The following is a 112430-nucleotide window of genomic DNA, read 5'->3' on the forward strand; positions in this document are numbered from 1 at the left end:
CCGCTCAGGCTCATCAGCGTGCCGAAGCCAAGCGCGGCGACCGCAGCCCGGCGGCCGAGGCGCGGCGCGCTCACGAGCGCGCGTCCTTGAGCCAGCTCTGCAGGAACTCTTTGGGCCGATAGCCCTCGAGCATCGCTCCATCGCTGCGCACGATCACCGGCGTTCCGCTCAAGCCGTGCTTGTGAGCGAAGGCCTCGTTCGCATCGAGGCCCGACGTATCGCACGACGGGCCGCTCTTGAGCGGCTCGCCGGCATACGCGGCATGTAGCGCCTCCTCGCGATTCCTGGCGCAATAGACGCGGTCGGCGATATCGCGACTGCCGAGAACGGAGATCGGCCGCTCGACGACCCGAACGTTCATGCTGCGCAGCACGTTCGTCAGCGCGCGGCAATACCCACACCGGAAGTCGGTGAAGACCGTGACTGTCTGCCCCGCCGGATTGCCCCAGACGATCGCGCCGTCCTTCGGAAGTCCGTCCAGCGCCAGCCTAGTCGGCCGCGCGGGGAGCGCGGTCTTCTCGACCCTCGCCTGCGCTGGAGCGGCCGCTTCCTTTCCCTGGCCCTCGCCTTCCGCGGCCGCGGCATTGGCCTTGGCCGCACCGCCGACGAGCATGTCGGGGTTGATCTCGAGCAGCCGGGCGGCCGTGAGATCCTGGCGTGTCTCCATGTCATAGACCCGGCCGATGATGAGGTAGCGGGCGCCGGCGTCGACGTAGAAGAGGTTCGACCCCGCCGTCACCTCGCAGAGGCCACGTACCTTCTCGCAATTGACCTGGGTTAGGGGCGTCTTCGGCAGGCGCGTCTTGAGCAGGTTCGTGACCTCGGCGCTGCTCGGACCCGCGACCTGGGCCGCGAGGGCGACGCTGGCAGCGCCAAGCGCCGCGACGCCGGTGAGCAGCTTCCAGGGGCGCGCGAACGCGCTCCGGCGCAAGCGATCAATTGCGGACATAAACACCCTCCAGGAAGACGATTTCGACATCGACGCCGGTCGGCATCTCGATGACCGGCTGGTACTGTTCGGCGCGCTCGATCAGATATTTCGAGACGTCCTTGCCCGACTCCGCGGCACCGCCGCCGAGCGCACGCAGGCCGACATTGCCCAAGCTCGGCGTGCGGTTAGTTCCACCGTCGCCATCGGTGCTGATCGTCGCCAGCGGCTGCTGGAAGGCCGTGTTGAGCGCGTTGCCGGCACCGCCGACGAGGCCCGCGAGGAACGCCTGCATGGCAAGCGAACCCTCGCGGCTGACCACCCGCCCGCGCACGCCGGTCTTGCCGCCGAACGCGATGAAGCCCTTGACCTCCGAGACGGCGTAGCGGCCGCCAGGCTGCGGGCACGTCATCTTCTGCAGCTTGACGTAGACCTTCTCGCTGGAAAGGTCTCCGCGCGCCGCGCCGTTGATGAGGCAGCCCTGGATCTTGGTCGTGAGGAGCTTGCCGTTCTGCAGCACCGAGCGCGCCGGCCCGGTAACGCGCAGAACGACGGGCAGCGGATCGGTCTGGCTGTTCACGCCGGCGCTCGCGTCCACCCCCACGATGACCTTGGCCGAGGCGAAGCTGTTGGGCGGCAGATAGTTCGGGCTGTCGGTATAGACCGTGCTGCCCTTCGCCACCTTGGACGCAGTCCCCGTGTCGGAAGACGAGAAGCTGACCATCTTGACCTCGGCGGCGCGGCTGAGCGGAGGCGCTGCGCCGGCCTCGCCCGGCGCGTCCGGCCGCTGATAGGCTTGCGGGCCACCTCGCCCGTACAGTGCCGCGGGGCCCGGCGCCGGGGGCGGCGCCGAAGGCCGCTCGTTCAGCTGCTTGCGGAGCTGCTCATTCTCCGCCTGGTAAGCGGACAGCACTCGCTGGCCGTCGGCCTGCATCGACGAGTTCTGCCCCTTCAGTGCTTCGATCTGAGCGGCGAGATTGTCCATTCTCGCCTGCTGGCCGTTCACCGACTTGAGCTGGTTCTCGGTGGACTCAAACCGGTTTTCCGAGAGCGCCATCCACTCCTGCTGCGAGAGGTTGCGGTTCACCAGATCCTTGGTCGAGACCTCGACCTTCTCGGCGCCATCGGCGTCGGCGGCCTTCTCGCCTTCGTCGCCGCTGAAGATCCACATGGAGGACAGAACCAGCCCGACGCCGGCGACCCCGGCGAGCAGCATTCGCTGCTTGCGGCGCACCGCTTCGTTGCCCGCCAGTTCGCCTCCGACAGGCGAGACCCCCTCTCCCTCCGCCTCGTCGAGGGGCCTCCGCTTACGAGTGAAAATGTCCGAGAAGGCCATGGGCTTACCTCACATTCTGGGAGACGAGGTAGGCCGTCGTGACCTTCCCCGGGGCGAGCTTGGGCTCGGCGATGGAGACGGCGAGCGCGCTTGCCGGAGCGACCGTGCGCTCGGTCAACTCGGTCGGCGCATCGCCCGTGTTCTCGATGCGCAGCACCTTGCCGGTCAGGTCCTGCCCGCGATATTCAGCGATCATCTGGACCTTGAGCTTGCCGACATAGACCGGCTTCAGCGCGCGCTGCCGCATCTCATAGCCGTCGGCGACGCTGTTGGCGTACATGGCCTGGACGAGCTCGACCGCGGCATCCTGCGGCCCGGCGGCGACCTGCTGGGGCGAGCCCTCGGCTGCCTTTTCCCGGGCGATCGCCGGATTGGACACAAACACCTGCGCCGCCTGGTCGCCGGCGATCCGGCAGACGAACTTGTAGACGTAGCCGCGCTTGCTCGTGCCGAAGAAGGAAAGCGCCGGGCGGCCGAAACCTTCGGGCACGCTCAGGTAGATGTCGCCCCGGACTGGCTCGTTGACGACCGAGAAGTCGTCCTGCGGGTTGCCGGTCGAGATCTTCGACACGCTCGCGAACTCGTCATCGACCAGGCTGATCCGGGTCAGGTCCTTGGCCGACGCCTGACAGTCGACCTGGGCGCTGTCGGCGGCCACGACCGTTTGGTCTGCCCATGCCGGCTGCGCGAACAGGAAGACCGCCAGCGTGATCAGGCAGGCGCCCGCCACCCTGCTCAGGATGCAGTAGATGCGGGACATGAGGATGGTGCCTGCAGCAGCGCTGCCGACGGCATAGAAAGCCATCATTTGTCTTGCTCCTTGCCGGTGCGGACCATCCCGAAGCCGACCAGGCGGAGCGACAAGCCCTCATACTCCCAGTCGTAGCGGAAGGTGCGGCGCTCCCTGGAGATCACCTTGTTGCCGACAATGGTGTGGAGCTCGCCGGTCACCTCGGACCGCAGGTTCTTGGGATCGATGTCCATCGACTCAATCGTGAAGAACTGGGAGATCGAGGAGCCGCGCTGTTCGTTGACGATCTTGAGGAGGTCGGACTTGATCTTGCCCTGAACGCGCGGCGATGTGATCTCGAGCACCGCGTTCATCCAATATTCGAGGTTTTGCGGACTGCGGTCGAGCGTGAGCACCACCACGTCGCGCGTGATCATCTCGAGATATTCGCGGGAGACGCCGGCACTGCTGACGGTCACCGGCGAGCGCAGTACGGGCTGGAGGACGATCTCGCGGTCTCGCGAGATGCCGAAGGCGAGCAGCAGCGCTGTTATCGCCGCAAGCGCGCCTGCGACCACGACCAGGAAGTTGCGCTGGCGAAGAACCCGCTGGTTGCTTGCGTGGCTGAATGCGAGGTCCATCTCAGCCCGCCATCAGTCGGAGATAAGAGGGTGGCGTGGCCCTCAGGCCGGTGAAGCCGGCCGGAAGATGCCAATAGGCCAGATGGAGCAGCCAAGACGCGGCACGACCCGCTTTTGCCTTTTTCAATCCCCACCAGCCGGCGAATGCCAACGCCGTTCCGATGACGATGTGCTGGGTCATGATCCCCCAGACGAATGGCGTAACCATCGCCAGGAACTCATCCAGCGTCCACAGCCCGATCAGTTCTGGATCGTCCAGATGAGATGGGATCGCGTACTTGTCTGCGGCCATTGCACCACCCTCCCCCTGTGCCGCGCCGAGGCTGCCACCCCGACGCGCCAGGCTCGTTGCGTCAGATCGTCGCCGTCACCGTCGAGGTGACGATCGGAATGCCCGTGCCGGCGCCGACACCGACGCCGACCGGAATGGCGATCTGACCCATGGAGAAGCGGCCCGAGGCGAGCGCCACGATGCCGCCGGCGAGCGACAGCACGGTAATTACCTTGCCGCCCGACCCCTCGAGGAAGTCGGTGAACTTCGTGAGGGCCGTGTCGAACGTGGTATCCGCCCCGGCAAAGGCCGGCCCGGCGAACCACAGGAGCGCGAACAGCATCACAGCGAGGGCGAGGATCGCCATCTCCATGCGCCCGCTCCGATTCAGCAGAGACTGCATAAGAGTTTTCCCTTCGATGGAGACGCGGCACCTCCGCGCCCAATTGAAGGGTGGGTCCCCGACGACTTTCGCTACAACCGGCTTTTGTTGGAACCGCCGGGCTCTCGGCGGATTTATCTAGCGGCCGTGCCTAAAGAACCTTCGGCAGAGCCAAACATCGTCCGCGAACAACGATTCTTCATCTTGATTCGCGGACACCTTGTCCCGGCTTTCAGGCGCGCTGTCCGCGGTTGCGGACCCAGGTCCGGCTTTGCGGGCAAGTCCCTGTGCGGGTACACTTGGCTCGCCCCGGACGAGTCGTATAGGGCGATGTCACTTCACCTTGGCGACTTCAGCCGAAGCCAGGCAAGCAAGGACATGCGGGAATGGGCGGGCAGGCAATGCGGGGGTACACCCTCGACGTATCCGAGTATCTGTTTCGGCTGACCACCGAGAGTCTGCGGATTCACTCCAATCAGACACGGCGCTACCAGTCGCTCGGGAACCTCGTGAACGCGCGCGCCACCGCCGGCGCCGCAGGCGCGATCGAGCAGCACGACGTGGAAACGCTGCGCAAGCACCTCGAGAAGGTGCCGACCAAGGGCCCGATCCGCATCCATCTAAGCATCACGAAGACGAGCGCGGAAAGCCTGACGGAGGCCAAGCGGCGACTCGAAAAGCATCTCGGATCGGCCCTGACGGTCGGCGACGCTATCTCCATGCTGCTGTTCGATTATGTGGTCGAGCAGGGCACCGCCAAGCTGTTGAGCAAGATCGGAATCGACGAGCAAAAGCCGCCAAAAAGCGCGCGCGGGCGTGGTCGTGACGAGGGCGAAAAGGTTGTGCGAATTAGATAAATTCGGTTGTGAGGGGTGCGCGGGCTTTTCTCGAAGGGCTTGCCAAGATCGATAAGGTTTGATTGTGTCGCTCTGTCCGCAAAAAGGACTGCGGGGGCGAAAAGTGTCATCGCTTACGAATCGAATGGAGCAGGAGCTGCCCCTCGAGGCAGAAGCTGAAGCAGCGGCCGACTATGTGCCGATGATCATGCGCGCGATGGAGGCCAACGACATCGGCATCCGGACGATGGCGCTGCGCTCAGGTATCAAGAAGAGCAGGCTCGGCACGATCCTTCACCGGGATCCGGAGAAGCGCGCCTCGATGACCTTGCCGGAATTCCAGGCGATCCTCAGGGCCCTTAACATCGACCTCATGCAGGCAGTCATCAGCGTCGAGATGACCCGCGAGATGGAGCTCGTGCAGGACGATCGCTTCACCGCACTCGTGGCGATGCTGAGCACCTTGTTCAAAGGTCTGCCCCACCGGCTCGTCGAGGCTCTTCAGGAGCTCGAGGGCATGGACGGCAGCGAAATCCGCAGCGAGTGGGGCACCTATTTCCAGTCGGCGGTCATCAAGCGGATGGTCACCGAGATCACGGCGGTCCTCCAGCGTCGCTCGCAATTCGGCTCGGGGCGCGACCCGCTTCTCTAGCGCGGCACCCGTGCGATCGGCACGACTTCTCAGAAGCTCGACACCGTGGCGGCGCGAACGAATGGTTCACGGCGCGGTGCCGGCGATGCACTCGTGTGGATGGTCGCAACTCTCGAAATGCCGCTGAGCCGAGACCAGTTGAGCAGGACGTTCGAGACATAATCCTGGGTCTCGACGATCCGCGGCACACTCCCGTTCCTGACGCGCCCGGGCCCGGCATTGTAGGCCGCCAAGGCCAGGTGATAGGCACCGAACCGGTCGAGCTGCTGACGCAGATACCGCGCTCCGCCACGAAGATTCTGCTCCACGTCGTAGCGGTTCACGCCTAGACCGGCGGCCGTCCCAGGCATCAGCTGCGTCAGGCCAAATGCGCTTTTCGGGGACACCGCGGAGGCGTTGTAGCGGCTCTCCCGTGTCAATCGGCGTCCAAAAAGGACCCCCTATCGGCGTGCAAAAGGGACCCCCTTCGTCGAGCTGCGTGACAGGTATGGCGGGCGTGCCGTTCGCGCTGGTTGCGGCGTAGGGCGGGCGTAGCTCGACCGGAGGCGCAACCAGCGCGAAGCGTCTTCTGCCGGTAGTCCCTTGCGTCAGCTGCGGTGTTTGAAGCGCCAGCTGTCGTTGCCGGTCTCGACGATGTCGCAATGGTGGGTAATGCGATCGAGCAGCGCGGTGGTCATCTTCGGGTCACCAAAGACGGTTGGCCACTCGCCAAAGGCGAGGTTCGTCGTGACGATGACCGAGGTGCGCTCGTAGAGCTTGCTCACCAGATGGAAGAGCAGCTGACCGCCTGAGCGGGCGAAGGGCAGATAGCCGAGCTCGTCCAGCACCACGACATCGAGGCGGGAGAGCTGTTTTGCGAGCGCGCCGGCTTTGCCGAGGCGGTTCTCCTCCTCGAGCCGGTTCACGAGGTCGACCGTGTTGAAGTAGTGCCCGCGGGCACCGGCCCGCACGACGTTGGCGGTGATGGCGCTGGCCAGGTGTGTCTTGCCGGTGCCCGTACCGCCGACCAGCACGACGTTGCGCTGGCTCGCCAGGAACGAGCCGCTGTGCAGCGAGCGTACGAGCCCCTCGTTGATGGGGGTGCCGTCGAAGACGAAGCCGTCGAGATCCTTCACCGCCGGCAACCTGACGGCCGACATCCGGTATCGGACCGACGCTGCATGGCGGTGGGTTGCCTCGGCACGCAGCAGGTCGGTCAGGATCTCCATCGTCGTGCGCTTGCGCTGTAGTCCGGTGGTCACCGCCTCGTCGAAGGCACTGGCCATGCCCTTCAGGCCGAGACCCGCCATGGCCGTCATCATCTCATGCCGCTGCATGGAGGCCTCGCAGGCTGTCGTAGCGCGTGCAGTCGGCAAGAGGCGGATGACGCAGCGCCAGGTCCTCGGCCGTGACGATGGCCAACGGTCGAGGCGGTTCTCGCCTGCGGGCCAGTATGTTGAGGATGACATCGTCGCTGGTGACGCCGGCCAGCAACGCCTCGCGTACAGCCGCCTCGACGAGGTTCAGCTCGTCGTCGAGCACCGCCGCCAGCACCCGCACGAACCGCCGGTCAGCATCATCGCCAGCGCCTAGCTTGCGCCGGAGCCGCGACAGCGCAGGTGGCAACTCCCAGTTTTGGAATGGTGCACCGTTGCGCAAGGCGCCGGGCTTGGTGACCAGCACCGGCAGATAGTGCCACGGGTCGTAGATGGTCCGGTCGCGTCCGAAAAACCGGGGATGGTCGGCAACGACCTCGCCGTCGCAGCGCACGACGATGCGGTCGGCATAGGCACGGACCTGGACCGCGCGCCGCACCGCCTTGGCCATGACCGAGTAGCGGTTGCGGTCAAAGTTTATCAGGCACGTGCCGCTCACCGCGTGTTCGCTCTCGTAGAACCCGTCGAAGGGCGCGACGACGGGCTGAAGCACGCTGCGCTCCGCAGCCCAGGCCTGAGCGACCGTCAGTTCCTTCTGCTCGGGATGCTGGTGCGTGTCCGCCCAACGGCGACACTCCGCCTCCAGCCAACCGTTCAGCTCCTCAATGCTGGCAAAGCGCAGGCGTGGTTGGAAGAACCGGCCACGTGCCGTCTGCACCTGGTTCTCGACCTGACCCTTCTCCCAACCGGCTGCCGGCGAACATGCCGTCGGTTCGACCATGTAGTGGTTGGCCATGACCAGGAACCGCCGGTTGAAGACCCGCTCCTTGCCGGTGAACACGCTCGTCACCGCGGTCTTCATGTTGTCGTAGATGCCGCGCGTTGGCACGCCCCCGAAAAAGGCGAACGCCCGCGCATGCGCGTCGAACAGCATCTCCTGCGTCTCGCGGGGATAGGCTCGCACGTATATCACTCGCGACGCGCACAGCCGCACATGCGCGACCTTCACGCGCATCGGCTTGCCCGCGATCTCGACGTCCTCATGGCTCCAGTCGAACTGATAGGCCTCGCCCGGCCGGAACAGCAGCGGGATGAACGCCGGCGCATCCATCACGTCGCGACGCCGCGCCTGCCGCCAGCGGGCCGCATAGCGACGCACCGCATCATACGAGCCGTCAAACCCCTCGCGCAGCAGCAGGTCGTGGATACGCGTGATGCGCAGCTTCTCGCGCCGCGGCCGTGCCTCGTCTTCCTTCAACAGCGCATCCAGTCGCACCTGGAATGGTCCGATCTTCGGCAGCGGCTGAACCTCGCGTCGGTAGCCCATGTCCGCCTCCGGCGACCGGATCGCCTTGCGCACCACCCCACGTGACAGATGCAGGTCGCGCATTATCGCCTTGATGGCTTTCCCCGCCGCGTGCTCGCGCCGGATCCTCAACACCGTCTCCAATACCAACATCCCGATCTCGCCGCCTGACACCTGCCAAGCGAACAGCCTAGACCACCGGGATGAGGGGTCCTTTTTCGACGCCGATCACCCCGCTACCGGGGTCCTTTTTCCACGCCGATCCACACTCTCCCGAATGATCATCGCATCGAACAGCCCGACTGGAATCCCGTATTCGCAGGCGACGTTGCTCATCATCGAGAAATATGTCTGGCGGCGGACTTCGGCATCGGCGGGCAGGAAACCGCTTCGCCGGTAACCGGTCGGCGAGCATCCGGGGACGAAGGTCGTCGCAGCCGCAGCGAATACCGGGCCGCCGCGCATCCATGCCGGCACGGCGATCGCGGAAAATGGAGCAAGTGCCGCCGTCTGACTGGTCGGGGCGCCGAGCTGGGCAACACCGACCGGGGCAAAGGGGTCCTCCTCCGCGACCGCCGTCGTTGCGCCGGCCTCTGCCGCGAGTCTTTCACCCATCTGATACTCGACCCAGCGACGGCTCAGATCGTGGACCCGGAAGCCCTCCACATCCGCTATGACGGCCTCGGCCGGACCCTCCATGCGGGGCTCGGCCGTCCCATCCTTAGCGTCGGCGGCGACGTCCGACCGCCCCGTCATGCTGATCAGCTGGACGCTGCGCACCGGCGAAGCGGCGCGTTGGTTCGCCGCGAGCGCGGCCCCGCTATCAACGATGACAAGTGTGCTCGCGAGCAACAACGCACGCATATCAAACCTCCCTGACCCCTAGTTCAGGAAGTTGAGATCAGGCGATTTGCAGTTGTCAATTCCCTGGAGCGGGCAAACTATGGCTGCATTGGATCGCCCGAAACTGGATCATGTGGCTGATTGACCGAGACACGGATGGCCGCGGCCCTCGGATCGCGCTGCCCGCTCCGCTCCGCGAGGCGCTGGTGCGTTGGTACATCGGCCAGGGATCGCCTGGCGATGAAGAAGCAGGAATCATGCTCGTCCAGAACGCCCGAATCGGCGCCAAGTGGATCGCCTGTGATTGCCTGGCCGCGGACGATCCGCCGCCGATACTTACGCCCGCCTTCCTGTCGGAGGCGGAGACCTATTATCTCCGCCGGCTGACCAGCGCAAAGCGACCCGACCACCGCGCCGACTGCCCCTTCTTCCGGGATCAGGTCACCCATCGCATCTCGGAGGTACGATCGCGCGAAACGCCGGCGGCGCCTCCCGAGGGCTTCTTCGAGGTCCTGCGGCCTGCCCCCAGCAAGCTCGCGCAACAGCCCGAGAGCGACGCCAGCGACGATCGCACGCGCCACGCCTCGGTGCCTAGGCTGGCCCGGCTGCTATGGCGCCTCCTCGACGTTGCAGGGACGACCCGGGCTTTTCCCTTGTCCGATGGCGCGGAGGAGCCTTCGATCAAGCGGGAGTTCGATGCTCTAGTGAAGGCGAGCAGCAGGATCGAGATCGCGCCCGGCATCGAGCTCAGCCGCGCCTTCTGGACCCACGCCGATGCCCTGCACAGCCGGCGCGCCTATGCGGTTCTGAGGCGTCTCTCCCGAGACTGGCCTCCCGGCCACGCGCCGCAGGCGTTCTTCGCGCTCTTCTCGCATCAGATCACCGGCCATGTCATCGAGACCGCCGACAACCGGCCAGTGCGCGTCGCCAATCGGGTGCAATCCCCGTCGGTGCGGGGCAACCTGGTCCGTGGCCCTTTCCTCGTGATCGTCGTCGCTGGTCAATATCCCGAGGCGCGTGGCTATGCTCCGCTTCGCGCCTACGCCCAGCCGATCTACTCGGGGCAGCGTTTCATCCCGGTCGACTCCGAGTTCGAGCGCAGCCTGCTGCGCGAATTGCTGTCGATCCAGCGCAACCTTCACCGGCATGGCATCGATGCCGCGATCGAAAAGCCCGTGTTCGATATTCTGACGCCGCTCGGCCCTGCGCGACCGGACTTCCTGATCGAGGCGCGCTCGCGGATCACCGGGGAGATCAAGCGTCTGGCGATCGACGCCATCGACCACGGTGACGACGAGCATGACGGATCGAGCACCAGCGGGCATTCCCGCATGCGCGAGATCGCTCCGCTGCTCTGCCTCAGTTCCGGCGACCTCGAGCTGGGCCGGGTAGCGCGAAAGGTTGCCGCCGCCCTGGACCTGTGAGTTGAGCCCCGTGCTTCTCAGCTCCAGCGAAGCGTCATCGCGAACCCGCCCACAATGGCGATGATAACCGGCGTCGAGCGAAAGTAGAGCCGTTGCCACAGCCACCAGAGCTTGGACACGAAGAGAATTGCTTGTCGAACGCTCCGAACTTCTTCCCAGGCGCGTTCGCGGCAGACGTGCACTCCAGCGCCGACAATCGACAACGCGAGGGCGATCGCACAGCACAGCGCCGTAGCAGCGTAGAGAGCTGCCCAGTTCGCCAATTCGAGTTGCGTCAGCTGCGCCATTTCCGACCGTACCTTCTCGCACCGCCATCCAGGTAAGTGTCTGCCCTCGTTCCGGTTCCTACAGCCGTTATTGGTCGCCAAAGCCTGGCCTTAGACCCTTGACGGGGCGCCGAGGAATACTAGCTCGACTGACGCCGAACGCCATAGCGGTTCGGCTGGGACTAGAGGGCGCCGGCTCTCTCTCCGGCGCATCTCATGCCCGAATTGCTCATGCAGAGGATTTGGATATGAGGACGATTGTTCGCGATCTGATCCGTGGGCGGCGGCGCGGTGCTGCCGATAGCTCCCACAACAACGCGCTCCGCCATCTGGAGAGCCAGACGCCACCCTCCCGATCGGAGGCGCGTCGCTGGCGCTCGCGCGTGATGAAAGTGCTGACGTCGGCAATCGTCGGTCTGCTGGCGCTCCTCGGCACGTCCCTTACCCCCGCAGCGGCTCAGGTCTGGGCGCCGCCGCCGGCGTGGGGGCCGGGCTGGCATCATTGGACCGGCCATCATCGCTGGGCGCCAGGATGGCGCGGCCCAGTGTGGATAGCCGAACCAGGCCCTCGTCATGGTTGGTATCGCTGGCACGGCCGGTGGTACCGGCATTGCGGGTGGCGCTGGGAAGCGCCGCATCTCCGCGGGTGGCGCTGCTACTGACGCGTTGGCCCGACCCTCGGCGGTCGGGCCAACATCGACCACGTGGCGATGGACCGCGACCATGCCCAGCAAACTGCGCAACGGGCTAGACGGATTTGCTCGCTGGTCATGCCTTCCGCCGACCGGAGGCCGAGGGAAGCTTTGATGTTCGAGTGTCTGATCCTTGGAGACAGCACGGGCGTCGGCACCGCGCAGGCGATAAACGCGCGCTACGAACGCCATTGTGACGTTCAGGCCGCAGAGCGGGCCACGGCCGCCCAGGTCCTTTCCTGGCGAAGACCGGGAAAACGCTACAATACCTGCATCTTCTCGATGGGCTCCAATGACATGGCCGGACCGGCTCTCGCCGCCCGCCTCGCTGAGATACGTGCGCAGTTCTGTTTCAACCGTGTGATCTGGCTGCTGCCATACGCCCGCCCACAAGCCTACACCGTCAGCTCCGTCGCTGCTCGCTTTGGTGACGAGACCCTGGATCTCGGCCGCTTCCGCTCCCGCGACGGCGTTCACCCGAGCCGGTATATGGACGTGGCCGAAGCGCTTCTGAGATAGCGGTAAAGCAGCCGCTCGGTCCTTCGCTACGGCTCAACTGCGCAACGTGGGCGCTTCGCCGAAAGCTGTCTCTGCCTGCGAGAGGCAGCGGTCCCAGAAGGCAATCGCGGCATGAAAGTTCGGCAGTACCGGCCGGCCAAGACGATCCCGCACCTCTCGCGCGTCGAACGCAGCGACGCGAGCCACGTTGCCCGGCATCGTCGGATCGACCACCACGGCAATCGTTCCGAAGCCCTCGCTGCGCAGTTCAAGGCCGCCTTGGAATTCCTTCAGGAGGGCGTTGCGCGTCGGCTCGATGAACTCGCTGAAAATCGGATCTCGCCGCCAGATCGGCCATTGTTCGCGGCTGTACTCGCGCCGAGCGGCATCGTGACAGTCAACATTGGCGAACACATGTCCAACCGATCGCAGGAGCGCAACGATCGCGACATATTGCGACTGGAAGTCGGCAACAGGCCGCATCATGCTGTCGTCCTGCTGAAAGCGGGCGACGAGGTCCCGAATTAAATCGAGCTGGGCGCGGGCGACAAGCATGGCCTAGAACCGCCCAGACACCAGTTGGCGGCCCGCCTCGGTATCAGAGAAGGCGCGAAGCGTCTCGGCGGTCTTGCAGATTCTCATCATGATCTCCGCGATGCGATACAGTGGCTCGGTAAATGGGCACGGCTATGCCACAGCCCAAAGGTCATCGGGTCCGAGATAGCTCAGCTCAAGCTGCGCAGGGTTCAGCGCGACTGTCGCGCGGAGAAGGCCACGCCGATTATGGTTGAGGGGATGCTGGAGGCGGCCGATGCCGCGCCCATCGGCAGAGAGCACCAATGGCTGGCCGTTCCAGTTGTGCAAGCTCACGGGAGAGCCGGGCGGAGCCGGCGCCGCGAACCACTCGACATTCCCCACATAGTCCCGTCGTGCCCAGGTCCGGTTCGCCGCAGGCGCGGCCTCCTGGGCGAACTCGAGCCACATTGCTCGCGTCTCGGGAGAAGGCCAGTCCGGCTGAGCCGACCAGGCCGCGAGGACAGGCGAGCGTAGCCATGTTCGCAATTCCGCACCGGACGTGAAAGTCGCGCCGGTGTCCACGACGGCCTTGATGGCTGCCAAACGCGAGTTGAAGCCCGCCTGGATGAGAATCGAAGCCGATCGGTTCATGGTGCCGGTCTCAACGGCAGGGACCGCTAGACCCAGCTCATGATCGGCGAGGGCCAGGCCGAAGACGCCAACGACATCACCGTTGGCGGCCGCACGCACACGAAGCGCCTCCATCGCCCACGGCAGGCGATAGACGAGGCCGCCCTCGATGAACTGCAGCGCATCGCCTTCCTGCCCCGCGACGGCGGAGGCGAGTGGCTGCCCGAGCAGCCAGCAGCGGAGGATGTCGCGCCAGTTCCCCGGAAATGGGTCCGGCTCGAACGGATAGAAGGAGAAGACCCGCTCGGCGATGCCGGTGATCGCCGTAATCGCAGCCTCGTGATCTCCAACCAGCAGCGCGGCGTTCGCCTGCACCAGAAGGTCGTTGGCCACCGGCGCCACCGCGTCGAGCGCGTGACCCGCCTCGAGACCCAGCCCCGCAAGAAAATAGCCGCGGCGCGAGACGGCAGTCGAATTGGCCCAAATGTAGCGGCTTCGGGTGAGGAGCGTCGCACGGTAAGCGGCGCGCGACCCGGCATCGAGGCGCTCTAGGCGCCGGTTCCAGAGAGAGGACTGAAGAACCGTGTCGAGCGCGGCTTCGATCTGGTCATCGGGAACATCGTCTTCGCCGATCAGGCTGAGGATCGCCGTATCGAGCGTCGCCATGGAGCGCTCCCATTGCTTGAGCGCTCGTTCGCGTTTTTCGGGGATCTCGCCCGCCACTTCGGGGAAGGTCCAGGCCGCGGCGTTGTTGACCACATAGTCGACGAGCTGCTCGAGATTGCCGCCGATCCGCCCATGCATCCTCTTCAGGAGCGCAAAAATGAGCTGAACGAGGCCGCTTTCCATCTCGCGGGCGCCGAGATCCCCGATCAGGCCAACCCACTCGTCATGCCTCTTGTTCTGGGTGTCGCTGAAGATCGGGAAGAGCACCAAGCCTTCGACGTCGACATAGGCCCGCCCGGCGCGTCCGATCACGTTCTTGAACTCGGAGACCTGGATCTTCTCGCCATGCCGATAGAGCGAATGCATGACGACCGCCGTCGCCGAGAGGTTGAGCCCCTGCGCGAGAGTGGGCGATGAGATCGTCACCTTCAGAACGCCGTCTCGCAGGAGCCTCTCAACCTCTTTTCGGTAGGCGGTCGGAAGCGCGCCGTGGTGGAGGGCCACGCCCAGGCGCAGGCATTTGAGGATATCGCTGTCCGCGCCCAGCCATTCTTCACCGAGCGCGATCGCGGTCTGCAGCCGCACCGGGTCGACCGTGAGCAGTGACGCAAGCGCGCCTCGCGTATGCAGGTCGACGATGACCTTGGCGAACGGCTCGACGCTGCGCCGTTCCGGGCAATAGATCAGGACGGTCTGTCCATCGTCGACCAGACGCCAGGCGGTGGCAAGGCTGAGCTCCTGCTGATTGTCGGGAAACAGCCGGGTCCGCAGCTTCTTCGGCGGTATGAAGAGCGGCGGTGCCACGCCGGTGAGGAACCCGGGCACGAAGGGCTGCTCTTCGCCGACCCTCAGGTTGAGGCGTGCCCGGGGGGATGACCAGACCACCTCGCCGAACCGCAGACGTGTCGGCCGCCAGTCGTCCTTGATGGGATCGCCTGGCTGATCGCGCCGCAGCCACGCCGAGAAATCCTCGAGCTGCGGGCCATCGGGCAGGATTGCCGACAGGCAGACGATCCGGCGCTGCTCCGCGTCTGGTCGGCGGAGCAGGCGCTGTATCTGGACCTCGTAGCGAACTTCGCGCTCACCCGGACCGATCATGTGGCCCTCGTCGAAGACGAGCAGACCGACATCGTCGAGCAACGACGGATCGTTCCTCAAGGCGAAGTCGAGTTTCTCCGGAGTTGCGACGACAATGTCCCGCTCGCGGATCGCGTCCTCGTCGAACGCAGAGACGCCGATGCTACCGTACAGGGCGGATATGGTCTTGCCGAGCGGGCCGAACGTACGCTGAAGCGTCGTTTCCGTCTGCGCGGACAGAGCACGAAGTGGCGTGACGAACATCACGCGGCGCCCGGCAGCCAGGCAGCGAAGGATCGAGAGCTCGGCGACCCTCGTCTTCCCGGCGCTCGTCGGTAGCGAGACCACGAGATTGTCGGCCTGATCGACCGCGCGCGCGGCGGCCTCTATCTGTGACGGCCACAAGTCAACTTCCGCCCTTGGACGGCGGGCGAGCAGTCCGATGAAGAGATCGCGCAAGCCCCGCCACGGCGGCGCCTCTCCACCGGCCGGAATGAGAGGCACCCTCTCGTGGAACGTGTTCGACCATAGGTCGGAGAGCAGATGGATCGCGACGCGGTGCGCCCACCATTGCGGCACCAGGTTCAGCTCGGCGCAAATGGCGAGGTTCTCGCGCAGTTGGGCGATCGCACGGTCGATCAGAGCGCGCTCGCCGCGGTCAAGCGCGAGCAGGAACATCGACACGGCACCGAAGAAGGCATCGGTTAGGGCAAGGTCGAGGCCCTCGAACAGGAAATCGTGGCCGTCCCGCTCGGCCGCGTCGCCGACAAGCGGATCGGCAAGACGCTGCTGGAAGAGCGCGGTGATGGCCTCATCCGATCCCCGACCATCGAGACGAAAGGCATAGACCCGGGCACGCAGCTCGTTGATGTCCCGCCGCATGAGAAGCGCCAGCGCCTGCTCGATGAGCGAGAAGTTCTCCTCCTCCGCCACGACCGCAAGGAGGGAGTAGGCACGGGCGGAGAGATGCGCGAGATGGTAGCTCGCAGCCGCCATCACGAAGTGAAAATCGCGGTCGGCTTCGGCGCGATTGCCCTTGGCCATGACCGCCTCAAGGGCGGTCGCGGCCTGCTCGAAGGCGACACGCGCCTGGGCCGGGTCGCCACCGAGTTCCAGAAGACGCAGCCCAAGCCCGAGCAGCCCATAACCATAGCTGTGCAGGTCGAAGCTCAGTTGCGCAGAAAAGGCCGGTGCGCCCGCCGGGAGCACGCCCTGCCGCCATATCATCGCCCGTGCCTGGCCGCGCGCGATCAGACGACCGCGAAAACCGGTGGCGGCTGCATCGGTGATGGCGGCGGAGATCGCCTCAGGGCTGGTTGGCATTGGCGATCACCTGAGCGTAGACCGCGCCGACAAAGGCGGCGTGTCCATCCACGTGCAGCCCTACGCCCCACTGCCCGATCGGGCCGGGATAGGCCAGCAGCGCCTGCGTCAGCAGTGCCTCCGGCGCGTTGCCGGAGAAGGTGAAGAGAAGATGCCGGACATGATCGGGCGGGATGCCGAGGCGATAGAGAGCCTCGTCGATGGCGTCGACGAGTGGAGCGTCCGTCCCAAGGTCCATCAGCCTCGCCGAGATGAACGACAGGGCGTGCGACGACGGAAGGCCGCCATCCTTGTCGAGCCCAGCGCGCGCTTCCTGAAGCGTCTGCGCCCGCAGATCGATGCGGCTCTTTGCCTCGGTCTTGAGGAACCGTAGGCGCTGCGTCGCAGGATCAAGGATCATGCCGATCACATCGTCGCCGCGCATCGCCATGTCGCGATGGTCCTTCCACCGCAGTCGCTTGATGGGAGCCCGGTAGCCGCTGTGGGCATCAATCCATTCGGTCGCGTAGATTTCCCCCAGATCACCGGAGCGTATCTGCGGTGTTTGCGGAAGAAGATCGGTAACCATCTTGGCTGCAGCCGGCTTGCCCAGCCGCGCGAGCGCAGCTGCCAGACGCTCCTCCGCCGCATAGTGGGCGGGAACCGCCGTCGCCGTCAGCTGGATGCCCATGGCGGCATCCGCTGTGCGTCCGGTCATCACGCGGACATGGTGATTGCCCAAAGGAGTATCGGCCGCATCGCACCAGTCGTTAAATTGAACCATCCACTCATTCCAAAACGGGCTGCTGAAGTGCCGGCCCATCCCCACGTGAATTGTCGCCCGACGCGCGGCCGCGCGTCTACCTTCTAATCCAGCCTGGGCTCATCGAGCCAGTTGCGACCGGCTCCTGCTCGACGACCCGCCTTGCTGCGGCACGATCCCGCGACTGATACCGGTCAGCTCGCGGCAGGGGCCAATCGCGAGCCCGCAATGCGCTCGACCACTCGTCGCGCGACATCCGACGGCACGGCAAGTCCGATACCAACATTGCCCCCGCTGGGACCGATGATCGCGCTGTTGATGCCGATGACCTCGCCCCGCATGTTGATCAGCGGCCCACCCGAATTCCCTGGATTGATCGGGGCATCGGTCTGAACATACGGCGGACCTGCGGACGGCGCCCGTACGGCGCTGATGATGCCGGCAGTGACGGTCTGGCCCACCTCGAAGGGGTTGCCGATCGCCACGACATAGTCGCCGACATGGGCCTTGGCTGACTCGCCGAGCGGCAGGGCCTTCAGCCCTCGCGCTGGGATCCTTAGAACGGCAATATCTGTCAGCGGATCGCTCCCGAGCAGTTCCGCCTCAGGCGCGGACGTCAGGGTCGAAAGCCTCGACCTCGCCGCCACCTGGACAGATCGCTCCTATCAGGCGACCGATTACCGCGTAGGCCGCGTGCTTCTCGCTGGCGACGCGGCCCACATCCACTCTCCGCTTGGCGGCCAGGGGCTCAACCTTGGATTAGGCGACGCAATGAACTTGGGTTGGAAGCTCGCTGGCGTAATCCGCGGCGACGCGCCGACCGATCTTCTCGAAAGCTACCAGCACGAGCGGCACCCCGTCGGGGCACAAATCCTGGACTGGTCGCGCGCGCAGGTTGCCCTGATTCGTCCGCAACCCAGCTCGCGGGCGCTTCGGGCGATCGTGCGGGACGTGATCGAGACGCGCGACGGCGCAACCTACTTCGCTGAGCGGACCTTGGGCATAGGTCTACGTTACGACCTGGGCGGATCCCACCCGCTCATCGGGCGCAGCGCGCCAGACTTCGACCTGAACGACGGGACGCGGCTGAATCAGCATCTGCGCGCAGGCCGCGGTCTGATCGTCGACTTCGACACGGTGACCAAGAGAAGAGCGCTCGCCCGCCAGTGGCACCATCGGCTCAACTATCTCAAATCCCGGGCGACGAACCCGTTGGGCCTCAGTGCCCTCCTCGTCCGCCCGGACGGATTCGTCGCCTGGGCGGTCGACGGCTCTGCCGATGAGAGCGAGCTCACTGCAACGATCAAGCGCTGGTTCGGCCTCCCGTCGCGTCAATAACCGGGCGCGCAATTTCTCGTCTGGATCCTCCCTGACCGCCCTCTCAGCAGTCGCGGCTCCCCTTTTCGCCGTCGGCTCTTTGAAGCGTTATGCACCGTTACGAGAACCGTCGCCAAGGCTTATTGGGCGCACGGAAAGCGAGGCCTTGATTAGGCCCGGGCGGCTCTGCCTTGCTGGGAAGCGCGCGCCCTGAGGATGAAGCCCGCTTCCTTACCAGGTCGATCAATCAGCCAAAAACGGTCGCCTGCCTCACCCGCCGGAGGAAGTCGGCAATCAGCTCGCTGTCATCGACATCCTGCACGACGCGGGGGCGGAGCGTTCGGACGATTGAAACATTCGGGAACCAGGCTCCAAACTGCTCGCTTTCACCCAGTCCCTGGAGCGCCAAGGTCATGGCGAAGGGGCCCTCGATTCCCTGTTCGCCAAGAAACGTCCCCAGCGATGTCAGATAGCGTTTGGACGCTTCGTTGAACTCGTGCAGGCCCAGCCTCCCCTCCCCGCTCAGCTGCTGGATGGCGAACGCGGCATGGGCATGGACGAACCAATCGTCGCGGATGAACAGGCGCTCAATGCCCTGCGACCTCAGGTCCTTCGAATAGAGTTCATGGCCATCCTCCGCGGCCTTGAACCAAGGATCGGAATGTTCGTGAAACACCGGACCGGGGTGGCGGACATGGTCGCCCTGCTCGAACGCGCGGCGCTGATGGTCAAAATGCTCCTGCGGCAGGATGGCAATCCGGAGCGCCTGGCGAGGCACCAAGCGTCCGCTCGCGGCGACTTTCGCATCCTCAGCCGCAGTCAGCTCCTCGAGACGGCTCATCCAGGTGGTCTCATCGACAAACCGGCTGCGCAGCATCCCCGGGTCGATCGGCAGATTGCGCGCGCCCGACCGGATCAAATACCCGCCTGAGAGTCGATTCATGAACGGCGCGCCGGCGTGGCGCGGGATCCGGATATCGAGGATGAACCCTGTCTCGAGGTGCAGCGGCACGACCTGCACATCGAGGGGAACGGGCGTGATGCCATCCTGAATGAGAGTCTGCAGCCGCAGCGCGGTCTTGTCCGGATCGCCCGCGAGCGGCCGGAAGCCGTCGAAGCGGCCGCCCTTTTCCTCGACGCCCACGATGATGCGGGCCGCGCCCCGGTTCAGAAAGGCTACGACATCGTCGAGCAGCCGGGACTTGGCCTCCGGCTTGTCGATGTTCACCTCACGCTTGAAATCGAGGTCTTGCCCTTCCTGCAGGCCGCCCTCGGCGAGTTGCGCGACCGTGAGCGAGTCAAGAACCCGCCGGCGGCGCTCCGGCTTGGCCGGTTCGGTCACACTGATCCTGACCATCGCTCAACGGCTCTCCTGAAAGCGCCGCGCGAGGCGCGCCGACGCCCCGCTCTTGGCCGCGAGCCGCGCACCGTAGCGCATGACCGTCTTGGGGTCCCGCCAGCGATAGGCCTGCATGATCGCCGGCAGGCTCTCGCCGGCGGCGAAATTGTCCTGCGCCACGCCAACCCTGATCGAGTGGCTCGACACCGCTTTCACCCAGCGCTCGAGCTCCGCTTCGCTCATTCCTCCGAGCAGCTTCTTCTCGAAAGCGGCGCGGATCAGCCTGCGGTAGATCAATGTGATCGTGTTCGGATGCAGGGGCCCCTCTCCCACCGACCGCACCGAGCCGTCGAAATAGGTCTCGACGCGCCGGAAGAGCGGTCCGCCCACGATCCCGCTGGCCCGCTTCCACTCCGCAATCGCCTGCATCGTCTCGGGCGAGAGATAGGCGATGGCGCCCGCGCGCTCGCGGTCAGTCTTGCTGGTCGCAATGAACAGGGTTCCCGAGCCGTCGGAATCGGGCCCTTCGACCGCGTCACAGACGATCGCCACCAGCTCGGAGCGCCGGCAGCCGCTGTCATAGGCGACGCGCAGCAGCGCGCGGTCGCGCGCGCCGAGCATGTCGCGGCGAGAGGCCTTGAGCAGATGCGCCAGGCAGATACCGGTCGCCGGATCGTCAAGGTCGCTCACCTCACCCTTGAACCGGATGCCGCGCGCCTGGCGCTGGCGCGTGCCCAATAGCTTGCGCAAGCCCTTGAGCTCGAGCCGCACCAGCGGCGCGGCGGTGGGATCGTCGAGGCCGGCCATGCGGTAGGCCCAGCCGATGTTCACCAGATAGCGCTCGATCGTCGCCGGCGCCCGTTGCTTCAGCGGATTGCGCGGATCCTGCTCGACCCCCGACAAGGCGCGCAGATAGGAAGCGACCGCCTCCGCATCGGCCCGCGCTGTCGCAAGTCCGCGCCGCCGACACCATTGGTCCCAGATCTTCAGGTCCGACAGGAAGGCGCGGATCGTGTTCGTCGACCAGGCCCGCGCGGCCGCGGCGACGAGCTGCGGATCGGCGAGCCGGCGGGCCGGCGCCAGCGCCTCGACCTGCGAGACGATCTCGCTGATCGGCGCCGCCTCGGCACGGTGGAGCGCAGGTTCAGCCATGATTGCGCGCGAAGCGCAACGTCTCGTCGGTGCGCACAAGCTGCACGGCCCGCCAGGGCGCCGAGGCCAGCGCATGCCGGGATTTGATCGCCCCGACCCGCTCGAGATAGCAGATGGCGCTGTTCATCCGGCGCGGTTCCCATCCGAGCACCTCGGCAAGCCGCTGGGTGTCGGCGGCCCGCTCCTCGCCCGTCACCATCCGGTTCGCCAGCGTCCGCGCATCCTCGCTGGGGCTGAACGGCATGAACGCCTCGTCAAAGTCCACGAACAGCGCCGGCTGCGGAGCATAGTGCCCGCTCACGTTCAACTCGCGCAGATAACCGCCGTCCGTCAGGTCGAGCATCGCGATCCTGAGATCATCCGCCGCGATGTCGAGCGCGGCCGTGAGGTCCTCGAGGGTCACCAGGGGGTCGACGGCCAGCGCATGCGCGCTGGTCTCGACGACATGCTTGCCGACCGCGACCGCCGCCGGCGACCAGCCCTCCAGCCCGCTCGGCGCCGTCTGGACATAGCGGGGCGCGGCGCCAAGCGCCGGCTTGCGGCTAACGCCGTGCAGGCGGTCCACCAGCCCCTTGAGATCCGCCTGGCTCGCTGGATCGATCTTGAGGAACAGCATCGCCTGCAGGAAGGGTGAGAGCTTCGCAGGATCGAGGTCGACGACGAGCGGCACGAACCGGCTCTTGCCACCGACCTGCTGGACGAGGCCGACGTCGATCTCCTTTGCGACCCACGGCTTGGCGATCGACGTTTCAGTCAGCACCACGACGAAATGGGTCATGCTGCCGAGGCCCTCCTCCATCTTCTGGCGAAGGCTGTCGCCGGGCTCGATCTCCCACTCGTCGAACCAGACGTCGACGCCGTTCGCCATCAGATATTCCGCGACCGGACGCACTCGATCCTTGTCCTCGCTCGCGTGCGCCAGATAGACTTTGGGGTGCGCGGCGCCGTCGGCGGCATTCATGACCTGAACCTTTCCCGGGTCGACACCCAGACGCTCTTCGAGAAGCCGCGCGAAAGCCGGCGAGCCGGTGGTGCGGATCGCCACCCGATTGCCCGACAGCCGATCGACGAAGACGTCGGCGTGGCGGCCGGTCTCGGGATCGACGATCGAGGCGGCCGCTCCCCTCGCCTTCTCCTCGAGCGCCTGCATGCCGAGCGCGATCGCCTTGGCTTCGATGTCAGCGGCGAACCTGCTGGCGTCAAACGGCCGGCCATTGTGGGTGAACCTGATCATTGGCTGTTGCGCTGAACGTATCGGCGCAGCTCCACCAGATCCTCGTCGGCGAGCAGGATCCCCATCGTCGGATAGTCGTCCTGCAGCGACTTGCGCACGCGGCCGTCGTGAACGCATGGGATCAGCAGCGCGAAGGCGGGGTTGAAGCGGCGGCGCTCCCAGCCCGCGGCCTCCTCGAGCTTCCTGGCGTTCCCGCCCAGTTCGGGCTGGTCGAGCAGCAACCGGGCGAGCACGACCGAATCCTCGACCGGGTCGTGCCCGGTGATCGCCGGATCGCTGGCGATGAAAAGCTCTACCGTTGTGCGCACGCGCGGCAGGTGCGGCCCCAGCACGTGCGAGAGCGTCACGAGCCCGTCGGCCTCGAGCTCGGCCAGCGCCAATCCCAACGTCTTGCGGCTCTCCTGCGGAAAGGCCTCGAGCAGCTCGTCGCCAAAATGCGTGGGCAGGCCCTTGGGGCTATGCTCGGCCATGTGGCGGCCGAGCCGCTGCGCTAGGTCACTCAGATGCTCGTACACGCCTCGTCTTCCCTGTTACGCCCCGGTGTCGAGGCCCGCCGGCGTACGGACAGCCGGCTCCTAATCCTTACCGGTATATAGAAGCTTCAACAATGGGGTGTTGATAAGGGTCCATTATCAACACTAGGCGTGACTCCACGCTATACTCAAAGGGCGATCTCGGGATATGCTTGGGGATGGCTCGCCGCTCTTCCGCGCTGACATCGCTGCCGTGGAGCGACGGTCTCGCCGCGGCGCTCGAGCAGGCGAGCGCCGCCGTCGGGCGGCTCGATGCGCGGACTTCCGCCACTTCGGGTGCTCGCGCGTGGCAATTGCGCGCCGCCTGGACCGGCTACGCCGCCGCGCTCCAGCTCCAGGGCCACGAGATAGACGAAATCGATGTTTTTTCGTGGGGCTGCGCCCTCCCCGTCCCCGGCCGGCCACGGATCGCGACGCTCGACGATCCCTTCGAAGGCTTCGCCAGATGGCAGGCCCAGTTCGCCGGAAACACCCGGCGCCACTGGCGCGAGGACCTGGGCGCGCGGGTCGAACCCGACCCGAGCTACGCCGGCCCCCGGCTGATCCGCGCGCTCGAGGCTCTGCGGCAGATCAGCATCGCCGAGAAATCGAAGTGCAGCATACGCACGGCGGCTGTGCAGCGCATCGGCATGGGTCCAGAAAGCGCGGCTTAGCTCTATACTGGGTGCGATCTCGGGTGCAGTCATTCTCTTTCGCCGGAAAACCGGTGAAGGGGCCGTTCCTGGTAATGATCGTCGCAGGCGAGTATCCGGAAGCGCACGGCTACGCACCATTGCGCGCATTTGCCCAACCGATTTATTCGAGCCGTCGCTTCATCCCGGTCAATTCCGAGTTCGAGCGAGACGTTCTGCGCGCGCTTCTGGAAGCGAGGCGCGAGCTAGCCGAGGAGGGCCTTGATATCTTTGTCGAGAAGCCCGTCTTTGATCACCTCACTCCCGCCGGCCCCTGCCGCCCCGACTTCCTGATCGAAGCGCGTTCAGGCACGACCGGCGAGATCAGGCAATGGATCTTGGAGGTGCTGGAGTTCGGCGAGCCCGAGGTCCACCAACGCGAAAGGCTTCGGCGAGTAGCGCCACTGTTGACTGTCAACCCGGCCGACCGCAACGCGGCGCACCTGGTAGCCCGACTCTCAGACGCCTTCGCCCTTTAAACGATCAGCTCCACCTCAACGTGAATCCGAACGAACTGACGATCGCGAGCGTCACGGGCGTCGAAAGCAGATAAAGCTTCTGCCACCGCCACCAGGATTTGGGGAGGAACAGCGCCACATCCTTGGCGCTGCGAAGCTGCGCCCAGGCCTTCTCGCGCCAGAGGCGACAGGCGAGAACAAGGATCGCCAAGGCCATTGCGATCGCGCAGCACAGAGCGGTCGCAGTATAAAGCGCCATCCAGTTGATCATTTCAGCATCGCTCAGATGCGCCATGGTCTACCCCATCGCTGCCAAACGAAGTCTCGCCTGTTCAACTGCGTTCCAACCCGCCGCGCGACTTATCACTTTTCTTTATCATCATGCTTCTCCGGTTTCTGCCGGTCCGCTAGCCTGACGCGCTTGACCGACGCCGCTTCGGCCAACGCATGCAAAGAAGCACGGCCCCGCCAAGCCAAAGTCCGAGGCCGCCGAGCGCAAACCCTAGAAGCCATGGCGTGTTGAAGTCCTCGTGATTCTTCCAATCCATGATGTGAAGGCTCCAGAAGAAGTCATAAAGCCGCCACGTGCCTGTCCTCACCGCCGCAATCCGGCCGGTATCGGCCGCCACGAAGATCCGAGTGGAGTCCGGATCGGCGAACGTCACACGCCAGGCGGGAAGCGTGCCGCGATATTCGGGACTGGCGCGATCGATCAGTTCCACGTTCACACTTGGGTGATCGTTGCTCCGCCAGGCGGCCCTCGCTACCGCTTGGGCTTGCGCCGCAGTTGGGGCGGGCAACAGTGCGCCCGTTCTCGCGTCGAACAGCCGCGTCCCTCGGGCCGTTGTCGCCTCAGCGACCGGGCGGCCAAGCCACATGCGATAGCTCACGGTCTCGATCCGCGTCCCGGTCGCCGCGACGATCACTGATGGTGGGACGAGCGCCACGCCGCGAGGCAAGGGCGCCACGGCTTTGCGGTCCACAAGGTGATCGCCATGCACTCGATCGATGGGCAAGAAGCTCATCAACGCGCCGCTCGCGAACCACAAAAGAAGCTGCGCGCCGACAATGATCGCGAGCCACTTGTGAGTGCGGCTCGCGAGAAGGTGCAGCCGAAGTTTGGTGCTTCTCAGGGTCGAATCTCCATCCTTGCGTGTCTCATTTCGTGCCTGCCAGATTCTTCATCATCCCGCGTGGCCGACAGGTGCGCCCGCGACCAGCGCTTGTACGGCTCAGCCGTCATCCCCGAGAGTTAGCGCACGAACGCCACCGTGTCCCAGACAGGGGATCCGGTGCGTCTTGCCCCCCGCCGGCTCGGCCGTCAGCTTACACCATGCTTGATAATCCAGGGCTGCTGAGCGGGCGTGAGGCGTTGCGCCACCCCTCGCCAGTTCGGGGCTTGCCATTAAGGGCCTTGGCTCACCTCCGATTCCTCCGCGCCGGGGCGATAGATGACAGCCGCTGCACATCTCTCCGTAGAGGCCGACACCGACTGACACCCGTTGCGCCGACGCAAAATCCGGCCGCGCCCTTGGCAATCAGCCCGCTGGCACGGCGGTCGAACAGGTCAGTTGCTTGTCCGGCTTACAGATAGCGCCCGATCGCACTGCCCGGGCTCGGTCACGTCCTGAACTTCGGTGACGTTCAGGACGTGGCTGCGATCTCGATCGGTGGGCGGCCCAGCTTTTCGAGGGCGATCGCGTGACGGGCTAACCAACGACGGGATCTTTGACCCACCCCAAGGCATCGTGCAGCTCTGATATGTCGGCGTCGATGATCGCGTACAGGTCTTTATCTTCCTCGCGAAAGAACATGCGCGCCTTCGCTTCGTCTTCGGCAGGGGGAAGCATCGCTCCCAGGCGCTCCGGCCATTTCGCGTCTATGAATCTCATGAGCCGCTTCCAGGCCGCGGATCGGGTCTGATGGAGGCTCAGGAAGGGAACGCCGTTTACTACAATCGCAAGGATCGTCACCTGCATGGTCACATACGCCCCCTCGATTTCGTCATGTTCGTGATGATCTTGCGGAGGAGGACAACGTCTAACCTCCTGGCAGCATGTTGTCGTGTTCTCGAGAACCCTCGCTAACCGGCCCGTCCGTCTGATGGCCTGCCATTCGAGCATTTCCTGTGAAGGCCAGTCCTGCAATCTCCCGCTTCCAACGCAAGCTGGGGAAGAAGGCGGGAACATGGGCCATGTACTGGCGGTAGCTATCGCCGTAGGTCGCGAGCGCGTATCTCTCCTCATGCTTAGCCAAACGAATGTACATCACCACCAGCACCGGAAACATGGCAAGCGTCAGAAGCGTCGGCCATTGTAGCAAGAAACCGAGCATGACGAGGATGAACCCTACGTATTGAGGGTGCCGCACCCGGGCGTAGACCCCCGTCATTGCCAATTCGTGTTTGCGCTGACTCGTGTGAAGCGCCATCCACGCGATCGAGATTAGCCAAAAGCCTACACCAATCAGCACAAAGCTGGCGATGTGGAACGGGCCGAAATGCGGATTGATGCGCCAGCCGAACATCATTTCCAGGATGTGGCCAGCATCGTGGCTCCACCAGTCGACGCCGGGGAAATGCGACTGGAGCCACCCCGACAGCAGGAAGATGGTGAGCGGGAAGCCATACATTTCGGCGAAGAGCGCGACGATGAACGCACTGAACGCGCCGAAGCTGCGCCAGTCGCGCCGCGTTGCCGGCTTGAAGAAGCTGAACGCAAAGAGGATGAAAACGGCGGCATTGACCAGCGCGAGCCCCCACAGACCATAGCCATAGTCGGCGTGCGTCATCGCGACTCTCCTTCGATGCGGCCGTTGGGATTGGCCGGCAAGCCGGCGGGTGCCTGGCCGGGCTCATGGCCATGCTGATGCCCACCTTGGCCGTGGTGCATGAACAGGTGCATGAGCGGGCAGGCGAGCAGGATGAGATAGGGCAGCACACCCAGGAAGTGCGCGGTATGCTCGGTAATGAGGAAGAAGCTGGCGACGAGCAGGAAGCCGATCAGAACGATCTTGCCGCGCTTGCGCATGCGATGGTCATGTTCGCCCATATGCCGTTCTCTTCTAGTCAACCTCCAGCCTGCATAGGCTCGAGTCCAAGGAGCAAGGTATAAGTAGAGAGCGAAGTCCGAAGGGCATCGCGCAAGCATGGGTAAGGTGATCGATCGGATCGGCCACCGGTGTTCGCGCGACGCAACTGTCGGGAGCAGCAGTCGTGCTGCGGCTTTTGCGTATAGGCGTGCGGCGTCCGCGAATCAAAGCTGCGCTCACGAACATAATCGTGAGAGGCAGGCCCGCGTCCATGCACAAGAGAAAGAAACGGCACCATTCCCGCAACCAGTCCGGCGTGACCGTCCTCGAGCGCGAAGCAAGGATCGATCTGGCTAAGCGCCCGGCCGATGGTCTCGGCGTCGCCTTTCTCGGCGCATCGGGAACGGTCACAGGGTCGCGTTATCTGGTGGACGATGGTGAAACTCAGATCGTTGTCGATTCCGGCCTGTTTCAAGGACCCAGGGATCTGCGCCGCCTTAATTGGGCGCCAATTCCACCCGAAGTCGCCGATGTCGGCCAAGTCCTGCTGACCCACGCTCATCTCGATCACTCGGGCGCGCTACCGCGCATGGCGCGCCTGGGCTGGGACGGTACCGTCCTTGCCACCCGGGCGACCGCGGCCCTGTGCGAGCTCCTTCTTCCCGACAGCGGTCATCTGCAGGAAAAGGATGCGGAGTTCGCCAACCGGCACGGCTTCTCCAGGCACCAGCCGGCGCTGCCGCTCTACACCCAGGCTGACGCGCGTCTGGCATTGCAGCTCTTCCGGCCGATCGAGTTCGGAGCGTGGCATGCAGTCACGGACGGCATCAGGGTGCGCTATCATCGCGCCGGCCACATCCTCGGCGCGGCGTCGATCGAGATCGACTGGAAGGGGCGGACAATCCTCTTCTCAGGCGACATCGGCCGTTACGGCGATTCGGTGATGAAAGATCCCGAGCCGCCCGCGCGCGCCGACTATGTCCTGGTGGAATCGACCTATGGCGATCGGCGCCACGAGCAGGTCGATCCGACAAAGACGCTTGGAGATCATGTCGAACGATGCGTCGAGAGAGGAGGGACGGTGGTGATCCCGGCCTTCGCCGTGGGACGGGTCCAGTCGCTTCTCTATCATTTCTCGCGTCTGCGCGCGCAGGGACGCCTCCGCGACATCCCGATCTTCCTCGACAGCCCGATGGCGATCAACGCGAGCGGGCTGATGTGCGATTTCATGGACGAGCATCGCCTGGCCCGCGCCGAGTGCGAAGCGGCGTGCAGCGTCGCGCACTATGTGCGCGAAGTGGAGGAATCCAAGGAACTCACCGCCAACCCCGCCCCAAAGGTCATCATCTCGGCCAGCGGAATGGCAACGGGCGGCCGCGTGCTCCACCATCTCAAGCGCTTCGCGCCGGATGGGAAGAACCTCATCCTCTTCTCGGGCTTCCGGGCGGCGGGCCCCCGCGGCGCCGCCATGATCGGCGGCGCCCGGACGATCAAGATCCACGGCGAGTATATCCCGGTCGAAGCCGAGGTCGCCAACCTGACGATGCTCTCGGCGCATGCCGACAGCGACGAGCTCATGCGCTGGCTCGGCTCGCTGCACGAGGCCCCGCGCCACGTCTATGTCACCCATGGCGAGCCGACCGGCGCCCACGTCCTGGCGAAGCGTGTCTCGGAGGAACTGGGCTGGGCATGCAGCGTACCGGCGCTGGGTAGCTGGGGCATGCTCGCGTGAAGCCCGGGATCATCGAGAACGCCGAAGCAGAGTCTGTCGCGACGACGCTGCGGGCACGCCGCATCGGCCTGTCGGGTGCCGGTAGCGATCTGATTGCGGTCATGCGCCACGACTGTCCCGTCTGCCGCTCGGAAGGTCTTGCGTCCCGCGCGCAGGTCGCGCTGCGCGCCGGCGGGCGGGAAATCGTCGTCTCGCTGCTGCACAGTTCCGCGGAGGCTCCAGCGCCCGGCGAGATCGGCCTCTCGGAATCCGCATGGCAGCGGCTCGGCGTCAGCGAGGGCGATCCGGTCCAGATCGCGCACGCCCAGCCTCTCGCCTCGCTCGCCGAAGTGCGTCGGCGTATCTATGGCAATCGTCTCAGTGACGGGGCTTTTTCAGCGATCATCACCGACATCGCCGAGCGACGCTATAGCGATGTCCATCTCTCGGCATTCGTCACGGCCTGCTCGGCGGTCCCGCTCGATACGGACGAAACGATCAGCCTGACCAGGGCGATGGTCGATGTCGGCGAGCGATTGCAGTGGCCCGGAACGGTCATCGTCGACAAGCATAGCGTCGGTGGATTGCCGGGCAATCGCACCACGCCGATCATCGTCTCGATCATGGCCGCGGAGGGCCTGATCATGCCCAAGACATCGTCGCGGGCGATCACCTCGCCGGCCGGCACGGCGGACACGATGGAGGTGCTGGCACCTGTCGACCTCGACGTTTCCGCAATCCGCAAGGTGGTCGAGCGCGAAGGCGGCTGCATCGCCTGGGGCGGCGCCGTCAATCTCAGCCCTGCCGACGACGTGATCATCGGCGTGGAGCGCGTGCTCGATATCGATGCCGTCGGGCAGATGGTCGCCTCGGTGCTGTCCAAGAAAGTCGCGGCCGGTGCGACCCATCTGGTCATCGACATCCCGGTCGGGCCGACCGCCAAGGTCCGCGGAGCCGCTGCCGCCGACACCCTCGAGCGCGCGCTGAGCTCGGTCGCCCAAGCCTTCGGGCTTCGCACGCGCGTGATGCGCGGCCCCGGCGCGGAGCCGATCGGACGGGGCATCGGTCCGGCGCTCGAGGCGCAGGATATCCTTGCCGTGCTCCAGGGGCAGCCTGGCGCCGAGGATCTCGCCCACCGGGCCTGCGAGCTGGCGGGAGGACTGCTTGAGCTCGCGGACGCGGCCCCGGCCGGCGAAGGCTATGCGCGTGCGCGGGCGTGCCTCGAAAGCGGCCGGGCCTGGGCCAAGTTCCAACGTATCTGCGAAGCGCAGGGCGGCATGCGGGCTCCACCGGTCGCCCGGTTCCAACAGGATATGATCGCTCCCTATAGCGGCCGCCTGGTGAGTATCGACAATCGCAAGCTCGCGACGGTCGCGAAGCTTGCCGGCGCGCCGATGGCCAAGGCCGCCGGCGTCGCGCTGCAGTGTCGGCTGAACCAGATGGTGGATGCCGGGGCTCCCTTGAGCACCATTCATGCCGAGAGCCCGGGCGAGCTCGATTATGCGGCGGCCTATGCGGTGAGCGACGGGCCGATCTTCGGGATTGAAGCGCTATGAACCGTCCCGTGCTGTTCGCGCTGTCTGGCAGCGAGGCCCTGGCACAGCCGCTATCCGCCGCACTCGATGCAGAGGTCGGCACGATCGAGCATCGTCAGTTTCCCGACGGGGAAACCTATCTCAGGGTCGTAAGCGACATCAGCGACCGCGACGTCATCCTGCTGTGCAGTCTCGATCATCCGGACGCCAAGCTGTTGCCGCTGCTGTTCGCAGCCGACACCGCGCGCGATCTGGGCGCTCGCAGGATCGGGCTCGTCGCCCCCTACCTCGCTTACATGCGCCAGGACATTCGCTTCCATGCCGGCGAGGCGGTGACGTCGCGAACCTTTGCCGCGATCCTGTCCCGCCATCTCGACTGGCTGGTGACGGTCGATCCGCATCTCCACCGCTATCATGCGTTGTCGGAAATCTACCGCATCCCGACCCAGGTTGTTCATGCTGCGCGGCTTCTGGCCTCGTGGATCAAGCGCAATGTCGCTCGTCCGCTGATCATCGGTCCGGACCTGGAAAGCGAACAGTGGGTCTCGCAGGTGGCGGCCGATGCCGATGCTCCGTTTCTCGTGTGCGAGAAAATCCGGTCCGGCGACCGTGACGTCACCATCTCGATTCCGAATGCCCCAGCGTTTCTCGATCGCCAGCCGGTGCTGGTCGACGATATCGTGTCATCCGGCCGGACCCTCGCCGAGGCGGCGCGCCAGCTGGTCGGCATGAGGTTCGCGCGACCGGATTGCGTGGTCGTGCATCCGCTTTTCGCCGGCGATGCAGCGCAAGTCCTGGGTGGGCTCGTCGAGAGGATCGTGAGCACGAACGCTGTTGCGCATACCTCTAATGATATCGACGTGATGCCGGCGATTGCGGAGGCCGTTCGTCACGGAATTTGAACGGTGCGCTGCGCGTCAGTTCTTCAGTACTCAATGCTCAATGCACGATGAAAACGAACGCCCGGCAAACGCCGGGCGCATTCCCATCCATTGACCCTACACGAGCCCGAACCAATCTTCCGGGAACTTCGCTTTCGGAGAAAGTCGCGGCAGGAAAGGAGGATATGTCATGTCGCACACACGCTCTTTCCTTGATCCCTTCATCGTTGCTCGGACCCGCAGCTTGAGCCCGAAGTGAAGCCCGCCATCCTTGCATCCTGGGCGCCCGATCGCTCCGCCGTCGAGGGCCAACCGGCCCTCCGTCGCCCGCCAGCATCCCGGTGCCGGTCGACGATGTGATGGCAGCGCTGCGCTGGCTCGATCGCGCTGAGCACGGCGCAGGCAACCGGCATATATCGCCCGGTTCAGAGACCCGGCAATGAGCCGCGGCGCGTTGCGGCGCTGGCGTCAACGGGGCAGCCGGACCGTCACGGTCTCGCTGGCCTTTGCCGACATCATGGAGATTGCGCTCGCGCTGCTGTCGCTCTCTCCGGATGAACTGGCGCGGCTCGATTGGAGCTTTGCCGATCGCAAGCGCCTGCTCGATCATCTCCTGCAGTCGGGCAAACAGGCGCAGTCAGTGGACCGGGACCAGCTCGACCAGACATTGCTGCGCCTCGCGCTTCCCGCGCGCGACGTGCGACGCCTGAAACGCTTTGCGCAGCGCGAACTGCCAAAAACGGCCACGAACGCGGCTGTGATCGAACGGCTGAGCGCCGTGCTCGAGGCAGCCGATCCGGACAGGATCTAGCGCGGCTGTTCAATGGCGCTACGCCCGCCGCATGTTCCCGGAGCGCGCGCGTGCGTGCGTCATAGGCGCGCGCGAGCTGCGCGTGAACGATGATCGCCTCTGGGATCGCCGCAGCCTCGGCCGCCGCCCATTCCTGAGCCGCGCGCCTCATGCAATAATCCAGATCGTCGTCGACACTGCTCAAACCCGTCCACCTCCCAGAAGGCCCGGATACGCGCCGAGCCGAAATATCAGTCCTGTCGATCGGCAATAGCGCTCGGCCGCACCACGATCTTGAAATCGCAGTTCGACATGGGCAAGCGGATCGCGGCCGCCCGTCCACCCCGTCAACGGATCGATGAAGGGGGGACAGCGCGGCTCGAAGCGGACCCGCCACTGGCCGCGCCGGGCCCGTCCGCCCTGATTGGTCGCGATCGGCATCGGCTCGATGATCGCCACCGCATCGGGCGGGAAGGCGCCGGTGCAAACGGCACAACGCCGGCCATTATCGTTCGGCGGCGTTGACGACCGCCTGCGTGGCCCGGAACGGGTGTTCCGGGCCAGCTCGTCATGCGGCGCCGCCATTGATCGGAATGCGGCGACGATGATCGTCCGGCACCTCCGATCGGGGCAGCGCGACGGTGAGCACGCCGTTCTTGAACGTCGCGGTCGCCTTGTCGCGGTCGATTCCGCGCGGAAGGCCAATGCGGCGCTCGAAGCGGCCGTAGCTCCGCTCGGAATAGCCGCGGTCCTTGTCGTCGACCTCCGCACGCTTTTCGCCGCGGATGGTCAGCGCGCCTTCCTCGATGCTGATGTCGACATCCTTTTCCTCGAGCCCAGGGAGCTCCGCAGTCACGCGAATCTCCCTATCGGTCTCGCCAAGCTCGACATGCGGCCACGCGGCGCCGCGGTCGAAGCCGCCGAAAGCCGGCACGCCAAAACCGCGAAACACGTCATCGAACAGCCGGTTCACGTCGCGATGAAGCGAAAAGAGCGGGTGGGTTGCAGCCTCGCGATCGCGCTCGGCGCCGATGGCTGCGGGAAGCCGGTTCTCCTGCCGGCTCCAGGGGATCAAATCACGGAACGCCATGACGGCTATCTCCTTGTCTGGCTAGAGTTGGGGCATGACCCGCCGGCCACCGCCCCCACGGGGACGGTGCCGGCGAGCCGATTGTGATCGCGATCAGGCCGCTTGGGCGTCCTTGGGTGCCTCGATGCGGTCATTGGCGGCACTGCCGCCGCCGCTGATCTCGATCTTGCGCGGTTTCATCGCTTCGGGAACGACCCGCTTGAGCTGGATCCGCCGCTCGAACGAACGGGTCGCGATGCCGCGATGCAGATAATCGCCCTGATCCTGGTCTTCGGCGCGCTGGCCGGTGACGGTGAGCTGATTCTGCTGGGCAACGACCTCGATATCGTTCGGCCGGAAGCCAGCGACGGCCAGTGTGATGCGATAGCTATCCTCGCCGTCCCTCACGATGTCGAACGGCGGAAAGCCGTCATCCTCGCGCTGGCCCGCTTCGAGCATGTTAAGCAGGCGGTCGAAGCCAACGGTGGAGCGCCGATAGGGCGCAAAGTCAAACGTGCTTCTCATTTCCAAATCCTCCTCAGGAAGCGATCTGGGCATGAGCTGCGCCGGTGCAGGAGAGCCGGCGCCCTCTATGTCCCACCGGACCCGAACACGGCGCCCGGCGAAACCGAGTTAGAAACTCGCGACGCCATCTCAAGAGATGGAAAGACACCAAATGCGCCGGTGAAAACGCCCGTCCATCGGTGCCCTTTGCGGATGCTTTTCATAAAGCCGCACGCGAGCGGAATGGCCATCCGTCCCGGACATCGGCATTATGACGCTGCTGACACAGCATAGCTATCTACCAGCTTCCTGACCTGACAACATCGCGCGTCGGGCTTAGGAGCAAGCAGCGCGCCCATCTCCCAAGAGCACGTGCACACTCCCGGCGGCCGCGTCTCCCGGCGCCTTGCCGCCGGGAGACCAGATGGAAACGTCCGCATCGCATTGGCAAGAGCCGTCATATCGCGACGGTGGACCGACGAAGGTTGCGATTACCCCCAGCCGTGCATCTGCGCCGCTTGATGTGCTGCGGCATTTCGGCCTTGACCTTGGACCATGGTCCTACCCGTAAGAGGCCTCCCCGATTGCGGTGCCCCGCGGCACGGCGCATCCTGATCGATATCCGGGGACTATGGGTAACAAGCGTGTCGTTCACATCGTCGATGACGAAGAGACAATTCGAAAAGCATTGGGATTCACGTTGCGGACCGCAGGCTTTGTCCTCGAGGTCTACGCTTCGGGGCCGGAATTTCTGTCGGCCCTGGGTGACGCCGAGAAAGGCTGCGTGATCCTCGACATGCACATGCCGGACATGGACGGCCTTCAGGTCCAGGCGGAGCTGACAAGACGCGGCATCGGCATGCCCGTCGTGGTGCTGACCGGAAATGGAGATCCTACGCTCGCCGTCCAGGCCATGAGGGCGGGTGCAGTCGATTTTCTCGCCAAGCCGGTCGAGAAGGCCGCGCTGCTCGGCGCAATCGACCGCGCCTTCAGCCGGCTGGAGAATATAGCCGGCCGTGCCGCCGAACAGGCCGACGCTCTGTCGAAAGCCGCGAGACTGACGCAGCGCGAACGGGCTATCCTGAGAGGGATTGCGCGAGGTCATCCCAACAACCTCATCGCAGATGAACTCGGCATCACGTCCCGCACGGTTGAGCTGGATCGGGCCAGCCTGATGATCAAACTGGGAGCCCAAAGTTTGCCCGACCTGCTACGGATCGCCTTTGCTGTGGATGTAGGCGGTTCGGCCAGTGCCGACCGGCGTTAGGCTTCACGCCCGAGCCATGCCGTATACTATGCGGATCGGGCCAACGCCAGTTCAGCAATGATCGGACAATCCGGCCGCTCGTCGCCGTGACACCGCTCGGCGAGATCGACCAGCGTGTCGCGCAGCGCCGTCAGTGCCGCGGCCTTGCGCTCAAATTCCTCGGCGCGGGCAAGGGCAAGCCGCTTCACCTCCGCGCTCGCGCGACCCATATCCGCCCAAAGGCCGAGCAAGGTGCGGATCTCCTCGATCGGGAAACCCAGATCTCGCGCATTGGCGATGAACCGAAGGCGATGGAGGTCACTCTCGCCATAGTCGCGATAGCCTGCACCCCGGCGCGGCGGCGCCGGGATGAGGCCAATCTTCTCATAATGGCGGATCATCCGCTCCGAGACCCCGCTTTGCTTCGACGCCTCCCCGATGTTCACAGCGCTTTCCGGTTGAGGCGCAGCGCGTTGGTGACCACGCTGACCGAGGAGAGCGCCATGGCGGCGGCCGCGATGATCGGCGAGAGGAGGATGCCGAACAGCGGATAGAGTGCGCCCGCCGCGACCGGCACGCCCGCGACATTGTAGATGAAAGCGAAGACGAGGTTCTGGCGGATGTTCGACATGGTCGCCTGGCTGAGCCGTCGCGCCCGGACGATGCCGGTAAGGTCGCCCTTGAGCAGGGTGACGCCTGCGCTCTCGATCGCGACGTCGGTGCCCGAGCCCATGGCGATGCCGACATCGGCGGCGGCTAGCGCGGGGGCGTCGTTGACACCATCGCCGGCCATGGCGACCACCCGTCCCTCGCGCTTGAACTTCGCGACCACGGCGCTCTTCTGATCGGGCAGCACCTCGGCCTCGACCTCGTCGATGCCCAGGCGCCGGGCGACCGCTTCCGCCGTGGTGCGGTTGTCGCCGGTCAGCATGACCACGCGAATGCCCTCCGCCTTGAGCGCGGCGAGCGCTTCGGGCGTCGTGGCCTTCACCGGATCGGCGATCGCGAAGGCGCCGCCGACCGTGCCGTCGACGCCGATGAAGATCGCGGTGGCGCCATCCCGGCGCAGTGCGTCGGCCTGGCTGGCGAGCGCCTCAGTCGCAACCCCTTCGTCGGCAAGGAACCGCGCATTGCCGAGGACGATGCGCCGCCCTTCGACCGTGCCGAGCGCGCCGCGCCCAGTCGGCGAGTCGAAGTCGATGACGTCGCTCGTGGCGATGCCGCGATCCTTCGCGGCCTCGACGATTGCCAACGCGAGCGGATGCTCGGAGGCCCGCTCGACCGAGGCGGCAAGCCGCAGCAGTTCGGCTTCGTCGAAGCCGGGCGCCGGCACGATCTGGGTGACGGCAGGCCGGCCTTCGGTGAGCGTGCCTGTCTTGTCGACGACGAGCGTGTCGACCTTTTCCATATGCTCGAGCGCTTCGGCGTTCTTGATAAGGACGCCGAGCCCGGCGCCGCGGCCGACGCCGACCATGATCGACATCGGCGTTGCGAGACCCAACGCGCAAGGACAAGCGATGATCAGCACGGCGACCGCCGCCACCAGCCCGTAGGCGAAGCGCGGCTCTGGGCCCCAGATACCCCAGGCGATGAACGCGACCACCGCGACCGCGATGACCACCGGCACGAACCAGCCCGACACCTGATCGGCCATGCGCTGGATCGGCGCGCGCGAGCGCTGCGCCTCGGCGACCATCTGGACGATCCGCGCGAGCATGGTGTCGCGTCCGACCTTGTCGGCGACGATCACCAGCGCTCCGGTCTGGTTGAGCGTGCCGCCGATCACCGTGTCGGCCTTGGCCTTGGTGACGGGCATGGACTCACCGGTGACCATCGACTCGTCGAGCGAGGAGCGGCCGTCCTCGACCACGCCGTCGACCGGCACCTTCTCGCCGGGCCGCACGCGCAGGCGGTCGCCGACCGCGACCAGATCGAGGCTGATTTCCTCTTCGTTGCCATCGGAACCGATGCGGCGCGCGGTCTTGGGCGCGAGATTGAGCAGCGCCTTGATCGCGCCCGAGGTTCGCTCACGCGCGCGCAGTTCGAGCACCTGGCCGAGCAGCACGAGGACAGTGATCACCGCCGCCGCCTCGAAATAGACCGCGACCATGCCGTCTTCACCGCGGAAGGCCGGCGGGAACACCTGAGGCGCGAGCGTCGCGACGACGCTGTAGATCCACGCGACTCCGGTGCCCATCGCGATCAGGGTGAACATGTTGAGGTTGCGGGTCTTGAGCGAGGCCCAGCCACGCTCGAAGAAGGGCCAGCCCGCCCAGAGCACGACGGGTGTCGCCAACACGAACTGGATCCATACCGAGATCGACATCGGTACGAGGCGATGGATCACGGGAAAGAGATGCGCGCCCATCTCGAGGATCAGCACCGGCAGGGCCAGCACCAGGCCGACCCAGAAGCGGCGCGTGAAATCGACCAGTTCGTGGCTGGGGCCGCTGTCGGCGGTTACTGTCGCGGGTTCGAGCGCCATGCCGCAGATCGGACAGGACCCGGGATGGTCCTGCCGGATCTCGGGATGCATAGGGCAGGTCCAGATCGTGCCTTCTGGCACCGCGACCGGCGGTGCCGGCGGGCCGAGATAGCGCTCGGGATCGGCGATGAATTTTGCCCGGCAGCCCGCGCTGCAGAAATGATAGCTTTCACCGCCATATTCGGCGTGATGCGCCGTGGTCGCCGGGTCGACGGTCATGCCGCAGACGGGGTCCTTGACGCCGGCCGCCGATTTCGCAGCGCCGTGGCTGCCGCAGCAACCGCCGCCATGCGCCGCTCCATGTGTCTCGTTCATCGCCTTGCTCCTTTCGACGCCTGACAATCTAGGGTCTGACACCGTGTCAGGGTCAATACGTAATCACCTAAGGATTGCCCAAAGCGTCAAAATCTCCTGGCCCTGGGAAATCAGCCGAGATCGTTTGCGACGGCTCGGCTCAGAATCGATGCCGGACGGCTCGCGGTGAACAGTTGGATCGTCCCGGTGATCGTCGAGATCTTGAACGGTTCGGCAATATGCTCGAAACCTGCCATCGCGATCAATCTCGGGAGAACGCCTTCGGCGTTGGGTTGGGTATCGCTGACGCCGTCGAGACGCTGAACGGTTAGCCGAAAGGCCAAGCGCATGAATCCGCGCTGGCGACCATAATCGGCAATGACGAGGCGACCACCGGGACGAAGGGTCGCGTACATGGCGCGAAGGGTGACCGCCTTCATGTCCAGCGGCATCTGATGAAGTACAAGGCTCGATACGACGGCATCTGCACTCTGTTCGGGCAGATCCGTCGCGAAGCCTTGGCGCCAGTCGACATCGGCAACCATCGCTGCGGCCTTGTGTCGGGCGATGTCGAGCGCCTCCGCATCGGGATCGAGACCAATCACGCGCGCGCTGGGTTCGTCGCGCTTGAGCATCAAGGCGAAGCTGCCCGTACCACAGCCTATATCAATGATCGTCTCGCCGCCTTTCGGCGCGAGCACGGCGAGCATCGCCTCGCGCCACCGCCGTTCCCGCGTCCAAAGCCGGATCGCGCGGTCATAATCCTGAGTGGACCCGTTTCCGAGCGGCGGTGTGTACGGCTGCATGGCAGTGGCTCCGACCTCTTTCCGCCCCTCAAGCACGACTACATGGACATGGGCGGGGACAAGGTACCCAGCCAGGCGACAAGCGCGAGAATGATGATCGCAAGACCGCCTTCCACCACAAGGCTGCCGCGCAATAGCGTCATCGCCCGTGGTGCGTCCTCCTGCTCGATGGCGAGACTAAGCGAGGGGGTCAGGCGATAGCGGTTGAGTGCGGCCAAGCCCAACATGCCGGCGAACAGCACAAGTTTGGCGGTGAGCAGCAGCCCCCAGCTCGATTGCCACAGCCCCGCGATATGCTCGGAACCCACCAGAAAGAGAGTGTTGACGGTCCCGGTGACGACAAGCAATCCGACAATCACCGTCCCAACCATCGAAAAGCCGCGAAGCGCTTGCTCGGTCAGCAACACCCGCGCCAAGCCATCAGTGTCAACGTTGGGAATGACGAGCGCAAGGAAAGCGGCGATCGCGCCGACCCACGCGCCGGCCGCAAGAAGGTGTACGAGATCGGACGCCAGCTGCTGCCAGCCGGCACTGCCCTCTCCGGCCGCGCCATGGCCCGACCAGGCCAGTGTCCCGAGCGCGATAGCGCCTGCGAGTGTCGAGGTCATGGCGCAGACGCGCGGCTTTCGGCCATAGAGCGCCGCGCACGGCAACAGGATGACCAGCGCCGCCAGACGCACCTTGAGCGCGGTGCCCAGCGCGGTGTCATTGAGCAGATCACTCACCAACTGAAGATCCGGCCGGGTTAGCGGAAGGCCGGTCATAGCCGAGGCCTGGACAAGAAATCCCAGCACCGACAGCAACAGTCCCAGCAGTACGAGAAGGACGATCATCGGCCCCAAAGGCAGATACGACCGGACCGTCCGGCCGCCGCCGAGCGCATACAGCGCGAACAGCGGCAGCCCGAACAGCAGGCCGAGATCAACGTAAAGCGCCCAGCGGATCGCGATGACCCCGATCTCGCTCATCGCCTTACTTCACTGTGAAGGCAAGGTTGCCCTGGATCCGATGCGTGTCGGTCGACACGACGTGCCAGGCAACCTGATAGGTGCCGGCCGACAGCGGGCGCGCCAAGGTCAGCACGAGCGTCTTGTCGCCTTCGACGGACGTCTCGAAGCCGGTTACCGCCATGCGATGGTTGGGCATGCCGGGCATACCGGTCATCACGATCTCGGCACCCGACAGCCTGGGCATCAGACCTTCGCTGAACGTAAGCGTAATGCGCGAGGGCGCCGAGACGCTGGCATTGGCGGCCGGAGCCGAGGATACAAGCTTGGGATGGGCATAGGCCGGAGCCGAAACACTCAGGCCTACGATGGCGATAGCTGCGAGAGGCGAAAAGAAACGCATTGGAACATTCTCCTGTGGATCCCATGAGACAATACGCAGCCGCGACCTGCACCCCTCGCAATTTTCTTTTTGTTCCCGGACAAGGGTTGCCGGACCATCCTGCGTATTGAGAAGTGAAGACGGAGAAACATCATGGACCACCTCGACGACATGCTCAGCCGGTTGCGGGAAGCGCCGCTCGATCCCCGGCTTGCCGGGCTGGACAGCCGCGTCATGGCCGAGATCGCCCGGCTCCAGGCCATGCCCCGCCTGAGCGCCACGACATTCGGTATCGCCGCGGCAGCAGCCTTGTTCCTGGGAATTGCCGGCTCGGCCGTGCCTGTGCGGTCGACCGAAGCCGGGCCGATATCGCCCTTTGACGCGCGGCTCGCGCTCGCTCCTTCGACGCTGCTGAGTTCACAATGATGCGCGACCGCCGGCTCCTGCTCCTCGTCCTGCTGACCTTTGCCGCGGCGATCGCTGGCGTTGTCATCGGCCGCGTCTATGTGGTTCCAGTACGCCCGGTCGAAAATGAGCTGCACGAGCTGCTCCATCGCGATCTGAAGCTGGATTCCGCGCAACACAGCCGGCTCGAGACAATCGAGAAGAACTACGCCTTACGGCGTCAAGCGCTGGAGGCCGAACTGCGCGCCGACAATGCGCGCCTCGCGGAGGCGATCGAAGCGGAGCATGGCTATGGCCCGCAAGTCGCAGCGGCGGTGGATCGCTCGCACCAGGCCATGGGGGCCCTGCAGAAGGAAACGCTCGAGCACATCTTCGCAATGCGGGCCGTGCTGCGTCCCGATCAGACCGAGAAGTTCGACGACGCCGTCGTGAAAGCGCTGACGGCCAAGTCCAAATGACCGCGAGCCTCCCCGACTGCTCGGACGGGGAGCTCGCGGCTTTGGCGCTTGGCGGGCGGCAAGCGGCTTATGGCGAACTGGTCCGGCGGCATCAAGGTTGGGTTCACCGGCTCGTGCGCAGCCATGTCGGATCTATGGATGAGGCCTTAGATGTCACCCAGGCGAGCTTCGTCGCGGCCTTTGCCGCACTCAACCGCTATGACGCTGCGCGACCTTTTCCGGTCTGGATGTCCCGGATCGTCATCAACAAATGCCATGACTGGCGGCGCCGGCGCGCGGTCCGGAACTTCTTCTCCATGGCCCTGCCGCTGGGCGAGGCGGATGACGTCGCCGATGAGGCGCCGCTACCCGACCAGGCAATCGGCGCCGAGCAGCAACTGGCAGAGGCGATGAAAGCGATCGCCGCCCTGCCCGCCTCTCTCAAGGACACGCTCATCCTGCGGACGATCGACGAGAAATCGGAAGCCGAAACCGCCGAGATTCTCGGCATCAGCCAGAAGGCAGTCGAGACCCGCCTCTACCGCGCCCGCGCACGCCTCGCGGAAATGTTGAAGAAAGTTTGAGGGGGATGAGGCCACGCTGCGTATTTCCAATAGGTCCGCCCTCTTTCTTAAAGCTGAGACAACCGAATGATTTCTGCTCTCGACCGCCGCCAGTTCCTCCGCGGCGCGGCCCTCGCCGGCGGCGGCGCAGCATTGTCAGCCTGGCTGCCGGCCTGGGCGCAGACGATCTCGCCGGGGATGCGACCGACGCTGCCGACCGTGTCGGGCGAAGACATCACGCTCACCATCGCCCGGCAGTCGATGACCATCGACGGGCGCAAGTTCCGGGCAATCGGCCTCAACGGCACGGTCCCCGCCCCGCTGATCCGGCTGCGCGAGGGCCAGCGCGTGCGGCTCAACGTCATCAATCAGCTGGAGGAGGACAGCTCGATCCACTGGCACGGGCTGATCCTGCCGGCCAATATGGACGGTGTGCCGGGCGTGTCTTTTCCGGGCATCAAGCCGGGCTCGAACTACCTCTACCAGTTCTCCGTCGTGCAAAGCGGCACCTACTGGTACCACAGCCATTCAGGCCTGCAGGAACAGGAAGGCCATTACGGCCCGATCATCATCGATCCCGCCGGTGCCGATCCGGTCGCCTATGACCGCGAGCATGTCATCGTGCTCGCCGATCACAGCGCGCTCTCGCCGCAGGCGATCTTCCGGCGCCTCAAGGTCAACCCCGGCCATTTCAATTTCCAGCGCCAGACCCTGGCCGGGCTCCTGTCGGGCAAGGATCAGCCGCTCAAGGACCGGCTCGACTGGGGCCAGATGCGGATGGACCCGGCCGACATCTCCGATGTGACCGGATCCACCTACACCTATCTCGTCAACGGCCATGGTCCGATGGACAACTGGACCGCGCTCTTCACCCCGGGCGAACGGGTGCGGCTGCGGGTCATCAATGCGTCGGCGATGACCACCTTCAACGTCCGCATCCCCGGCCTGCCGCTGACCATCGTCCAGGCCGACGGGCAGAATGTGGTGCCGGTCACCGTCGACGAGTTCCAGATTGGTGTTGCCGAGACCTACGACGTCGTTGTCAGCCCAGGCGATGACAAGGCCTACACCCTTGTCGGCGAGGCGATCGACCGCTCGGGCATGGCGCGTGCCACGCTCGCGCCGCGGGCCGGCATGGCCGGCGAGGTTCCCCCCTTACGCAAACGGCCGCTCGCCGACATGAAGGACATGGGCATGGACATGTCCTCGATGCCGGGCATGGAAGGCATGGACATGTCGGGCGGCGCTATGCGGGGCGTCGATCCGACGGCCGAGAAGAACGCGTCCGCGCGCCTCGCGACCGGCGCGGCGGCAGCGATGGCGACCATGGACAATAGCGCCATGGCAGGCATGGATCATTCGGGGATGGATCATGGATCGATGGCCGGCATGGACCACGGCGCGATGGGCGCCGATGGCCAGATGGCGGGCATGGATCATGGCGGGCACGCGATGGGCTCGATGAAGATGCGCGACTTCTCGAATGCGCCCCAGGTGAAGCGCGACCCGAGCGTCCAGACCATCTCGCCGATGCCCGTAGACCGCACCGGCGAGCCCGGCCAGGGCCTCGCCGACGTCGGCCACAAGGTGCTTGTCTACAGGGACCTGATGGCGCTCGATCGCAATCCGGACGTGCGCGCGCCGAGCCGCAGCATCGACATTCACCTCACCGGCAACATGGAGCGGTTCATGTGGTCGTTCGACGGCGAAAAAATGTCGGACCATCACGAGCCGATCCCCTTCATCGAAGGCGAGCGGGTGCGCGTCAATCTCATCAACGACACGATGATGGGGCATCCGATCCATATTCACGGGCATTTTTTCGAGCTGGTGACGGGGCATGGCGATCATGCGCCGCGCAAGCATACGGTGATCGTCCAGCCCGGCGGCAAGGTGACCTGGGACTTCACCGCCGACGCGGTCGGCGACTGGGCCTTCCACTGTCATCTCCTCTACCACATGCATGCAGGGATGATGCGGGTCGTGAGCGTCCGTCCGAAGGGAGACGCGTAATGACCCGCATCCTCACGCCGCTGGTGAGCGCGATCGCCCTTTTCGCTGCCGCGCCCGCCTTTGCCCAGGATCATTCGATGCACGGCATGCCCGGCATGGCGCCGCCGGGCGAAGTGGCGCCGGCGCAGGAGAAGAAGAAGGACAAGGCCGCCGCCAGGCCGCGCGCTCAGACACCAGCGCCGGACGCCACCTCGGCGATGGACCATTCGCAGCACCAGGCCAGTCCTGCGCCGCAGGGAGATGCGGCCGGTCAGCCGCAACCCGCGTCTCCCGCGATGCCGGAGATGCCGGGTATGGACCATTCGCAGCATGGCCAGACAACGATGCCGGGAATGCCCGCCATGCCCGGCATGCAAATGACCGGCACGGCGCTTCCGGCCGGCAATGCGCCCCCGCCGCCTCCCCCAAGCGACCACTTCGCCGATCGTGATTTTCCCGGCGGCGAGATGGCGCGCTCGCGCGACATCATGATGAAGGATAGCGGCGGCAACAATTTCGGGCAGGTGCTGCTCAACGTGTTCGAGTATCAGGCGCATAGCGGCCGCGATGGCTATCGCTGGGATGGCGAAGGCTTTTACGGCGGCGACATCAACCGGCTCTGGCTCAAGAGCGAGGGCGAAGGCGAGTTCGGCCGCGGCATCGACAGCGCCGAGGTGCAGGTGCTCTACAGCCGGGCCATCGACCCCTATTTCAATCTTCAGGGCGGTATCCGCCAGGACTTCGGCCGCGGGCCCGACCGCACCTACGCGACGATCGGCGTCGAGGGCCTGGCTCCTGGCATGTTCGAGGTCGAGGGCGCGCTGTTCCTTTCGACCAAGGGCGATGTTCTGGGCCGGGTCGAGGGCTATTACGACCAGCGTATCACCCAGCGCCTGATCCTCCAGCCGCGCGCCGAGGTCAATTTCGCCGCACAGGATATTCCGGAGAACGACATCGGTTCGGGGCTGGTCAACATAGAGCTCGGCGCGCGCCTGCGCTACGAATTCAGCCGCCAGTTCGCGCCTTACATCGGCGTTTCCTATCTGCGCAAAGCCGGAGACACGGCGCGGCTGTCGAGGCTTGCGGGCGAGGACGTCCATGCCACCAGCTTCGTCGCCGGCGTTCGCTTCTGGTTTTAGCATCAGGACGGCTGATGGCGGGGGCGAACAAGAGAGCGGGGCGTTACACTCATACCCAGGTCGGCCGGCGCCGAGCGAAGGAGATACGCCATGGACCATTCGTCCCACATGAACACCCGGAAGATGGGCGCCTATTGGAGCCTTGCCGTTCAGACCGTCATCAGCGGCGTCATCATGTATCTGGTGATGTTCGTCATGATCGACGGGCTCGACAGCTTCTACAACAACCTCAACATGCTCTACATGACGCTGATGATGGTCGCGCCGATGGTGGTGCTGATGATCCTCGCCATGCGGCACATGTTCGCGTCGAAGGCCGCCAACATCGCGCTGATCGCCGCGTCGCTGGTCGCCTTCTTCGGCAGCTTTGCACTCATCCGCACCCAGACCACGATCGGCGACACGGCCTTTCTGCGCTCGATGATCCCGCACCATTCCGGGGCGATCCTGATGTGCCAGGAAGCAAAGCTCAGCGATCCGGAAGTCATCCGGCTTTGCGAATCGATCAAGCGCTCGCAGCGGCAGGAAATCGACGAGATGAAGGCCATACTCGCGCGGCGCTGAGTGGCACGGTCGGGCTACGCCCGGATACGTGCGCCCGGCCAGGTATGTGAGCCGGCCGATGGTCGACACGAGGCGCGGGGCGGACGAGATTGCCAGGGAGGTGGTGCGGCTTGCGCCGTTGTTCCTGCGACAGGCTGGCGGCCATGTCCTGACGCTGCTCGATCCTGCCGGGATCGTGCTGAGCTATAATGAAGAAGGCGAGCGTGCCGAATGCTGGCCCCTCGATCGCGTCCTGGGACAGCCCCATGACCTGTTCTACCCGCCCGACGAGATTGCGGCCGGCCGCCCGTGCGCAGACCTGGCGGCCGCCCTTCACGAAGGCACGCTGGAGCGCGAAGCGTGGCGGGTCTGCGAGAACGGAGCGGAGTATCTCGCGCGCCTGACGATCAGCGCCCTGTTCGAAGGCGACGCACATCGAGGCTTTGCCTGCATCAGTCGCGATGTCACCGACGAGGCGGCGGTCCGGGCGTCAATCGAGACCCGCGAGCAGCATCTCCAGTCGATCCTGGCGACCGTCCCCGATGCGATGATCATCATCGACGAGACCGGCGACATCACGTCGTTCAGCGCGGCCGCCCAACGCCTGTTCGGCTATTCGGAAACCGAGCTCGTCGGCCGCAACGTCTCCTGCCTGATGCCCCAGCCCGATCGCGACCGGCATGACGAATATATCGCGCATTATCTCCAGACCGGCGAGCGCCGGATCATCGGCCTCGGCCGCGTCGTGGTCGGCCAGCGCCGCGACGGCTCGACCTTCCCGATGCAGCTGTCGGTTGGCGAGGCCGGTGAAGACGGGCAGCGGTTGTTCACCGGCTTCATCCGGGATCTCACCGCCAAGGAGCAGGATGAGCTCAGGCTCAAGGAACTGCAGGCAGAGCTGGTCCATGTCTCCCGGCTGAGCGCGATGGGCACGATGGCCTCGACCCTCGCGCATGAGCTCAACCAGCCGCTTGCCGCGGTCGCGCTCTATCTCGAGACGATCCGCGACATGCTCGACGAGCGGGACGACGAACCCTTCGTGTCGCTACGGTCGGTGATGGATGATGCGGCACAGGAAACGCTGCGGGCCGGCCATATCGTCCGGCGCCTGCGCGATTTCGTCGCCCGCGGCGAGGTCGACAAGAGCCTCCACGATCTGCCGCAGGTTGTCGCCGAGGCGAGCGAGCTCGCGCTGGTCGGTGCACGCGAGCGCGGCATCCGCAGCTTCTTCGCGGTCGATCCCGCCGCGACGCCGGTTCTCGTCGACAGGGTGCAGATCCAGCAGGTGCTGGTCAACCTGATGCGCAACGCCATCGAGGCGATGGCGGCGTGTCCTGTTCGCGACCTCAAGGTAGCGACCAGGTTGCGCCCTGACGGGCTGATCGAGGTGACCGTGGAGGATACCGGCCCCGGCATCGCCGACGAGGTCCGGGAGCAGCTCTTCACGGCGTTCAAGTCGACAAAGGCCGACGGCATGGGCCTCGGCCTTTCGATCTGCCGGACCATCATCGAAGCGCATGGGGGCCGTATCTGGATGGAGCGCCCCGACCGCGGCGGCGCGCGCTTTCATTTTACCTTGATCCATGCGCGGGCGGAGGAGGAACATGGGGGATAGACGCGTCATCCATCTGGTCGACGACGAGGAGAGCATCCGCAAGGCGGCGAGCTTTGCGCTCAAGACCGCGGGCTACGACGTCGTGACCTATGCCTCGGGCGTGGAGTTTCTCAAGGAGGCGAAGTCGGCGGCCGTCGGCTGCGTCATCCTCGACGTGCGCATGCCCGAGATGGACGGTCTCGAGATTCAGGCCGCCATGGCAGCACGCGGGGTCAATATGCCGGTCATCGTCCTGACCGGCCATGGCGACGTGTCGGTTGCGGTGCAGGCCATGAAAGGCGGCGCGGTCGACTTTCTCGAGAAACCCTTCGAGAAAGCCGCCCTGCTCGGCGCCGTCAGCCGCGCGTTCGCACGTCTCGACGATGTCGACCTTCGTACCCTGGAAACGTCCGAAGCAGGGGTGCGGGTCGCTGCACTGACGCCCCGGGAGCGGGAAGTGCTCGAAGGGCTGGCCAACGGCCTGCCCAACAAGACGATCGCCTATGACCTGGGCTGTTCATCGCGAACGGTCGAGGTCCATCGCGCGAGCCTGATGGCCAAGCTCGAGGTCCGCAATCTGTCCGAAGCCCTGCGGATCGCCTTTGCCGCGGGCATGGGCCGCAAGCCGAAGTGACTGCGACCTCTACGTAGCGACGGGACGAGGCGCGATATGCGATCGATGGTGCAATCGTCACACGGGTGTCCGCTTCTCGCAATGCCATCGGTCCGTTCCACCCAGCATGATGGCAGATACACCATCCTCGTCTCCGACGACGATCCCGGCGTGCGGCGTGGCCTCCAGCTGCTGCTGAGATCGCGCGGCTATGCCGTGTGGGGATATACGACCGGCCACGCGCTGTTGGCCGACCCCCGCGCGAAGGAGGCAGACTGCGTCATCCTCGACTATCGCATGCCCGACATCGACGGATTCGCGATGCTGCGTCACCTTCGCGAGATCGGATGGTCGGGACGCGCGATCATGATCTCAGGCTTTCATGACACGCTGCTGGCCTCGCGGGCCGCTGAGGCGGGCTTCGATCATGTTCTCGCAAAGCCGCTGATCGGCAGGGCTTTGCTCGAAGCGTTGGACCGGCACCGCATCGAGACGCTTCGAAAGCATTGAATTGTGGCGGCCGGCCCCCGGCAGCCTCAGCCCGGCGCGATGTGGAAAGCCGATCTGCGCCGTCAAAGCCAGTGGCTACGTTTGAACCGGATGTAGAGCCCAATGCAGACCGCAGCGATGACGCCGAGGATGACGAAATATCCCCATTGCGTCTTCAGTTCGGGCATATTCTCGAAATTCATGCCGTAGATTCCGGCAATCGCGGTAGGCACCGCGAGGATCGCAGCCCGGGCGGCAAGCTAACGGGTGATCGCACCTTGGCGCTGCTGTTCGAGCAGGTGACTCGCCTCGAACACCGAGATCAGGATGTCGCGGATGCCGGTGATGGCGCTCTCAACCCTGAGCATGTGATCGTCGAGCTTCGAAATCTGGTGGCCGTTGTCGGCACCTTCCATGGCAAGCGGGTGAAGGCCGTAATTCCCGGCGATGTCGGCAAGTTCTGTTTCGCTGGGCTGGGACATTTTGATCCACACGAAGTCATCCTTGCCGACGTGCTCGCACGCCGGATCGATCAGGGTCGCCGGCCGTAGCCGTTTGCCATTGTGACAAAGAACGGCGGCGGCGACCGGAAGCCGTGTGCCTCGCCTATTGAGACGCGCGCACAAACACTCGTCATTCTTCAAGCCCAATCGCAGGAAGAAGAAGGCGGCGCGCAGCAATTCGAGCGAGAGCTTATAGAAAATGCGGCGGAGCGTTGGGTTTCGCAGAAGGCCGCTCCCGTTCATGACGCGCGTGGCTGGGCGGCGCGCTGCCACATCAAGGGCACGCAGACTGCGAAGGTCTGCGCACCCTTGATTGGCGACCGCGAGGGTTTTCCTCTCTTGCGATGGTACCAAGCGATTGCCCGTGTGGCGCCTCTGCAATCGTGTCGGATGACTATACCTAAGTATCGGATAACGGCGCTGACGACAGGGTTGCCGGGCCCCGGTGAGGCGCGTCGCACCGCGCGGAGACGAAAGCTGGAAGACGGAAAAGCTCAACTGTCGAAAGCGACCGAGCGCGCGAGCGCTTCCTGGGACTGCAGAAAGGCGAGCCGCGATTGCAGCGCCGCCTGGACAACGCCGAAAGCGTCACCCCCCAGAGTCACGCGCAGCGGCGGATGGTCGCTGGTTGCGACATCAACGATCGCTTGCGCGATCTTTTGCGGGTCGAGCGTGTAGAGCTCGTTTCCGGCGGTCTCGAACATCTTGCGGATATGGCCGGCGGGCGTATCGCGATACGCGGCGATCTCGCTGGCGAATTGCAGATTGTGGCTGAAGCTGGTGCGCGCCCCGCCCGGCTCGATCAGTGTCACGAACAGGTTGAAGGGTTCAAGCTCCTGGCGGAGGCATTCGCTGAAGCCCTCCAGGCCCCATTTGGCCACATGATAGAGACTGCTCGTCGGAAGCGAGCCCTGACCACTAGCGCTGGAGATCTGGATGATCCGGCCGCTCCCGCGCAGCCGCATGGCGGGGACAAAGGCGCGGGTGATGTGGATGGGCGCCATGAGATTGAGCGCGATCTGGCCTTCGACCTCGGCGTCCGACATCTCTTCGGTGGCGCCGATCACGCCGCCGCCGGCGTTGTTGACCAGAATATCGACGGGTCGACGCGCCTGCGCCCGGGCCACGACCGCAGCAATATCGTCCTTGACCGTGACGTCGAGCGCTTCGACGCGCAGCTGGCTCGGATATTTCGCCGCGAGATCATCGAGGCTTTCGGGCTTGCGGGCCGTCGCGGTAAGGTCGTCGCCAGCGGCCAGGATCAGTTCGGCCAGATGGCGGCCGATGCCGCTGGACGCGCCCGTGAGAAACCAGTGATTGGACATATGTTACTCCATATATTACCAACTGGTAGGTAACTTGAAACCTGGAATGCGTCAATGCTTGGAGGTGTGATGAAGCAACGAACCCGGCGGAATGCCGCACAGAGCCGCGAGACGCTCCTGGCTGCAGCGACCGAGGAGTTCGCGTCCCATGGGCTGGCGGGCGCGCGGATCGACCGGATTGCGCAGGCGGCGGGTATCAGCAAGCCGATGCTCTACACCTATTTCGGGGACAAGGAGGCGCTCTTCGATGCCGCGCTGACGCAGGAAGTGATGGACGCGGCGCAGGCCGATCGCTTCGATCCCAATGATCTTGAGGGTTATGCGGGGCGCACCTATGACTTGCTGGTCGAACGCCCGCGCCTGTGGAGGCTGCTGACCTGGCATCATTTGGAGCGTGGCCAGGATGTTCTGATGCTCCCGGCCGGCGAGGTCCTTCTCGGGGAGAAGCTGGACGGGATCGCAGCGGCGCAGGCCGAGGGGCGGATCGTCGCCGACTTCACGCCCCTGGATGTCGTCCGGCTTGTCGCCGCCCTCACCCAGCTCTGGTGCATGACCGGAGCTGCACGCGACGCTGCCGAGCACGCGGCGCGCCGGGCGACGATCATGCGGGCGGTGGGGCGACTGCTGCGCGTGTGATCGTGCGAGGCGCGAGCTGCACGCCCGCGCGCCGACCGGGACACAGCAAGCATTTTTCGCAACCTGCCGTACTGCCCAGCGGCAAAATCAGGGCGGCTCATGCACAAGCCGGCCCGTCGGCTCCGCGGATGCGATCGACGTTCGAGGACTGCGCCGCCACTGCCGAACCGGATTGGATCATCGCCAAGTGACCCAGTGGCTGCGCGACGATCTCAGGTCGCCGGACTCGTCGCACGACGTTTCGTCAGGAGTCGTTTCATCTGCCTCAAAAGGCGAACCTGCGGCTCAATCCGGAAGAAGGCGCGACACATCCAGGAAACGAGGATCAAATGCGGTCCGCATCGGTATTACTTTCCCTGGCGCGTGCAAGCTCAGCAAAGGACTAATGTTCCCGGAGCATCTCTAGCGCTATACCTAGGTATATCACGCCGACACCAATAACATGTGATCATGCCGCTTCGCATTCTTGCCGGCCAAATGTCCCGATCATCAAATCGAAGCGTGCGAGGCTGTATTACGATATGATATTCTATCTCCTATCTCAGCAGCTTTGCAAATGAGCGCTCGCAAAAATATCTCTTCAGTCATGAGGGTTCGACGTCTGGCGTGCGTATTATAGCTATATCTATATCTAAATTTCACGAGAATAAGGTATTGGAAAAACAGGAAAAATACTGTTGACCTGTATATACAACTGATGTTGTCTGTGGCTGTTCTAAAACGTCAGGGGGATTGCACATGACCATCAGGATGGCCCTGCTCGGCAGCGCCGCCATCGTCGCGGGCTACGCCGCGCCGGCTCTCGCTCAGGCCGATCCGACACCGCAGCCAAAAGCACAAGTCCTGGGGGATGACAGCGACATCGTCGTTACCGGCTCACGAATCCGTCGGCAGGATCTGGCCGGGGTTGGACCGGCCACCGTGGTCACCGCCGAGCAGATCCAAAATACCGGCATCGTCAATATCGAAACCGCCTTGCAGCGTTTGCCGGCCAATGCCGGCTTCGCGGGCAACCAGACATCGGCCTACTGGACCAACAACGGTTATGGCACTGCTCAGGTCAATCTGCGCGGCCTCGGCATCAAGCGCACACTCGTGCTCCTCAACGGCCGACGCCTCGTCGCGGGCGGCACCGGCGCCAATTCCTCACCCGATCTCAACATGATCCCGGTCGTGGCGCTGGCACGCACCGATGTCCTCAAGGATGGCGCGTCCGCTATCTACGGGGCCGATGCCATGGCCGGCGTGGTCAACCTTGTCACGCGCACCGATTATGAAGGCCTGGGTCTCAGCGTCCGACAAGGCATTACCGAGCGCGGCGACGGCTCCGATCTCACCGCGGACCTACTTTGGGGCATTCGCAACGATCGTGGCGGGTTCATGGCAGCAGTCACCTACCAGAAGACCAGCGCCGTCAACATGGCCTCGCGTGCGCCCTGCTCGCTCGCTGAAACGACGCCGGGCTCGCTGAGCTGCGTCAACAGCGCCTCGACGATCGGCGGACGCGCGGTGCTGCCCAACGGCCAACAGATCAACTTCAACCAGGTACCCGGAGGGAACGGGAACTTCTACGAGCCTTACAGTCCCGCCAAGCACAACTTCAACTCGAACCCGTTTCTCAATGCGGTCAGCCCAGTCGAGCGCGTCAGCACGGCCTTCTTCGCGGACTATGCGCTGACCGACGGTATCCAGGCGTTCGGCGAGTTCCTCTATACGTTCCGCAAGTCGAATCAGATCGCGACACCCGGCACGCTGCGCAATCTCTCGATACCAGCCAGCAATCCGACCAATCCGACCGGCCAGAACCTGGTCCTGGCCCAGCGCCGCCTCGCCGAACCCGGCGCGCGCCACTTCTTCCAGGAGACCGATACCTGGCAAGGCACCTTCGGGCTGCGCGGCAAGCTGGCGAACGACTGGGCCTGGGAAGTCGCGGGCAGCTTCGGGCGTAACACGGCCGTCGACGGCTCGACCAACATCGCCAATCTCGAGCGCGTCGCGAACACGCTCGACAGGAGCAAATGCTCCAGCACGGCGGGCGCGGCCATCCCCTGCGGTGACTATCTTGGGTTCGGAGACCTGACACCTCAGGTTCTGGATTATATTCTGTTCACCTCGCGCGATCGCGGAGGCAACGAACTCGGCACGGTCACGGCTGACCTCAACGGCGATCTCTTCTCCCTTCCAGCCGGCGCGGTGTCCTTCGCCACCGGCGTGGTCTATCGGCGCGAAAAAGGCTGGCGCGATCCCGACCCGTTGACGGTGCTCGGCGTGGCGAACGTCAATCAGCAGGATCCTATTTCGGGCTCGAGCACCGCCAAGGAAGCCTATCTCGAGCTATCGGTGCCGGTGCTTGCCAACACAGCTTTCGCCAAGGCGCTCACGCTCGATGGCGCAGTCCGCTACTCAGACTATAATCTCTTCGGGAGCGACTGGAATTACAAGCTCAGTGCCGACTGGGTAGTCAATGACAGCATCCGTCTGCGCGGCACTTATGGGACGGGCTTTCGCATTCCCAACGTGCCGGAGCTTTTCGGCGGCGTCTCGGAAGGCAATCTGACCACGACCGATCCCTGCTCGCGCTACACCTCCAGCGGCAACGTGACCTTGATCGCCAATTGTCAGGCGTCCGGTGTGCCGGCCAACTATACGCAGCTCGGCACCACGATCCTCACCACAGTGGGCGGTAACCAGAGCCTTCGGCCCGAAAGCTCCACGACCTGGACCGTTGGTACGGTGATATCGCCGCGCGGCATCATCCCAGGGTTGTCGCTGACGGCAGACTGGTTCGACATCAAGATCAAGGACGCGATCCGGGCCATTCCCGGCTCGACCAAGCTCGCAGTCTGCTATGCGAGCCAGAACCTGTCGCACCCGTTCTGCAGCGACTTTACGCGCAGCGCGCTGACCGGCGAGGTCACTTACCTCTCCGCCCAGCCCATCAACACCGGCCGCGAGGAGATGAATGGTCTCGATCTGGGTCTGGTGTACAGTGGTGCGGTGGGCGAGGTGAAGATCTCCTTGGATCTCAACATGACCTATCTCAACAAATATGTCGTAAACCCCTTCCCCGGCGGCGCGCCGATCTATTTCGACGGGTTTATCGGGGGCGGCAATGGCGGCTATCCGAAATGGCGTGGTTATGGCGTGCTGACGGCGGAAAAGGACGGCATCAGCGCGACCTGGTCGACACAATGGATCGGCAAGGCGACCGACTTCAACGCATCGGCCGGCGACATCGGCTACCGCACGCCGAACGTCTTCTACCACAATCTTCAGCTTGCCTTCGCGATCGACGAGAAGACACGTTTCCAGATCGGGGCCGATAATCTGTTCGACCGCAAGGCGCCCTATATCCAGAGCTTCACCGATGCCAACACCGACACGATGACCTATGATCTGCTCGGACGGCGCTTCTACGCCGGCTTCCGAACCGCGTTCTGAAGGGCAGCACATGGCAATTCGCTGGCCTTTGGTCATCCGCCGGACGCACAAGTGGCTGGCCCTGATCGTCGGCGTCCAGGTTCTGCTCTGGACGCTGACCGGCTTCTATATGGTGGCCGTCCATATCGACATCATCCATGGCGACGATCTGGTCCGCCCACCGGTCGTCGCCCCCATCGACCTTGCGAGCTTCGTCCCGCCGGCGCGGATTGTTCAATCGGCTCCCGACGCGTCCGAGATCCGCCTGCAACGGTTCATGGATCAGCCCGTCTGGCGCGCGCAAACCCCGGGTGGTCCAAGACTCTTCGATGCAGGTTCGGGACAGCCCATCCCCGATTTGAGCGAGGCACAAATCCGCGCCGCCGCTCGGCGCATCTACAGCGGCACCGGGGACATCGTCGCAGCCCGGCTGCTGACGACGGCGCCACTGGAAATGCAGGCGCGCAAGCCTCCCTATTGGCAGGTCGAATTCGATGCCTGGAACCGGCCAACCCTGTATCTCTCTCCGCAGACCGGTGAGCTGATCTCGCGCCGCCATGCGCTGTGGCGCGTGTTCGATTTCGCGTGGATGCTGCACATCATGGACTATGACGATCGCTCCGACGTCAACAATCCGCTGCTGCGCGTGGCGACCTGGAGTGCCCTTGCCATGGCGCTGGCCGGGGCTTGGCTGCTGCTTTGGTCGTTCCCGCGGCGCAGGAAGAAGAAGGCATGAAGAAAATCCGGTTCACCCCGCTCTTTTTTCGGCGCATCCACAAATGGGTCGGCCTGATCCTGGGCGTGCAGTTTCTCCTTTGGGCTCTGAGCGGCTCGATGATGGCCTTGCTCGATCAGGAGAAGGTCGGCGGACACAGTGCGCAGGCCAGCCATCAGCACGCCCTACCTGCCGGTGACTATATTGCGCCGGCAAAGCTCGCTCTTGATGGTCCCGTGCTCGGCATCGCCTTGCGGTCCCTTGCCACACGCCCCGTCTACGAGCTTCGATCCACCACGGGCACGCGGCTAATCGACGCGACGAGCGGCGCCCCGGTTCGGGTCGACGAGCAGGTCGCGCGCGACGTCGCGACGATGGTGAATGAAGCACCGATCCGCAAGGCAACGTTGCTCGCCGAACCGAATGTGGAAGCGCGCGAGCACGAAGGCACCATGTGGCGACTGGATTTCGCGGACGCAGAGAACAGCAGCGCCTACATCTCCGCCGACACCGGCCGATTCCTGGTCATGCGCGGCGACACATGGCGCACCTGGGATTTCTTCTGGATGCTCCACAATATGGACTATGTGAACCGCACCAGCTTCAATCACCCGCTGATCGTCTTCGTTGCGTTCGGTACTTTGTGGCTGTCGGGGACGGGCTTCTACCTGCTGTTTAAGAGCTTCAGTCGCGCCGACGTGCGATGGTTGCGGCGCAGGCGCAAATCGGCCGTCAAGTTGGGCGCGGGCTGATCGCTAGGTCCCAACAGAAAAAGCCGCCGATAGCTCGAACCGATTGCCCGGGTGCGTGAGCCAAGCGTGCGATACGAGACGTCCGCGACTCCAGGTTCTGCGCGTCATCATTAGCACTGGTTCTCCTTCAGCGAGGCCCAGCATTGTTCGCATGGCTGTATCCGGCATCGCCGCGCACACCCGGTGCTCTACTCGCTCGAGCGGGGCAACACGTGTCAGATATTCATTCGGCGTCGAGGCGCTGAAATCCCTCTCTCCGTAGCGTGGCGCAGCAGATGCCAGCACAAAGCGCTCCTCGACCTGAATTGGGAATTCGGTCTCGTGATGGACGATAAGCGAATGGAAGAGGCGCGTGCCCAAGCCGACTTCCAGCAGAGCTGCCCTTTCCGCATCAGCCCGTATCTCGATATTATAAATGACGCGCGCGCGATAGGCGTGGCCCCTGCCGCGCACCTCCTCCGCGATGTTGCGGATCTCGATCAGCTGCCCGATCGGCCGGGGCTCGGCGACAAAGCTGCCCCGCCCCGCCCGCCGTACCACGACACCGGCCGATTGCAGTTCCCGCAACGCCCGGTTTGCGGTCATGCGCGAGACTTTGAACGTCTCGACGAGCTCGGCCTCTGACGGCGTCTGGTCGCCGGGCTTCAGGCGACCTTCCCGGATGTCCTCGAAAATGCTGTCTTTGATCGCCACATAGCGAGGTTGCTTCTCCGCACCGGCAGCGTCGACCGCGGGTTCGCCCACAGAAGCAGCTTTCGCCCGGGGAGCGGATGCGCGGCTATGGGGGCGAGCGGGAGCATGCATCAAATGACTATACAGGTGGGGGCGAGCAAGTCCCAGTCATTCAAACAGGAAATCACCAGCGAGAGCCGAGGCGTGCGTGATCAATGCCGCGCGAAGACCTTCTGGCCCGAACTGCCGAACGACACCACCGCATAGGGTTGGCGGGCGGCGCCTGCCACTTCCATGCCCTCCGAGCCGATCGGCATCCCCGCCACCGCAATGCCTCTGACGCCTACGGGACGGGTTGCCAGCAGGCGCTTGATATCGGCGACCGGGACATGGCCCTCGATCAGATAGCCATCAACCATCGCGCTGTGGCAGGATGCCAGCGTGCCCGGCATGCCGGCCCTCCGCTGAAGCGCCCCGCGCGACGCATCGTCGCGCATGACGACCGTGCGGCCCAGCTTCGCGCGAAGCGCCTGGGCCCACTTCTCACAGCATCCACAACCCGGGTCCCGGTGGACGACGACATCATTCGCCGCAAGCGCTGCGCCGGGCAGGGCGAGGAACAGCAAGGCGGCAGAAAGACGGGTCTTCATGAACGGCTCCCGGAAGCATGCGATAGGGTTCCTAATGATCTATACGCATTGATGCCCCCTACCCCTCATCACGCTGAAGATTTCACGATGGCGCGCGGCCTCCAGGCGAGCGGCAAGGACACAAGCAGCGTCAGCGACAGACCACCAATCCCCCACAAGACTAAGTGCTGCGCCCCGGGAGCGACGACGGCGATCGCCAGCGGCGCGAGCGCCTGCCCGATGCTGGCGGCGGAATGCTGGAGACCGAGCTTCAGACCCGAAGGGGCTGCCGCACCGCTGATCCAGAAGCTGGTGACCAATCGAAGGGTTGCCGAGCTCCAGCCGGCAGCAACGATGATCCCACTGAGTTCGGCCATGCTCGCGGCGACAGGGAACAGGAAGAGCGCCGCAGCCAGCAGGCCGAGCGTCAGCCCCGCAAGCCGCCTCGGCATGGTCACCAGCCAATCGAGCCTCGCATGGAAGATCTGTGCTGCCAGCATGCCCAATCCGCAGAGACTGAGCATCCAGGCGATCTCTTCGCGGCTCAGCGAAATGACGCTCCGCGTCACCAGGAGATTGACATGCATCGCCGCCAGCCCGCCGCCCGCGACGATCGTGACGAAAAGCAGGATCAGCGTCGCGCCGAGCGTCGGCGCGGGCAGGTCTCCGCCATCGATGCAAGGTGCACACCAGCGCGGCAGACGCACGGCGCAAAGCGCCGCCCCGACGGCACCGATGCCGAAAGCGAGGATCATGAGGGGAGCGCGGGGCAGGATCGCGGCCGAGACCTCCGCCACCAGCGGACCGGCGAGATCGCCCAGAAACAAGAAGGCGGTCAGCCAGGTGAAGCGCCGCGCCTGGTCCGCGCGCTCGTTTGCGGCAAAGCTCGCGCAGAGCAAGCCCAACGGTATGATGGCGGCCGACGCCATCCCCGCCACCAGGCGCAATGCATAAAGCTCAGGCAGCCCGACGAGGCCGATCGGCGCGGTCACCAGGGCGAGGATGACCAGCGCTGCGCGCAACATCGCCCGATAGTCGACCCGGTCCGCGATCCAGCCCCAGAGCGGCGCCGCCAGCAAGGCTGCCAGGGGATGGACCGCGGTCAGGCTCGCGACATGAAAATCATGAGCGCTTGACGATAGCGCGCCACGAGCCGGGTCGACCAGTGCCGGAAGGAAGGCGAGAATGGCCGTCTGTCCCGCCGACGCCGCAGCCGCCGCGAGCAACAAGACGAAAAAGGAGGCCGGCCAGCGACCGTTGGCTTGCGATCCAGCCTTGTCACGCGGCGCGTTCGCGGTCGACCCCTCGAGTGGCCATCCGCGGATCACCACCAGGCGCGCAAGCCGATCACCAGCCTGTGTTCGGAAGGCCCTTCCCCGCGCAGGCGACGGAAATCGGCCGTGCCGTCAAATGCGCGCTCCCAGACGAAGCCGATATAGGGCGCGAACTTGCGCGACACCTCGTAGCGCAACCGTCCGCTCAGCTCGACATTGCTGAAGCCGCTGCCGAGCTGCCGATCGCTCGACCGCTTCGAATAGATATTGGTCTCCACCTGCGGCGTAAGGATCAACCGATTGGTGAACAAGACCTCATAGGACGCCTTGGCGCGCGCCGCGAGACGCCCATCGGTTCCTACATAGCCGGTGAGCTGGACGTCGAACCAATAGGGCGCCAGTCCCTCGACGCCGGCGGCCAGCCAGGTGGTCGCACCCTTGCCGAGATCCTGCCTGACCCCGAGCAGCGTGCCCCAGAACGGGTTCTTGCTGTGCCACCACAGCGCCTCGACGCTGCTCTCCGGATCGAGACGTTGGTCGCGGGAGTTCTTGAGCCCCTGGCTGCGCAGCCAGAGCTTGTCATTGTCCTGACCCTTGGTGACGAGCACGGTCCAGCCCACGCCCTGACCCTCGTTGCCGCTGGTGAACTCAAGCTCATCGACAAGTATCTTGGGGATTGAGAGCTTGTCGGCCATCTCATAGCCCGGCAGCGTCGAGTTGCGGTAGCCGTCGGCATAATCGTCCGAGTTGCGCGCGTCCGGCGGGGCCTGGCCGCCCTGCATCGAGCCCATGTCCATCGTGGCGCCGTTACCGGACGCCTTCGTGTCGGTCATATCCATGCCCGGCATGTCCATGCCCGCATGGTCCTGAGAGCCTTGCGCGGAAGGGGTGTGCTGAGCGGGAGTGGCCGTTTGGGCAGGGGTGGCGGCGGGCGACGGGGGCGAGGCATCCTGCGCGAGGGCGGGAGCCGTGATCGCCGGCGCCAGGAAGAGGGCAGCGCCAAGAGCGATGCCGCGCGAGGGGAAAATCCGGATCATGCGACCACCACCTCCCGGAACATGCCGGCCGCCATGTGATAGAGCAGATGGCAGTGGAAGGCCCATCGGCCCATGGCGTCGGCGGTGACGCGGAAGCTCACCCGCTGGGCGGGCTGGACCACGACCGTATGCTTGCGGACCTGGAAGGCGCCGTCCGGGCCTTCGACATCGCTCCACATGCCGTGCAGATGCATCGGATGCGCCATCATCGTGTCGTTGACGAAGGTGACGCGCAGCCGCTCGTTTGGCTTGAAATGAAGCGGCCTGGAATCGTTGAGCTTGATGCCGTCGAGCGACCAGATGAACCGTTCCATATTGCCCGTCAGATGCAGCTCGATGTCGCGCTCGGGCTCGCGCGGGTCGGGATCGCCGCCCGGCGTGCGCAGATCGGCCAGCGTCAGCACGCGCCAGCCGCGCCCGCGCAGCCCGGCGCCGGGATCGTCGAGATTGGTGCGCGGATAGTCGACGCGCATGTCGGTATTGGCGCCATATTCGGTGCGGGCGTGCCGTGCCCTGGCCGGCATCTCGGTCATGCCGTGCCCGGCATGCGCGTCGCCTCCCATTGCGCCCATCGTCGCCATCGCGCCCATCATGTCGACCGGCTCGAGCCAGGTCCGGGCATCGAGCGGCGGCACGGCTGCCGCCATGCCCGGGGCCGGTGCGATCGTGCCACGCGCATAGCCGCTCCGATCGATCGCCTGCGCGAAGATGGTGCGGGCGCCGCCCTCGGGCATGGTGAACTCGACGTCGTAGGTCTCGCCCGGGCCGATCCGGAATTCCTCGACCGTGACCGGCTCGACCGGCTGCCCGTCGGTCGATACGACCGTCAGCTCGACCCCGGGGATCCGCACGTCGAAGAACGTCGCCGTCCCCGCGCCGACGAAGCGCAGGCGCACGCGCTCGCCGGGCGCGGCGATACCGGTCCAGTTGCCGGCGGGCGGCGCGCCGTTCATCAGATAGGTGTAGGTCGCGGCAGAGACATCGCTGTAGTCGGTCGGGTTCATCCGCGAGCTGTTCCACATCCGCCGCCGCTCGAGCGCCTTGCCCAAGCCCATGGTGCCGACATCCTTGAGGAAATCGCCGGCGGTCGGCTGCGCAAAATTATAGTAGCTGCTCTGCTTCTTGAGATTGAGGAAGATCTGCAGCGGCGGCTCGTCCGACCAGTCGCTGAGCACGATGCAATAGTCGCGATCGGGCGCCCGCGCCGTCGGCACCTGTTTTGGCTCCACGATGATCGCTCCATAGAGTCCCGTCTGCTCGGCGAGCGTGTGAGCGTGATACCAGTAGGTTCCGCTCTGGCGGACCTCGAAGCGATAGGTGAAGGTCTCGCCCGGCGCGATGCCGGCAAAGCTGATGCCGGGCACGCCGTCCATCTCCGCCGGCACGATGATGCCGTGCCAATGGATGCTCGACATCTCCTTGAGGCCGTTGCGTACGCGCAGCGTGACCGTGTCGCCTTCGCGCAGGCGCAGGACCGGCGCGGGCACGCTGCCGTTCACGGCGGTCGCGATACGGCGTTTGCCGGTGAAGTTGACCGGCAGCTCGGCGATCTCGAGGTCGAACTCGGTCCCGCTCAGCTCAGCGGGCAAGGTTGGTGCGGATCGCGCGAGAAGCGCCGGGGCGAAACCGGCGACCGCGCCGCCGATCGCCAGCCCCTGGACGAAACGGCGCCGCGCGATCGGCCGGATATGTAAGGGAGACATGAACTGTACTTTCGCGAAGTCGGCTTCAGGCGAGGTCGAGGACGATCCGGCCCTCGATGTCGCCATGATGCATGCGGGAGAAGACGTCGTTGATGTTCTCCAGCTTGTCTGCATGGACCGTGGCCTTGACCTTGCCCTCGCCGGCGAACGCCAGTGCCTCGAGCAGATCGAGCCGCGTGCCGACGATCGAGCCGCGCACGGTAATGCCGTTCAGCACGGTGTCGAAGATCGACAACGGGAAGTCGCCCGGCGGCAGGCCGTTGAGCGCGACCGTGCCGCCGCGCCGGACCATGCCGAGCGCCTGCTGGAACGCCTTGGGCGAAACGGCGGTCACCAGCGCCCCGTGCGCGCCGCCAATGGCTTTCTTGAGCGCTGCCGAAGGGTCCTCGTTGCGCGCGTTGACCGTCAGTGTGGCGCCAAGGCGTGTAGCGAGGTCGAGCTTGCTATCGTCGATGTCGACCGCGGCCACATTGAGACCCATGGCTCGGGCATATTGCACCGCCATGTGGCCGAGCCCGCCAATGCCGGAGACGACCACCCACTCGCCGGGTCGGGCCTCGGTGGCCTTCAATCCCTTGTAGACGGTGACGCCCGCGCAGAGGATCGGCGCAATGTCGAGGAAGTCGACATTGTCGGGAAGGTGACCAACATAGTTGGGATCGGCGAGGACATATTCGGCAAAGCTGCCATTGACCGAATAGCCGGTGTTCTGCTGTTCGTGGCAAAGCGTCTCCCAGCCACCCAGGCAATGCACGCAGTGCCCGCAGGCGGTGTAGAGCCAGGGCACACCGACCCGGTCGCCTTCCTTCACATGGGTGACGCCGGCACCAACGGCGGCGACATGCCCGACGCCCTCATGGCCAGGAATGAAGGGCGGGTTGGGCTTGACCGGCCAGTCCCCTTCTGCCGCGTGCAGGTCGGTATGGCACACGCCGGTTGCCGCAATCTTGACCAGGACCTGCCCGGGGCCGACCGTCGGGATCGGCGCGTCCTCGATGACCAGGGGCTTGCCAAATTCGCGGACGACCGCCGCCTTCATGGTTTTCGCCATGTCCGTTTCTCCTTTTAAGCGGGGGGTCAGAATAGGCCGAGCGCGTGCTCGTCATAGGAGACGAGCAGATTCTTGGTCTGCTGATAATGATCGAGCATCATCCGGTGGTTTTCACGCCCGAAGCCCGATGCCTTGTATCCGCCGAAGGCGGCATGGGCGGGGTACTGATGATAGCAGTTGGTCCAGACCCGCCCGGCCTCGATCGCGCGGCCGAGCCGGTAGGCGGTGTTGCCGCTCCGGGTCCAGACGCCCGCGCCAAGACCGTAGGCGGTGTCATTGGCAAGTGCGATCGCCTCCTCGACCGTCTTGAACGTGGTGACCGACAGGACGGGACCGAAGATCTCCTCCTGGAAGATGCGCATGTGGTTCTGACCCACGAACACGGTCGGCTGCACGAAATAGCCCTGGTCCAGCGCACCGCCCGGCAGCGCCCTGGCGCCACCGACCAGACACTGCGCGCCCTCGGCCTTGCCGATATCGATATAGCCCAGGATCTTGTGGAGCTGGTCCTCCGACGCCTGCGCGCCGACCTGGACCGACGGGTCGAGCGGATCGCCCTGGCGGATCGCGGCGACGCGCGCCACGGCGCGCTCGATGAAGCGGTCGAAGATCGACTCATGGATCAGGGCGCGCGACGGGCAGGTACAGACCTCGCCCTTGTTGAAGGCGAACAAAGTAAAGCCTTCGAGCGCCTTGTCGAAGAAGGCATCGTCCTCGTCGAGCACGTCCGCCATGAAGATGTTGGGCGACTTGCCGCCAAGCTCCATCGTCTGGGGGATCAGATGGTCCGCCGCGGCGTGCATGATCTGCTTGCCGGTGACGGTCTCGCCGGTGAACGAGACCTTGGCGATGCGCGGATTGGCGGCGATCGCCTGGCCAACGGTCCGTCCCGGGCCGGTAACGACATTGAGCACGCCGGGCGGCAGGATGTCGGCGGTGAGCTCGGCGAACATCAGCAAGGTGAGCGGCGTCTGGGATGCGGGTTTGATGACGGTGCAGTTGCCCGCCGCCAGCGCCGGGGCGATCTTCCACGCCGCCATCAGCAGCGGGAAGTTCCACGGGATGATCTGGCCGACGACGCCGAGCGGCTCGCGGAAATGATAGGCGATGGTGTCCGCATCGATCGTCGAGATGCCGCCTTCCTCCGCCCGGATGCAGCCGGCGAAGTAGCGGAAATGGTCGATCGCGAGCGGCACGTCGGCAGCGCGCGTCTCGCGGATCGGCTTGCCATTGTCGATCGTCTCGGCAAGTGCCAGCAACTCCAGATTGTCTTCGAGCCGGTCGGCGACGCGATTGAGAATCCTGGCGCGTTCGGCGGGCGCGATCCTTGCCCATTGATCCTTGGCGGCGTGCGCCGCATCGAGCGCGCGCTCGACATCTTCCGGCGTCGACAGCGCGAACTCTGCGATCTGGGCGCCATTGATCGGGCTCGTGTCGGCGAAATACTCGCCGCCCGCAGGAGCGCTCCAGCGGCCTCCGATGAAATTATCATAGCGGTGTCGGAAGGAGGCCGCCGCGTTAATGGTCCCGATCGCCTTCTCGAACATAACCTGACTCCATCTCTATCGATGGCCTGACGGAGTAATCTCTTTGCCCGGGTGGCCTATAAGTAAGTTCCGCAGAAGGTAGTCTGGTATCGGGGTCGCGGGCTTGAGGGTCAGACACGCCAACAGAGCCGATGACTATTCATCGACTCCTGAACGTATTCGCGCACGCCTGATCGGAATTATGCCGAGACAGGCGTTACTCGGCCGAGTCTTCTTTTGGCGAGGGCGGCGCTTGGCATTCCAATTCTGGCGTTACGCCCGGACGCGCTTTAGGCTCACCCAATCGCCTTTCTGAAGCGTCCCGTCCCTCACGCGGAAATGAGCATAATGGTCGTCGAAAATCTGGTCGACTTCGACATGACCGACAAGACGGCGGTGGCGCGGCGTTGCGTGATAGACTTCGAGTATCTGCCCGATGTGCGCGCCATCGGCCTTACCCAGGCAGGCCACTGTGCCGCCCGCATCCATACGGACGATCTTGCCGCGCATGAACAAGCTATGGCCGATACCCTGTGCGAGGAGCGGCGTGCTGCCAAAGAGCAGAAAGCCAACAGCAGCACCGACGCCAAGATGTTTTCGCATCGCTGTTTCCTCTGTCAAGTCAGACGCTCGGACCCGGTTTTGAAAGCTGGGAGCACGGGGCGACGCTGGGCATCGTCAAAGAACTGGCCCGCCGCGGGGGAACGGCGGGCCCTCAGCCCCTGGGGTCTGTTCTCGGGGCTGGAAACCTCACATGTCGCTCATCGGCTTGTCGGCCATGGGCTTGGCGGTCTTCTTCTTCGCCGCCGGCTTGGCCTTCTTCATCGGCATCTTGCAGCAGCCACTCTTCGCCTTACCGGCCATGCCCGAGCCGTTCGATGCAGGCGAGCCGCCGGACATGCCGGCCATCCCCGACATGCCCTGTTGATCCTGCTGGGCCGGTTGCCCCTGCTGCTTCTGCGCGCCGGCCTGATGATCCTTCATCATCTGATCGTGCATCTGCTGCCCGCCATGATCCATGCCCTGCTGGTGGGCATGGGCCGGCGCAGCCTGCGCGGGCGCGGGCGTCGACTGGGCGAGAGCGGTGCCGGCGGCGAAGGTTAGCGTCGCGAAGAGGCTGACGGGCGCCGCGAGAAATGTCGTCTGTCGCATTGAGGGTCTCCGAGTGTTCTTCCTGTTGCCCGATCGACGTTCCGATCCCGGCAATTCCGAAGCTTCAATGCTGCTAGCGAGACGCTGTCTGTATACGTAAGTTACGAATCGAAATCCGATCGGCCGTGTGCCTGCTGGAGCAGGCGCGTAAAATGATGATCCGGGATCGATCAAAAATGTGACCCGGCCTGGTTTTCTCGTCCTGAGACCGGCCAGAAAAGCGATTGGCCCGCCGTGGGAACGGCGGACCAAGGCTTCGGTTGAAAGCGGCCATGATCTTGTCCGTCAACCTTGTCGTCTGATGGAATGATGGCAGGGTCAGCAACCACCGTCCGACCTGTGTGACATGCCGGAGGCGCCGTCCTGGTCCTGCGAATCCCGCATCGCCATTCGATGGCCCTGCATCATCTGGCCGTGCATCTGCTCCTTACCGTGAGCCATGCCCTGCATGTGGGCAGGATCGGGCTGGGCAGGCGCCGGCCTGGCCTTGAGGGTCTCCTCAAGATCGGGCATGCCCGGCGGCATCCCGTCCGCCAGCACCGGTCCGGCACTGACGGCGAGGAAGCCGAGAGCTGCGAGCGAAGCGATCATTGCCGTCTTCTTGCGCAAGTATCCATTCCTTCAAGTCTGGGTTTCCCGTTCGATCGAGCATATGCCCGGTCGATTGTCGCCCCTTCCGGAGCTTGCCCGTGAAATGGTGTCACCTTCCGCCTTGCTGTATACGTAATGTGCGAAGTCCGTCTCTGAGATGGCCATAAATTATCGCACTGGCATCGTTGTTGTGCCGATGTGTAACTATGGTTCGGACTCGAGAGCAGGACAGGTCGGCAACAGTGACTAATCCATGGCGGCCAGCAGACGCTCGAGAGGAATAGTGGCAAAAGTGGTGAAGCTGTCAGCAATGGCATAAGGCAGTACCAGCACCCGATTATGTACCATCGCGCCGCAGCTGTAGGCTACGTTTGGCACATAACCTTCGCGCTCATCCATGTCCGACCGCAAAAGCGGTAGCTTCGTCCGCGCCAGCAGCTTCGAGGGATCGTCACGGTCCAGCAGGCACGCCCCGATGCAATAGTTCCGAACGGCGCCGACTCCATGAGTTACGACCAGCCAGCCTTCGTCGATCTCGATCGGCGATCCGCAATTACCGATCTGGACAAACTCCCAAGGCCAGCGAGGTTCGATGGCTTTCGCTCCGCCACTCCAGTCGTGAATGTCCGCGGACGTCAGGAACCAGATATTTTCGTTATCCTCGCGCCCAAGCATGGCAAAGTGCCCGGCAATGCGTCGGGGGAAAAGCGCCATGCCCTTGCTACCGGTGGCATCCCCACGCAGCGGTCTGAGTTCGAATGTCCGGAAGTCCGGCGTGGACAACAACTCCTGCCGGACGGACTGGCCGCTAAATGCCGTATATGTACCGAAATAGGTGGCTCGGCCATCGTCGTCCAGGAAGCGGACCAAGCGAAGGTCTTCGATGCCACCACGCTGGCTGGGGGTTGTCGGAAAGATCACGATCTCCGAGAGATCGTGGCTGCCATCGCACGTGATCCGAATGCCCGCGTCCGGCCCGTCCTCGCCGGAGATGTTTTCAGTCTCCAGCACGAGCGGCATGGGGCTCGGAGGATTGATTGCTATGGTTCCGTCCGCGGCGCAAAACCCGGTGCGAAAGGTGACGGAGGAGATATGCCCCTCGCCCACGCCTCGCAGGGAAAGAATGAATCGGAGAGAGTTTTCAGGTACAGCAGACTGATCAGGATGCAGGACGATGCTCGGATTGAAAAGCGCTGCTGCCTCATAGGAATATTCGTTGCAAAAATGGGCACCGATCAAGAGCGCCTGTTCATGGGTGACCTCGCAATCACAGACGATGATGCCATCAACCTCGTGGAACCGCCGCAAAAACAGGGACGGAACCTCACGATGCCTTCCCGAGAAATCATCAAGAATGCGTTGCAACTCATCGTGGAGCGATGCTGGGTCGAGCGCCAGGACGCGGTCGGCGATGCGCTGCGCACGTGGCTGATCCGGTACCGCATATTTATAGGTTTCCGTCGACGGCATATAGGGTCTGATCACTACCCTTGCTGGATTGGGGCGGAGCAATTCGGGTAGCCGGTTGACAAATTCGGCGGTTGACACTGACTTCTCCAATACAGATCGACCGTGGAGCGTTCACGCAATCGTAAAGATGGTGCTCGGCATTACCCGACTATCGGGTGGCGGCACGGAAGGCTCCGGCGATGGCGGGTGCGATGATTTCCGCCGTTGCCGGATACTCGGACTTTGTGCCACGTGCCATGATCGCTGTCCTGGCGTAGTTGTCGGACACACAAGCTGTGACCGGGGGCTCTGGCCTGAACGTGACTATGTGGGGCACGTGCGAAGCGCGCCGCTCAGCTCGACATGTCCGCCATCGTTCGGCAGCTCGCCGCGCATTTCTTGCAGGTGGCCGAGCAACGCGCGATCCGCTGGTCCGCGCTATGGCGTCCGCATTCCTCGGCGCAGCGCTCGCAAGCGTCGGCGCAGGCGCGGCAGACGATGCGGTGCAGGGCAGATTCCCGCAGCATCGAGTTGGCGGTCGCCTGGCACAGTTCCGCACAGTCGTTCAGCATGGCGATCAGCGACGCCGTAGCTGACGCGCCGCCTTGCTTCGTCAGCCAAGCGGCGGTTTCCAGGCACATGCGGTGCGAAGCCACGCAATCGTCGATGCAGTCCGTCATCGACATCGCCATCCCTTCCATTCGATGCTGCTGCGCCGCCGCCGGCACAGCCAGCGTTCCGGCGGCGGCAAGGCCGGCGCCGGCCATCAGCAATTCGCGTCTCTCGATCATCATGCACCTCCCATCTGCTATCCCTTGAGCGCTGTGCCGCATCCGGCGGCCTCAGCCGTCGCAGGCGACCCATCCGACGCCGCACGCGCCTTCTCCCGCGCCATCCGGGTTTCCTCCCAGGGCCAGTGGCCGTTGATCTCGACCCCGAGCGAGATGCTCAGGAAGGTCCGCACCAGCACCAGCCCGGCCAGAACGATGAGATCGTCGAGCGTTGGGTTGATCACCAGCGACTTGACGATGTCGCCGGCGACCAGAAATTCCAGGCCGAGCAGGATGCTGCGGCCGAGCGCCGAGCGGAACGCGCTATAGGCCTCGGTTCGGTCGCCCGCCCTCGCCCGCCGCGCAAACAGAAAGGTTGCGAGCCCCGCGCCGACCAGGATGGTCAGCGTGCCCGCCAGTTCCAGGCCGATCACCGCGAGCCGGAAGAAGGCGCTCAGCCAGTCGGCCTCAATGGTGATCATACCAGCCTCGCTTGCGGATATTGTTGAAGCTGTCGGTGGCGTGACAGGCATAGCATTGGTCGACGCGCGCCTTCGATCCGGCTGCGCGCTGCGAGACCATGCTGAAATGCTCCATGAAGTGACTCGGCGGCGCCTTGTGGCACTCGGCGCACTGCGTCGAATTGACCGATGGATGGCGGTAATTGGCGATCTTCCAGCTGTCGGTCTTGTGGCAGCTCGCGCAGTCGGTGCCGAACAGGCCCTGGTGCGGATCGCGGAACGCATGGCAGCTCGCGCAATTGAGCGCGGTCTCGGGGGTCAGGCTTCGAGTGTTTGTCGACATGCCCGCCAAAGGCTGCCGCCACTTCGCCATGTCGAGCAACGCGGCGTGATCCATGCGGATGATGCCGCGCTCTCCCTCATGTTCGACGTGGCAGGAGGTGCACTGCGTCGCTTTCGCGTGGAACTGCGTCGACTGCTTCGTCCCGAAATCGGTGCCCGCATGGCAGGTGAGACAGGTCCGGGTTTCGACGCCCTTGCCCGGCGTGTGGCAGGCCGTGCATTGGCCGGCAAAGGACTGGTGCGCGCTCGAGAGCGGGCCGGGCGAGACGAGCTGCGCCACCAGGCCGGCATCCCTCGGCGCGTCCGATCGCATCCGGATCGCGACCGCGGCGACCATCACCAGCAGGGCTGCGATGAAGACGGCGTAGGAAAGACGCTGCCAGCTCATAGCCAGCGCAGCCCGTAATAGATCGCCGCGCCGACGTGGAGCGCGAGCAGCGCGAAGATGAGACAGCCCAGCAGGATGTGCAGGAACCGCCACCGCGCGAACAGGGTGTTGGTTGCCTCTTCGGCACGGATCGCGAATTCGGTATCGGCCAGCGCTGCGGCGATCCCCGCCTTGTCCTGGGGGCGCTGGCCCGCGGACGCATCCCCGGCGACGAACAGATAGCGCTTCCAGCCCGACAGCGGCGGGGCTGCGGTATCGGCCTGCGTCGGCGCCGCCGGCTCCTCGAGGAAGGCGGCGCGAAGCGAGGCCAGTTCTGACCTGCGTCCGCGCAGCGCCCGACCAAGCTGGGCAAGCAGGTAGCGGCCGATGAAGCCGGTGATGACCGTCATCAGCAGGAGGACGGTCAGAAGCAGGCCGACCGGGCTTTCGAGCTTGTGCGCGGCGTGGACCAGACCCAGGATCGGCGCCAGCACGCCGGCATAGATGTGGATGGCGAGCAGGGTTGGCTTGCTGACGACCCGGGAGAGCGCCTTGTCGACCCAGGCGATGTGCTTGGCCGCGACATAAGGAAGCGTCAGCAGCATCAGCACGAGCGCTGCGATCCCGATGATCCCGCCGGCCAGGCTACCCGGAAAGCGGGGCGACACATGCACGAGATAGCCGAACGGGAACAGCAGCAGGAACGCGACCAGCAGGCCCACGGCAATGTCGCTGCGTTCGCGCATCAGGCTTCGACCACGAGCGGCGTGCCCGTCCCCTTCGCCTGGCACGCGAGCACATAGCCTTGCGCCTTGTCGGCGGGCGCAAGGCCGGATTCGACCTCCATCGTCACTTCGCCCTGCAGCAGCTTGACCACGCAGGCGCCGCATGTGCCCGCACGGCATGCATAGGGGATCTCGACGCCCGCGCCCTCGGCCGCCTCCAGCACGGTCTCGTCCGCGGGCAAGGCCGCCGACACCCCCGACACGGAGAAGGTCACCGTGCTCGGCGCCACCTCGGCGCTCGGGGCCGGCTTATCCGCTGGCGGGGGCGCGGGCTTGACCTCGAGATCCTCGTGGTCGGCCGGCAGCGAGGCCGGACCGAACGCCTCGGTGTGCAGCTGCGCTTCGGGGACGCCGAGTTCCGCCAGCACGCCGCGCATCGCGCCCATCATCGCCGGCGGGCCGCACATATGGATGCGCCGGCTCGCGATCTCCGGCACCGCGGCCAGGATCATCTCGCGCGTGATCGGCCCTTCGGGGCCCATCCAGACGGTGCCGGGCGCGCGCTGCATCGCGGCGACGACATGGAGGTTGGGAAAACGGCGTTCGAGCCGCTCGAGCTCGTCGCGGAACACGAATTCCTCGGTCGACCGTGCGCCGTAGAAGAAGAAGATATCACCCTTCCACGCGGTGTCGGTGAGATAGCGCAGCACCGACATCATCGGGGTGATGCCGACCCCGCCCGCGATCAGCACGATGCTCTGGGCATCCGTTCCCGTGAAGGTGAAGGCGCCGAACGGTCCGCTGACCTTCAGCAGATCGTCGGCGACGACCTTGTCGTGCAGGTATCGCGAGACCACGCCCTGCTCCTCGCGCTTGACCGTCAGTTCGACATAGGCCCGCTGGGTCGGCGAAGAGGCGATCGTGTAGGAACGGCGCGCGGTCTTGCCCGCTTCGGGCTCTACCTCGACCTGCAGGAACTGGCCCGGCAGGAAGTCGAACGGCAGCCGGTCGGCGGTCGGGTCCGCGAGCCGGAAGGTCAGCACGCTCGGCGTCTCTCGCACGATCTGGACCACGCGCAGCTGCCCCGCCCAGCTTTTGGGCTTGCGCAGCGACGCCCCAGCGGGTGCGGCCGCATTGCTCGGCGCGAGCCCGGCGCTGTCGGCAACGGGTGCAGGCGCGGGCGCAACCCTGGTAGCGGGAGGGGCAGCCTTCGGCTCCGGCTTTGCTGGAACCTTGGCGGTGGCGACACCGCCGGCGATCGCCCCGATCCGCCGCAGGCGGAAGATCTGCAGCGCGATAAGCGTGGCGCTCACCAGCCCCAGGAACAGCATGAGAAGGAGGTGCGAGGGCGAGATGCCGAACCAGTGATCGGCATGGCCGGGCGCGGCCTGGTCGATGTCGAGCTGATCGCGCAGCCAGGCAAGCCCGACCTCCCGGGGCGGCTGCAAGCCCCCGATCGCGCCCTGCGCGGCGGTGCCGGAGCGGAACAGGTCGGTTCCCTCGCGCAGGCGCCGCGCCGCATCGAGCCGGGCCGAGACCGTGGTCGCACGCGCGCCGTCGGCCGAGGCGGCGTTGATCATCGCCAGACCCGTGCTTACCCGTTCGCCGGCCTGCGCAGCGACCCGCTGCCTTGCCGCTTCGTCAAGCGCGGGAAAGGCGAGCAGCTGCGAGATGAAGCCGGTCCGGCGCGATTCGTGGCCGTGCTCATTCTCCCCTTCCCCATTGATCATGCGATCCATCATGGGGTTCATCATCTTCGCCATGTCCGACGACCCCGGCTCTGCCGGTGCGGACATGCCCCCGCCGGCCGGCATGCCTGCGCCATGATGCGCGGCATGATCCTCGCCCTCCTGCGCGCCCGCGCTCGCGGACAGGCTGAGAGCGATTGCGCAGCCGAGGCTCAAGCGTCGAAGGCTGATCCGCCTGGACATCCTCATCCCCTTAGTGTGCGAGCCTACATATCCTTCATCGGCATCGCCGCATTGCCCGGCGCGGGATCGGGTGCCGGCGCGGTCTGGTTGCCGGCCCCGGCGCGCATCGCGTCATGGTCCATCGCCTGACGGTGATGCCGCTCCATCTCGGCCTGGTTGCTCATCGCGTCCATCGGCGCCGCGTCTGCAGCGTTGCCGCTGTCGGTCAGGACCGGGGTGGCGGCGACGCTGTTCGCCGCGGGCGGCACCGTCTGGTCGGCCTGGCGGTCGCAGCCCGAAAGCGCGAGCGCCAGCAACAGGCTTCCGCCGACAAGTGGAAGGGCTTTCTTCGCATGGTCGATCATGGCTTTGCTCCTTGGCTTGAAAACTGTGTCCGGGCGCCATCCCTGGCGTCCGGACCGGCTCATTGCGCGCTGCGCAGAATCCGGAGACACCGGTCGTGCGAGAGGTTCATCGGGTTGCGCCCCTGCCCCTTCATCTCGCCATGATCATGCGGCGTCTGGAGACCCATATTGCCCTCCATCGCCCGGCAACTCTCGACCTGCGCCGAGGTCGGCCGCGTGGTCACACAGGCGCCTAGAAGCAGCGCCGGCGTGAGGACGGCGATCAAACGCATTTTCTTCATGACAAAACCCCTTTCGCTCGTGGTGATCGTTCGTCCTGCGCTGCCTGATGTTTCTTGTTATGCTGCTGGTCTTTCCGCCGCGCCGTCAGGAAGGCGAGGATCGGGCAATCGGAGACCGGCACTTCGCCCGGGCATTCGTCGGCGAGCATCCGCAGCATGTCGCGGATATCCGACAGGCGCTCGAGCCGGGCTTCGGCGTCCGCGATCTTGGCAAGCGTGATATCGAGCACGGCCTGGGCATGCGCGGTGTCCGACGCCCTGAGCGCCAGCAGCTGCCGGGCCTGTTCGAGTGTGAAACCAAGCTCCTGCGCCGAGCGGATGAAATTGACGCGCTCGAGGTCGGTCGCGTCGTAGAGCCTGTAGCCCGCTGCCGTGCGCGCGGGCTCGCGCAGCAGGCCCATCCGCTCATAATAGCGGATCGTATCCCGCCCCACGCCTGCGGCCGCGGCCAGTTCGCCGATCTTGAAATTGCCCATGTCATCCGCTCGATCATGCCGGTAGGACCATGGTCCAGGGTCAAGCGGTTTCGCCTCGATCCCGAACGGTCCGTTGCCGCCGGCAACCCGCTGCCCCGATGCCTCGCATCAGGGCAGCGTGTGCCGCCGGGCCACCGGCGCGTCAGTTCTTGCGAAGCTCGACGATGTCGTGCTTGGCAGGCGTACCGTCGGCGACGGACACATGCGCGAAGTGATCATCGAAGATATGATCGATCGTCACATGGCCGACGAGCTGGCGGTGATAGGTCGGCGCCACGCCCTTGGGCGGACCCGGATGGGTCACGACGCGATAGACCTCGAGCTTCTGGCCGACCTCGGCGCCATCGGCCTTGCCGATGCAGACGACCGTGCCGTTGCTGCCCGTGTCGACGATCGAGCCGCGCATGAACAAGCTGTGCCCGATGCCCTGGGCCATAGCGGGGACGGCAGCAAGCATCGAAATGCCGGCAAGCCCGACCATGAGAGTTTTTCTGACCATATTCACCTCCTTGGATGGTAAGCCACCGCCCGGACCTGCCGGGGGGAAGAGCGTCTCTTCAGGCTTGGGACTACGGTCCCGGGTCCAGCCTCGATATACGTAGAGGCCGCAGCCGGTCTTCTTCCCCGGGCCAGATCTTTATTGACGCGGAGTTGACGGAATCAGCCGTCAGCACTTCAAAACCCGCGCGGCGCGAGACTTTGGTTGGCTGCGCCAGCGAAACCCGCTAGATATCGAGGCTCGTGAAACGCCTGCTCGCCCTTCTGCTCGTCATCGGAGCGCTGTCCGGTCTCTTCGGAGCCCAGATGGCGGCCGCGCACAGCGTGCCGCAGGCGGCAGGCGCGCCGCTGGCCAAGGGCATGGATGCAGACTGCATGGCAATGATGGCCAAGCAGCAGCCTGCGCCCAGCGAAAAGCCCTGCAAGGGCCTGACGCTCGATTGCATCGCCGCGATGGGGTGCGTGATCCCGCTGGTCGCAGCGGACCTGGCAGGCGGCGTTGCGCCTGCGCGTCTCTACGACGCGCCCAGCTTCTGGACGACCGACACGATATTGACCGGCAAGGCGGTTGCGCCCGAGCCGGATCCTCCCACCAGCCTTGCCTGATTGAACGAGCACGGGCTGCGCGCATCGATCGATGCGTGCGCGCCCGGTTTCCTTCTTTTCAGTCAAAGGTTTTCGTGATGATCAAACTGCTTCCGGCCGCCCTTGTGGCGGCCCTCAGTCTCGCCGCGCCTGCGCTTGCAACCGACGCGAGCCGCACGCCGCAAGGCCATTGGGAATGGCGGTCGGCGCCGCAATATGGTCCGCGGGCGACTGGCCCTGCGCGTGTCCGCATATGGGTGCCCGACAGCCGGGACATGGCCAGCTGCGATTGCGCGATGATGCAGGCAAGCGCCGCCGACTGCATGCGCGGCGCAGTCAGGTCGGACAAGGGCTAAACCCGCTCCGGAGCGGCGCGTCACATCTTGGCGCGCCGCCTCTGTCATGAGGGGATGATATCCATGATCATGATGCCGAGGCGCGCTGTGCGACGCCTGTTGCTCTCTATCGGTGCGACGCTTGCGAGCGCCTGGGCCGTGCCGGTGTCGGCCGGCCCGCTCACCTACGAGCAGGCAGTGAGGCTCGCTGCCGCCAACGCGCCAAGCCTCAAGGCGCGCGCGGCGGCGACAGCCGGCGCCCGCTCTTCGGCGGTCGCGGCCGATCGCCTGCCCGATCCGACGCTCGACCTGGGCCTGCAGAACTTCCCGGTGAGCGGCCCCAATGCCGGCAGCTTCACGCGCGACGATTTCACTATGGCGACGATCGGGTTCAGCCAGACCTTCCCCAATCTCGCCAAGCGCCATGCACGCGCCGCGCGCGCCGCGGCCGATATCGGTATCGCCGAGGCGGGCGAGCTGGTCGAAGGCCGCAACGTGCGGCTCGAGACCGCCCTCGCCTGGGTCGATCTCTATTATGGAGAACGCCGGCTCCGGCAGCTCGACCTGCTCGATGCCAGCCTCGACGACCTGCAGAAGACCGTGACCGCACGCCTGGCGTCGGGCAGCGCGCGCCCGAGCCAGGCGCTCGAGCCCGACCAGCTCCGCGCCGCCATCGCCGATCGCCGCGCCGAGATGGCTGCGGTGGTGGCGCAGGCGCGGGCCCGGCTCGCGCGCTATACCGGCGACCCCGACCCGCAGGCGACGGGCGACCCGCCGATGCTCGATGTCGATCCGATCCGGCTGCGGGCCGGGATCGATGCGCTTCCCGCCCTGCGCGCGCAGGACGCGCGGATCGCAGTCGCCGAAGCGGACGTGCGTCTCGCGCGCGCCGACAAGCGCCCCGACTGGAAGGTCGGCGTCACCTATGGCCGGCGCGATCCCATGTACGGCGACATGGCCTCGGTCGGCGTGTCGATCGACCTGCCGCTGTTCGCCGGCAAGCGCCAGAACCCCAGGATCGCTGCAAGCGAGAGCCTTGCGCAAGGGGGTCGGTTCGACCGCGAGGCGATCCGCCGCGAGCTGGTGGCGCAGCTCGACGCCGATCTCGCAGACCATGCCATGCATCTCTCCCGGTTGCGCAATGCCCGCGAGACGCTGGTGCCACTCGCCAGGCACCGCGCCGAGCTCGACCGCGACAGCTATGGCGCCGGCAAGCTCGACCTTGGCGCCGCGCTGCTCACGACGCTCGGGCTCGCGGAGGCCGAGGTCGAGGCGCTCAACCGCGAAGCCGACGTCGCGCGCGACGCGGTCCGCATCACTATCACCTATGGGGAGGAGCGGCCATGACGCTCGATAAATCCGCGCTGCGCTGGGGCGCATCGATCCTGGCTGTCGCGCTGCTGGCCGGCGGCACAGGCTATTGGGCTGGCCATCGCCAGGCACCGCAATCGGAGGCGACCACGCCCGCCGGGGCAGGCAAAGTCCTTTACTGGTACGATCCGATGTTCCCCAACCAGAAGTTCGACAAGCCCGGCAAGTCGCCCTTCATGGATATGCAGCTCGTGCCGCGATACGCGGACGGAGGAAGCGCCGGCGCGGCCCCCACGGTCGCCGTCGATCCCGCCGCGCGGCAGAGCCTGGGATTGCGGGTCGTCGCGGCGAAGATGGGCAGCCTTGCCTCGGCCCTCGAGGTCACCGGCACGATCGACTTCAACCAGCGCGACGTCGCCGTCATCCAGGCGCGTTCGGGCGGGTTCGTGAGCCGCGTCTATGCGCGAGCGCCCGGGGACGTGGTCCGCGCCGGCGCGCCGATCGCGGACCTGCTCCTGCCCGAATGGGGCGGCGCGCAGACCGAATATCTGAGCGTCAGGCGGCTCGGCAAGCCCGACCTCACCGCGGCCGCGCGCCAGCGACTGCGGCTGATGGGCATGTCCGACGGCCTCATCGCCAGCGTCGAGCGGAGCGGACGCCCGAACGGCGTGGTGACGATCACGACGCCGATCTCGGGCACGATCCAGACGCTCGACGCCCGTGCCGGCGTGACGCTCGCCATGGGCCAGACGCTCGCCCAGGTAAGCGGGCTCGGCACCGTCTGGCTCAATGCCGCGGTGCCCGAAGCGCGCGCGGGCGATGTCCGGGTCGGCCAGAATGCCAGCACCACGCTGGCGGGCTTCCCCGGCGAGCGCTTCGCCGGCCGGGTGATCGCGATCCTGCCGACCACGCAGGCCGACAGCCGCACGCTCACCGTGCGGATCGAGCTGCCCAACCGGGACGGCCGGTTGCGGCCGGGCATGTTCGCCAGCGTCGCGCTTGGCGGCGATGCCAAGCCGGCGCTGCTGGTGCCGAGCGAAGCGGTGATCCGCACGGGCAGGCGCACGCTCGTCATGCTGGCCGCAGGCGACGGGCGCTATCATCCCGCCGAGGTCCGCATCGGCCGCGAGGCAGGCGGCGAGACCGAGATCCTTGCCGGCCTGTCGCCCGGCGAGAACGTCGTCGTCTCGGGGCAGTTCCTGATCGATTCCGAGGCGAGCCTGTCGGGAATCGAGGCGCGGCCGATCGGCGGCGGTGCGGCATCGGCGACCATCGCCGCGCCGGCGTCGAAAGCCACGCTGTACGAGACGACGGGCAAGATCGAGCGGATCACGGCCAATTCGGTGACGCTCAGCCACGAGCCCGTTCCCGCGCTCGACTGGCCGGCGATGACGATGACCTTCGCGCTCGCCAATCCGGGCATCGCGCGCGGCTTCAAGGCGGGTGACCGGGTCCGGTTCGGGTTCGACCGGCCCCCGGCGGGACCGACGCTGCGGCATATGGCGAAGGTGGCGGGCCAGTGATCGCCCATCTCATCCGCTGGTCGGTGAGGAACCGCTTCTTCGTCGTGCTCGGCATGCTCGCGCTGGTCGGCGCGGGCCTGTGGGCGGTGCGCTCGACCCCGATCGACGCGCTGCCCGATCTTTCCGACGTGCAGGTCGTGATCCGCACTTCCTATCCGGGTCAGGCGCCGCAGATCGTCGAGAACCAGATCACCTATCCGCTCACCACCACCATGCTGTCGGTGCCCGGCGCCAAGACGGTGCGCGGCTATAGCTTCTTCGGCGACAGCTTCGTCTATGTGATCTTCGAGGACGGCACCGATCTCTACTGGGCGCGCAGCCGCGTGCTCGAATATCTCAACCAGGTCCAGGGTCGGTTGCCGGCCAGCGCCCGCAGCGCGCTCGGGCCGGACGCGACCGGGGTCGGCTGGGTCTATGAATATGCGCTGGTCGACCGCACCGGCCGGCACGATCTCTCGCAGCTTCGCGGGTTGCAGGACTGGTTCCTGCGCTACGAGCTGAAGACCGTGACCGGCGTGGCCGAAGTCGCCAGCATCGGCGGCATGGTCAAGCAGTACCAGGTGCTGCTCGATCCGGTGAAGCTCGCGGCCTACGGCGTAACCCACGCCCAGGCAGTGCAGGCGATCAGCCAAGCCAATCAGGAAGCCGGCGGCTCGGTGCTGGAAATGGCCGAGGCCGAATATATGGTCCGCGCCTCGGGCTATCTGAAAACGCTCGACGATTTCCGGGCAATCCCGCTCAAGACTGCGGCGGGCGGCGTGCCCGTCCGGCTCGGCGATGTCGCCACGATCCAGGTCGGCCCCGAGATGCGGCGCGGCATCGCCGAACTGAACGGCGAAGGCGAGGTCGCCGGCGGCGTCGTTATTCTTCGGTCAGGCAAGAACGCCCGTGAGACCATCGCGGCGGTCAAGGACAAGCTCGCCGATCTCAGGAAAAGCCTGCCGCCGGGCGTCGAGGTGGTCACGGTCTATGACCGCTCGCAGCTGATCGATCGCGCGGTCGAGAACCTCACCCGCAAGCTGGTCGAGGAGTTCATCGTCGTCGCATTGGTCTGCGCCCTGTTCCTCTGGCACGTCCGCTCGGCGCTGGTCGCGATCCTGACCTTGCCGCTCGGTGTGCTGGCCGCGTTCGTCGTAATGCGGTTCCAGGGGGTGAACGCCAACATCATGTCGCTGGGCGGCATCGCCATCGCCATCGGCGCGATGGTGGATGCGGCGGTCGTCATGATCGAGAACGCCCACAAGAGGATCGAACGCTGGGAGCAGGATCACCCGGACAGACATCTCGATGGCGAGATGCGCTGGATCGTCGTCACCGAGGCGGCGGCCGAGGTCGGGCCGGCGCTGTTCTTCAGCCTGCTGATCATCACGCTGTCGTTCATTCCGGTCTTCACCCTGGAGGCGCAGGAAGGCCGGCTGTTCGCGCCGCTCGCCTTCACCAAGACCTATGCGATGGGCGCGGCCGCGATCCTGTCGGTGACCCTGGTGCCGATCCTGATGGGCTGGCTGATCCGGGGCCGCATTCCGGCCGAGCAGGCCAATCCGGTCAATCGCTGGCTCACCAATATCTACCGGCCCGCGATCGACTGGACGATGAAGCGGCCCAAGGCAGTGCTGCTGATCGCGGCTCTGGTGTTCGCCACCACGGCCTGGCCGCTCAGCCGGCTCGGCGGCGAGTTCATGCCCAATCTCGACGAGGGCGACCTGCTCTACATGCCCTCGGCGCTGCCGGGCCTCTCGGCCGCCAAGGCGAGTGAGCTGCTCCAGCAGACCGACCGCCTGATCAAGACCGTGCCCGAAGTCGAAAGCGTGTTCGGCAAGGCCGGCCGCGCCGAGACCGCGACCGATCCCGCGCCGCTCGAAATGTTCGAGACGACGATCCAATTCAAGCCCCGCGACCAGTGGCGGTCGGGCATGACGCCCGAACGCCTTGTCGACGAGCTCGATCGCCGGGTGAAGCTTCCGGGTCTCGCCAATATCTGGGTGCCGCCGATCCGCAACCGCATCGACATGCTCGCGACGGGCATCAAGAGCCCGATCGGGGTCAAGGTGTCGGGCAGTGACCTCGCCGAGCTCGACCGCATCGCGCATGATGTCGAGACCGTGGCCAGGAGCGTGCCCGGCGTCAGCTCGGCGCTCGCCGAGCGGCTGACCGGCGGACGCTATGTCGATGTCGACATAGACCGCGCCGCCGCCGCGCGGTTCGGGCTCAACATCGCCGACGTCCAGGCCATCGTCTCCGGCGCGATCGGCGGCGAGACGATCGGCGAGACGGTCGAGGGCCTCGCCCGCTATCCGATCAGCGTGCGCTATCCGCGCGAATTGCGCGACAGCCTCGAAAGGCTGCGGGCGCTACCGATCCTGACGCCCGCGGGCCAGCAGATCACCTTGGGCACCGTGGCAAACGTCTCGATCGCCGAGGGACCGCCGATGCTCAAGACCGAGAATGCCCGGCCTTCGACCTGGGTCTACGTCGATGTGCGCGGGCGCGATCTTGCCTCGGTGGTCGGCGATCTGCAGCGTGCGGTGGCGAAACAGGTCAGGCTCTCGCCTGGGGTCAGCATCGCTTACTCTGGCCAGTTCGAATATCTCGAGCGCGCGGTCGACCGCTTGAAGCTGGTCGTGCCCGCGACGCTGCTGATCATCTTCGTGCTGCTCTACCTCATCTTCGGCCGCTTCGACGAGGCGGCGCTGATCATGGGGACGCTGCCGTTTGCGCTGACCGGCGGCATCTGGACGCTTTATCTGCTGGGGTTCAACCAGTCGATCGCCACCGGGGTCGGGTTCATCGCGCTCGCCGGCGTCTCCGCCGAGTTCGGGGTGGTGATGCTGATCTATCTCAAGAACGCGCTGGCCGAGCGCGGCGCACATCCGGACGCTGCCGAGGTCGAGGCCGCCGTGCGCGAAGGCGCGCTGCTGCGCGTCCGTCCCAAGGCGATGACGGTGGCGGTGATCCTGGCCGGCCTGCTGCCGATCCTGCTGGGATCAGGCGCGGGTTCGGAGGTCATGAGCCGGATTGCCGCGCCGATGATCGGCGGCATGCTGACCGCGCCCTTGCTCTCAATGTTCGTCCTGCCCGCCGCCTACCTGCTGTTGCGCCGGCCCAAGACCGATCCCATCCCTCAACCCGTTTCATCATGAAGGAGAAGACGATGAACCATGCACGACTGACCATTGCCCTCGGCCTCGCCGCCCTGACTGCCGCGTGCGGCAAGAAGGCGGAGGCCCCCGTTGCGACTGAGACCAACGAGGCGGCGCCCGCCGCGACCATGAGCGGCGACATGGGCAACATGTCTATGGCGCCTGACGCGAACGCCGCGATCAAGGCCAAGGGCCATGGCACCGTCACCGCGATCGACAAGGCGGCAGGCACGATCACGCTCAATCATGGTCCGATCCCGGAGGCCAAGTGGCCCGCGATGACGATGGCGTTCAAGGCCGCGCCGTCGATCACCGATGCGGTCAAGGTCGGCGACAAGGTCGATTTCGACCTCTCGCTCAAGGGCAGCGATGGCGAGGTCACCGCGATCGCAAAGCAGTGATCCGCTAAGTTCGACCGGAAAAAGCTGGTTGCGTCGCCGCTCCCGGGCGGCGACGCCCGTGCCGGCCGTCTGCCTGGCTGTGCGCCCGGTCGACGGTTGCGACCGGCAACGCCCAATGCCAGCGGCGTTTCCCTGCGCGATCACCGACAATTTGAGCACGCTTCGCGGATCGCACATTGAACGTGCAAGCCGCCCTTGCTCGCGATAGCCTGAACGGCAAGGAGCCCAGTTTAGATGACCCAGCCAGTATGACCTTGTTACCCGCGACACATCATGATCTCGTGAGCGAGCTTGTCCGTCGTTGGCGAGACGATCCCGGCGCCACCTATCGCTCCTGGTTTCTGTGGGACGAACGGCTGAAAAACTTCCGCTCCATCCGTCGCGGGCTGCAGCAGGTGGTCGCAGAAATCGAAAGTGGGCGGTTCGGCGTCGCCTATCGCGGCTCGTCACTGGAAACGGTTGTCCACTCGATCGCCGAACAGCGGCAGATCTTCAAGGGCGCCGACCATGCCTGGCTGTGGAAGCCCAAGCTGCGCATTCCAGACATCTACGAAAGCCCGGACAACCAGCGGGCGTTCGGTCGCCTGCTCGACAATTGCTCGTGCTGCGATACCGCCGAGGAGATCATCAGCCACATCCGCAGCATAGACGCGCTCAAGATCAAGGGGCTGGGGCCGGCGGCGGCCAACCTGCTCTATTTCCTTCACCCGACGCTGGTGCCGCCCTTCAATACCGCGATCGTCAAGGGCTACAATGCCGTCACCGGCGCCAAGGTGAAGCTCGGGTCATGGGATCATTTTCTCGCCATGCGCGCCGGCATCCTCGACCTCAACGACCGTTACCGCGAGTTGCTCTCCAACGATCTCGGCGCGATCGGCGGACTGTTGTTCGACATTGGCTCGGGCCGCTATCCCGCGCCACCGCTGGAGGATGACGCAACGGCGGCCGACGACTGGCTCGGCAGATTGGAACATGCCAGAGCGGAGGCAAGCCGGCTCGACAAGACAGCCGCCGCGCAGGGCGAAACCGATCGCACGCACGCCGAAATCCAGGCCTGGCTGCGCGACCTCGGCCATGCCCTCGGTTACGATGTGTGGATCGCCGCCAATGACCGCGGTCGACTTCACGCTGGCTGCCCGCTTGGACAGGGATGCCTCGAGCGCCTTCCAGACGCCATTGCGACCTCTCCCGGAGCGGACTCGATCCGCCTCATCGACGTGTTGTGGCTGGCGAAGGGTGGCGACGGCGTCGCCGCCGCGTTCGAGGTTGAACATTCGACCTCGATCTACTCGGGGATCGTGCGCATGCTCGATCTGGCGCTGTCGGGGAGCGATCTGCACGCTGCCGCCGGGCTATTCCTGGTCGCACCGAATGCGCGCGAGCAGGACGTTCGCGCGCAACTCCGTCGCCCGGCTTTCAGCCGTATTGCCGATCTCGACTTCGCCTATCTGCCCTATGGCGAGCTGGAGAGAAACAGGGACGCGATCGCTCGTTTTGGAACGGGATTGAAGGCCATCAAGGCGATCTCAAGCCCCCTTCCCTGAAACACGGACCATTGTGCCGCTGCTGGCAAGGGCCACCGGCCAGCTCCATAAGCTCATGCCGGTCCGATGAGGTTGCTTGGGGAGCGACGCCCTCCTGCAATCGAGTCGACCAGCGACCCCATCAGCCGATCTTCGCCATCAGCCTGCCCGCTGCGCCCTGCTCTGCAGCAAGGTTGCGATTATAGGCGAGTGGCATTCGCGGTGACTTCCACCGCAATGCATCCATGATCCCAGCCAGATCCTCTCCGCTTGAGCAGCCCCCACCGGGTGGTCCGGGTTGATAGTTAGTGCATTGTCGTCTCCGCCGCCATTGCCGGTCGGAGGTGGAGCGAAGCGGAACCGGAGGCCGGCAATGGCGGTGTTGCCGCTTCCGGAGCCGGTGGTCGGTAGCCAAGGCTGCTGTGCGGCCGGACGGTGTTGTAGTGACGCCGCCATGCCTCGATCAGCACCCTGGCCTCGGCGAGGCTGTAGAAAATCTCGCCGTTCAGCAGTTCGTCGCGCAGCGAGCCGTTGAAGCTCTCGTTGTAGCCGTTCTCCCATGGCGAGCCCGGCGCGATGTAGAGCGTCTTCACGCCGATCTGCCCGAGCCAGGTTTGGACGGCGGTGGCGATGAACTCGCTGCCGTAGCACATCGGGAAGCGCTGGTTCGGGAGCCGCTATGGCCCTGATGAAGACAAGGCCGCGAAGCGGCCGCAGGCTTCATCAGGGCAAGCCATGGCCGGTCAGCAGGTATCTAAAGTGAGGTTGTCGAGACAACACTTTGGAGGCTAACCGACCATGACCAAGCTCACCTCTACGCCTGCCGGCGCCGTGCTGGTAGCCATCGATATGTCCAAGAAGCGGCAGGAGGTCCTCATCGAGCGACCGGAAGGCGGCCGGCGCCGGCGGATGACCGTCATGGCGACCAAGGAGGACTATGACGGCTTCGCCGAGCAGCTCGCCGCCATCGGTCGCCCTATCGTCGTCGGGTTCGAGGCGACGGGTAATTACCATCGCACGCTGGCACATCGGCTGCTGACGGCGGGGTTCGAGCTGCGCCTCATCTCGTCGGTCGCGCTCGCCCGAACGCGCGAGGCGTTGCACAACGGCTGGGACAAGAACGACCCCAAGGACGCGCAGGTCATCCTCCACATGCTGCGGATCGGCGCGACGCAGCGCTACGTCGACCCGCTCGCCGCGGGCATCAATGACCTGCAGGAACTCTCGAAGACCCACGAGACGATCTCCAGGATGAAAACGCAGACCTGGCACCGGATCCTGACCCACTACCTGCCGCTATACTTTCCCGAGATCGCCCGCTTTGCAGGCAACAGCCGGTCCGACTGGTTTCTCGCGCTCATCGAGCGGTTTCCGACACCGGCCAGTATCACGGCGCTGGACCGCGAAGCGTTCTCGGCCGCGGCCTGGCCGCTCATCGGCCGCAAGGTCTCCAAGGCACGCCTTATCAACGACATCTACGAGACGGCGTCCGCCTCTACGGCACTGCCGGTGCCGGAGGACTCAGCCGCCATCACCATGTTCCGCATGGTCATCGCCCAAGGCCGCAGCCTGATCCAGCAGCGCGACGAAATCGAGCGACTGGCCCATACGCGGCTCGCCGATGACGTCGACTACCAGCTGCTGCGCAACATTCCGGGCATCGGTCCGATCAACGCGCTGACCATCCTGGCCGAGGCCGGTGATCTGCGCCGCTTCAACCATCATCGCCAGTTCCTGAAGTTTTGCGGCCTCGATCTCGCGACCTGCCAATCGGGTACGTTCCGCGGCCGCACCAAGCTGTCCAAATACGGCAACGCGCGCCTGCGCCGCACCTTCTGGATGGCTGCCCAGGTCGCCGCGCGTCAGCGCGACAACAGCTTCCGCGACAAGCTCGGACGGTACACCGCCGGGCACGCGGACGATGCCGACCGTCGCCGCAAGGCGATGACGGCGCTCACCGCCAAGATGGCGCGCGTGGCTCACGCCGTCATCAAGACGGGGACAGAGTACCGGCCGTTCCTCGAACGGTCGGATGCCAGGTGGAAGGACCCCTCTCTGCAAGTGCCGTGAGGGCGCTCGTCGAGCGACCCTATAGATAATGTTCGGGCCTTCCACCTGGGTGCGTATCTCGTTTTAAGGATGGTGAGGACCACGGCCGCTCCGGCGCCGCTGGATCCTGTGTTTGCTATGGCAGGGAGCGATCCCGTTGACGGTGGGAGCCATCTGGCTCAGATTGCATGTCGCGCCGATGGTTGTCGGCGCATGGATATCTGCTGGCCAAAACCCGCCGCTGCTTCCCCACATAGGACGTTGTCGGATCTGATATGCGCTGGCGGACCACGCTCGATGAACAACTCGGCCAGCGCTGCCAGCACGTCTTCGTGGCGGAGCTGGCGCGCGACGACCAGCGCCAGGCACTCGCGGCTGGCCTCGTCGATGATGGTCAGGATGCGGAACTTGCGTCCGTCATGGGTTCGTTCCTCGACGAAGTCGTAGGCCCATACATGCCCCGGATACTCCGGCCGCAGCCGGATGCATGAGCCATCGTTCAACCACAGCCGGCCGCGTTTCGGTTGGCGCTGCGGCACCTTGAGCCCCTCGCGCCGCCAGATCCGCTCGACCCGCTTATGGTTCACCGACCAGCCGGACGCATGCAGCAATGCTGTCACCCGGCGATAGCCATAGCGCCCATACTGCTTGGCCAGCGCGACGATGTCGTCGGTCAGCGCCTCCTCGTCATCTGCCCCGCATGGCACCTTGCGTTGCGTCGACCGGTGCTGGCCGAGCACGCGGCACACTCGCCGCTCGGATACATCCAGCACCTCCCGGACCTGGTCGATGCAGCGCCGACGCCGTGCGGGGCTCAGAAGTTTCCCTTGGCGGCCTCCTGAAGGATGAGCTTATCCAGCGTCAGATCGGAGATCGCGCGGCGCAGCCGCAGATTCTCCTTCTCCAGGTCCTTCATCCGCCGCACCTGATCCGTTTTCAGGCCGCCATATTCCTTGCGCCAGCGATAGTAGGTCTGTTCGCTGACCGCGATCCGCCGGCACGCCTCGGCAGTCGTGCCGCCCTGGCCCAGCATAATCTCCACCTCACGCAGCTTGCCGATGATCTCCTCCGGCTTGTGCTTCTTCGCAGGCATACGTCGTCCCTTCCTTGGTCCAGACTCTCATAGTCAATGGACCACTCAGAAGGGGGCAGCTCACCGCTCCCGCCTGCGCCCGGCGGCGCGCGAGAGACCGGCCAAGGAGTTCTCCGATGAGCTTATACGCAACCCTTACCCAGCATATCTCACGAAGCAGGCTGATGATCGCCCTCGGGCTGCTTGCTTTTTCCTTCTGCCTCAGGGTCGAGGCGTTCGCCCACAATGTCGCGGAAGGCGACAAGGGCTATATCCAGGAAAGCAGCGGCGTCCTGTTTCTCCCGTTCGTGTATCTGGGCGCCAAGCACATGGTCACGGGCTACGACCATCTGCTGTTCCTGTTCGGCGTGATCTTCTTCCTCTACCGGATGAAGGACATCGGTCTTTACGTGACGCTGTTCGCGATCGGCCATTCGACGACCATGCTGTTCGGCGTGCTGATGGGGATCAGCGCCAACGCCTATCTCATCGACGCAATCATCGGCCTGTCGGTTGTCTATAAGGCGCTCGACAATCTTGGCGCGTTCCAGCGCTGGTTCGGCTTCCAACCCAATACCAAGGTCGCGACGCTGGTGTTCGGCTTCTTCCACGGGTTCGGCCTGGCGACAAAGATTCTTGAGTTCGAGATTTCAAGTGACGGCCTGCTCGCCAACCTGATCGCCTTCAATATCGGCGTCGAGATCGGGCAACTTCTCGCGCTCGGCGCCATCCTGATCCTGATGGGCTACTGGCGCCGGACCTCAAGTTTCATGCGCCACGCCTTCGCCGCCAACACCATCCTGATGGCCGCCGGCTTCGTGCTGGTCGGCTACCAGCTCGTCGGCTTTGCCGTCGCCTGATTTCAAGGAGGTTTCGACCATGTTCAACGCCCAACGTCCCAATCTCGACGACCTGCCCACCAATCGGCAATTGATCCGGGCGACACTCGTTGCCGCCATCTCCGCCAGCGCCCTTCTCGTCGCGGTCATTCTGCCCTCGGAATATGGTGTCGATCCCACCGGAGCCGGCCGCGCGCTGGGCCTTACCCAGATGGGCGAAATCAAAGTCCAGCTGGCTGAAGAAACAGCACAGAACGCCGCCGCCGATGCAGTGGCGGCGCAGGCGCCAGCCCTCGCAAAGGTGGAGCAGGCTGCAGGCGGCAGCGTGCAACCGGTAGCCGCGCCCCCGAAGGTGCCCCTCGCGAGCGAAGCCGATGGGCGCACCGACACGACGCGCCTGACACTTGCGCCAGGCGAAGGCGCGGAGGTCAAGTTCAAGGCCAGTAAGGGCGCCCGTGTCGTCTTCAACTGGTCGGTAGAGGGCGGCCACGTCAATTACGACACCCACGCGGACGCTCCGGGCATCTCCTATCATGGTTATGGCAAGGGCCAAGCGTCGACCGGCGAGCAAGGCGATCTCGTCGCCGCATTCGACGGCAGCCACGGCTGGTTCTGGCGCAACCGTTCGGGTGCCCCGGTGACGATCATGCTACGCACCGAGGGCGCCTATAGTGAGATCAAGCGGGTTGTCTGACATCGCTGCATCTCGTCCGATCGAATCCCGCCGTGCGAGCCCTCATGAACAGCGCGGTGGGATCGTCGGCGTCATGCGTTTTACCGGAGAGTTTTCAGCTGCCGGACATCGATCTTCTCGCGCTGGGTTATCCTGGCCTGTTTCTGGCTGCGCTGGTTGCTGCAACCCTGCTGCCGGCACAATCCGAACTGCTGCTGCTCGCCATGCTGGCTTCCGGAAGGTTCGAGCCGGTCCCGCTGCTCCTGGCCGCGTCGGTGGGCAATGTGCTGGGCTCAACACTCAACTGGGCGCTTGGCCGCTTTCTCGCGCATCATCGCGGCGCCCGCTGGTTCCCGGTCTCGGAGACCGCAATGGCGAAAGCGGAAAGGCGCTATCGCCGGTTCGGCGCGCTTTCCCTGCTGTTCTCATGGCTGCCCATCATCGGCGATCCCCTGACGCTTATCGCCGGCGTCTTGCGCACGCCGCTTTCCCGCTTCCTCCTGCTGGTCACGATCGCCAAATCCGGACGCTATCTAGTGCTGATGGTGGCGCATGGTTATCTGACCGCATGAGGCTGCAGACCAGTCTCACGGGCCCAACGAGGTAGCCATGCTCAAAATATTGGCCAACCGAACCTATCGCCATCTGTTCTTGGCCCAGATCATCGCGCTGATCGGCACCGGCCTCGCTACCGTCGCGTTGGGCCTGCTCGCCTATGACATCGCTGGTGCTGACGCGGGTGCCGTGCTGGGCACAGCGATGGCGATCAAGATGATCGCTTATATCGGTGTGGCCCCGATTGTCGGCGCCTATGCAAACCGATTGCCGCGCCGTAGTTTCCTCATCGCGATGGACCTGATCCGTTGCCTGGTCGCGCTCGCGCTGCCCTTCATCGATCAGGTGTGGCAAATCTACGTACTGATCTTCGTGCTGCAATCGGCTTCGGCAGGGTTCACGCCGACCTTCCAGGCGACCATCCCTGACGTGCTGCCCGAGGAACAGGACTATACTAAGGCGCTGTCCCTCTCTCGCCTCGCCTATGACATGGAAAGCCTGACAAGCCCGATGCTCGCTGCCGCGCTGCTTACGGTTATGAGCTTCCACTGGCTGTTCTCAGGCACTGCAATCGGTTTTGCCTGTTCGGCCCTTCTTGTGTTGACGACCGTGCTTCCGCGGGCCGCTGCCAGCCGGCCGACGGGCGGCATCTATTATAATACCACGCGCGGCGCCCGGCTTTACCTCAAAACGCCTCGGCTTCGTGGCCTGCTCGCCGTGACTCTTGCAGCCGCCGCGGCCAGTGCGATGGTGATTGTTAATACGCCAGTGCTGGTACAGTCGGCCCTTGGGCGTGGACAGAGCGCGATGGCGATCACGCTCGCCGCTTTCGGTGGCGGCTCGATGCTGGCGGCGCTGTTGCTGCCGCGTTTGCTTGAACGGCTCTCCGATCGGACAGTGATGCTGTCGGCCGCTTCGGCTATGACGGTCACGCTGGCGGCGCTCGCCTTGTCTTGGCAGGACCACGCCGCCCCCCATTATTGGGGCGTGATCCTCGTGGGCTGGTTAGCACTTGGCATTGCCTATTCGGCCAGCATTACGCCTGGTGGCCGGCTGCTACGCCGCTCTTCGGGCGGGCAGGATCGGCCCGCCCTGTTTGCAGCGCAATTCGCGCTTAGCCATGTGTGCTGGCTAATTGCCTATCCACTGGCAGGTCAGATCGGCGCATTCGGCGGCATGGGCGCCGCGTTCGCTGCGGCCGCTGTGCTGGCGCTAATCGGCACGGTGATTGCGTTCCGCATCTGGCCCAGTGAAGACGCCGAAGTGGTAGCACACAGGCATGACGATCTGCCACTCGATCATCCCCATCTTCTCGAAGGGCATCCGGGCGGTCGCGCCCGCCACGCGTTCGTGATCGACGAGCTGCATCCACGCTGGCCGATCCAGTAGCGGCAGTGAGTGTGAAAGCGAGCGGTGACGATCGCGGGCAGCGTGTCGCGGAGACTGTGTTTCGGCTACCATCCGAGCAGCGAACGCGCGCGGGAGATATCGAGGATATAGTGGTCGTTGCTGCTGTCGATCATCCAGGGCTGGATGAAGTCGTCGCTGCCGAGCGCTTCGTTCTGCAGGATGATCCCGGCCTTCGCGAGCGGCTACGGAATCCGGATAGTCTTCCGGACCTCGCCGTCGAGCGCCTCGCCCACGATGTCCTGGATCTCGGCATAGCCGGGCGCGCCGATGAGCAGCGGCAGCTCGGCCGAAAGGTCGTGCCGCCGATCGACCAGGCGAAGCACGGCATCGGCCAAGTCGTCGCGGTGCGCCGATGCCGCACGCAGCATCCCGTGATAAAAGTGCGAGATCACGCGATGCTCGTAGATCTGGGATATCTGCTGCGCGAGTAACGCCGAGCGCCCGTCGCCGTCGTAAACTCCGGCGGCGGGGAGGAAGACGACGGGAATCTTACCGCGCCTCGCGTGCAGCAGTGCTTCGGCAACAACTTTCGACTGTGGATACGCCTAGGACGCACCGATTGGCGACTCCTCGCTGATGCGCTCTTCCGGAGTGGCGGCAGGCTTATGAACCAGCATTGTGCTGGCGAAGACGAATTGCTCGACGTCGAACGACCGGAGCCCGTCAATCAGCCGGCGGGTGTCGTGCACGGTGGCCTTGTCGTAGAGCGGATTGGGGTTGCCCGTGATGTCATAGCCGATTGCCGACGCGGGCGGCCGCGGGTCTGGAGGACCGACACGATCCAGGCCGACAACCGTGTAGCGTTCCCTCGGCTGGGCAACTAGCGCGGCGGCTGTAAAGCCGCTCGCACCTGTGATGAGGACGACTTCGAGGGCGTCCTTGTCGCTCCCTGACCCACTGCGCTCACCGTCGGTCATCAATCTGCCACCCTCATTCATTGTGCTGCGGAACGCATACAGTCCCCCTGTACTTATGATCGCGAGGCGGGCGCGTGCGGATCACCGCACAATTGTTTTACGCGCCCGCCCCGCAAATCCCTTAGGCAAAATGGGGCTTTATTGCGTCACCGCGAAGCCGGCTTTCTCGATGGCCTGCTTGAGCTGCTGTACATCGGCCGTCGAGTTTACCGAAACGGTCTTTCTCGCCAAATCGATGTTGACGACGGCATTGGCATCGACGCGCTGAAGCGCGTTGGTCACACCGCGCGCACAGCCTCCGCAGGTCATTCCCTGAACTTTGAAGTCGATCATCTTCGTTCTCCCATAAGGTGGATGAAACAAATATGGGGCTTGACACTGTGTCAGGGTCAAGAGGTGAATTTAGCTGTTGACCTTGACACAATGTGAGGGACCATAAGGCCGTCGACTCAGTAGTGGAGACGACCATGAACGCCCGGGCGCAGCTGCCAATGCAGGCACAGACGAGAAGCGACGAAAGGCTGTCGCTGGCCATCGATGGCATGACCTGCGCGACGTGCGTCGGGCGGGTGGAGCGCGCCATCGCCGGGGTGCAGGGCGTTGCCGGCGTCTCGGTCAATCTCGCGACGGAGCGCGCGAATGTCGAGTTCGTCGATGGACGATCCGATGTCGCTGCCGTAGCCGATGCGGTTCTTGCGGCGGGCTACACCCCGGTGACACAGACGACCGAGCTGACGATCACCGGCATGACCTGCGCCTCCTGCGTCACCCGGGTCGAGAAGGCGCTGCTGAAAGTGCCCGGCGTCCGCTCCGCGAGTGTCAACCTGGCGGCCGAGACGGCGCGGATCGAAACGGCGGGTGACGTCCCCGCTTATGTCTTGGTCGAGGCTGTCGAAAGTGCTGGCTACACTGCATCGGCGCGCACCGGATCGGCGGAGGCGGAACGCGGCGCCGAGGACGCCCGGCGCGACGCCGCCGCAACAAGAGAGCTCCGCCATGTGCTGATCGCCGCGGCGCTGTCGCTGCCGCTTGTCTTTCCGATGCTGCTGGCCCCGTTCGGTATCGAGGTGGCCGTGCCGGGCTGGATCCGGCTGCTGCTCGCGACGCCCGTGCAGTTCTGGCTGGGCGCGCGCTTCTATCGCGCGGGTTGGAAGGCCGCGCGCGCCCGAACCGGCAATATGGACCTGCTGGTCGCGATCGGCACATCGGCCGCCTATGGGCTCAGCCTCTACCAGCTGCTGTTCGCGCCGATGCACGGCATGGACGCGCATTATTACTTCGAGGCTTCGGCCGTCGTCATCACCCTTATCCTGCTCGGCAAATGGCTCGAAGGCCGCGCCAAGCGTCAGACCGGAGAGGCGATCCGCGCGCTGATGGCGCTGCGGCCCGACCAGGCTCGCGTTGTCGGCACCGACGGCAGCGAACGAGAGATTGCCCTGGCGGAGGTGCGCTCGGGTGACCGCGTCCGCGTCCGGCCCGGGGAGCGCATCCCCGTCGATGGACGACTGATCGAGGGAGCGACCCATGTCGATGAATCCATGCTCACCGGAGAGAGCCTTCCGGTCGCCAAGGCCGCTGGAGACCCAGTGACCGGCGGATCGATCAACGCGGACGGGCTCATCCTGGTCGAGACGACGGCGGTGGGGGCTGAGACCACCCTCGCCCGCATCGTGCGCCTGGTCGAAAGCGCGCAAGGCGCCAAGGCTCCGATCCAGCGGCTCGTCGACAAAGTCAGTGCCGTGTTCGTGCCAATCGTCCTCGTCATAGCCGCGCTTACCCTCGCCGGATGGCTGATCGCCGGCGCCGGAGTGGAAGTCGCGATCCTGAACGCGGTCGCGGTGCTCGTCATCGCCTGCCCGTGCGCGCTCGGCCTAGCCACTCCGACCGCGATCATGGCCGGTACGGGCGTTGCCGCGCGGGCCGGCGTGCTCATCAAGGATGCCGAGGCGCTGGAGACCGCGCACCGCATCAATGTCGTTGCGTTCGACAAGACCGGCACGCTGACCGAAGGCAAGCCCTCGCTGCTGGCCGGACTGCCCGCCGCCGGGGTCGAGCGCACCGATCTCATCGCGCTCGCCGCGGCGCTTCAGGCCGGAAGCGAGCATCCGCTCGCTCGGGCGGTCATGGCGTGGGCCAGCTCGGAAGACGTCGAACCCGCCAGCGCCGAAGGCATGCGCGGCCTGCCGGGTCGCGGCGTCGCTGCAGAGGTCGACGGACGCCACCTCATCCTCGGCAGCACGCGCTTGATGGAAGACGAGGATATAGCGCTGACGCCGCTGGCCGCCGAGGCGGCCCGCCTGGAAGCGGAGGGACGGACGGTCTCCTGGGTCGCGGAACGCGCACCCGAACGCCGCCTCCTCGGCCTCCTGGCGTTCGGCGACGAGGTGAAGGCCTCCGCTGCGGCCGCCGTGGCAGCGCTGCATGGCCGCGGCATACGCAGCGTGATGCTGACCGGGGACAATGCGGGAAGCGCGCGCGCAGCGGCCGCCAAGCTGGGCATTGACGACTTCGTTGCCAATGTCCTGCCGGAAGGAAAGTCGGATGCGGTGGCGGCGTTGCGGGGAGAGGACCGCACGGTCGCCATGGTAGGCGACGGGGTCAACGACGCCCCTGCCCTCGCGGCAGCCGATGTCGGCATCGCCATGTCGACGGGAACGGACGTCGCCATGCACGCAGCAGGCATCACGCTGATGCGCGGCGACCCGCGCCTGATCGCCGACGCAATCGACATCTCGAAGCGGACCTACGCCAAAATCCGCCAGGGGCTGTTCTGGGCGTTCATCTACAATCTGATCGGCATCCCATTGGCGGCCTTTGGTTATCTGAGCCCGGTGATCGCCGGCGCGGCCATGGCGCTGTCGAGCGTCAGCGTCGTCGCCAACGCTCTGACGCTTCGCCGTTGGCGCCCAACGGCTTGAGGAGAGGACAAGTGAACATAGGACAGGCCGCGAAAGCCTCAGGGGTCAGCCAGAGGATGATCCGCCATTATGAGGCGATCGGCCTCATTCCGAAGGCCGCGCGGCGTGATTCCGGCTACCGTGACTATGACGAGCGCGAGGTGCACATGCTGCGCTTCATCCGACGCGCGCGCGATCTCGGCTTTCCGATTCCCGAGATCGCGCAGCTCGTCGCGCTCTGGCAGGACGGTGACCGGGCGAGCGGCGAGGTCAAGGCGCTCGCGCTCGCGCGGGCACGGGAAATGGAGCGCAAGGAGCGCGAGCTCCGCGCCATGCGCAAGTCGCTCGAGGATCTGGCCCGTCGCTGCGCTGGTGGAGATCGGCCGGATTGCCCGATCCTGGACGATCTGGCGATCGAAGCGCCCTGAAAAACGCCGCAACGATCAGCCTGGTCGGGCCGCGCCCGGGCTCGAGCTCTAGCCGATCCGAACGGTTACGACGGCTAAGGAAACCTCTTGACCCTTGGACCATGGCCCAAGGGCCATGAGTGGCTGAGGAGGCGACATGGCTTGATTCACGGTCGGATCCATCGCCTCCGCCTCGGGGGCTAGACACCGACGCGGGGTGACTTACGTCGAATGTGACGCAGGCGATCAAGCCAGCTCGCCCGCGACTTAGCGCGGTGCAGAACCCACGCTTACAATGAGGAGGATGCGTCTAGCTTAGATACTCCCCCACTCACGCAACCCTCGGGCTCGGGCTCGGCCTCTCGGCTCGCCATGCGACTGCGCGCTTCCCGGAAACGACGTACGCATCCGATAGCGGCCGCCTTGCGATAGGGGAGCAGTCGCGCGAGTTAGCGGCAGTGCAAGCACCGTAGTTTGCACTGCCGCTAGCGACGGCACGGTTGGGTTAGGCGGCTATTTTGGCCGGGTCGCTGTTCTGGAGGGTTTTCCAGGTCCAGGGCAAGAGTTCGTGCAGCCGGTTCTGGGGGATGTCGGCGATGCGAGCGAGGACATCGGTGAGCCATGCGAGCGGATCGACGTCGTTGAGCCGACAGGTGCCGATCAGGCTGAACAGCATTGCGGCGCGTTCTCCACCCCGGTCTGATCCCACGAACCCCCAGCTCTTCCTTCCGCGAGCTACGCTGCGCAACGGCCGCTCCGCAGCATTGTTCGTAAGACAGATGCGACCATCTTCCAGGAAGGTGGTGAAGCCTTCCCAGTCATTGAGGAAGTAGGCGATGGCCTCGGCCACGGGATCTTTCCGGGAAAGGGTCTTTCGCTGGGTATCGAACCAGGCCTTGAGCTGATCGACTAACGGGGCGACCTTTTCCTTGCGAACGCGTAGGCGTTCATCGGCGCTCTCGCCGTTGATATTCCGCTCGGCGGCGAAGATCTGGTCGATCATCTCCAGCCCCTCCCGCGCGAGTGGGGAGATGAGCGGCACTTTCCCCTTCTTCTTGCCCTTCAGCTGGCTGGCCACATCGACCAGTACGAACAGCTTTCGTCTGCCGTGCTGCCAGCAATTTGCGCGGGTCATGGCCTTATCTGCCCACCCTTCCTTGAACATCTCGTTGAAGCCGGCATAGCGGTCGACCTGGAGGATTCCGGTATAGCCGGCCAGATGCGCGCGGGGATGTTCGCCCTTTCGGTTTCGGGAGTAACGGCACATCAGCGCCGGGGGTGCCGCCCCACCAAAGGGGGTGTCATCGCGCACATAATCCCAGATGCGAGCGACCTCGGCCTTATATTTGGCGAGGCGAGGAACAGTGGTGTCGTCGGCGTGGAGGCGCTCGGCGGCCAGCACATGGGCATCGTTCAGCAGGGAGATCGGTTTGAGGGCGGCGCAGACGGCGCCGACCTGATCGGCAAGCGTCGAGATGCTCAGGGGGATGCCCTCCGCCTCCAGGCGGTCGCGCTGGCTGTTAAGCGGCTGATGCAGTCCATATTTCTGGAAGACGAGATCGGCCAGGAAGTGCGGGCCGAACATGCCCCGGGGCGTCACGTGGAAGGGCGCTGGGGTCTGGCGGATCTTTTCACAATGCCGGCAGGAGACTTTCTCACGCACCGTCTCGATAACCTTGTGGCGCGCGGGCACCTTCTCCAGGGTTTCAGTGATGTCGGGCGGTAAATGGCTCAGCGCGTCCGAGCCGCAGCAGGGACATTGCTCGGGTGCGGGGATCACCCGCTTCTCGCGCTCCACATGAGCCGGGAAGTCGCGGCGGGGTCCCCGCTGACGGGTGAAGGGACCAACGGTGGTTGTTTTGGCCGCGGCTTGCGCGGCGATGCTTTCGGCTTCACTGGCATCAGCCTCGAGTTCTTCGAAGCCCAGTTCGAGCTGGTCGATGAGCCGACTTGCCCGCTCCGATTTCGCGCCATATTTGTCGCGGCGCATGAGCGCGTTCATCAGTTCAAGATGAGCGTTACGAGCAAGAAGGTCGGCGTTGATGGCCTCCACACGGGCGGCTTTTGCCTCCGCTTCGAGCGCCTTGGTCTGAGCTGCCTGGACCAGCTGACGCGTCGCCACGAGCTCGGCTTGGAGCTGCAAAAGCTCAAGAGAGGCATCGGCCGAGGGCATGGTCGCCCATAGCAAAAAATGCCCAAAAACCCTAGGCATTTCTCAGTTTTTGATGGATTTTCAACGCTCTATTCGCCCCTCTGGGGCGCCGTAATCATGTTCAGTGTCAACCAACCTGGCTGGGCCGCCATGTTCGCTGCGGGTTGCGCCAATCTATCCCCTCGAGCAGACAGGCCAGCGCCGAGGGGGTAAGCGCGATCGCTCCGTCCTTGGCCGAGGGCCAGATAAAATGTCCACGTGCGAGACGCTTTGAATACAACGATACGCCCAGCGCATCGCTCCACAGAATCTTCACCAGATCGCCGCGACGTCCGCGAAAGACAAATAAATCCCCATCATGGAAGCGTCGCCCCAGATGCTGTTCCACCTGGCGGGCTAAAGTAGCCATGCCGCGACGCATGTCGGTATGACCGGCCGCTATCCAAATCTTTACATCCGCAGAAACGGGGATCATCGCAAGCTCCCCAGGATCGCGCGGACAAGTTCGGGCCGCGCCTCAGCGCCGAACCGGATTACCGCTCCCCGCGTCTCAATCTCCGCTGCAACGCGCAGGCCCTGCCTCTCGCTCGGCACGTCAGCGGAGGCATCAGTCTGCATCACCACCGGCACAAAGTTCGTCCCGGTTTCCGACGGATAACCCCCTCGCGTCCGATCCCGCCGCCACCGGTGGATCAGGCTCGGATGTACGTCCGCCGCCCGCGCAATATCCGCTACAATCGCCCCGGGCGCACAGGCCGCCAACACCAGCGCTTCTTTCTGCTCCGCCGTCCACGCACGCCGGCGCTCCGGCCCCGAAATAACCGTTATCCGATCCATCACACCCTCGTTAGCTCCAGTGCAAACTACGACGTTTGCACTGGAGCTAACTCCGACGCCGATCACATCAGAACAAGGCGGTCCCTATCGGATGCGTACGAAACGACCGATTGTGGCGAGCCATAGCCTGAGCTGACAAGTGCGAGAGGCTCTGCTCCGTGCTAAGGGAACTTTAGACGGAGACAACCGATGCGTGCTCTCATTCCCGCTGTTTCGATGCTGCTGCTCGGCGCGCCTGCTGCCGCCCAAACTCCCGACTGGTCGAACGCCAGGACAGTCGAAATCGAAATGTCGAGCTTCGCCTACACACCGGACACGATCTCCTTGCGCCGCGGCATTCCTTACCGACTGTACTTCGTCAACAATGCAGGCGGCGGTCATAATTTCGTCGCCAAGGACTTCTTCGCTAGTGCTACGATCGATCCCGCCGATCAGACAGCGCTAAGCAAGGGTAAGGTTGAGTTGGAGGGCGGGAAAAGCGCGGACGTTCGCTTGGTCGCGAACCGCCCCGGCACCTACAAGGTGCATTGCTCGCACTTCATGCACTCGACGTTCGGAATGACGGGCAAGATCGTCGTCCAGTAGGGCCACTACACGAAAGTGACTTCTGCGTACGTGAGATACGAATGAATGCCGAACGGCGAGGCTTCGTGGAAAGCGAGCGCGAGCCGTAGCTGGTGTAGTTGGTGCCGACGAACATGCTCGTAAACCGCGATACGCTCATCAACGCAGTGAGGGCGGATGGCACAATCGGCGCGGACGCTCGACCTGCCCATGTGACCGGCGGCAGTTGATGGCAGCGCCGCACGAGTGGACTTCCGGGCGAATGTCACCGGCGGCCTAGCCCTGTTCCGCACGTGCCGAGAGCGCGATTTCGTTCAAAACCCTGATCGAGCGCGTCGTTGGCAGATCAATGACGCCGGCGCTTCTCAATCTTGTCATCTGTCGGCTGACCGTCTCGATCGTAAGCCCGAGCACGTCGGCGATCTGAGCCCGGCTGAGCGGTAGGACGAACTCATCCAGCGGCGACCGGGCGCAACCGCCACGGCCGATCTGGCGCGCCATCTGGACGAGAAAGCTCGCCACCTTCTCTTCCGCCGTCTTGCGGCCGAGCAAGAGCATCCACTCGCGGCTATGGTCTAGCTCATCCAGCGTGCGCTGGAGCAGCAACCGCTTCAACTTGTCGTAGGTCCTGAGCGCCTGCTCGAAGTGCTTTCGTGAAAACACGCACAGCTCAGCGTCCGTCAGCGCCACCACGTTGTAGCGTGTTGAGGACGCGTAAGGTCTGCCGATGAAATCAGCTGGGTACATCAGGCCCACAATCTGCTCACGCCCATCCGCCGTGGTGGCATTAAGCTTGAGAACGCCCGAGACGACGTTCGCAAAGATCATGTTTTCGTCGCCCGCCCAGATAACGGGCTCCCCCTTTGCAAAACGTCGTCGACGCTTCAGGGCGCTGAGCGGCGCCAGTTCCGCATCGCTGAGGCCGGCGCATAGCGCCCGATTACGTATTTCGCAGCCGGGACAAGCTACTCTCACACCTCGTTACCCACGCCCGAATCACTGCTCTGGCCTGCCAGGGCATCCAAGCCTGGTGCGACGTTGCCGATGATTGACTGATCATGGTCCACGTGAGACCGATAGCCCTTGGACCATAGTCCAAGGTCAACCCAGAAATTCCGGGAAATTCCGCAGTAAGGGCTGCAGACCAGCGGCGCGGGGTCACATTGAGACGCTGGATTTCACGATCTCTTGACCTCCTATAGAAGCCCATTGTCCACGACAGCCACCCCGCGTTTGGCTGCCGGCGGCCAGGCCATCGACGCCGCCGTCCGAACTTTCGCGATCCTTCAAACATAAGGAAAAAGGTACCCGGCCGCCTTCGCTGGCGGCCGGGGTCAGGTGACGCCATCACCGTGAACGATCGGCGGTAGCGCCGAAGGCCGACCTATTTTGTTTAGGTGCCGACCTGCCGCACGGTCAGGACCGGGGCGTTTTCGCCTTTCCGCTTGCGCGATTCGTACGGATTCATGTGGCTTGATTACCTGCCGCGAGCGCTCGCCTTGCCGCTTCGCCTGCAGTGTACCGCTTTGATCTGCGTCAATGACGCGACCTGCGACCGCGCGCAGGGCTTATCCGCAGTCCGCTAACCTGATTTCCCGGGCGAGCGGAGAAAACTACCTATAAATCGAGCCCACGCTTTGACCTTAATGAAAAGGATTTCACATGAAGATCTCGAAATCGCGCATCCAGATGGGCCTAATCTTCTCGGCACTGCTGCTATCTTCGGGCGCCGCACTCGCTCAAGACCGCGCCGCCCCGCCGGCGAAGCCGATGGGGGGCGGCATGATGGGGCATGACAACATGATGGGCCATGACAAAATGATGCCGGGGATGAAGGACGGCAAGATGAAGGGCAACATGCCTGCCTCGTCGTGTATGTCAAAATCCAGCATGCAGAAAATGGGCATGAGCCAGAAAAAGATGGCCGAAATGGGAGCCAAGTGTCGCGCGGAGAAGAAGCGCGGTACCGGGCCCGCCGACGCCAAACCCAAACCCGACGCGATGAAGCCGATGCCTATGGAACGCGATATGTGAGAAGTAGGCGGGGACGGCTTAAACCTGAGCGATGAGCGATGTCTGCGCCGCGCCCATGCGCGCGGCGGGCGAGTTTCTGGGCGACGGCATGGCCTTTGACGGGCTGATCGCTGACAAGGCCTTTGACAGCAACGCGCTCGTCGCCGAACTCAACGATCGCGGCGCCAGGATCGCATATCCCAGCACCCCGCCCGCGCGCAGAAACTCAAGATCGACGCCAGCATCTATGAATGGCCACCTCATCGAAAACTTTTTCTGCAAGCTCAAGGAGTTCAAGCGCGTCACCATGCGCGCATGCAAGACCGACCAGAGCTTCGAGGCAATGATCTACCTCGCCGCCGCCGTCATCAACTCACGATGAGTCCCCACAGCCCCTAGAGCTCCGCGCGGGCAATGCCCGCTTGGCCGACGCCATAAGGCCGAGCACGGCAACGGCTCGCAGGTGGCTGCGGCCGTCGACCGGTCGCACCAAGCAATGGGCGAACTGCAGGAGACGCTCGCCCATATCTTCGCGATGCGGCAACTGCTTCGTCCCAACCAAGCCGCCAAGTTCGACCAGGCTCGCGGGCTGCTCCGACGGCGAACTGGCGGCGTTAACGCTCGGCGGGCGCCAGGCCGCCTTTGCGGAGATCATGCGTCGTCATCGGGAGTCGATATATCGGCTTATCCGCGGTCATATCGGGGACCCCGAAGAGGCGATCCATCTGACCCAAGACTGCTTTTCGGCCGCTTTCCAGCATCTCGGCAGTTATGACGGGAGCCGACCGTTGCGCGCTTGGCTGACAAGCGTCGCTATCAACAGTCGCTATCAACAAGAGCCGCGACTGGATGCGCCGCAAGCGGGTGCGGCAAATCCTGACATTCGCATCAGCGCTGCCGTTTGATACGATCGAGAACGTGCGGGATCAGGCACCGGCCGTGGACGTGGCGACGGCGGACCGGGCGGAACTGGCGCGCTTGTGGCAGGCGGTGGCGCGGCTGCCTACCGCGCTCAAAGACACTCTTCTGCTACGCACGGTGGAGGGATTGTCTCAGTCCGAAACGGCGGTAGCGCTGGCGATCAGTGAGAAGGCGGTCGAGACCCCGCTTTTAACGGGCCCGGGCCCGCTTGAGCAAATCCTGGAAATAATCTGAGGGCTTTGGCCGGCCCGTGCGTAATGGAGTGTGAGGGCGGTCGGGTTTCCCGTTCGCACGTACCACCGTGACTGATCCACGAGGAGGCAGCCTAATGCGTAAGTCAAGCAGCTCCTTTGTAGTCGTTCTGGAAGGGCGTTCTCGACTGGATGATGGCCCAGAGCACATTCACGCGTCGCCGTGCGAGCGCGATGACGGCCTGGTGGTGGCGTTTCCCCTCGCGCCGTTTGCGGTCGTGGAAGGCGCGGCTGTCGCTGTTTCCGAGCGAGCAAAAGGCGGATTGGTAGAAGACGCGCTTCAGCCCCTTGTTGCCGCCGTTGGGCCGTCTGAGGAAGCGGGTCTTGCCCGATTGCTTCAGCACGGGCGCGATGCCGCTGGCGGCGGCGAGCGCGTCGGCGGAGCGGAAGCGGTGAGGTCGCCTGCCTGGGCGATCAGCTCGGCGGTAAGCACGGCCCCCATGCCGGGCAGGCTGTGGAAGTGCCCGGCAAGAAGGCGCAGCCCTATTCGGTCATGGCATTCGGGGCCGGCAGACGGAGGGTCTTTTCACGCCACGGCTGAGTGCGTCAAGCGAAGCAATGGGTGTGCAATGTCAAGCGGATGCTGAACCAAACCGCTGAGATGCCGATGAGGAGCCTGAAAAGCCGACACTGTATGGAAGGCGAAAGAAGTCATGAGACGAGCCTGTTCGGAGTGTGGCGTGCGCGATCAAGCGCTATGCGCGAGTCTGACTGACGATCAACTGGCGGTGTTGAGCCGGGCGGGCCGTCGTAGGTACGTGGCAAAGGGGGAGTCGGTGATATGGGCTGGTGACGAGAACATGATCTGCGCCAATGTCGTCGCAGGTGTATTCAAGCTGAGCACCTCGACCGCCGACGGACGCGAGCAGATCGTCGGCCTCCTCTACCCGGCCGACTTTCTTGGTCGGCCCTATGCGCCGTCATCGAACTATACCGTAGACGCTCTCACCGACGCCGAGCTCTGCGTGTTTCCTCGCAAGCACTTTGAGCAGGCTCTTCATGACTATGAGGAACTGGAGCGGCTCCTGCTGCAGCGTACGCTGGACGAGCTGGACAACACGCGTGAATGGATGCTGCTGCTGGGACGCAAGACCGCTGAGGAGAAGGTGGCAAGCTTCATCGTCCAGATGAGCCGGCGACTGGCCAAGGGGCGCTGTGGAGCGTCGACCGGGGAAGAGTTCCTCCTCCCGCTGAGCCGCACCCAGGTCGCCGACGTGCTCGGGCTGACGATCGAGACGGTGAGCCGCCAGATGACACGCCTCAAAAGCGCCGGTGTCATCGATCTTCCTACAACGCGGTCGATCCGCGTCTTGGATAGGCCTGCGCTATCGGCGCGCGCTGAGCATGCGTGACGGAGCGTCACCTGCCCGTTTCTTCCACGTAGCCTAATCTCTCGCCGACGCGGGAGAGCGCACCCACGGTGAAATGCCCGCGGCCCCTGGAAAAGACAATATACTCGTTAAACAACATCGCACGCCGCCCGTTGATGAAAAAGCAACGCAACATATACCCCAGAGTGTTGGGCGTGAGGCAGGCGCATCTGCCGTCAGGATGAAGCGCATCAACAATGTCACCGAGTAGTCCCTCGTCTTCATGTTGCTGCTCGATCACCCGCTTCAGCAGGGGCGAATCCCCACCCGTCCGGGGGCAAGGTGGGAGGACGCACCTGAGCAACTCCCGTGCCCACCGGTGTTGCTCCGGCAGAAATGTCTCAAGCCGTTGCAGGACGGCGGAGTGAATGGAAGCACTCGGCATCGCCGGGAGGCAGTCGGCGAGCTCCTCCAGCGCATCGTAGAGGCAAGCGAGCTCGACATGATCCTTGAGCATGCCGGCCAACTGAGCGTCGGGATGGGGACGATACGCAGCATCGTCCGCGAACGATGTGCCGTCGATGCTGCTTTCCTTGAGCGATTGATCAGACACACTGGGCTCCTACCTGCCGCGACGGTAGAGCCGCCGGCGCTAGAGACACATTGACGCACGTCAAAGTGCATGCGCGAGGAATGATCAATGCGAGCTGAATGACACGCCGGCGACCTAGAGCCCACGAGCGATGATTGATTCTTAGTTCCTGCCAAGGTTCTAGCAGGTCGTCGAGGATCGAACGTCCGGCGATCCCCTGAGACACGGAGATATTGTGCCGCAGCTTGTCATCGCTAGCATCATGGTCGCGCTGACCGTCGTCATGCACCTGGTTGGACTTGGATTGCTCGTCGCGCTCATGCGCCGACACCAGCGCCGGCTTCAGGTCCGTCGCACTCGGCTTCACCAGCTCATTGTCATCTTTGGCGCCGCGTTCGGGCTGTTCGCCCTCCACACCATCGAGATCTGGACCTACGCGATTCTGTACGCGGCGGTCGGGGCGCTCCCGACCTTCGACGACGCGCTCTATTTCTCGACCACGACCTACTCCACTCTCGGATATGGCGACGTCGTTCTCCCGAGAGCCTGGCGGTTGGTCGGCGCCATCGAAGGTGCCAACGGAATCATCCTGCTTGGATGGTCGACCGCGTTCTTCGTCTCCGTCATCAACCGGATCAGGCTTTTCGAGGAGGATGCCGAAGAACGCTGATGCGAAGCTCATCGGACCGAAGGCGGCGAGCGCCGCTTACCGCCGCTGCGCCCTGCCAGGCCCGCCGTCAACTCTCGCGTCGCGGTCGCTATCACAAGCTCCTCATTGGCCGGTATGACGAAGACCTTCACGCGTGCTGCCTCCGCGCTGATGCGGGGCAGGCCCTGCTCATTTCGGGCGGGATCAAGGATAACGTCAGCCCAACGCAGCCGTTCGCAGATGGCGGCGCGAAGGGACGCAGAGTTTTCGCCGATGCCCCCGGTAAATACGAGGAGGTCCAAGCCGCCGACCGCCACCATCAACGAGCCAATCTCGCGCGCTGCCCGGTACGCGAACAGGTCGAGCGCCTCGGCGGCGGAGGGATCCGGGCTCTGCGCCAAGATGCGAACATCATCGCTCAGCCCTGACACGCCGAGAAGACCGGAGCGGCTGTTCAAAAGGTCGCCAACGGCTTCTACCGTCATGCCGCGGTCGCGTATCAGATAGAGGATTAGCCCGGGATCAATCGACCCCGAACGGGTTCCCATCATCAGCCCCTCGAGAGAGGTGAACCCCATCGTCGTGCCGACGCTCTGTCGATTCCGCATCGCGCAGAGGCTCGCACCGTGCCCGAGATGCGCCGCGATCACGCGGCCATTGGCGTGATCAGGGGCCACCTCGACAAGTGCCTGTGCGACATGCTCGTAAGAGAGTCCGTGAAAGCCGAACCGCAGCAATCCCTCGTCGCTGAGTGCCCGCGGCAGCGGATAGAGCTGCGCCACCCGCGGTTGGGTGCGATGAAACGCCGTGTCGAAGCAGGCAATCTGGGGCAAGTCCGGCGCCATCGCCGTTACGGCGGCGATCGCAGCGATGTTGTGCGGCTGGTGAGCCGGCGCAAGCGGAATGAGCCGCCCCAGTTCGTCGAGCATCGCTGCATTCACGATGGCCGGTTCCGCAAACGTTGTGCCGCCGTGGACCACTCGGTGTCCGACGGCCGCCAGCGGCCTGTCGACAAGCTTGGTTGCGGCGGTCCTCAGTAGCCATTCGATCCGGGCCGGCAGGGTTGCCCCTGCAGCTCCCGGCAGAGCGGCGAAGGCGGGGGCATAGGGGCCGCTTGTACTGACCGGGAATCCAGCGCCCCGATCTTCGATTACACCCCGACACAAGAGATCAAGTCCGGCACCGTCAAAGAGCGCGAACTTCAGCGTAGACGAGCCGACATTGAGGACCAGGATGGAGGATGTCATAGGGCACGCGACAAGCGGCTGCGAATGAAGATCTGCGCCAGCGCGCAGGACGCGACCCGTGCCAACGCGCCGTCGGCACGGCTGGTCAGCATGATCGGCACGCGGGCGCCGAGGACCCGGCCCGCGGCATCGGCCCCGGCGAGATAGATCAGCTGCTTGGCGATCATATTGCCCGACTCCAAGTCTGGCGCGAGAAGAATATCGGCATCGCCGGCCACGGACGATGCGATGTGCTTTGCTGCCGCTGCCTCCTTTGAGATGGCGTTGTCGAACGCGAGCGGCCCGTCCAGCAAGCCGCCCGTAATCTGCCCGCGCTCGGCCATCTTGCACAGCGCGGCCGCCTCGACCGTGGAACTGATCTTGGCATGGACCATCTCTGTCGCTGAGAGGATGGCGACCTTAGGTGGGTCGATCCCGAGCGCGACACACAGTTCGATTGCGTTCTGGACAATGTCTCGCTTGTCGTCGAGCGTCGGGTAGATGTTGATCGCAGCATCGGTGATGAACAGCGGCTTGTGGTAGCTCGGGACATCCAGCGCGAAGATGTGGCTTATCCGCCGCTCGGTCTTGAGACCGCTGCCACTGGCCACGACCGCGCCCATGAGCTCGTCGGTATGGAGCGCCCCCTTCATGAGGGCCTCCACCTGCCCTTCGCGGACCAGTGCCACGGACTTTTCCGCAGCAGCATGACTATGGGGAACGTCGATCAGCTCGAATGCGCCCAGGGGAAGCCCAGCCGCCTCTGCCGCTTGCGCGATCCGGGCGGCGGGGCCGACCAGGATTGGCACGATCAGCCCAGCATCAGCCGCTTCGACCGCCCCGCGAAGCGAAGCTTCGTCAACTGAATGCACGACCGCGGTTCTGATCGGGGGCAGGCCTTGCGCCTTCTCCAGCGCCGCCCGATAGCGGGCACCCGGGGTGTGGAGCTTTACGGAAGAGGACACGCTCGCCGCGCGCCGCAGCTTTTCGCGCGGGGCGACGACCTCGGCCCAGCCATGCACCAGGATTGCTCCCGATGGATCCGAGCATTGAAAATCGAGCACGACATGACCGTCACTGCGCTTTTCGCGGACCGCGAGGGTGGCCGTGATCGCGCCGCTTGGCGTATCCGGGCGCCCATAGGTCAGCGTCTGAGTGAGGGTGATCGTGCCGAGCCCCGGTAGCTGCGTTTCGATGAGATGGGAGAGGAGCAGGCCGGCCCAGGCGCTGGCGCCGGGCTGCAGCTCGATGATGTCGTTCTTGAGGCCCGAGGGGCCAAAACGCTCCAGCTCGCGCGTGAGCGCCGCGGTTTCGCCGATGGCCAGCTCATCATAGGGGCGATTCTCGAGCGCTTGCATGCAGTGCAGTCCTGAGCGGCCTGGCAATGGGCGCGCCGCGACCCGCAACACTTGTCGCCTTGAGTGCGGAGTGCAGCTTTGATCTGCGTCAATGACGCGTCTCGGGTGGCACCCAATGATCCGTAGACATAAAGCAGGATGAGAAAATGATCGTCGATGAGCTGGGCGACAGAGCGGAGAGGAGACATAGCGCCGCGCGTCCGTCGGCGACAGGCTTTCGGCACAGTGCGTCGCTTGACCAATCGCGACGCACCCTGCTCGGACATTCTTTCCCTGGATCGGTCCGCGTCCGCGCTCCCCAATCCGTTAGGCGGCCGGGAGCTGCCTGGCCATGACCCACAGCGATGTGCCCGCCTATGGCTTGTGGGGGGTCGCGGCAGTGAATGCGGCCGTCTTCATCCTCTTCGCCTTCAGCTTTTTCAAGCCACATACGCCGCGTGACTGGCGAAGTTTCGGCGTATTCAGCGGCTTCCTCGTGGCCCTGTTCGCGGAAATGTACGGTTTTCCGCTGACGATCTACCTTCTCTCAGGCTGGCTCCAATCCCGGTTTCCGGGGGTCAACTGGCTCTCACACGATGCCGGGCATTTGCTTGAGATGATGTTCGGCTGGAGGACCAATCCTCATTTCGGCCCATTCCACATTGCGAGCTTCGTGCTCATCGGCGGGGGTTTTATGCTCATCTCGGTGGCATGGAAGGTGTTGCACACCGCCCAGCAAGAGCAAAAGCTAGCTACAGGCGGCATCTATTCGCGGATTCGGCATCCGCAATATGTCGGGTTCATTCTGGTGATGTTCGGCTTCCTGCTGCAGTGGCCGACTCTGCTTACACTCGGCATGTTTCCAGTGCTGGTCGTGATGTACGTTCGTCTCGCACGCCATGAGGAGCGGGACGCGCTTCGCGAGTTCGGAGAAGACTACCGCCGATATGCGGCGCAGGTACCTCCCTTCGTTCCTCGCGTTTGGCGCCGCGCCGATAGGGCGGCCGGGCGGGTAAAACCAGAAGACGCCGGCTGATGGCGCCAAGCACCTGGACGCTTGTGGGGCGCCCGTTTGGTTCGCCACTTACATGTGAGGCGGACCCGGCCAGTTCGTGCGCGGCCACAGCCGTACCCGTTCATGATGTCTCTTCCACCACGCCTGCCGAAGTTCACCGCGAATGAGCTGAAAGACAGCCTTGACTCTGGACTATGGTCCAGCCGCCACAAGGGCTCACGGTTGTCCGTCAGGGTAGTCTGACCTGGGTTCGTTTATCAACCATTGGAGAGATGAACTGTCGAACGACGACCCGCCCAACGAGCTGCGAGCCCGCGCTGAGCTCAGTACTCAGCACGCATTTTCCGAGAGAATTTACACGTTTGAGGTACTCCAATGAACGACGCACGCACGGTCCCTTCTCTAAAGCGTATTGCTTTGATCGGAACCTGCGTCCCGCGGCATTGCGGCATCGCGACTTTCACCGATGACATGCAACGCGCGCTCACCAGCCAAGATCCGAACCTGTCGTGCATCACGGTCGCCGTCACCGATAGTGGCGGGAGCTATGCCTATCCCGACTTTGTACCGCTTGAGATCGATCACTCCGATCCTGCATCCTTCGCAGTCGCCGCTGATTTCCTGAACGTCGCCGACATCGAGGTCGTCTCCCTGCAGCACGAGTTCGGGATATTCGGCGGTGAAGCGGGGGAGAATGTGCTCGAACTGCTGCGCGGGCTAAAGACGCCCGTGGTCACAACACTGCACACTATCCTGGCGGCGCCCAACCCCGCCCAACGCCAGGTTATGGATGAAATTATTGGGCGCTCCGCGCGGTTGGTTGCCATGGCAGACAAGGGCCGACAGATACTGGAGGACCTCTATGGCGTTCCGTCCGAGCGGATCAGCGTAATTCCGCACGGCGTTCCTGATCGCCCTTTTCTCGACCCGGCGATGGCGCAACACGATCTGGGGCTTGCGGATCGAACAGTACTGATGACTTTCGGTTTGCTCGGGCCCGGCAAAGGGATCGAAACAGCGATCGGCGCAATGCCCGCGCTGGTTCGCGACCACCCCAAGATCCTCTACATGATCGTTGGTGCGACCCATCCGAGCCTTCGCCGTCACGAGGGCGAGCGTTATCGTGCGAGCCTCGTCGCTCTCGCAGACGAACTGGGGGTGACCGACCACATTCATTTTGTCGACCGATACCTCTCACTGGACGAACTTCTGGACCATCTTGCGGCTTGCGACATCTATCTGTCCCCATACCCGAATGAGGCCCAGATCGTCTCGGGCACGCTGGCCTATGCCGTAGCGTTGGGTAAGGCTGTGGTCTCGACGCCCTTCTGGTATGCGCAGGAACTGCTCGCCGACAATTGCGGCGTCCTCGTACCGTTCGGCGCACCGAACGCGCTGGCTGGCGCGGTCAGCCAGCTGATAGACGACGATACATCCCGCAGCGCAATCCGGACGCAAGCTTACGCGCTGGGAAGGACGATGACGTGGTCGAATGTCGCACGACAGTATCTGGAGGTCTTTTCCGACGTAAGGCTTGAAAGACGGTCCCCCAAGGCTGAGGTCATTCCCTTCGCTCCAGGGGGAGCAAGAAGGAATGAATTGCCTCCGCTCGCGACGGTCCACCTTGCTGCATTGACCGATAACGTCGGATTGATCCAGCATACTCAGTTTGCAGTTCCCGACCGCAGACACGGATACTGCCTTGACGACAATGCGCGCGCGCTGCTGCTCATGGCCGAAATTGCCCGACTGCGACCCCTTTCTTCACAGGAGGACCGGCTCGCTCTCACCTACGCCGCGTTCGTCGAACATGCCTGGTGTCCCGCCGAAAGCAGGGTCCATAATTTCATGGGGTTCGATCGCGAATGGCTCGATGAACCTGGTGCCGACGATGCCCATGGCCGGGCGGTCTGGGCACTCGGTGCCGTTGCACGGCACCAAGATCCGCGTCGTCTCGATAGCTGGGCCGCTGCGCGATTGCTGGACTTCGCGCCCCCCTTGAACGATACCTCCTCGCCGCGCGCATGGGCATACGGTCTCCTTGGGATCGAAGGTTTTCTGGGACGTTTTCCAGGCCATCGCGGATTCGAGCGGCTGAGGGACAACCTCGCCGATCGTTTGTTTCAGCGCTGGTCGGACGCCGCTGCTCCGGACTGGAACTGGTTCGAGGATCGGCTGGGCTACGACAACGCCAAGCTATGCGAAGCCCTCCTGGTGACTGGCCATTCGCGATCCAATTCTCGCCACATCCAGGTCGGTCTCGACACGCTGCGTTGGCTGATGAAGTTGCAGACGGCCGAGGCGGGCCACTTCCGGCCCATTGGCACCGACACCTTCGGCACCGATCGTCGCCATCCAGAGCCGTTCGACCAGCAGCCATTAGAAGCGTGTTCGGCCGTCAGCGCTTGCCTTATCGCGGCGAGTGTCAGTGGGGACCAGAGGTGGAGGCAGGAAGCTCGGCGGGCATTCAGCTGGTTTCTCGGAGAAAATGACCTGCGCATCCCTGTCGCCGATACCGCTGCGGGAGCCTGCTTTGACGGCCTCCACCCTGATCGGCGGAACGCCAATCAAGGCGCGGAATCGACCCTTGCGTACCTTGCGGCGCTGACCGCCATGCTACTGGCAAACGATCATCAGTTTGTTACGCCGCTAAAATCTGCTGCTGTCGATGCGGGCCATACCATTTCTGCGCGCCAAGACAGCGGCGCCGTAAGCGTTGTCTGCAGGCCGCACGCCAATGAATTCAGCCGTTTTGCTTAGGCGGTCTTCCCGACGGCGCGGCGTTTGGCAATGGCGGCGAGGAAGTTTCTCGAACCCCGGCGTGCCGCCGCAGTCTTCGGGCGGGCCGCGGCGTGCGTCGTCGATGTAGCGCGGATATTTGGTATCGGGCCATTCGGGATCGGGCAGGCCATAGCGGCGTCGAACTCTCAGAGATGATAATCCTGCCAGCCCATCGCCGACTGGATGATGTCGTGCACCATCCTGAGGCTGGCCTCGACGGGAACATCGACCGCTCGCCAGATGACGGGGTTGGTATCAGTGAGGGTGATGCGCAAACGCCCGGCGCAAATCGTTTCGCCGCGCAATGTGGTCGCCACGCGCTTGTTCAGGGCGTTGACATATTGGCGCTGGAAGTGGCCGATCCCTTGCGCGGTCTACGCGTCCGGACCGCAGAGTTACTCATTGAGACGCCATCCATCACGGTCATCCTCAAGCGGCTGTCTCGAAATAGCATTTCTGTTTTGACAACAAGGACCTAGTATGACCGAACGCGCAAAGCTCAACTTCTACGATCGCGTGCTTCGACCCGATCCATCGCGCACCGTCGTCCGGCCGTTCGAGCCGAGCTATCCCGAAGGTTTCGACGGCGGCACGTCCCGCACCCAGGAGACTGTCGACCTGACCGTGGCGCTCGACGAGGCTGAGTTGGCGCGCCAGTTGAAAGGCGTCACCCTGTCTCTGGACGAGAATCACCGCGACGTCGATGCGATGCTGCTTCGCCGGTTCGACGAAGTCGCCGGCCGGATTGAGGGCGCCGATCGTATCAACGCCGAGCAGCGGCGGTTGATCGGTGCCTACTGCAGCGAAGAGTATGCCTATGAGGCTGCGGCCTTGTTCAACCCGAGCGCGGTGCTCCATCCCGACCAGTCGGGTCTCCCTGAAGGCACCATCCGTTTCGTGATGTCGCTGCGAGGCATCGGCGAGGGGCATGTTTCTTCGGTGACGTTCCGCACCGGCACCTGGACACCGGGCGGCGAACTCGTAGTCGATGATCCCAGCCCCACAGCGGTGCCACCACTCATCGAGACCTGCGAAAAGGGGGGAGACGTGGCAGTGCGCCTGTGCTGCGCGGGCAGTCGAACGATCTCGGAGATCGTGCTTTTTCCGGTTCTGCCGAGCCAGCGCCAAGGTATCGAGGATATGCGCCTCGTCCGCTTCTGCGACGATGATGGCAGCATAATCTATCACGGAACTTACACCGCGTTCAGCGGTGCCGAGGTGCTCTCGGAATTGCTGAGCAGCACCGATTTCAGGTCGTTCGAGATGCGCGTTCTGACCGGCAAAGCGGCCATAGGGAAGGGGATGGCACTGTTCCCTCGGCGTATCGCGGGCAATTACGCCATGCTCGGACGTCAGGACAACAAAAATATCTGGCTGCACGTTTCTGATGACATACTCCACTGGGAGGGCGGCGCGAAAATCATCGCGCCGCGATTCCCTTGGGAGTTCGTCCAGATGGGTAACTGCGGGTCGCCGATCGAGATCGCCGAAGGCTGGCTAGTAATAGTCCACGGCGTCGGGACCGTGCGCAACTATTGCATTGGCGCATGCCTGCTCGACAAGAATGACCCATTAAAACTGCTTGCGCGCACGCCGCGGCCGGTACTGGCCCCGAGTCCACACGAACGGGACGGATACGTGCCCAACGTCGTCTATAGCTGTGGTGCGATCGTCCAGGGTCGGACGATGTTCCTGCCATATGCGGTGGCTGACAGCTTCACAGCCTTTGCTACGGCCTCAATCGATAACCTCCTAAGTGTGATGGAATAGGCGGCTTCACCTAATCTCGACGGTTGCACGGCTACGTTGATGCGCGGAGCCTTCCACCGCATCAGATCATTCGTGACAGCCCACTGTTCTCCCCTAAAGGCCGGACAGGTTCTCTCGGATCGAACGTTCGATGAACTCGCGAAGCGCGCGTTAGCCGAGTGCGCGATGCGAATGCCCGCGATTGCAGTGATCGAGCCAGGCGGGCAGCCGCCCGATGACGCCGGCGACGCCGGGACGCAGGATGACCTGGGCGTAGCCACGCTTGAGCGTGCGGACGAAAGCCCCAGCAATGGCCGTTTCTCTGCGGGCTTTCGACGGGCGTGGTCCGTGTGAGCAAGATGTCGCGGACGAAGCGCCTGGTATCGCGGTGTAGCAGCTGCATTGTCGGTCGGCCATCCGATGGTGTGCGGCAGCTTGTTCACCCGTTGCCTCGCCCGCAATGTCACGCTTTGATCTGCGTCAATGACGCGACCTGTCGCCACGCCAATCTTCGGCAGGCGCAGCGAGCGTCCTTCGGATGGAGTCGTGCTGTGCACGTGCGTCGAACAAAGGGATCGCGAGGAGGTATATGCCCGGTACAACGGCGTCGGCACAGCCATCGCATGAGGACGGATCGAGGGAAAGACTCGCGATCGACACCATCCGCACGCTGGCGATGGATGCCGTGCAGAAGGCCAATTCGGGCCATCCAGGCACGCCGATGGCGCTCGCGCCGGCGGCTCATACGCTGTGGCGGGACTTCATCCGCTACGATCCGGACACGCCCGATTGGCCGAACCGCGATCGCTTCATTCTGTCGGTCGGCCATGCCTCGATGCTGCTCTATGCCGTACTGCACCTGGCCGGGGTCAAGGAGATCGATGCTGACGGCAAGCTGACGGGTAAGCCTGCGGTCAGTCTCGACGACATCAAGCAGTTCCGGCAATTGGGTTCGAAGACTCCCGGCCATCCAGAGTATCGTATGACGACTGGGGTCGAGACGACCACCGGTCCGCTCGGCCAGGGTTGCGGCAATTCGGTGGGGATGGCGATTGCCGAGCATGCGCTGGCTTCCCGCTTCAATCGCGACAGCTTCGACCTGTTCGATCACGACATCTATGTGCTGTGCGGCGACGGCGACATGATGGAGGGCGTTTCCGGCGAGGCTGCCTCGGTCGCCGGTCATCTCGCGCTTTCCAACCTCTGCTGGATCTACGACAGCAACCATATCTCGATCGAGGGATCGACCAAGCTCGCCTTCACCGAGGATGTGGGCCAGCGGTTCGTGGGCTATGGCTGGAACGTCATCCACCTCGACGACGCCAACGACACCCACGCCTTCGCGGAGGCATTGAAGACCTTCCGCGCGACGGACGACCGGCCAACCTTCATCGTCGTTCAGTCTGTAATAGGCTGGGGCAGCCCGAGGGCGGGCAGCGAAAAGGTGCATGGCGAGCCGCTCGGCGAGGCTAATGTTCGCGCGACCAAGAAGGCCTATGGGTGGCCCGAGGGTGCGCAATTCCTCGTGCCAGACGGCGTTGCCGAGGCCTTCCACGATGCCGTCTCCGGCCGCGGCAAGCCCGCGCGCGAGGCATGGGAAGCGATGTTCGCGCGCTACCGCGAGAGCTTCCCGGCGGAGGCCGCCGAAATAGGCTTGCTACGCCAAGGCAAGCTGCCGGACGGGTGGGACGCCGATATCCCGCCCTTCCCGACCGACGCCAAGGGCCTCGCCTCGCGCGACAGCGGTGGCAAGGTGCTGAACGCCATCGCACCCCACGTGCCGCTACTGATCGGCGGCGCGGCCGATCTCGCCCCCTCGACCAAGACGAACCTCACCTTCGAGGGTGCCGGCGCTTTCGAGCGGGACGATTATTCCGGCCGCAACATGCATTTCGGCGTGCGCGAACATGCGATGGGATCGATCGCCAACGGCATGGCGCTGAGTTACCTGCGTCCGTACACCGGTACCTTCCTGGTCTTCGCGGACTATATGCGGGCCCCGATCCGGCTCGCGGCGATCATGGAATTGCCGGTGGTCTTCGTGTTCACCCATGACAGCATCGGCGTGGGCGAGGATGGGCCGACCCACCAGCCGATCGAGCATCTGGCAACGCTGCGAGCGATCCCGGGGCTCGACACGATCCGGCCGGGCGATGCCAACGAGGTGGCGATGGCGTGGAAAGTCGCGCTCTCGCACACCAGCGAGCCGACCGCGCTGATCTTCTCCCGCCAGGCGATCCAGACGCTCGACCGCGAGAAATATGCGTCCGCCGACGGGCTGGAGCGGGGCGGCTATATCCTCGCGGATGTGGAAGACCGCGATCCCGACGTGATCCTGATCGGCACCGGCAGCGAACTGCCGATGGTGGTCGCAGCGCACGAGCAGCTGGTCGCCGAGGGGGTGAAGTCCCGCGTAGTATCGCTGCCGAGCTGGTACCTGTTCGAGAAGCAGGACGATGCCTATCGCGAGACGGTGTTCCCCAATGCGGTGCGCGCCCGCCTCGCGGTGGAGCAGGCCGGTTCGATGGGGTGGGATCGCTATGTCGGCCATGATGGCGGCACGATCACGATGAAGACGTTCGGCTCCTCCGCCCCGCTTGCCAAGCTGCAGGAGAAATACGGCTTCACCGTCGCCAATATCTGCGCCGTGGCGCGCGAGCTGATCGAGAAGAACACATGACCAGCCGCTTGAAGCAACTCAGCGAAGCGGGTCAGGCCGTCTGGCTCGATTTCGTCGACCGCAAGTTTTTGGGCCAAGGCGGGCTGCGCAAGCTCATCGAGGAGGATGGGCTCACCGGCGTCACCTCCAATCCTTCCATCTTCGAGAAGGCTATGGGGCATGGGGACGCCTATGACGCCGGCTTCACGGAATTCCTCGGCAAGGCCGATGCGAGCGTGGTCGACACCTATGAAAGTCAGGCGATCGCCGACATCAAGGCGGCCGCGGCCGACCTGCGGCCGGCCTATGACAGGCTCCGCGGCAAGGACGGCTATGTCAGCCTCGAAGTCTCGCCCTATCTCGCCAACAACACCGATGCGACGATCGAGGAAGCGCAGCGGCTTTGGGCGGCCGTCGGCGAGCCGAACCTGATGGTGAAGGTGCCGGGCACGAAGGCCGGCATGCCCGCGATCCGCCGGCTGATCACGGACGGCATCAACATCAACGTCACTTTGCTGTTCTCGCTCGAAGCCTATCAGGCCCTGGCGGAGGCCTATGTCGGCGGCCTGGAGGCGCGGGTGCAGCGCGGCGAGCCGGTCGACCGTGTCGCGAGCGTCGCCAGCTTCTTCGTCAGCCGGATCGACGCGCAGATCGACAAGGCGATCGACGCGCGGGTGGCGGCCTACGATCCCGAGAGCGACGCCCTGAAGGCGATCCGTGGTAAGGTGGCCATCGCCAACGCCAAGCTCGCCTATGACTGGTATCGCGGCTTCATCGCGGGCAACCGCTGGCAGGCGCTCGCCGCCAAGGGCGCGATGCCGCAGCGGCTGCTCT

At 64.6% G+C, this 112430-nt stretch carries 113 protein-coding genes and 10 pseudogenes (2 of these 123 cut by a window edge); 53 read left to right on the top strand and 70 right to left on the bottom strand.

Going from position 1 to position 112430, the window contains the following annotated elements:
• The 7 genes from NX02_RS29200 to NX02_RS29230 all read right to left on the bottom strand — a co-directional run.
• On the bottom strand, nt 1-74 hold the start of the coding sequence (locus NX02_RS29200) for a TraV family lipoprotein (RefSeq protein WP_047100306.1). 958 nt of this gene lie to the left of the window's left edge; 74 of the gene's 1032 nt are visible here — the first part of the coding sequence; its start codon is at nt 72-74; the stop codon falls past the left edge of the window.
• Complete coding sequence (locus NX02_RS29205) at nt 71-949, bottom strand: DsbC family protein (protein WP_047100307.1); 879 nt, start codon at nt 947-949, stop codon at nt 71-73. The genes NX02_RS29200 and NX02_RS29205 overlap by 4 nt, the downstream gene beginning before the upstream one ends.
• Nucleotides 936-2264, bottom strand: coding sequence for a TrbI/VirB10 family protein (locus NX02_RS29210; RefSeq protein ID WP_047100308.1), 1329 nt, complete (start codon nt 2262-2264; stop codon nt 936-938). Before NX02_RS29210 ends, NX02_RS29205 begins: the two co-directional genes overlap by 14 nt.
• Nucleotides 2265-2268: 4 nt before the next feature.
• Nucleotides 2269-3072 carry a type-F conjugative transfer system secretin TraK gene (locus tag NX02_RS29215; protein WP_007406605.1) on the bottom strand — a complete coding sequence of 268 codons (804 nt, stop codon included), beginning with the start codon at nt 3070-3072 and terminating at the stop codon, nt 2269-2271.
• Nucleotides 3069-3635, bottom strand: a complete 567-nt coding sequence (locus tag NX02_RS29220) for a type IV conjugative transfer system protein TraE (RefSeq protein ID WP_047100309.1) — start codon at nt 3633-3635, stop codon at nt 3069-3071. Before NX02_RS29220 ends, NX02_RS29215 begins: the two co-directional genes overlap by 4 nt.
• Nucleotide 3636: 1 nt before the next feature.
• Nucleotides 3637-3927 (bottom strand): type IV conjugative transfer system protein TraL, encoded by a 291-nt coding sequence (traL, locus tag NX02_RS29225; protein ID WP_007406717.1) that lies wholly within the window; start codon nt 3925-3927, stop codon nt 3637-3639.
• A gap of 61 nt (nt 3928-3988) precedes the next feature.
• Nucleotides 3989-4309 carry a TrbC/VirB2 family protein gene (locus NX02_RS29230; protein WP_030541416.1) on the bottom strand — a complete coding sequence of 107 codons (321 nt, stop codon included), beginning with the start codon at nt 4307-4309 and terminating at the stop codon, nt 3989-3991.
• Nucleotides 4310-4674: 365 nt separating this feature from the next.
• Here NX02_RS29230 and NX02_RS29235 point away from each other — a divergent pair, with 365 nt between their 5' ends.
• Both NX02_RS29235 and NX02_RS29240 read left to right on the top strand, forming a co-directional pair.
• Nucleotides 4675-5145: a hypothetical protein gene (locus tag NX02_RS29235; RefSeq protein ID WP_047100310.1), complete on the top strand. Its 471-nt coding sequence runs from the start codon at nt 4675-4677 to the stop codon at nt 5143-5145.
• A 124-nt stretch (nt 5146-5269) separates the two neighbouring features.
• Nucleotides 5270-5776: a hypothetical protein gene (locus NX02_RS29240; protein WP_047100311.1), complete on the top strand. Its 507-nt coding sequence runs from the start codon at nt 5270-5272 to the stop codon at nt 5774-5776.
• Nucleotides 5777-5805: 29 nt separating this feature from the next.
• Here NX02_RS29240 and NX02_RS29245 read toward each other — a convergent pair.
• The 4 genes and pseudogenes from NX02_RS29245 to NX02_RS29260 form a co-directional block, all read right to left on the bottom strand.
• Nucleotides 5806-6192 (bottom strand): annotated as a pseudogene (locus NX02_RS29245) (lytic transglycosylase domain-containing protein); the annotation flags it as partial.
• A 171-nt stretch (nt 6193-6363) separates the two neighbouring features.
• Nucleotides 6364-7092, bottom strand: a complete 729-nt coding sequence (istB, locus tag NX02_RS29250; protein ID WP_025291103.1) for an IS21-like element helper ATPase IstB — start codon at nt 7090-7092, stop codon at nt 6364-6366.
• Entirely contained in the window at nt 7079-8590 is a 1512-nt protein-coding gene (gene istA / locus NX02_RS29255) for an IS21 family transposase (RefSeq protein ID WP_025291104.1), read from the bottom strand. Before istA ends, istB begins: the two co-directional genes overlap by 14 nt.
• Nucleotides 8591-8665: 75 nt before the next feature.
• Nucleotides 8666-9301 (bottom strand): hypothetical protein, encoded by a 636-nt coding sequence (locus tag NX02_RS29260; protein WP_211258381.1) that lies wholly within the window; start codon nt 9299-9301, stop codon nt 8666-8668.
• Between the two features lie 110 nt (nt 9302-9411).
• Between NX02_RS29260 and NX02_RS29265 the strand changes: the two genes are divergently transcribed.
• On the top strand, nt 9412-10704 hold the full coding sequence (locus tag NX02_RS29265; RefSeq protein WP_047100312.1) for a hypothetical protein: 1293 nt from the start codon (nt 9412-9414) through the stop codon (nt 10702-10704).
• 17 nt (nt 10705-10721) lie between these two features.
• Here NX02_RS29265 and NX02_RS29270 read toward each other — a convergent pair whose 3' ends face one another.
• Nucleotides 10722-10991: a hypothetical protein gene (locus NX02_RS29270; RefSeq protein WP_047100313.1), complete on the bottom strand. Its 270-nt coding sequence runs from the start codon at nt 10989-10991 to the stop codon at nt 10722-10724.
• Between the two features lie 785 nt (nt 10992-11776).
• Here NX02_RS29270 and NX02_RS29275 point away from each other — a divergent pair.
• Nucleotides 11777-12181: an SGNH/GDSL hydrolase family protein gene (locus NX02_RS29275; RefSeq protein ID WP_047100462.1), complete on the top strand. Its 405-nt coding sequence runs from the start codon at nt 11777-11779 to the stop codon at nt 12179-12181.
• 33 nt (nt 12182-12214) lie between these two features.
• On the opposite strand, the gene NX02_RS29280 is transcribed toward NX02_RS29275, so the two are convergent.
• From NX02_RS29280 to NX02_RS29295, 4 genes are all read right to left on the bottom strand, one after another.
• Complete coding sequence (locus NX02_RS29280) at nt 12215-12715, bottom strand: hypothetical protein (protein ID WP_047100314.1); 501 nt, start codon at nt 12713-12715, stop codon at nt 12215-12217.
• A gap of 132 nt (nt 12716-12847) precedes the next feature.
• Entirely contained in the window at nt 12848-16372 is a 3525-nt protein-coding gene (locus NX02_RS29285) for a DEAD/DEAH box helicase (protein ID WP_047100315.1), read from the bottom strand.
• Nucleotides 16356-17135, bottom strand: coding sequence for a Hachiman antiphage defense system protein HamA (locus NX02_RS29290; RefSeq protein ID WP_047100316.1), 780 nt, complete (start codon nt 17133-17135; stop codon nt 16356-16358). Before NX02_RS29290 ends, NX02_RS29285 begins: the two co-directional genes overlap by 17 nt.
• Before the next feature lie 173 nt (nt 17136-17308).
• Complete coding sequence (locus NX02_RS29295; RefSeq protein WP_245648938.1) at nt 17309-17761, bottom strand: S1C family serine protease; 453 nt, start codon at nt 17759-17761, stop codon at nt 17309-17311.
• Here NX02_RS29295 and NX02_RS29300 point away from each other — a divergent pair.
• A pseudogene (locus NX02_RS29300) lies at nt 17718-18452 on the top strand (FAD-dependent monooxygenase); the annotation flags it as partial. The gene NX02_RS29295 and the pseudogene NX02_RS29300 sit on opposite strands and share 44 nt — an antisense overlap.
• Before the next feature lie 226 nt (nt 18453-18678).
• Here NX02_RS29300 and NX02_RS29305 read toward each other — a convergent pair.
• Genes NX02_RS29305 through NX02_RS29320 form a run of 4 tightly spaced genes read right to left on the bottom strand, consistent with a single transcriptional unit; the run spans nt 18679 to nt 22671 of the window.
• Nucleotides 18679-19788, bottom strand: a complete 1110-nt coding sequence (locus NX02_RS29305) for an AlbA family DNA-binding domain-containing protein (RefSeq protein WP_084718418.1) — start codon at nt 19786-19788, stop codon at nt 18679-18681.
• Nucleotides 19789-19791: 3 nt separating this feature from the next.
• The gene (locus NX02_RS29310; RefSeq protein WP_047100318.1) at nt 19792-20922 is read right to left on the bottom strand and encodes a tyrosine-type recombinase/integrase; all 1131 of its coding nucleotides are present in this window, start codon (nt 20920-20922) and stop codon (nt 19792-19794) included.
• Nucleotides 20915-22156, bottom strand: a complete 1242-nt coding sequence (locus NX02_RS29315; protein WP_047100319.1) for a toll/interleukin-1 receptor domain-containing protein — start codon at nt 22154-22156, stop codon at nt 20915-20917. The genes NX02_RS29310 and NX02_RS29315 overlap by 8 nt, the downstream gene beginning before the upstream one ends.
• Nucleotides 22153-22671 (bottom strand): hypothetical protein, encoded by a 519-nt coding sequence (locus NX02_RS29320; protein WP_047100320.1) that lies wholly within the window; start codon nt 22669-22671, stop codon nt 22153-22155. Before NX02_RS29320 ends, NX02_RS29315 begins: the two co-directional genes overlap by 4 nt.
• Before the next feature lie 176 nt (nt 22672-22847).
• Here NX02_RS29320 and NX02_RS29325 point away from each other — a divergent pair, with 176 nt between their 5' ends.
• Together NX02_RS29325 and NX02_RS29330 are read left to right on the top strand one after the other, a co-directional pair.
• The gene (locus NX02_RS29325; RefSeq protein ID WP_053000798.1) at nt 22848-23342 is read left to right on the top strand and encodes a hypothetical protein; all 495 of its coding nucleotides are present in this window, start codon (nt 22848-22850) and stop codon (nt 23340-23342) included.
• A 74-nt stretch (nt 23343-23416) separates the two neighbouring features.
• Nucleotides 23417-23839 (top strand): hypothetical protein, encoded by a 423-nt coding sequence (locus tag NX02_RS29330; protein ID WP_211258382.1) that lies wholly within the window; start codon nt 23417-23419, stop codon nt 23837-23839.
• A 4-nt stretch (nt 23840-23843) separates the two neighbouring features.
• Here the strand turns inward: NX02_RS29330 and NX02_RS29335 are convergent, their stop codons facing one another.
• The 5 genes from NX02_RS29335 to NX02_RS29355 all read right to left on the bottom strand — a co-directional run bounded on the left by NX02_RS29335 (nt 23844) and on the right by NX02_RS29355 (nt 26868).
• On the bottom strand, nt 23844-24113 hold the full coding sequence (locus tag NX02_RS29335) for a hypothetical protein (RefSeq protein ID WP_037448046.1): 270 nt from the start codon (nt 24111-24113) through the stop codon (nt 23844-23846).
• Nucleotides 24114-24225: 112 nt separating this feature from the next.
• On the bottom strand, nt 24226-24996 hold the full coding sequence (locus NX02_RS29340; protein WP_331710031.1) for a PepSY domain-containing protein: 771 nt from the start codon (nt 24994-24996) through the stop codon (nt 24226-24228).
• Nucleotides 24997-25527: 531 nt separating this feature from the next.
• The gene (locus NX02_RS29345) at nt 25528-25803 is read right to left on the bottom strand and encodes a hypothetical protein (protein ID WP_047100321.1); all 276 of its coding nucleotides are present in this window, start codon (nt 25801-25803) and stop codon (nt 25528-25530) included.
• Between the two features lie 55 nt (nt 25804-25858).
• Nucleotides 25859-26608, bottom strand: a complete 750-nt coding sequence (locus NX02_RS29350) for a methyltransferase family protein (protein WP_084718420.1) — start codon at nt 26606-26608, stop codon at nt 25859-25861.
• Nucleotides 26605-26868 (bottom strand): DUF2933 domain-containing protein, encoded by a 264-nt coding sequence (locus NX02_RS29355; RefSeq protein WP_013039078.1) that lies wholly within the window; start codon nt 26866-26868, stop codon nt 26605-26607. Before NX02_RS29355 ends, NX02_RS29350 begins: the two co-directional genes overlap by 4 nt.
• Before the next feature lie 251 nt (nt 26869-27119).
• Between NX02_RS29355 and NX02_RS29360 the strand changes: the two genes are divergently transcribed.
• The 5 genes and pseudogenes from NX02_RS29360 (at nt 27120) to NX02_RS29375 (ending at nt 31786) form a co-directional block, all read left to right on the top strand.
• Nucleotides 27120-28580: an MBL fold metallo-hydrolase RNA specificity domain-containing protein gene (locus NX02_RS29360; protein WP_211258383.1), complete on the top strand. Its 1461-nt coding sequence runs from the start codon at nt 27120-27122 to the stop codon at nt 28578-28580.
• A complete protein-coding gene (locus NX02_RS29365) occupies nt 28577-30115 on the top strand; it encodes a thymidine phosphorylase family protein (RefSeq protein WP_047100323.1) in 1539 nt (512 codons plus the stop codon). The genes NX02_RS29360 and NX02_RS29365 overlap by 4 nt, the downstream gene beginning before the upstream one ends.
• A pseudogene (locus NX02_RS29370) lies at nt 30112-31018 on the top strand (ribose-phosphate pyrophosphokinase); the annotation flags it as partial. The gene NX02_RS29365 and the pseudogene NX02_RS29370, both read left to right, overlap by 4 nt.
• 147 nt (nt 31019-31165) lie before the next feature.
• A pseudogene (locus NX02_RS34135) lies at nt 31166-31418 on the top strand (hypothetical protein).
• Nucleotides 31415-31786, top strand: coding sequence for a hypothetical protein (locus NX02_RS29375; RefSeq protein ID WP_047100325.1), 372 nt, complete (start codon nt 31415-31417; stop codon nt 31784-31786). The pseudogene NX02_RS34135 and the gene NX02_RS29375 overlap by 4 nt, the downstream one beginning before the upstream one ends.
• Before the next feature lie 180 nt (nt 31787-31966).
• Here the strand turns inward: NX02_RS29375 and NX02_RS29380 are convergent, their stop codons facing one another.
• The 3 genes from NX02_RS29380 to NX02_RS29390 all read right to left on the bottom strand — a co-directional run bounded on the left by NX02_RS29380 (nt 31967) and on the right by NX02_RS29390 (nt 33359).
• Nucleotides 31967-32224, bottom strand: a complete 258-nt coding sequence (locus NX02_RS29380) for an NADH dehydrogenase ubiquinone Fe-S protein 4 (RefSeq protein WP_237241396.1) — start codon at nt 32222-32224, stop codon at nt 31967-31969.
• Between the two features lie 109 nt (nt 32225-32333).
• On the bottom strand, nt 32334-32855 hold the full coding sequence (locus NX02_RS29385) for an Hsp20/alpha crystallin family protein (RefSeq protein ID WP_047100326.1): 522 nt from the start codon (nt 32853-32855) through the stop codon (nt 32334-32336).
• A 93-nt stretch (nt 32856-32948) separates the two neighbouring features.
• A complete protein-coding gene (locus NX02_RS29390) occupies nt 32949-33359 on the bottom strand; it encodes an Hsp20 family protein (RefSeq protein ID WP_047100327.1) in 411 nt (136 codons plus the stop codon).
• A gap of 610 nt (nt 33360-33969) precedes the next feature.
• On the opposite strand from NX02_RS29390, the gene NX02_RS29395 reads away from it, so the two are divergent.
• A complete protein-coding gene (locus NX02_RS29395) occupies nt 33970-34605 on the top strand; it encodes a response regulator transcription factor (protein ID WP_047100328.1) in 636 nt (211 codons plus the stop codon).
• A 26-nt stretch (nt 34606-34631) separates the two neighbouring features.
• Here the strand turns inward: NX02_RS29395 and cueR (NX02_RS29400) are convergent, their stop codons facing one another.
• The 5 genes from cueR (NX02_RS29400) to copC all read right to left on the bottom strand — a co-directional run bounded on the left by cueR (NX02_RS29400) (nt 34632) and on the right by copC (nt 39519).
• Nucleotides 34632-35030: a Cu(I)-responsive transcriptional regulator gene (gene cueR / locus NX02_RS29400; RefSeq protein ID WP_047100329.1), complete on the bottom strand. Its 399-nt coding sequence runs from the start codon at nt 35028-35030 to the stop codon at nt 34632-34634.
• On the bottom strand, nt 35027-37384 hold the full coding sequence (locus NX02_RS29405; RefSeq protein ID WP_047100330.1) for a heavy metal translocating P-type ATPase: 2358 nt from the start codon (nt 37382-37384) through the stop codon (nt 35027-35029). The genes cueR (NX02_RS29400) and NX02_RS29405 overlap by 4 nt, the downstream gene beginning before the upstream one ends.
• 110 nt (nt 37385-37494) lie before the next feature.
• Nucleotides 37495-38169 (bottom strand): class I SAM-dependent methyltransferase, encoded by a 675-nt coding sequence (locus NX02_RS29410; RefSeq protein WP_047100331.1) that lies wholly within the window; start codon nt 38167-38169, stop codon nt 37495-37497.
• A 38-nt stretch (nt 38170-38207) separates the two neighbouring features.
• Complete coding sequence (gene copD, locus NX02_RS29415) at nt 38208-39137, bottom strand: copper homeostasis membrane protein CopD (RefSeq protein WP_047100332.1); 930 nt, start codon at nt 39135-39137, stop codon at nt 38208-38210.
• A gap of 4 nt (nt 39138-39141) precedes the next feature.
• On the bottom strand, nt 39142-39519 hold the full coding sequence (gene copC / locus NX02_RS29420) for a copper homeostasis periplasmic binding protein CopC (RefSeq protein ID WP_047100333.1): 378 nt from the start codon (nt 39517-39519) through the stop codon (nt 39142-39144).
• Between the two features lie 132 nt (nt 39520-39651).
• Here copC and NX02_RS29425 point away from each other — a divergent pair, with 132 nt between their 5' ends.
• The 9 genes from NX02_RS29425 (at nt 39652) to NX02_RS29465 (ending at nt 47294) form a co-directional block, all read left to right on the top strand.
• Nucleotides 39652-39924 (top strand): hypothetical protein, encoded by a 273-nt coding sequence (locus tag NX02_RS29425; protein WP_007406394.1) that lies wholly within the window; start codon nt 39652-39654, stop codon nt 39922-39924.
• On the top strand, nt 39924-40361 hold the full coding sequence (locus NX02_RS29430) for a periplasmic heavy metal sensor (RefSeq protein ID WP_039335535.1): 438 nt from the start codon (nt 39924-39926) through the stop codon (nt 40359-40361). The genes NX02_RS29425 and NX02_RS29430 overlap by 1 nt, the downstream gene beginning before the upstream one ends.
• Complete coding sequence (locus NX02_RS29435; protein ID WP_047100334.1) at nt 40358-40924, top strand: RNA polymerase sigma factor; 567 nt, start codon at nt 40358-40360, stop codon at nt 40922-40924. Before NX02_RS29430 ends, NX02_RS29435 begins: the two co-directional genes overlap by 4 nt.
• Before the next feature lie 66 nt (nt 40925-40990).
• Complete coding sequence (locus NX02_RS29440; RefSeq protein ID WP_047100335.1) at nt 40991-42916, top strand: copper resistance system multicopper oxidase; 1926 nt, start codon at nt 40991-40993, stop codon at nt 42914-42916.
• Nucleotides 42916-44034: a copper resistance protein B gene (locus NX02_RS29445; protein ID WP_039335436.1), complete on the top strand. Its 1119-nt coding sequence runs from the start codon at nt 42916-42918 to the stop codon at nt 44032-44034. Before NX02_RS29440 ends, NX02_RS29445 begins: the two co-directional genes overlap by 1 nt.
• Before the next feature lie 90 nt (nt 44035-44124).
• Complete coding sequence (locus tag NX02_RS29450) at nt 44125-44598, top strand: DUF305 domain-containing protein (protein WP_013039091.1); 474 nt, start codon at nt 44125-44127, stop codon at nt 44596-44598.
• Between the two features lie 58 nt (nt 44599-44656).
• On the top strand, nt 44657-46192 hold the full coding sequence (locus NX02_RS29455) for a PAS domain-containing sensor histidine kinase (RefSeq protein WP_030089528.1): 1536 nt from the start codon (nt 44657-44659) through the stop codon (nt 46190-46192).
• Nucleotides 46182-46805: a response regulator transcription factor gene (locus NX02_RS29460; RefSeq protein WP_015449255.1), complete on the top strand. Its 624-nt coding sequence runs from the start codon at nt 46182-46184 to the stop codon at nt 46803-46805. Before NX02_RS29455 ends, NX02_RS29460 begins: the two co-directional genes overlap by 11 nt.
• Before the next feature lie 81 nt (nt 46806-46886).
• Complete coding sequence (locus NX02_RS29465) at nt 46887-47294, top strand: response regulator (protein WP_016743851.1); 408 nt, start codon at nt 46887-46889, stop codon at nt 47292-47294.
• Between the two features lie 62 nt (nt 47295-47356).
• Here the strand turns inward: NX02_RS29465 and NX02_RS33795 are convergent, their stop codons facing one another.
• From NX02_RS33795 to NX02_RS29475, 3 genes are all read right to left on the bottom strand, one after another.
• Nucleotides 47357-47515: a CorA family divalent cation transporter gene (locus tag NX02_RS33795; protein WP_254908007.1), complete on the bottom strand. Its 159-nt coding sequence runs from the start codon at nt 47513-47515 to the stop codon at nt 47357-47359.
• An 18-nt stretch (nt 47516-47533) separates the two neighbouring features.
• Entirely contained in the window at nt 47534-48019 is a 486-nt protein-coding gene (locus tag NX02_RS33800; protein ID WP_016743853.1) for a hypothetical protein, read from the bottom strand.
• Nucleotides 48020-48270: 251 nt separating this feature from the next.
• The gene (locus NX02_RS29475; protein ID WP_037479754.1) at nt 48271-49101 is read right to left on the bottom strand and encodes an SDR family oxidoreductase; all 831 of its coding nucleotides are present in this window, start codon (nt 49099-49101) and stop codon (nt 48271-48273) included.
• 69 nt (nt 49102-49170) lie between these two features.
• Between NX02_RS29475 and NX02_RS29480 the strand changes: the two genes are divergently transcribed.
• The 4 genes from NX02_RS29480 to NX02_RS29495 all read left to right on the top strand — a co-directional run bounded on the left by NX02_RS29480 (nt 49171) and on the right by NX02_RS29495 (nt 54624).
• Nucleotides 49171-49737: a TetR/AcrR family transcriptional regulator gene (locus NX02_RS29480; protein ID WP_015449258.1), complete on the top strand. Its 567-nt coding sequence runs from the start codon at nt 49171-49173 to the stop codon at nt 49735-49737.
• A gap of 738 nt (nt 49738-50475) precedes the next feature.
• Nucleotides 50476-53178, top strand: coding sequence for a TonB-dependent receptor domain-containing protein (locus NX02_RS29485; RefSeq protein WP_015449259.1), 2703 nt, complete (start codon nt 50476-50478; stop codon nt 53176-53178).
• Nucleotides 53179-53188: 10 nt separating this feature from the next.
• Nucleotides 53189-53893, top strand: coding sequence for a PepSY domain-containing protein (locus NX02_RS29490; protein WP_004213138.1), 705 nt, complete (start codon nt 53189-53191; stop codon nt 53891-53893).
• Nucleotides 53890-54624 (top strand): PepSY domain-containing protein, encoded by a 735-nt coding sequence (locus NX02_RS29495; RefSeq protein ID WP_004213137.1) that lies wholly within the window; start codon nt 53890-53892, stop codon nt 54622-54624. Before NX02_RS29490 ends, NX02_RS29495 begins: the two co-directional genes overlap by 4 nt.
• Nucleotides 54625-54627: 3 nt before the next feature.
• Here the strand turns inward: NX02_RS29495 and hutC are convergent, their stop codons facing one another.
• From hutC to NX02_RS29595, 20 genes are all read right to left on the bottom strand, one after another.
• Nucleotides 54628-55317 (bottom strand): histidine utilization transcriptional repressor HutC, encoded by a 690-nt coding sequence (hutC, locus tag NX02_RS29500; protein WP_230588639.1) that lies wholly within the window; start codon nt 55315-55317, stop codon nt 54628-54630.
• A 191-nt stretch (nt 55318-55508) separates the two neighbouring features.
• Nucleotides 55509-55946 (bottom strand): DUF411 domain-containing protein, encoded by a 438-nt coding sequence (locus tag NX02_RS29505; protein ID WP_004213035.1) that lies wholly within the window; start codon nt 55944-55946, stop codon nt 55509-55511.
• Between the two features lie 68 nt (nt 55947-56014).
• Nucleotides 56015-57256: an MFS transporter gene (locus NX02_RS29510; protein ID WP_047100336.1), complete on the bottom strand. Its 1242-nt coding sequence runs from the start codon at nt 57254-57256 to the stop codon at nt 56015-56017.
• Complete coding sequence (locus tag NX02_RS29515) at nt 57250-58236, bottom strand: copper resistance protein B (protein ID WP_015449262.1); 987 nt, start codon at nt 58234-58236, stop codon at nt 57250-57252. Before NX02_RS29515 ends, NX02_RS29510 begins: the two co-directional genes overlap by 7 nt.
• The gene (locus NX02_RS29520; protein WP_015449263.1) at nt 58233-59939 is read right to left on the bottom strand and encodes a copper resistance system multicopper oxidase; all 1707 of its coding nucleotides are present in this window, start codon (nt 59937-59939) and stop codon (nt 58233-58235) included. Before NX02_RS29520 ends, NX02_RS29515 begins: the two co-directional genes overlap by 4 nt.
• A 25-nt stretch (nt 59940-59964) precedes the next feature.
• A complete protein-coding gene (gene adhP / locus NX02_RS29525) occupies nt 59965-60990 on the bottom strand; it encodes an alcohol dehydrogenase AdhP (RefSeq protein WP_004212676.1) in 1026 nt (341 codons plus the stop codon).
• A gap of 26 nt (nt 60991-61016) precedes the next feature.
• Nucleotides 61017-62537, bottom strand: a complete 1521-nt coding sequence (locus NX02_RS29530; RefSeq protein ID WP_015449264.1) for an aldehyde dehydrogenase family protein — start codon at nt 62535-62537, stop codon at nt 61017-61019.
• Nucleotides 62538-62789: 252 nt separating this feature from the next.
• The gene (locus tag NX02_RS29535) at nt 62790-63119 is read right to left on the bottom strand and encodes a hypothetical protein (protein ID WP_004212674.1); all 330 of its coding nucleotides are present in this window, start codon (nt 63117-63119) and stop codon (nt 62790-62792) included.
• Nucleotides 63120-63266: 147 nt separating this feature from the next.
• Complete coding sequence (locus tag NX02_RS33415; RefSeq protein WP_015449265.1) at nt 63267-63668, bottom strand: hypothetical protein; 402 nt, start codon at nt 63666-63668, stop codon at nt 63267-63269.
• Nucleotides 63669-63986: 318 nt separating this feature from the next.
• Nucleotides 63987-64277, bottom strand: coding sequence for a hypothetical protein (locus tag NX02_RS29545; protein WP_007406388.1), 291 nt, complete (start codon nt 64275-64277; stop codon nt 63987-63989).
• 228 nt (nt 64278-64505) lie between these two features.
• The gene (locus NX02_RS29550; RefSeq protein WP_483852913.1) at nt 64506-65807 is read right to left on the bottom strand and encodes a glycoside hydrolase family 130 protein; all 1302 of its coding nucleotides are present in this window, start codon (nt 65805-65807) and stop codon (nt 64506-64508) included.
• A gap of 254 nt (nt 65808-66061) precedes the next feature.
• Nucleotides 66062-66502, bottom strand: a complete 441-nt coding sequence (locus tag NX02_RS29555; protein WP_015449267.1) for a four-helix bundle copper-binding protein — start codon at nt 66500-66502, stop codon at nt 66062-66064.
• 14 nt (nt 66503-66516) lie between these two features.
• Nucleotides 66517-66960: a DUF1622 domain-containing protein gene (locus NX02_RS29560; protein ID WP_007406411.1), complete on the bottom strand. Its 444-nt coding sequence runs from the start codon at nt 66958-66960 to the stop codon at nt 66517-66519.
• Nucleotides 66947-67669, bottom strand: coding sequence for a hypothetical protein (locus tag NX02_RS29565; RefSeq protein WP_007406380.1), 723 nt, complete (start codon nt 67667-67669; stop codon nt 66947-66949). Before NX02_RS29565 ends, NX02_RS29560 begins: the two co-directional genes overlap by 14 nt.
• Nucleotides 67666-68394: a hypothetical protein gene (locus NX02_RS29570; protein ID WP_007406424.1), complete on the bottom strand. Its 729-nt coding sequence runs from the start codon at nt 68392-68394 to the stop codon at nt 67666-67668. Before NX02_RS29570 ends, NX02_RS29565 begins: the two co-directional genes overlap by 4 nt.
• A complete protein-coding gene (locus NX02_RS29575; protein ID WP_030089529.1) occupies nt 68394-70304 on the bottom strand; it encodes a 2Fe-2S iron-sulfur cluster-binding protein in 1911 nt (636 codons plus the stop codon). Before NX02_RS29575 ends, NX02_RS29570 begins: the two co-directional genes overlap by 1 nt.
• A 23-nt stretch (nt 70305-70327) precedes the next feature.
• Nucleotides 70328-70648: a hypothetical protein gene (locus NX02_RS29580; protein ID WP_007406382.1), complete on the bottom strand. Its 321-nt coding sequence runs from the start codon at nt 70646-70648 to the stop codon at nt 70328-70330.
• A gap of 59 nt (nt 70649-70707) precedes the next feature.
• The gene (locus NX02_RS29585) at nt 70708-70929 is read right to left on the bottom strand and encodes a hypothetical protein (RefSeq protein ID WP_007406426.1); all 222 of its coding nucleotides are present in this window, start codon (nt 70927-70929) and stop codon (nt 70708-70710) included.
• Nucleotides 70926-71405, bottom strand: coding sequence for a heavy metal-responsive transcriptional regulator (locus NX02_RS29590; RefSeq protein WP_007406417.1), 480 nt, complete (start codon nt 71403-71405; stop codon nt 70926-70928). Before NX02_RS29590 ends, NX02_RS29585 begins: the two co-directional genes overlap by 4 nt.
• 142 nt (nt 71406-71547) lie before the next feature.
• Entirely contained in the window at nt 71548-71904 is a 357-nt protein-coding gene (locus NX02_RS29595; protein WP_174544455.1) for a hypothetical protein, read from the bottom strand.
• 242 nt (nt 71905-72146) lie between these two features.
• On the opposite strand from NX02_RS29595, the gene NX02_RS29600 reads away from it, so the two are divergent.
• From NX02_RS29600 to NX02_RS29630, 6 genes are all read left to right on the top strand, one after another.
• On the top strand, nt 72147-72509 hold the full coding sequence (locus NX02_RS29600) for a hypothetical protein (protein WP_007406428.1): 363 nt from the start codon (nt 72147-72149) through the stop codon (nt 72507-72509).
• A gap of 398 nt (nt 72510-72907) precedes the next feature.
• Nucleotides 72908-74170: a TolC family protein gene (locus NX02_RS29610; protein WP_013039107.1), complete on the top strand. Its 1263-nt coding sequence runs from the start codon at nt 72908-72910 to the stop codon at nt 74168-74170.
• Nucleotides 74167-75657 carry an efflux RND transporter periplasmic adaptor subunit gene (locus NX02_RS29615; RefSeq protein WP_007406384.1) on the top strand — a complete coding sequence of 497 codons (1491 nt, stop codon included), beginning with the start codon at nt 74167-74169 and terminating at the stop codon, nt 75655-75657. Before NX02_RS29610 ends, NX02_RS29615 begins: the two co-directional genes overlap by 4 nt.
• The gene (locus tag NX02_RS29620) at nt 75654-78797 is read left to right on the top strand and encodes an efflux RND transporter permease subunit (protein WP_007406408.1); all 3144 of its coding nucleotides are present in this window, start codon (nt 75654-75656) and stop codon (nt 78795-78797) included. The genes NX02_RS29615 and NX02_RS29620 overlap by 4 nt, the downstream gene beginning before the upstream one ends.
• 11 nt (nt 78798-78808) lie before the next feature.
• Nucleotides 78809-79198, top strand: a complete 390-nt coding sequence (locus NX02_RS29625) for a copper-binding protein (protein ID WP_245648915.1) — start codon at nt 78809-78811, stop codon at nt 79196-79198.
• A 248-nt stretch (nt 79199-79446) separates the two neighbouring features.
• Nucleotides 79447-80742 carry a hypothetical protein gene (locus NX02_RS29630; RefSeq protein WP_013039108.1) on the top strand — a complete coding sequence of 432 codons (1296 nt, stop codon included), beginning with the start codon at nt 79447-79449 and terminating at the stop codon, nt 80740-80742.
• Between the two features lie 121 nt (nt 80743-80863).
• Here the strand turns inward: NX02_RS29630 and NX02_RS33805 are convergent.
• Together NX02_RS33805 and NX02_RS29635 are read right to left on the bottom strand one after the other, a co-directional pair.
• Nucleotides 80864-80995, bottom strand: a pseudogene (locus tag NX02_RS33805) (integrase); the annotation flags it as partial.
• Nucleotides 80996-81026: 31 nt separating this feature from the next.
• Nucleotides 81027-81365, bottom strand: a pseudogene (locus NX02_RS29635) (integrase core domain-containing protein); the annotation flags it as partial.
• A gap of 154 nt (nt 81366-81519) precedes the next feature.
• Between NX02_RS29635 and NX02_RS29640 the strand changes: the two are divergent.
• A pseudogene (locus NX02_RS29640) lies at nt 81520-82816 on the top strand (IS110 family RNA-guided transposase).
• A gap of 214 nt (nt 82817-83030) precedes the next feature.
• On the opposite strand, the pseudogene NX02_RS31905 reads toward NX02_RS29640, so the two are convergent.
• Nucleotides 83031-83863: pseudogene (locus tag NX02_RS31905) on the bottom strand (IS3 family transposase); the annotation flags it as partial.
• Between the two features lie 164 nt (nt 83864-84027).
• Here NX02_RS31905 and NX02_RS29655 point away from each other — a divergent pair.
• From NX02_RS29655 to NX02_RS33810, 5 genes are all read left to right on the top strand, one after another.
• Nucleotides 84028-84702, top strand: coding sequence for a HupE/UreJ family protein (locus NX02_RS29655; protein WP_226018252.1), 675 nt, complete (start codon nt 84028-84030; stop codon nt 84700-84702).
• Nucleotides 84703-84721: 19 nt separating this feature from the next.
• Nucleotides 84722-85375, top strand: coding sequence for a hypothetical protein (locus tag NX02_RS29660; RefSeq protein WP_047100470.1), 654 nt, complete (start codon nt 84722-84724; stop codon nt 85373-85375).
• A 44-nt stretch (nt 85376-85419) separates the two neighbouring features.
• Entirely contained in the window at nt 85420-85926 is a 507-nt protein-coding gene (locus NX02_RS29665) for a YqaA family protein (RefSeq protein WP_081856854.1), read from the top strand.
• 37 nt (nt 85927-85963) lie between these two features.
• Nucleotides 85964-87298, top strand: a complete 1335-nt coding sequence (locus NX02_RS29670) for an MFS transporter (RefSeq protein WP_030541580.1) — start codon at nt 85964-85966, stop codon at nt 87296-87298.
• Between the two features lie 110 nt (nt 87299-87408).
• On the top strand, nt 87409-87750 hold the full coding sequence (locus tag NX02_RS33810) for a hypothetical protein (RefSeq protein ID WP_030541579.1): 342 nt from the start codon (nt 87409-87411) through the stop codon (nt 87748-87750).
• 114 nt (nt 87751-87864) lie between these two features.
• On the opposite strand, the gene NX02_RS33815 is transcribed toward NX02_RS33810, so the two are convergent.
• Both NX02_RS33815 and NX02_RS29680 read right to left on the bottom strand, forming a co-directional pair.
• Complete coding sequence (locus tag NX02_RS33815; RefSeq protein WP_030541578.1) at nt 87865-88236, bottom strand: Rossmann-fold NAD(P)-binding domain-containing protein; 372 nt, start codon at nt 88234-88236, stop codon at nt 87865-87867.
• Between the two features lie 138 nt (nt 88237-88374).
• A complete protein-coding gene (locus NX02_RS29680) occupies nt 88375-88566 on the bottom strand; it encodes a heavy-metal-associated domain-containing protein (RefSeq protein WP_425424062.1) in 192 nt (63 codons plus the stop codon).
• Nucleotides 88567-88703: 137 nt separating this feature from the next.
• On the opposite strand from NX02_RS29680, the gene NX02_RS29685 reads away from it, so the two are divergent.
• Together NX02_RS29685 and cueR (NX02_RS29690) are read left to right on the top strand one after the other, a co-directional pair.
• Nucleotides 88704-91154, top strand: a complete 2451-nt coding sequence (locus NX02_RS29685) for a heavy metal translocating P-type ATPase (protein WP_047100471.1) — start codon at nt 88704-88706, stop codon at nt 91152-91154.
• 11 nt (nt 91155-91165) lie between these two features.
• Entirely contained in the window at nt 91166-91561 is a 396-nt protein-coding gene (gene cueR / locus NX02_RS29690; protein ID WP_084718422.1) for a Cu(I)-responsive transcriptional regulator, read from the top strand.
• Between the two features lie 484 nt (nt 91562-92045).
• On the opposite strand, the gene tnpC is transcribed toward cueR (NX02_RS29690), so the two are convergent.
• The 3 genes from tnpC to tnpA form a co-directional block, all read right to left on the bottom strand.
• The gene (tnpC, locus tag NX02_RS29695) at nt 92046-93713 is read right to left on the bottom strand and encodes an IS66 family transposase (protein ID WP_025292208.1); all 1668 of its coding nucleotides are present in this window, start codon (nt 93711-93713) and stop codon (nt 92046-92048) included.
• Nucleotides 93714-93819: 106 nt separating this feature from the next.
• Nucleotides 93820-94167: an IS66 family insertion sequence element accessory protein TnpB gene (gene tnpB, locus NX02_RS31910; protein ID WP_084717705.1), complete on the bottom strand. Its 348-nt coding sequence runs from the start codon at nt 94165-94167 to the stop codon at nt 93820-93822.
• Nucleotides 94164-94529, bottom strand: a complete 366-nt coding sequence (gene tnpA, locus NX02_RS34140) for an IS66-like element accessory protein TnpA (protein ID WP_025292209.1) — start codon at nt 94527-94529, stop codon at nt 94164-94166. The genes tnpB and tnpA overlap by 4 nt, the downstream gene beginning before the upstream one ends.
• 189 nt (nt 94530-94718) lie before the next feature.
• On the opposite strand from tnpA, the gene NX02_RS29705 reads away from it, so the two are divergent.
• Entirely contained in the window at nt 94719-95114 is a 396-nt protein-coding gene (locus NX02_RS29705) for a cupredoxin domain-containing protein (protein ID WP_047100343.1), read from the top strand.
• A 255-nt stretch (nt 95115-95369) separates the two neighbouring features.
• On the opposite strand, the gene NX02_RS29710 is transcribed toward NX02_RS29705, so the two are convergent.
• Nucleotides 95370-96068, bottom strand: a complete 699-nt coding sequence (locus NX02_RS29710; RefSeq protein WP_047100344.1) for a Crp/Fnr family transcriptional regulator — start codon at nt 96066-96068, stop codon at nt 95370-95372.
• A gap of 687 nt (nt 96069-96755) precedes the next feature.
• Here NX02_RS29710 and NX02_RS29715 point away from each other — a divergent pair.
• From NX02_RS29715 to NX02_RS34150, 5 genes and pseudogenes are all read left to right on the top strand, one after another.
• A complete protein-coding gene (locus tag NX02_RS29715; protein WP_047100345.1) occupies nt 96756-97127 on the top strand; it encodes a hypothetical protein in 372 nt (123 codons plus the stop codon).
• Between the two features lie 88 nt (nt 97128-97215).
• Nucleotides 97216-97488, top strand: coding sequence for a transposase (locus tag NX02_RS29720; protein ID WP_425424063.1), 273 nt, complete (start codon nt 97216-97218; stop codon nt 97486-97488).
• 13 nt (nt 97489-97501) lie between these two features.
• Nucleotides 97502-97689, top strand: a pseudogene (locus NX02_RS33820) (heavy metal resistance protein); the annotation flags it as partial.
• Nucleotides 97690-97759: 70 nt separating this feature from the next.
• On the top strand, nt 97760-98011 hold the full coding sequence (locus NX02_RS34145; protein ID WP_425424055.1) for an RNA polymerase sigma factor: 252 nt from the start codon (nt 97760-97762) through the stop codon (nt 98009-98011).
• Nucleotides 97956-98261: a sigma factor-like helix-turn-helix DNA-binding protein gene (locus NX02_RS34150; RefSeq protein ID WP_425424056.1), complete on the top strand. Its 306-nt coding sequence runs from the start codon at nt 97956-97958 to the stop codon at nt 98259-98261. Before NX02_RS34145 ends, NX02_RS34150 begins: the two co-directional genes overlap by 56 nt.
• A gap of 103 nt (nt 98262-98364) precedes the next feature.
• Here the strand turns inward: NX02_RS34150 and NX02_RS29730 are convergent.
• Nucleotides 98365-98747, bottom strand: a pseudogene (locus NX02_RS29730) (transposase); the annotation flags it as partial.
• A gap of 211 nt (nt 98748-98958) precedes the next feature.
• On the opposite strand from NX02_RS29730, the gene NX02_RS29735 reads away from it, so the two are divergent.
• Complete coding sequence (locus NX02_RS29735; RefSeq protein ID WP_245648917.1) at nt 98959-99630, top strand: Crp/Fnr family transcriptional regulator; 672 nt, start codon at nt 98959-98961, stop codon at nt 99628-99630.
• A gap of 7 nt (nt 99631-99637) precedes the next feature.
• Here the strand turns inward: NX02_RS29735 and NX02_RS29740 are convergent, their stop codons facing one another.
• Nucleotides 99638-100201 (bottom strand): hypothetical protein, encoded by a 564-nt coding sequence (locus NX02_RS29740; protein ID WP_158014294.1) that lies wholly within the window; start codon nt 100199-100201, stop codon nt 99638-99640.
• Nucleotides 100202-100415: 214 nt separating this feature from the next.
• Here NX02_RS29740 and NX02_RS29745 point away from each other — a divergent pair, with 214 nt between their 5' ends.
• Nucleotides 100416-100850 carry a potassium channel family protein gene (locus NX02_RS29745; RefSeq protein WP_245648918.1) on the top strand — a complete coding sequence of 145 codons (435 nt, stop codon included), beginning with the start codon at nt 100416-100418 and terminating at the stop codon, nt 100848-100850.
• 8 nt (nt 100851-100858) lie between these two features.
• Here the strand turns inward: NX02_RS29745 and NX02_RS29750 are convergent, their stop codons facing one another.
• Together NX02_RS29750 and NX02_RS29755 are read right to left on the bottom strand one after the other, a co-directional pair.
• On the bottom strand, nt 100859-102076 hold the full coding sequence (locus tag NX02_RS29750) for an acetate/propionate family kinase (protein WP_047100350.1): 1218 nt from the start codon (nt 102074-102076) through the stop codon (nt 100859-100861).
• Nucleotides 102073-103413 carry a bifunctional enoyl-CoA hydratase/phosphate acetyltransferase gene (locus tag NX02_RS29755; RefSeq protein WP_047100351.1) on the bottom strand — a complete coding sequence of 447 codons (1341 nt, stop codon included), beginning with the start codon at nt 103411-103413 and terminating at the stop codon, nt 102073-102075. Before NX02_RS29755 ends, NX02_RS29750 begins: the two co-directional genes overlap by 4 nt.
• Before the next feature lie 331 nt (nt 103414-103744).
• Here NX02_RS29755 and NX02_RS29760 point away from each other — a divergent pair, with 331 nt between their 5' ends.
• Together NX02_RS29760 and NX02_RS29765 are read left to right on the top strand one after the other, a co-directional pair.
• Nucleotides 103745-104428, top strand: a complete 684-nt coding sequence (locus NX02_RS29760; RefSeq protein WP_047100352.1) for a methyltransferase family protein — start codon at nt 103745-103747, stop codon at nt 104426-104428.
• 354 nt (nt 104429-104782) lie between these two features.
• Nucleotides 104783-107167 (top strand): glycosyltransferase family 4 protein, encoded by a 2385-nt coding sequence (locus NX02_RS29765; RefSeq protein WP_084718426.1) that lies wholly within the window; start codon nt 104783-104785, stop codon nt 107165-107167.
• Between the two features lie 167 nt (nt 107168-107334).
• Here NX02_RS29765 and NX02_RS33825 read toward each other — a convergent pair whose 3' ends face one another.
• Nucleotides 107335-107505 (bottom strand): IS1096 element passenger TnpR family protein, encoded by a 171-nt coding sequence (locus NX02_RS33825; protein WP_158014295.1) that lies wholly within the window; start codon nt 107503-107505, stop codon nt 107335-107337.
• Between the two features lie 163 nt (nt 107506-107668).
• Here NX02_RS33825 and NX02_RS29770 point away from each other — a divergent pair, with 163 nt between their 5' ends.
• From NX02_RS29770 to NX02_RS29780, 3 genes are all read left to right on the top strand, one after another.
• Nucleotides 107669-108958, top strand: a complete 1290-nt coding sequence (locus NX02_RS29770) for a glycoside hydrolase family 130 protein (protein ID WP_047100353.1) — start codon at nt 107669-107671, stop codon at nt 108956-108958.
• Nucleotides 108959-109526: 568 nt separating this feature from the next.
• Nucleotides 109527-111617 carry a transketolase gene (gene tkt, locus NX02_RS29775; protein WP_047100354.1) on the top strand — a complete coding sequence of 697 codons (2091 nt, stop codon included), beginning with the start codon at nt 109527-109529 and terminating at the stop codon, nt 111615-111617.
• A protein-coding gene (locus NX02_RS29780) for a bifunctional transaldolase/phosoglucose isomerase (protein WP_047100355.1) crosses the window boundary here: on the top strand, nt 111614-112430 show its beginning. It continues 1991 nt past the right edge of the window; the window shows 817 of its 2808 coding nt (coding positions 1-817); its start codon is at nt 111614-111616; its stop codon lies off the right edge, out of view. The genes tkt and NX02_RS29780 overlap by 4 nt, the downstream gene beginning before the upstream one ends.

Source organism: Sphingomonas sanxanigenens DSM 19645 = NX02 (genome assembly GCF_000512205.2).
Classification (GTDB): domain Bacteria; phylum Pseudomonadota; class Alphaproteobacteria; order Sphingomonadales; family Sphingomonadaceae; genus Sphingomonas_D; species Sphingomonas_D sanxanigenens.

Coding starts and splice junctions, on each gene's coding strand:
- NX02_RS29210 (WP_047100308.1), bottom strand. CDS start 2,264: ATGGCCTTCTCGGACATTTTCACTCGTAAGCGGAGGCCCCTCGACGAG.
- NX02_RS29315 (WP_047100319.1), bottom strand. CDS start 22,156: ATGATCAGGTTCACCCACAATGGCCGGCCGTTTGACGCCAGCAGGTTC.
- NX02_RS29590 (WP_007406417.1), bottom strand. CDS start 71,405: ATGGGCAATTTCAAGATCGGCGAACTGGCCGCGGCCGCAGGCGTGGGG.
- NX02_RS29275 (WP_047100462.1), top strand. CDS start 11,777: ATGTTCGAGTGTCTGATCCTTGGAGACAGCACGGGCGTCGGCACCGCG.
- NX02_RS29265 (WP_047100312.1), top strand. CDS start 9,412: ATGTGGCTGATTGACCGAGACACGGATGGCCGCGGCCCTCGGATCGCG.
- NX02_RS29405 (WP_047100330.1), bottom strand. CDS start 37,384: ATGAACGAGACACATGGAGCGGCGCATGGCGGCGGTTGCTGCGGCAGC.
- tkt (WP_047100354.1), top strand. CDS start 109,527: ATGCCCGGTACAACGGCGTCGGCACAGCCATCGCATGAGGACGGATCG.
- NX02_RS29270 (WP_047100313.1), bottom strand. CDS start 10,991: ATGGCGCAGCTGACGCAACTCGAATTGGCGAACTGGGCAGCTCTCTAC.
- NX02_RS29755 (WP_047100351.1), bottom strand. CDS start 103,413: ATGCAAGCGCTCGAGAATCGCCCCTATGATGAGCTGGCCATCGGCGAA.
- NX02_RS29535 (WP_004212674.1), bottom strand. CDS start 63,119: ATGCGAAAACATCTTGGCGTCGGTGCTGCTGTTGGCTTTCTGCTCTTT.
- NX02_RS29765 (WP_084718426.1), top strand. CDS start 104,783: ATGAACGACGCACGCACGGTCCCTTCTCTAAAGCGTATTGCTTTGATC.
- NX02_RS29305 (WP_084718418.1), bottom strand. CDS start 19,788: ATGGTCAGGATCAGTGTGACCGAACCGGCCAAGCCGGAGCGCCGCCGG.
- NX02_RS29555 (WP_015449267.1), bottom strand. CDS start 66,502: ATGATGATCGAGAGACGCGAATTGCTGATGGCCGGCGCCGGCCTTGCC.
- istB (WP_025291103.1), bottom strand. CDS start 7,092: ATGCAGCGGCATGAGATGATGACGGCCATGGCGGGTCTCGGCCTGAAG.
- NX02_RS29445 (WP_039335436.1), top strand. CDS start 42,916: ATGACCCGCATCCTCACGCCGCTGGTGAGCGCGATCGCCCTTTTCGCT.
- NX02_RS29220 (WP_047100309.1), bottom strand. CDS start 3,635: ATGGACCTCGCATTCAGCCACGCAAGCAACCAGCGGGTTCTTCGCCAG.
- NX02_RS29560 (WP_007406411.1), bottom strand. CDS start 66,960: ATGATCACCATTGAGGCCGACTGGCTGAGCGCCTTCTTCCGGCTCGCG.
- NX02_RS29430 (WP_039335535.1), top strand. CDS start 39,924: ATGCGCGACCGCCGGCTCCTGCTCCTCGTCCTGCTGACCTTTGCCGCG.
- NX02_RS29705 (WP_047100343.1), top strand. CDS start 94,719: ATGCGTGCTCTCATTCCCGCTGTTTCGATGCTGCTGCTCGGCGCGCCT.
- NX02_RS29495 (WP_004213137.1), top strand. CDS start 53,890: ATGAAGAAAATCCGGTTCACCCCGCTCTTTTTTCGGCGCATCCACAAA.
- NX02_RS29615 (WP_007406384.1), top strand. CDS start 74,167: ATGACGCTCGATAAATCCGCGCTGCGCTGGGGCGCATCGATCCTGGCT.
- NX02_RS29410 (WP_047100331.1), bottom strand. CDS start 38,169: ATGCAGCCGTACACACCGCCGCTCGGAAACGGGTCCACTCAGGATTAT.
- NX02_RS29360 (WP_211258383.1), top strand. CDS start 27,120: ATGCACAAGAGAAAGAAACGGCACCATTCCCGCAACCAGTCCGGCGTG.
- NX02_RS29770 (WP_047100353.1), top strand. CDS start 107,669: ATGACCGAACGCGCAAAGCTCAACTTCTACGATCGCGTGCTTCGACCC.
- NX02_RS29760 (WP_047100352.1), top strand. CDS start 103,745: ATGACCCACAGCGATGTGCCCGCCTATGGCTTGTGGGGGGTCGCGGCA.
- istA (WP_025291104.1), bottom strand. CDS start 8,590: ATGTTGGTATTGGAGACGGTGTTGAGGATCCGGCGCGAGCACGCGGCG.
- NX02_RS29375 (WP_047100325.1), top strand. CDS start 31,415: ATGAGCCGCGGCGCGTTGCGGCGCTGGCGTCAACGGGGCAGCCGGACC.
- NX02_RS29585 (WP_007406426.1), bottom strand. CDS start 70,929: ATGAAGAAAATGCGTTTGATCGCCGTCCTCACGCCGGCGCTGCTTCTA.
- NX02_RS29325 (WP_053000798.1), top strand. CDS start 22,848: ATGGCTCGCCGCTCTTCCGCGCTGACATCGCTGCCGTGGAGCGACGGT.
- NX02_RS29530 (WP_015449264.1), bottom strand. CDS start 62,537: ATGTTCGAGAAGGCGATCGGGACCATTAACGCGGCGGCCTCCTTCCGA.
- NX02_RS29440 (WP_047100335.1), top strand. CDS start 40,991: ATGATTTCTGCTCTCGACCGCCGCCAGTTCCTCCGCGGCGCGGCCCTC.
- NX02_RS29750 (WP_047100350.1), bottom strand. CDS start 102,076: ATGACATCCTCCATCCTGGTCCTCAATGTCGGCTCGTCTACGCTGAAG.
- NX02_RS29565 (WP_007406380.1), bottom strand. CDS start 67,669: ATGAGCTGGCAGCGTCTTTCCTACGCCGTCTTCATCGCAGCCCTGCTG.
- NX02_RS29465 (WP_016743851.1), top strand. CDS start 46,887: ATGCCATCGGTCCGTTCCACCCAGCATGATGGCAGATACACCATCCTC.
- copC (WP_047100333.1), bottom strand. CDS start 39,519: ATGCGTTTCTTTTCGCCTCTCGCAGCTATCGCCATCGTAGGCCTGAGT.
- NX02_RS33815 (WP_030541578.1), bottom strand. CDS start 88,236: ATGACCGACGGTGAGCGCAGTGGGTCAGGGAGCGACAAGGACGCCCTC.
- tnpA (WP_025292209.1), bottom strand. CDS start 94,529: ATGGATCGGATAACGGTTATTTCGGGGCCGGAGCGCCGGCGTGCGTGG.
- NX02_RS29610 (WP_013039107.1), top strand. CDS start 72,908: ATGATCATGATGCCGAGGCGCGCTGTGCGACGCCTGTTGCTCTCTATC.
- NX02_RS29655 (WP_226018252.1), top strand. CDS start 84,028: ATGATCGCCCTCGGGCTGCTTGCTTTTTCCTTCTGCCTCAGGGTCGAG.
- tnpB (WP_084717705.1), bottom strand. CDS start 94,167: ATGATCCCCGTTTCTGCGGATGTAAAGATTTGGATAGCGGCCGGTCAT.
- NX02_RS29425 (WP_007406394.1), top strand. CDS start 39,652: ATGGACCACCTCGACGACATGCTCAGCCGGTTGCGGGAAGCGCCGCTC.
- NX02_RS29310 (WP_047100318.1), bottom strand. CDS start 20,922: ATGGCTGAACCTGCGCTCCACCGTGCCGAGGCGGCGCCGATCAGCGAG.
- NX02_RS29240 (WP_047100311.1), top strand. CDS start 5,270: ATGGAGCAGGAGCTGCCCCTCGAGGCAGAAGCTGAAGCAGCGGCCGAC.
- NX02_RS29475 (WP_037479754.1), bottom strand. CDS start 49,101: ATGTCCAATCACTGGTTTCTCACGGGCGCGTCCAGCGGCATCGGCCGC.
- NX02_RS29435 (WP_047100334.1), top strand. CDS start 40,358: ATGACCGCGAGCCTCCCCGACTGCTCGGACGGGGAGCTCGCGGCTTTG.
- NX02_RS33415 (WP_015449265.1), bottom strand. CDS start 63,668: ATGCGACAGACGACATTTCTCGCGGCGCCCGTCAGCCTCTTCGCGACG.
- NX02_RS29205 (WP_047100307.1), bottom strand. CDS start 949: ATGTCCGCAATTGATCGCTTGCGCCGGAGCGCGTTCGCGCGCCCCTGG.
- NX02_RS29715 (WP_047100345.1), top strand. CDS start 96,756: ATGAAGATCTCGAAATCGCGCATCCAGATGGGCCTAATCTTCTCGGCA.
- NX02_RS34145 (WP_425424055.1), top strand. CDS start 97,760: ATGCGTCGTCATCGGGAGTCGATATATCGGCTTATCCGCGGTCATATC.
- NX02_RS29575 (WP_030089529.1), bottom strand. CDS start 70,304: ATGTCCAGGCGGATCAGCCTTCGACGCTTGAGCCTCGGCTGCGCAATC.
- tnpC (WP_025292208.1), bottom strand. CDS start 93,713: ATGCCCTCGGCCGATGCCTCTCTTGAGCTTTTGCAGCTCCAAGCCGAG.
- NX02_RS29290 (WP_047100316.1), bottom strand. CDS start 17,135: ATGGTTCAATTTAACGACTGGTGCGATGCGGCCGATACTCCTTTGGGC.
- NX02_RS29660 (WP_047100470.1), top strand. CDS start 84,722: ATGTTCAACGCCCAACGTCCCAATCTCGACGACCTGCCCACCAATCGG.
- NX02_RS29665 (WP_081856854.1), top strand. CDS start 85,420: ATGAACAGCGCGGTGGGATCGTCGGCGTCATGCGTTTTACCGGAGAGT.
- NX02_RS29515 (WP_015449262.1), bottom strand. CDS start 58,236: ATGATCCGGATTTTCCCCTCGCGCGGCATCGCTCTTGGCGCTGCCCTC.
- NX02_RS29455 (WP_030089528.1), top strand. CDS start 44,657: ATGGTCGACACGAGGCGCGGGGCGGACGAGATTGCCAGGGAGGTGGTG.
- NX02_RS29460 (WP_015449255.1), top strand. CDS start 46,182: ATGGGGGATAGACGCGTCATCCATCTGGTCGACGACGAGGAGAGCATC.
- NX02_RS29625 (WP_245648915.1), top strand. CDS start 78,809: ATGAACCATGCACGACTGACCATTGCCCTCGGCCTCGCCGCCCTGACT.
- NX02_RS29685 (WP_047100471.1), top strand. CDS start 88,704: ATGAACGCCCGGGCGCAGCTGCCAATGCAGGCACAGACGAGAAGCGAC.
- NX02_RS29385 (WP_047100326.1), bottom strand. CDS start 32,855: ATGGCGTTCCGTGATTTGATCCCCTGGAGCCGGCAGGAGAACCGGCTT.
- NX02_RS29230 (WP_030541416.1), bottom strand. CDS start 4,309: ATGCAGTCTCTGCTGAATCGGAGCGGGCGCATGGAGATGGCGATCCTC.
- NX02_RS29330 (WP_211258382.1), top strand. CDS start 23,417: ATGATCGTCGCAGGCGAGTATCCGGAAGCGCACGGCTACGCACCATTG.
- NX02_RS29450 (WP_013039091.1), top strand. CDS start 44,125: ATGGACCATTCGTCCCACATGAACACCCGGAAGATGGGCGCCTATTGG.
- adhP (WP_004212676.1), bottom strand. CDS start 60,990: ATGGCGAAAACCATGAAGGCGGCGGTCGTCCGCGAATTTGGCAAGCCC.
- NX02_RS29505 (WP_004213035.1), bottom strand. CDS start 55,946: ATGAAGACCCGTCTTTCTGCCGCCTTGCTGTTCCTCGCCCTGCCCGGC.
- NX02_RS29490 (WP_004213138.1), top strand. CDS start 53,189: ATGGCAATTCGCTGGCCTTTGGTCATCCGCCGGACGCACAAGTGGCTG.
- NX02_RS29235 (WP_047100310.1), top strand. CDS start 4,675: ATGGGCGGGCAGGCAATGCGGGGGTACACCCTCGACGTATCCGAGTAT.
- NX02_RS29630 (WP_013039108.1), top strand. CDS start 79,447: ATGACCTTGTTACCCGCGACACATCATGATCTCGTGAGCGAGCTTGTC.
- NX02_RS29285 (WP_047100315.1), bottom strand. CDS start 16,372: ATGCCAACCAGCCCTGAGGCGATCTCCGCCGCCATCACCGATGCAGCC.
- NX02_RS29215 (WP_007406605.1), bottom strand. CDS start 3,072: ATGATGGCTTTCTATGCCGTCGGCAGCGCTGCTGCAGGCACCATCCTC.
- NX02_RS29570 (WP_007406424.1), bottom strand. CDS start 68,394: ATGCGCGAACGCAGCGACATTGCCGTGGGCCTGCTGGTCGCGTTCCTG.
- NX02_RS29595 (WP_174544455.1), bottom strand. CDS start 71,904: ATGGTCAGAAAAACTCTCATGGTCGGGCTTGCCGGCATTTCGATGCTT.
- NX02_RS29335 (WP_037448046.1), bottom strand. CDS start 24,113: ATGGCGCATCTGAGCGATGCTGAAATGATCAACTGGATGGCGCTTTAT.
- NX02_RS29260 (WP_211258381.1), bottom strand. CDS start 9,301: ATGCGTGCGTTGTTGCTCGCGAGCACACTTGTCATCGTTGATAGCGGG.
- NX02_RS33800 (WP_016743853.1), bottom strand. CDS start 48,019: ATGAACGGGAGCGGCCTTCTGCGAAACCCAACGCTCCGCCGCATTTTC.
- NX02_RS29280 (WP_047100314.1), bottom strand. CDS start 12,715: ATGCTTGTCGCCCGCGCCCAGCTCGATTTAATTCGGGACCTCGTCGCC.
- traL (WP_007406717.1), bottom strand. CDS start 3,927: ATGGCCGCAGACAAGTACGCGATCCCATCTCATCTGGACGATCCAGAA.
- NX02_RS29670 (WP_030541580.1), top strand. CDS start 85,964: ATGCTCAAAATATTGGCCAACCGAACCTATCGCCATCTGTTCTTGGCC.
- NX02_RS29485 (WP_015449259.1), top strand. CDS start 50,476: ATGACCATCAGGATGGCCCTGCTCGGCAGCGCCGCCATCGTCGCGGGC.
- NX02_RS29395 (WP_047100328.1), top strand. CDS start 33,970: ATGGGTAACAAGCGTGTCGTTCACATCGTCGATGACGAAGAGACAATT.
- NX02_RS29580 (WP_007406382.1), bottom strand. CDS start 70,648: ATGATCGACCATGCGAAGAAAGCCCTTCCACTTGTCGGCGGAAGCCTG.
- NX02_RS29720 (WP_425424063.1), top strand. CDS start 97,216: ATGGCCTTTGACGGGCTGATCGCTGACAAGGCCTTTGACAGCAACGCG.
- NX02_RS29480 (WP_015449258.1), top strand. CDS start 49,171: ATGAAGCAACGAACCCGGCGGAATGCCGCACAGAGCCGCGAGACGCTC.
- copD (WP_047100332.1), bottom strand. CDS start 39,137: ATGAGCGAGATCGGGGTCATCGCGATCCGCTGGGCGCTTTACGTTGAT.
- NX02_RS29520 (WP_015449263.1), bottom strand. CDS start 59,939: ATGTCTCCCTTACATATCCGGCCGATCGCGCGGCGCCGTTTCGTCCAG.
- NX02_RS34150 (WP_425424056.1), top strand. CDS start 97,956: ATGCGCCGCAAGCGGGTGCGGCAAATCCTGACATTCGCATCAGCGCTG.
- NX02_RS29390 (WP_047100327.1), bottom strand. CDS start 33,359: ATGAGAAGCACGTTTGACTTTGCGCCCTATCGGCGCTCCACCGTTGGC.
- NX02_RS29355 (WP_013039078.1), bottom strand. CDS start 26,868: ATGGGCGAACATGACCATCGCATGCGCAAGCGCGGCAAGATCGTTCTG.
- NX02_RS29350 (WP_084718420.1), bottom strand. CDS start 26,608: ATGACGCACGCCGACTATGGCTATGGTCTGTGGGGGCTCGCGCTGGTC.